This window comes from Novosphingobium sp. SG720 (assembly GCF_012275365.1).
Classification (GTDB): Bacteria; Pseudomonadota; Alphaproteobacteria; order Sphingomonadales; family Sphingomonadaceae; genus Novosphingobium; species Novosphingobium rhizosphaerae.
Map to the genome: position 1 here is coordinate 336652 of NZ_JAAZQN010000003.1, position 112681 is coordinate 449332.

105 protein-coding genes (1 of these 105 cut by a window edge) are annotated in these 112681 nt (G+C 65.1%); 64 read left to right on the forward strand and 41 right to left on the reverse strand.

Annotation, left to right across the window (positions count from 1 at the left end; genetic code table 11):
* Positions 1-55 precede the first annotated feature (55 nt).
* From FHW94_RS13830 to FHW94_RS13855, 6 genes are all read left to right on the forward strand, one after another.
* Positions 56-844, forward strand: coding sequence for an alpha/beta hydrolase (locus FHW94_RS13830; RefSeq protein ID WP_168556410.1), 789 nt, complete (start codon positions 56-58; stop codon positions 842-844).
* A 195-nt stretch (positions 845-1039) separates the two neighbouring features.
* Entirely contained in the window at positions 1040-2473 is a 1434-nt protein-coding gene (locus FHW94_RS13835) for a circularly permuted type 2 ATP-grasp protein (RefSeq protein WP_168556411.1), read from the forward strand.
* 21 nt (positions 2474-2494) lie between these two features.
* Positions 2495-3442, forward strand: a complete 948-nt coding sequence (locus tag FHW94_RS13840) for an alpha-E domain-containing protein (protein ID WP_168556412.1) — start codon at positions 2495-2497, stop codon at positions 3440-3442.
* 21 nt (positions 3443-3463) lie between these two features.
* A complete protein-coding gene (locus FHW94_RS13845) occupies positions 3464-4279 on the forward strand; it encodes a transglutaminase family protein (protein WP_168556413.1) in 816 nt (271 codons plus the stop codon).
* Positions 4280-4388: 109 nt separating this feature from the next.
* Complete coding sequence (locus FHW94_RS13850; protein ID WP_168556414.1) at positions 4389-5126, forward strand: proteasome-type protease; 738 nt, start codon at positions 4389-4391, stop codon at positions 5124-5126.
* 301 nt (positions 5127-5427) lie between these two features.
* A complete protein-coding gene (locus FHW94_RS13855) occupies positions 5428-6045 on the forward strand; it encodes a LuxR C-terminal-related transcriptional regulator (RefSeq protein ID WP_168556415.1) in 618 nt (205 codons plus the stop codon).
* A 173-nt stretch (positions 6046-6218) separates the two neighbouring features.
* On the opposite strand, the gene FHW94_RS23050 is transcribed toward FHW94_RS13855, so the two are convergent.
* Positions 6219-6875: a hypothetical protein gene (locus tag FHW94_RS23050; protein ID WP_210425660.1), complete on the reverse strand. Its 657-nt coding sequence runs from the start codon at positions 6873-6875 to the stop codon at positions 6219-6221.
* 113 nt (positions 6876-6988) lie between these two features.
* Positions 6989-7681, reverse strand: coding sequence for an extensin family protein (locus tag FHW94_RS13865; RefSeq protein WP_168556416.1), 693 nt, complete (start codon positions 7679-7681; stop codon positions 6989-6991).
* Between the two features lie 208 nt (positions 7682-7889).
* Between FHW94_RS13865 and FHW94_RS13870 the strand changes: the two genes are divergently transcribed.
* Complete coding sequence (locus FHW94_RS13870; protein ID WP_168556417.1) at positions 7890-9026, forward strand: phosphoserine transaminase; 1137 nt, start codon at positions 7890-7892, stop codon at positions 9024-9026.
* Positions 9027-9165: 139 nt separating this feature from the next.
* Complete coding sequence (gene serA, locus FHW94_RS13875; protein ID WP_168556418.1) at positions 9166-10749, forward strand: phosphoglycerate dehydrogenase; 1584 nt, start codon at positions 9166-9168, stop codon at positions 10747-10749.
* Between the two features lie 116 nt (positions 10750-10865).
* Here serA and FHW94_RS13880 read toward each other — a convergent pair whose 3' ends face one another.
* A complete protein-coding gene (locus FHW94_RS13880; protein ID WP_168556419.1) occupies positions 10866-12869 on the reverse strand; it encodes an energy transducer TonB in 2004 nt (667 codons plus the stop codon).
* Between the two features lie 47 nt (positions 12870-12916).
* Here FHW94_RS13880 and FHW94_RS13885 point away from each other — a divergent pair, with 47 nt between their 5' ends.
* From FHW94_RS13885 to FHW94_RS13895, 3 genes are read left to right on the forward strand one after another with little or no spacing between them, the layout of a single operon-like run.
* Entirely contained in the window at positions 12917-13405 is a 489-nt protein-coding gene (locus FHW94_RS13885; protein ID WP_168556420.1) for a hypothetical protein, read from the forward strand.
* 41 nt (positions 13406-13446) lie between these two features.
* On the forward strand, positions 13447-13794 hold the full coding sequence (locus tag FHW94_RS13890; protein WP_168556421.1) for a YigZ family protein: 348 nt from the start codon (positions 13447-13449) through the stop codon (positions 13792-13794).
* 58 nt (positions 13795-13852) lie between these two features.
* Positions 13853-14191 carry a hypothetical protein gene (locus tag FHW94_RS13895; RefSeq protein WP_210425661.1) on the forward strand — a complete coding sequence of 113 codons (339 nt, stop codon included), beginning with the start codon at positions 13853-13855 and terminating at the stop codon, positions 14189-14191.
* A gap of 98 nt (positions 14192-14289) precedes the next feature.
* Here the strand turns inward: FHW94_RS13895 and FHW94_RS13900 are convergent, their stop codons facing one another.
* From FHW94_RS13900 to FHW94_RS13910, 3 genes are all read right to left on the reverse strand, one after another.
* Positions 14290-14466 carry a hypothetical protein gene (locus FHW94_RS13900; protein WP_168556422.1) on the reverse strand — a complete coding sequence of 59 codons (177 nt, stop codon included), beginning with the start codon at positions 14464-14466 and terminating at the stop codon, positions 14290-14292.
* A gap of 49 nt (positions 14467-14515) precedes the next feature.
* Positions 14516-15883: an HD domain-containing phosphohydrolase gene (locus tag FHW94_RS13905; protein ID WP_168556423.1), complete on the reverse strand. Its 1368-nt coding sequence runs from the start codon at positions 15881-15883 to the stop codon at positions 14516-14518.
* 152 nt (positions 15884-16035) lie between these two features.
* A complete protein-coding gene (locus FHW94_RS13910) occupies positions 16036-18429 on the reverse strand; it encodes a TonB-dependent receptor (protein WP_210425662.1) in 2394 nt (797 codons plus the stop codon).
* Between the two features lie 231 nt (positions 18430-18660).
* On the opposite strand from FHW94_RS13910, the gene FHW94_RS13915 reads away from it, so the two are divergent.
* From FHW94_RS13915 to FHW94_RS13930, 4 genes are all read left to right on the forward strand, one after another.
* Positions 18661-19785, forward strand: a complete 1125-nt coding sequence (locus tag FHW94_RS13915) for an ATP phosphoribosyltransferase regulatory subunit (protein ID WP_168556424.1) — start codon at positions 18661-18663, stop codon at positions 19783-19785.
* 153 nt (positions 19786-19938) lie between these two features.
* A complete protein-coding gene (locus tag FHW94_RS13920) occupies positions 19939-21228 on the forward strand; it encodes an adenylosuccinate synthase (protein ID WP_168556425.1) in 1290 nt (429 codons plus the stop codon).
* Positions 21229-21259: 31 nt separating this feature from the next.
* Positions 21260-21784 (forward strand): L,D-transpeptidase family protein, encoded by a 525-nt coding sequence (locus tag FHW94_RS13925; RefSeq protein WP_168556426.1) that lies wholly within the window; start codon positions 21260-21262, stop codon positions 21782-21784.
* A 100-nt stretch (positions 21785-21884) separates the two neighbouring features.
* On the forward strand, positions 21885-22934 hold the full coding sequence (locus FHW94_RS13930; RefSeq protein WP_168556427.1) for a winged helix DNA-binding protein: 1050 nt from the start codon (positions 21885-21887) through the stop codon (positions 22932-22934).
* A 337-nt stretch (positions 22935-23271) separates the two neighbouring features.
* Here the strand turns inward: FHW94_RS13930 and FHW94_RS13935 are convergent, their stop codons facing one another.
* Positions 23272-24087, reverse strand: coding sequence for an SIR2 family protein (locus FHW94_RS13935; protein ID WP_168556428.1), 816 nt, complete (start codon positions 24085-24087; stop codon positions 23272-23274).
* Positions 24080-24685, reverse strand: a complete 606-nt coding sequence (locus FHW94_RS13940; RefSeq protein ID WP_349237521.1) for a non-canonical purine NTP pyrophosphatase — start codon at positions 24683-24685, stop codon at positions 24080-24082. Before FHW94_RS13940 ends, FHW94_RS13935 begins: the two co-directional genes overlap by 8 nt.
* Positions 24686-24705: 20 nt before the next feature.
* On the opposite strand from FHW94_RS13940, the gene add reads away from it, so the two are divergent.
* The gene (gene add / locus FHW94_RS13945) at positions 24706-25671 is read left to right on the forward strand and encodes an adenosine deaminase (RefSeq protein ID WP_168556429.1); all 966 of its coding nucleotides are present in this window, start codon (positions 24706-24708) and stop codon (positions 25669-25671) included.
* A gap of 14 nt (positions 25672-25685) precedes the next feature.
* The gene (locus FHW94_RS23290) at positions 25686-26216 is read left to right on the forward strand and encodes a DUF1905 domain-containing protein (RefSeq protein ID WP_246866129.1); all 531 of its coding nucleotides are present in this window, start codon (positions 25686-25688) and stop codon (positions 26214-26216) included.
* 89 nt (positions 26217-26305) lie between these two features.
* Here FHW94_RS23290 and FHW94_RS13955 read toward each other — a convergent pair whose 3' ends face one another.
* Positions 26306-27814, reverse strand: a complete 1509-nt coding sequence (locus FHW94_RS13955; RefSeq protein WP_246866130.1) for a L,D-transpeptidase family protein — start codon at positions 27812-27814, stop codon at positions 26306-26308.
* Between the two features lie 223 nt (positions 27815-28037).
* On the opposite strand from FHW94_RS13955, the gene FHW94_RS13960 reads away from it, so the two are divergent.
* Positions 28038-28949, forward strand: coding sequence for a DMT family transporter (locus FHW94_RS13960; RefSeq protein ID WP_210425663.1), 912 nt, complete (start codon positions 28038-28040; stop codon positions 28947-28949).
* A gap of 239 nt (positions 28950-29188) precedes the next feature.
* On the opposite strand, the gene FHW94_RS13965 is transcribed toward FHW94_RS13960, so the two are convergent.
* Positions 29189-29497 (reverse strand): hypothetical protein, encoded by a 309-nt coding sequence (locus FHW94_RS13965; protein ID WP_168556430.1) that lies wholly within the window; start codon positions 29495-29497, stop codon positions 29189-29191.
* 488 nt (positions 29498-29985) lie between these two features.
* Here FHW94_RS13965 and acnA point away from each other — a divergent pair, with 488 nt between their 5' ends.
* Positions 29986-32655, forward strand: coding sequence for an aconitate hydratase AcnA (gene acnA / locus FHW94_RS13970; protein WP_168556431.1), 2670 nt, complete (start codon positions 29986-29988; stop codon positions 32653-32655).
* A gap of 231 nt (positions 32656-32886) precedes the next feature.
* On the opposite strand, the gene FHW94_RS23715 is transcribed toward acnA, so the two are convergent.
* The 6 genes from FHW94_RS23715 to FHW94_RS14000 all read right to left on the reverse strand — a co-directional run bounded on the left by FHW94_RS23715 (position 32887) and on the right by FHW94_RS14000 (position 37804).
* Positions 32887-33936, reverse strand: coding sequence for a PEP-CTERM sorting domain-containing protein (locus FHW94_RS23715; protein WP_348981813.1), 1050 nt, complete (start codon positions 33934-33936; stop codon positions 32887-32889).
* 158 nt (positions 33937-34094) lie between these two features.
* Entirely contained in the window at positions 34095-35153 is a 1059-nt protein-coding gene (gene ruvB / locus FHW94_RS13980; RefSeq protein ID WP_168556433.1) for a Holliday junction branch migration DNA helicase RuvB, read from the reverse strand.
* Positions 35154-35202: 49 nt separating this feature from the next.
* The gene (gene ruvA, locus FHW94_RS13985; RefSeq protein WP_168556434.1) at positions 35203-35820 is read right to left on the reverse strand and encodes a Holliday junction branch migration protein RuvA; all 618 of its coding nucleotides are present in this window, start codon (positions 35818-35820) and stop codon (positions 35203-35205) included.
* Between the two features lie 45 nt (positions 35821-35865).
* Positions 35866-36366, reverse strand: a complete 501-nt coding sequence (locus tag FHW94_RS13990; RefSeq protein ID WP_246866131.1) for a nucleoside deaminase — start codon at positions 36364-36366, stop codon at positions 35866-35868.
* Positions 36367-36414: 48 nt separating this feature from the next.
* A complete protein-coding gene (gene ruvC, locus FHW94_RS13995; RefSeq protein WP_168556435.1) occupies positions 36415-36891 on the reverse strand; it encodes a crossover junction endodeoxyribonuclease RuvC in 477 nt (158 codons plus the stop codon).
* A 169-nt stretch (positions 36892-37060) separates the two neighbouring features.
* Positions 37061-37804: a YebC/PmpR family DNA-binding transcriptional regulator gene (locus tag FHW94_RS14000; RefSeq protein WP_168556436.1), complete on the reverse strand. Its 744-nt coding sequence runs from the start codon at positions 37802-37804 to the stop codon at positions 37061-37063.
* A 192-nt stretch (positions 37805-37996) separates the two neighbouring features.
* Between FHW94_RS14000 and FHW94_RS14005 the strand changes: the two genes are divergently transcribed.
* Entirely contained in the window at positions 37997-38692 is a 696-nt protein-coding gene (locus FHW94_RS14005; RefSeq protein WP_168556437.1) for a CPBP family glutamic-type intramembrane protease, read from the forward strand.
* A gap of 63 nt (positions 38693-38755) precedes the next feature.
* Here the strand turns inward: FHW94_RS14005 and FHW94_RS14010 are convergent, their stop codons facing one another.
* Positions 38756-38992: a DUF2312 domain-containing protein gene (locus FHW94_RS14010; RefSeq protein ID WP_022675853.1), complete on the reverse strand. Its 237-nt coding sequence runs from the start codon at positions 38990-38992 to the stop codon at positions 38756-38758.
* A gap of 130 nt (positions 38993-39122) precedes the next feature.
* On the reverse strand, positions 39123-39470 hold the full coding sequence (locus tag FHW94_RS14015; RefSeq protein WP_168556438.1) for a DUF1244 domain-containing protein: 348 nt from the start codon (positions 39468-39470) through the stop codon (positions 39123-39125).
* Positions 39471-39564: 94 nt separating this feature from the next.
* Between FHW94_RS14015 and pyk the strand changes: the two genes are divergently transcribed.
* Positions 39565-41022: a pyruvate kinase gene (pyk, locus tag FHW94_RS14020; RefSeq protein ID WP_168556439.1), complete on the forward strand. Its 1458-nt coding sequence runs from the start codon at positions 39565-39567 to the stop codon at positions 41020-41022.
* Between the two features lie 21 nt (positions 41023-41043).
* Here pyk and FHW94_RS14025 read toward each other — a convergent pair whose 3' ends face one another.
* Together FHW94_RS14025 and FHW94_RS14030 are read right to left on the reverse strand one after the other, a co-directional pair.
* Entirely contained in the window at positions 41044-42333 is a 1290-nt protein-coding gene (locus FHW94_RS14025) for a GGDEF domain-containing protein (protein WP_168556440.1), read from the reverse strand.
* Positions 42334-42551: 218 nt separating this feature from the next.
* Positions 42552-43232: a YggS family pyridoxal phosphate-dependent enzyme gene (locus FHW94_RS14030; RefSeq protein ID WP_168556441.1), complete on the reverse strand. Its 681-nt coding sequence runs from the start codon at positions 43230-43232 to the stop codon at positions 42552-42554.
* 22 nt (positions 43233-43254) lie between these two features.
* Here FHW94_RS14030 and FHW94_RS14035 point away from each other — a divergent pair, with 22 nt between their 5' ends.
* Positions 43255-43800, forward strand: coding sequence for a thiamine phosphate synthase (locus tag FHW94_RS14035; protein ID WP_168556442.1), 546 nt, complete (start codon positions 43255-43257; stop codon positions 43798-43800).
* 79 nt (positions 43801-43879) lie between these two features.
* On the forward strand, positions 43880-46342 hold the full coding sequence (locus tag FHW94_RS14040; RefSeq protein ID WP_168556443.1) for a DNA translocase FtsK 4TM domain-containing protein: 2463 nt from the start codon (positions 43880-43882) through the stop codon (positions 46340-46342).
* Positions 46343-46435: 93 nt separating this feature from the next.
* Here the strand turns inward: FHW94_RS14040 and FHW94_RS14045 are convergent, their stop codons facing one another.
* From FHW94_RS14045 to FHW94_RS14060, 4 genes are all read right to left on the reverse strand, one after another.
* The gene (locus FHW94_RS14045) at positions 46436-46966 is read right to left on the reverse strand and encodes a hypothetical protein (RefSeq protein ID WP_168556444.1); all 531 of its coding nucleotides are present in this window, start codon (positions 46964-46966) and stop codon (positions 46436-46438) included.
* A 44-nt stretch (positions 46967-47010) separates the two neighbouring features.
* Positions 47011-48852 (reverse strand): transferrin-binding protein-like solute binding protein, encoded by a 1842-nt coding sequence (locus tag FHW94_RS14050; protein WP_168556445.1) that lies wholly within the window; start codon positions 48850-48852, stop codon positions 47011-47013.
* Between the two features lie 82 nt (positions 48853-48934).
* A complete protein-coding gene (locus FHW94_RS14055; RefSeq protein ID WP_168556572.1) occupies positions 48935-49336 on the reverse strand; it encodes an acyl-CoA thioesterase in 402 nt (133 codons plus the stop codon).
* A gap of 2 nt (positions 49337-49338) precedes the next feature.
* The gene (locus FHW94_RS14060) at positions 49339-49755 is read right to left on the reverse strand and encodes a secondary thiamine-phosphate synthase enzyme YjbQ (protein ID WP_168556573.1); all 417 of its coding nucleotides are present in this window, start codon (positions 49753-49755) and stop codon (positions 49339-49341) included.
* Positions 49756-50103: 348 nt separating this feature from the next.
* Here FHW94_RS14060 and FHW94_RS14065 point away from each other — a divergent pair, with 348 nt between their 5' ends.
* Complete coding sequence (locus FHW94_RS14065; RefSeq protein WP_246866156.1) at positions 50104-52377, forward strand: TonB-dependent receptor; 2274 nt, start codon at positions 50104-50106, stop codon at positions 52375-52377.
* A gap of 42 nt (positions 52378-52419) precedes the next feature.
* Here the strand turns inward: FHW94_RS14065 and FHW94_RS14070 are convergent, their stop codons facing one another.
* From FHW94_RS14070 to ligK, 4 genes are all read right to left on the reverse strand, one after another.
* A complete protein-coding gene (locus FHW94_RS14070) occupies positions 52420-53808 on the reverse strand; it encodes a hypothetical protein (RefSeq protein ID WP_210425664.1) in 1389 nt (462 codons plus the stop codon).
* Positions 53809-53956: 148 nt separating this feature from the next.
* Positions 53957-54826, reverse strand: a complete 870-nt coding sequence (locus FHW94_RS14075) for an amidohydrolase family protein (RefSeq protein ID WP_168556448.1) — start codon at positions 54824-54826, stop codon at positions 53957-53959.
* A 109-nt stretch (positions 54827-54935) separates the two neighbouring features.
* Positions 54936-55997, reverse strand: a complete 1062-nt coding sequence (locus FHW94_RS14080; protein WP_168556449.1) for a 4-oxalomesaconate tautomerase — start codon at positions 55995-55997, stop codon at positions 54936-54938.
* A gap of 178 nt (positions 55998-56175) precedes the next feature.
* On the reverse strand, positions 56176-56850 hold the full coding sequence (gene ligK, locus FHW94_RS14085; RefSeq protein ID WP_168556450.1) for a 4-carboxy-4-hydroxy-2-oxoadipate aldolase/oxaloacetate decarboxylase: 675 nt from the start codon (positions 56848-56850) through the stop codon (positions 56176-56178).
* A gap of 122 nt (positions 56851-56972) precedes the next feature.
* Here ligK and FHW94_RS14090 point away from each other — a divergent pair, with 122 nt between their 5' ends.
* The 10 genes from FHW94_RS14090 (at position 56973) to FHW94_RS14135 (ending at position 68541) form a co-directional block, all read left to right on the forward strand.
* Positions 56973-58139, forward strand: coding sequence for a LysR family transcriptional regulator (locus tag FHW94_RS14090; protein ID WP_168556451.1), 1167 nt, complete (start codon positions 56973-56975; stop codon positions 58137-58139).
* A gap of 62 nt (positions 58140-58201) precedes the next feature.
* Positions 58202-59035: an NAD(P)-dependent oxidoreductase gene (locus tag FHW94_RS14095; protein ID WP_168556452.1), complete on the forward strand. Its 834-nt coding sequence runs from the start codon at positions 58202-58204 to the stop codon at positions 59033-59035.
* On the forward strand, positions 59032-60057 hold the full coding sequence (locus FHW94_RS14100; RefSeq protein WP_168556453.1) for an amidohydrolase family protein: 1026 nt from the start codon (positions 59032-59034) through the stop codon (positions 60055-60057). The genes FHW94_RS14095 and FHW94_RS14100 overlap by 4 nt, the downstream gene beginning before the upstream one ends.
* A complete protein-coding gene (gene ligA, locus FHW94_RS14105) occupies positions 60054-60527 on the forward strand; it encodes a protocatechuate 4,5-dioxygenase subunit alpha (RefSeq protein ID WP_248290584.1) in 474 nt (157 codons plus the stop codon). Before FHW94_RS14100 ends, ligA begins: the two co-directional genes overlap by 4 nt.
* A 2-nt stretch (positions 60528-60529) precedes the next feature.
* Complete coding sequence (locus FHW94_RS14110; protein ID WP_168556454.1) at positions 60530-61390, forward strand: class III extradiol dioxygenase subunit beta; 861 nt, start codon at positions 60530-60532, stop codon at positions 61388-61390.
* A 152-nt stretch (positions 61391-61542) separates the two neighbouring features.
* Positions 61543-62487 (forward strand): Gfo/Idh/MocA family oxidoreductase, encoded by a 945-nt coding sequence (locus tag FHW94_RS14115; protein WP_168556455.1) that lies wholly within the window; start codon positions 61543-61545, stop codon positions 62485-62487.
* 92 nt (positions 62488-62579) lie between these two features.
* The gene (locus FHW94_RS14120) at positions 62580-63374 is read left to right on the forward strand and encodes a CmcJ/NvfI family oxidoreductase (RefSeq protein ID WP_246866132.1); all 795 of its coding nucleotides are present in this window, start codon (positions 62580-62582) and stop codon (positions 63372-63374) included.
* 134 nt (positions 63375-63508) lie between these two features.
* Positions 63509-66001: a TonB-dependent receptor gene (locus FHW94_RS14125; protein WP_168556456.1), complete on the forward strand. Its 2493-nt coding sequence runs from the start codon at positions 63509-63511 to the stop codon at positions 65999-66001.
* Between the two features lie 135 nt (positions 66002-66136).
* On the forward strand, positions 66137-67618 hold the full coding sequence (locus tag FHW94_RS14130) for a carotenoid oxygenase family protein (protein WP_168556457.1): 1482 nt from the start codon (positions 66137-66139) through the stop codon (positions 67616-67618).
* A complete protein-coding gene (locus FHW94_RS14135) occupies positions 67615-68541 on the forward strand; it encodes an SDR family oxidoreductase (protein ID WP_168556458.1) in 927 nt (308 codons plus the stop codon). Before FHW94_RS14130 ends, FHW94_RS14135 begins: the two co-directional genes overlap by 4 nt.
* A gap of 59 nt (positions 68542-68600) precedes the next feature.
* Here the strand turns inward: FHW94_RS14135 and FHW94_RS14140 are convergent, their stop codons facing one another.
* A complete protein-coding gene (locus FHW94_RS14140) occupies positions 68601-69473 on the reverse strand; it encodes a dienelactone hydrolase family protein (RefSeq protein WP_168556459.1) in 873 nt (290 codons plus the stop codon).
* A 246-nt stretch (positions 69474-69719) separates the two neighbouring features.
* Positions 69720-70655, reverse strand: coding sequence for an SDR family oxidoreductase (locus FHW94_RS14145; protein WP_168556460.1), 936 nt, complete (start codon positions 70653-70655; stop codon positions 69720-69722).
* 74 nt (positions 70656-70729) lie between these two features.
* On the opposite strand from FHW94_RS14145, the gene FHW94_RS14150 reads away from it, so the two are divergent.
* Positions 70730-71449 (forward strand): nuclear transport factor 2 family protein, encoded by a 720-nt coding sequence (locus FHW94_RS14150; protein WP_168556461.1) that lies wholly within the window; start codon positions 70730-70732, stop codon positions 71447-71449.
* A 19-nt stretch (positions 71450-71468) separates the two neighbouring features.
* Here FHW94_RS14150 and FHW94_RS14155 read toward each other — a convergent pair whose 3' ends face one another.
* Positions 71469-72047 (reverse strand): MarR family transcriptional regulator, encoded by a 579-nt coding sequence (locus FHW94_RS14155; protein WP_168556462.1) that lies wholly within the window; start codon positions 72045-72047, stop codon positions 71469-71471.
* A 200-nt stretch (positions 72048-72247) separates the two neighbouring features.
* Between FHW94_RS14155 and FHW94_RS14160 the strand changes: the two genes are divergently transcribed.
* From FHW94_RS14160 to FHW94_RS14170, 3 genes are all read left to right on the forward strand, one after another.
* A complete protein-coding gene (locus FHW94_RS14160; RefSeq protein WP_168556463.1) occupies positions 72248-74671 on the forward strand; it encodes a TonB-dependent receptor in 2424 nt (807 codons plus the stop codon).
* A 147-nt stretch (positions 74672-74818) separates the two neighbouring features.
* A complete protein-coding gene (locus FHW94_RS14165) occupies positions 74819-75229 on the forward strand; it encodes a nuclear transport factor 2 family protein (RefSeq protein ID WP_168556464.1) in 411 nt (136 codons plus the stop codon).
* A gap of 27 nt (positions 75230-75256) precedes the next feature.
* Positions 75257-76726: an aldehyde dehydrogenase gene (locus tag FHW94_RS14170; protein ID WP_210425682.1), complete on the forward strand. Its 1470-nt coding sequence runs from the start codon at positions 75257-75259 to the stop codon at positions 76724-76726.
* 3 nt (positions 76727-76729) lie between these two features.
* On the opposite strand, the gene FHW94_RS14175 is transcribed toward FHW94_RS14170, so the two are convergent.
* From FHW94_RS14175 to FHW94_RS14185, 3 genes are all read right to left on the reverse strand, one after another.
* Positions 76730-77164, reverse strand: a complete 435-nt coding sequence (locus FHW94_RS14175) for a GxxExxY protein (RefSeq protein WP_168556576.1) — start codon at positions 77162-77164, stop codon at positions 76730-76732.
* Between the two features lie 273 nt (positions 77165-77437).
* Positions 77438-78178: an SDR family oxidoreductase gene (locus FHW94_RS14180; RefSeq protein ID WP_168556466.1), complete on the reverse strand. Its 741-nt coding sequence runs from the start codon at positions 78176-78178 to the stop codon at positions 77438-77440.
* 14 nt (positions 78179-78192) lie between these two features.
* Positions 78193-78582, reverse strand: coding sequence for a nuclear transport factor 2 family protein (locus tag FHW94_RS14185; RefSeq protein ID WP_168556467.1), 390 nt, complete (start codon positions 78580-78582; stop codon positions 78193-78195).
* Between the two features lie 99 nt (positions 78583-78681).
* Here FHW94_RS14185 and FHW94_RS14190 point away from each other — a divergent pair, with 99 nt between their 5' ends.
* From FHW94_RS14190 to FHW94_RS14200, 3 genes are all read left to right on the forward strand, one after another.
* Positions 78682-79539, forward strand: coding sequence for a hypothetical protein (locus tag FHW94_RS14190; RefSeq protein ID WP_168556468.1), 858 nt, complete (start codon positions 78682-78684; stop codon positions 79537-79539).
* 65 nt (positions 79540-79604) lie between these two features.
* A complete protein-coding gene (locus tag FHW94_RS14195; protein WP_168556469.1) occupies positions 79605-81989 on the forward strand; it encodes a PQQ-dependent dehydrogenase, methanol/ethanol family in 2385 nt (794 codons plus the stop codon).
* Between the two features lie 14 nt (positions 81990-82003).
* Positions 82004-82501, forward strand: coding sequence for a DUF3237 domain-containing protein (locus FHW94_RS14200; protein ID WP_168556470.1), 498 nt, complete (start codon positions 82004-82006; stop codon positions 82499-82501).
* Between the two features lie 146 nt (positions 82502-82647).
* On the opposite strand, the gene FHW94_RS14205 is transcribed toward FHW94_RS14200, so the two are convergent.
* Positions 82648-83253, reverse strand: coding sequence for a hypothetical protein (locus tag FHW94_RS14205; RefSeq protein ID WP_168556471.1), 606 nt, complete (start codon positions 83251-83253; stop codon positions 82648-82650).
* A 193-nt stretch (positions 83254-83446) separates the two neighbouring features.
* On the opposite strand from FHW94_RS14205, the gene FHW94_RS14210 reads away from it, so the two are divergent.
* From FHW94_RS14210 to FHW94_RS14260, 11 genes are all read left to right on the forward strand, one after another.
* Entirely contained in the window at positions 83447-85069 is a 1623-nt protein-coding gene (locus FHW94_RS14210; RefSeq protein WP_168556472.1) for an FAD-dependent oxidoreductase, read from the forward strand.
* A complete protein-coding gene (locus FHW94_RS14215) occupies positions 85066-85491 on the forward strand; it encodes a cytochrome c (protein WP_168556473.1) in 426 nt (141 codons plus the stop codon). Before FHW94_RS14210 ends, FHW94_RS14215 begins: the two co-directional genes overlap by 4 nt.
* Positions 85491-85874 carry a hypothetical protein gene (locus FHW94_RS14220; RefSeq protein ID WP_168556474.1) on the forward strand — a complete coding sequence of 128 codons (384 nt, stop codon included), beginning with the start codon at positions 85491-85493 and terminating at the stop codon, positions 85872-85874. The genes FHW94_RS14215 and FHW94_RS14220 overlap by 1 nt, the downstream gene beginning before the upstream one ends.
* Before the next feature lie 271 nt (positions 85875-86145).
* Positions 86146-87711, forward strand: coding sequence for an AMP-binding protein (locus FHW94_RS14225; protein WP_168556475.1), 1566 nt, complete (start codon positions 86146-86148; stop codon positions 87709-87711).
* 52 nt (positions 87712-87763) lie between these two features.
* The gene (locus tag FHW94_RS14230) at positions 87764-89941 is read left to right on the forward strand and encodes a PQQ-dependent dehydrogenase, methanol/ethanol family (protein ID WP_168556476.1); all 2178 of its coding nucleotides are present in this window, start codon (positions 87764-87766) and stop codon (positions 89939-89941) included.
* A 60-nt stretch (positions 89942-90001) separates the two neighbouring features.
* The gene (locus FHW94_RS14235; protein ID WP_246866133.1) at positions 90002-91516 is read left to right on the forward strand and encodes an aldehyde dehydrogenase family protein; all 1515 of its coding nucleotides are present in this window, start codon (positions 90002-90004) and stop codon (positions 91514-91516) included.
* Positions 91517-91626: 110 nt separating this feature from the next.
* Positions 91627-92499, forward strand: a complete 873-nt coding sequence (locus FHW94_RS14240) for an amidohydrolase family protein (protein ID WP_210425665.1) — start codon at positions 91627-91629, stop codon at positions 92497-92499.
* Positions 92496-92972 (forward strand): sulfur transferase domain-containing protein, encoded by a 477-nt coding sequence (locus tag FHW94_RS14245; protein ID WP_349237522.1) that lies wholly within the window; start codon positions 92496-92498, stop codon positions 92970-92972. The genes FHW94_RS14240 and FHW94_RS14245 overlap by 4 nt, the downstream gene beginning before the upstream one ends.
* Positions 92972-93718: an SDR family NAD(P)-dependent oxidoreductase gene (locus tag FHW94_RS14250; protein ID WP_168556477.1), complete on the forward strand. Its 747-nt coding sequence runs from the start codon at positions 92972-92974 to the stop codon at positions 93716-93718. Before FHW94_RS14245 ends, FHW94_RS14250 begins: the two co-directional genes overlap by 1 nt.
* A 12-nt stretch (positions 93719-93730) precedes the next feature.
* Entirely contained in the window at positions 93731-94507 is a 777-nt protein-coding gene (locus tag FHW94_RS14255; protein ID WP_168556478.1) for a glutathione S-transferase family protein, read from the forward strand.
* 16 nt (positions 94508-94523) lie between these two features.
* Positions 94524-95261, forward strand: coding sequence for an alpha/beta fold hydrolase (locus tag FHW94_RS14260; protein WP_168556479.1), 738 nt, complete (start codon positions 94524-94526; stop codon positions 95259-95261).
* Positions 95262-95281: 20 nt separating this feature from the next.
* On the opposite strand, the gene FHW94_RS14265 is transcribed toward FHW94_RS14260, so the two are convergent.
* The gene (locus FHW94_RS14265; RefSeq protein WP_168556480.1) at positions 95282-95683 is read right to left on the reverse strand and encodes a VOC family protein; all 402 of its coding nucleotides are present in this window, start codon (positions 95681-95683) and stop codon (positions 95282-95284) included.
* Positions 95684-95699: 16 nt separating this feature from the next.
* Positions 95700-96554: a formyltetrahydrofolate deformylase gene (purU, locus tag FHW94_RS14270; RefSeq protein ID WP_168556481.1), complete on the reverse strand. Its 855-nt coding sequence runs from the start codon at positions 96552-96554 to the stop codon at positions 95700-95702.
* A 124-nt stretch (positions 96555-96678) separates the two neighbouring features.
* Between purU and FHW94_RS14275 the strand changes: the two genes are divergently transcribed.
* The 3 genes from FHW94_RS14275 (at position 96679) to FHW94_RS14285 (ending at position 99723) form a co-directional block, all read left to right on the forward strand.
* Positions 96679-98079: an aminomethyl transferase family protein gene (locus FHW94_RS14275; protein ID WP_168556482.1), complete on the forward strand. Its 1401-nt coding sequence runs from the start codon at positions 96679-96681 to the stop codon at positions 98077-98079.
* 82 nt (positions 98080-98161) lie between these two features.
* The gene (locus tag FHW94_RS14280; protein ID WP_168556483.1) at positions 98162-99037 is read left to right on the forward strand and encodes a methylenetetrahydrofolate reductase; all 876 of its coding nucleotides are present in this window, start codon (positions 98162-98164) and stop codon (positions 99035-99037) included.
* A gap of 11 nt (positions 99038-99048) precedes the next feature.
* The gene (locus tag FHW94_RS14285; protein ID WP_168556484.1) at positions 99049-99723 is read left to right on the forward strand and encodes an alpha/beta fold hydrolase; all 675 of its coding nucleotides are present in this window, start codon (positions 99049-99051) and stop codon (positions 99721-99723) included.
* 16 nt (positions 99724-99739) lie between these two features.
* Here FHW94_RS14285 and FHW94_RS14290 read toward each other — a convergent pair whose 3' ends face one another.
* Positions 99740-101122 carry an aminotransferase gene (locus FHW94_RS14290; RefSeq protein WP_168556485.1) on the reverse strand — a complete coding sequence of 461 codons (1383 nt, stop codon included), beginning with the start codon at positions 101120-101122 and terminating at the stop codon, positions 99740-99742.
* A gap of 215 nt (positions 101123-101337) precedes the next feature.
* On the opposite strand from FHW94_RS14290, the gene FHW94_RS14295 reads away from it, so the two are divergent.
* The 4 genes from FHW94_RS14295 to FHW94_RS14310 all read left to right on the forward strand — a co-directional run bounded on the left by FHW94_RS14295 (position 101338) and on the right by FHW94_RS14310 (position 104461).
* The gene (locus tag FHW94_RS14295) at positions 101338-102153 is read left to right on the forward strand and encodes a GntR family transcriptional regulator (protein ID WP_168556486.1); all 816 of its coding nucleotides are present in this window, start codon (positions 101338-101340) and stop codon (positions 102151-102153) included.
* Positions 102153-102494: a hypothetical protein gene (locus FHW94_RS14300; protein WP_168556487.1), complete on the forward strand. Its 342-nt coding sequence runs from the start codon at positions 102153-102155 to the stop codon at positions 102492-102494. The genes FHW94_RS14295 and FHW94_RS14300 overlap by 1 nt, the downstream gene beginning before the upstream one ends.
* 240 nt (positions 102495-102734) lie before the next feature.
* Entirely contained in the window at positions 102735-103748 is a 1014-nt protein-coding gene (locus FHW94_RS14305) for a DUF2167 domain-containing protein (protein WP_246866134.1), read from the forward strand.
* Complete coding sequence (locus FHW94_RS14310; RefSeq protein WP_168556489.1) at positions 103745-104461, forward strand: site-2 protease family protein; 717 nt, start codon at positions 103745-103747, stop codon at positions 104459-104461. Before FHW94_RS14305 ends, FHW94_RS14310 begins: the two co-directional genes overlap by 4 nt.
* Positions 104462-104586: 125 nt before the next feature.
* Here FHW94_RS14310 and FHW94_RS14315 read toward each other — a convergent pair whose 3' ends face one another.
* Complete coding sequence (locus FHW94_RS14315) at positions 104587-106533, reverse strand: FAD/NAD(P)-binding protein (RefSeq protein ID WP_168556490.1); 1947 nt, start codon at positions 106531-106533, stop codon at positions 104587-104589.
* Positions 106534-106634: 101 nt separating this feature from the next.
* Here FHW94_RS14315 and FHW94_RS14320 point away from each other — a divergent pair, with 101 nt between their 5' ends.
* Positions 106635-107702, forward strand: a complete 1068-nt coding sequence (locus tag FHW94_RS14320) for a spermidine/putrescine ABC transporter substrate-binding protein (protein ID WP_168556491.1) — start codon at positions 106635-106637, stop codon at positions 107700-107702.
* Between the two features lie 120 nt (positions 107703-107822).
* On the opposite strand, the gene FHW94_RS23055 is transcribed toward FHW94_RS14320, so the two are convergent.
* A complete protein-coding gene (locus tag FHW94_RS23055) occupies positions 107823-108287 on the reverse strand; it encodes a cupin domain-containing protein (protein WP_210425666.1) in 465 nt (154 codons plus the stop codon).
* A gap of 178 nt (positions 108288-108465) precedes the next feature.
* Between FHW94_RS23055 and FHW94_RS14330 the strand changes: the two genes are divergently transcribed.
* The 4 genes from FHW94_RS14330 (at position 108466) to FHW94_RS14345 (ending at position 112365) form a co-directional block, all read left to right on the forward strand.
* On the forward strand, positions 108466-109407 hold the full coding sequence (locus FHW94_RS14330; protein ID WP_248290579.1) for a LysR substrate-binding domain-containing protein: 942 nt from the start codon (positions 108466-108468) through the stop codon (positions 109405-109407).
* Positions 109408-109538: 131 nt separating this feature from the next.
* Entirely contained in the window at positions 109539-110891 is a 1353-nt protein-coding gene (locus FHW94_RS14335) for an aspartate aminotransferase family protein (RefSeq protein WP_246866135.1), read from the forward strand.
* 5 nt (positions 110892-110896) lie between these two features.
* Entirely contained in the window at positions 110897-111808 is a 912-nt protein-coding gene (locus tag FHW94_RS14340) for a LysR family transcriptional regulator (protein WP_168556493.1), read from the forward strand.
* Positions 111809-111918: 110 nt separating this feature from the next.
* On the forward strand, positions 111919-112365 hold the full coding sequence (locus FHW94_RS14345; RefSeq protein ID WP_168556494.1) for a hypothetical protein: 447 nt from the start codon (positions 111919-111921) through the stop codon (positions 112363-112365).
* 63 nt (positions 112366-112428) lie between these two features.
* Here FHW94_RS14345 and FHW94_RS14350 read toward each other — a convergent pair whose 3' ends face one another.
* Positions 112429-112681: the final stretch of a LysR substrate-binding domain-containing protein gene (locus FHW94_RS14350; RefSeq protein ID WP_168556495.1), read on the reverse strand. The gene runs 683 nt beyond the window's last position; only the last 253 of its 936 coding nucleotides appear in the window; its start codon lies beyond the right edge, outside the window; it ends in the stop codon at positions 112429-112431.

The window sequence follows — 112681 nt, forward strand, 5'->3', positions numbered from 1 at the left end:
CCCATCTTTGTGGCGTTCATCTCCGGCATGAGATAGCTCTTGGCCGGTGACACATATGGCTTCGCATCCTTCTTCCACGCCCCGCACTGCCTGGGAAACGCTCGAGACGCTCGGGGCTGCCCTGGCGCGTCGGCGCGCGCTGGCCTTTGCGCCGCGGCCGCAAGGGGTGCGCGGGCCGGCCTGGCCGCGCCTGCTGGGTGAACTGGCAACGCCGATCGATCACTGGCAGGCCGCCCGCGCCGATTTGGCTACGCCGCCGCCGCCCGCGCCGCATTCGCGCCCGGTCATGCTGTTGCCCGGCTTCGGGACCCACCCGGTGCGGATGAAGCCTTTGGCCGCCGCGCTGGAAAGCGCCGGGCACCGGGTAAGCGACTGGGGCCTGGGGTTCAATTTCGGGTCCAGCGAAGATCGGTTTGCCCGCTTGGCAGAGCGCGTGGAAACCATGGCCCGCCGCGAAGGCGAGCCCCTCGTTCTGGTGGGATGGAGCCTGGGCGGGCTGTTTGCCCGTCAGCTGGCCAAGACCTGCCCGGATGACGTTGCCCTGGTGATCACGATGGGCACGCCCTTTTCGGGTGATCGGCGTGCCAACAATGCCTGGCGCGCATATCAGGTCGTGGCTGGGCACAGTGTGGATGAAGCGCCGATGGCGCAAGACCTGGCGACCAAGCCCCCTGTGCCCACGATCGCGTTGTGGAGCCCGCGCGATGGCATCGTGGCACCGCGCAGTGCGGCCGGGTGGCCGGGCGAGCGTGACCTGGCCGTGCCGCTGCGAGTCACCCACCTGGGTTTTGCCGCCCATCCGCAAGTCGCACGCACGCTCGTGGACCTCGTCGCGCGCCACTGACCGGGTGGCGCGGGGTTTTCCTGCCAGTAAACGGACGAAAACTGACGCGAACCAGCGCGGCGCGGATGCTGCCACGCCAAATCGCCCGGTGCAAGGCCCTGCGCCACGATCGAATCAATTGTTTCGCACGCGCAGCATCGGCGCTTGCGGCGGTGCGAATCGTGTGCAAGCAATGTGTCAGACGGGAGGTTCTGCATGACCAATTCCTCGCTCTCGTCCTATGACGAGATGCTTGACGCCGACGGCTTCACGCGCCCTGCCTATGCCGGGTACTGCGAGTGGCTGAAACAACAGCCACCAGAATTGCTGCGGCGGAAATCGGGCGAAGCCGAAGCCTTTTTCCGCAAGACCGGGATCACTTTCAACGTATATGGCAACGAGGACGCCGAAGAGCGCCTCATCCCTTTCGACATGGTTCCCCGCATCATCAACGCCGCGCAATGGCGGCGCCTGTCGCGCGGGATCGAGCAGCGGGTGCGCGCACTCAACGCTTTCCTTCACGATCTCTATCACCGCCAGGAAATCGTTCGGGCTGGCCGCCTGCCCGAACGCGTGCTCAAGGCCAACAAGGCCTTCCTGCCGCAGATGGCCGGGTTCACGCCGCCTGGCGGCGTTTACACCCACATCGTCGGCATCGACCTCGTCCGCACGGGCGAAGACGATTTCATGGTGCTCGAAGACAATGCACGCACGCCATCGGGCGTATCGTACATGCTCGAAAACCGCGAAACCATGATGGCCATGTTCCCCGAACTGTTCACCAAGGTGCGGGTGCGCGAGGTTTCGGACTATCCTCGCCGCCTGGCGCGCAGCCTGGCCGCCTGCGCCCCGCCGGCCGCCAACGGGCACAAGCCGGTGGTGGCGGTGCTCACCCCCGGCACGTTCAACAGCGCCTATTACGAGCACGCATTCCTGGCCGACCAGATGGGCGCCGAACTGGTCGAAGGCAGCGACCTGAAAGTGGAAAACGGCCGCGTCGCCATGCGCACCACGCGCGGCTGGGAAGCGATCGACGTGCTCTATCGCCGGGTAGACGACGATTACCTCGATCCGCTGACCTTCAAGCCGGAAAGCGTGCTGGGCGTTTCGGGCATCATGGACGTCTATCGCGCCGGCGGCATCACCATCGCCAACGCGCCGGGCACCGGCATTGCCGATGACAAGGCGATCTACAGCTTCATGCCCGAGATCGTCGAATTCTACACCGGTGAAAAGCCGATCCTGGCCAACGTGCCGACCTGGCGCTGCGCCGAAAGCGATTCGCTGGCCTATGTGATGGACAACCTGGCCGATCTGGTGGTCAAGGAAGTCCATGGCTCGGGCGGCTACGGCATGCTGATTGGGCCCACCTCGTCGCGGCGGGAAATCGCGATGTTCGCAGAAAAGCTGCGCGCCAACCCCGAAAATTACATCGCGCAGCCCACGCTTTCGCTCTCCACCGTGCCGATCTTCACCAAGGCGGGGCTGGCCCCGCGCCATGTGGACTTGCGCCCCTTCGTGCTGGTTTCGCCCCAGGGGATCGACATCACGCCCGGCGGGCTCACCCGCGTGGCGCTCAAGAAGGGATCGCTGGTGGTCAATTCGTCGCAAGGGGGCGGCACCAAGGACAGCTGGGTGCTGGACGATTGAGGCGGAAGGGAAAACGATAAAATGCTTGGACGTTCCGCCAATGGTATATTCTGGCTGTTCCGCTATCTCGAACGCGCGGAAAACACCGCGCGGCTGGTGGAAGCCGGCTTTCGCATGGCGCTCACCCGCGATGCCGCCGATGCCAGCGACGAATGGCGCTCGGTCGTCGTCACGCTGGGGCTGCAGGGCGCCTACCAGGCCAAGTTCGGCAGCGATTATGCCGGCAGCAACGTGTTCAACTTCATCCTGCGCGATCGCGATAATCCCGGCAATGTGCTGAGCATGGTGGAGCAGGCGCGCCATAATGCGCGCATGGTCCGCACCGGCATCACCCGCGAGGTGTGGGAAGCGGTCAACGAAAGCTGGATGGTCCTGAAAGAGGAACTGGCCCGCACCGTGACCGAAACCCGGCTGGGCGGCGTGCTCGACCTGGTACGCCGCCAGTCCACCCTGGTGCGCGGGGCGATGGAAGGCACGATGTTGCGCAACGACATCTATTACTTCGCCCGCGCCGGCAGTTTCATCGAACGGGCCGACAATACCGCCCGCCTGCTCGATGTGAAGTATTACGTGCTGCTGCCCTCGGTTTCCTATGTGGGGTCCAGCCTGGACAACGTGCAGTGGGACAACGTGCTGCGCGCCGTGGCCGGGGATCGCGCCTATCGCTGGCTGAATGCCGGGCGGATGGAGGCACGGGGCATTGCCGAATTCCTGATGCTCGACGGGCGTTTCCCGCGCAGCCTGGCGTTCTGCTATGCCCAGTTGCGCGACTATCTCGATCGGCTCTCCGATGAATATGGCGATCGGCTGGAAACGCACGAGATCGTCGCGCGCACCCACCAGCAGCTCAAGCACCAGACCATCGACGCGGTATTCGAACTGGGCCTGCACCAGGTGATCGGCCAGTTCATCGCCGCCAACAACCACCTCGCGCAGCAGATCCAGCGCGATTACCGCTTCACCGAATAAGGAAAGGGGAAAGGCCAGCCCATGCGCCTCGCGATCAGCCACACCACGCGCTACACCTTTTCCACGCCGGTCGCCCACGGGCTGCAGCGCCTGCGCCTCACCCCGCTGGCCTGCCGGGGGCAAACCACCGAATTCTGGGAGATCGAGCTTGAGGGCGCGCAGCCCGAAGTCAGCTATGACGACGAGAACGGCAACCGCGTTACCCTGATCTCGTTCGTGCCGGGCGCGCGTGAAGTGGTCATCCGCAGCCAGGGCGTGGTCCAGACGTCTGACACGGCGGGCGTCCTGGGCAAGCAGCCGGGCTATCTGCCCTTGTGGCACTTTACCGAACAGACCGCGCTGACCCGCGGTGGCGCGCGGCTTCAAGCGCTGGTCGATGCCTTGCCGGTGGAATCGGAAGATACATTGGCCCGTCTCCACGCGCTCTGCGCTCTGGTGCGCGAGGCAGTGGCCTATGAACCGGGCCACACGGACGTTGCCACCACCGCCGAACAAGTGCTCGCCGCCGGGCGCGGCGTGTGCCAGGATCAGGCCCACGTCTTCATTGGTGCGGCGCGCCTGCTGGGTATTCCGTCCCGCTATGCCAGCGGCTACCTGATGATGGACGATCGGGTGGAGCAGGATGCCGGCCATGCCTGGGCCCAGGCCCATGTGCCGGGGCTGGGCTGGGTGGGCTTTGACGTGGCCAATGCGATCTGCCCCGATGCGCGCTATGTGCATCTGGCCACCGGGGCCGATTATACTGCATGCGCGCCGATCACCGGCATTCGCTATGGCGCGCGCGACGAGGCGATGCACGTCAGCCTTGCCGTTGAACAGCAGCGTATGGAACAATAAGAAGCGCCCGGATTCGCCGCAGGCCCTGTGTTGGGCCGGCGGCAAGGATCGTTGGCGTATGGCAAAGGGGAACCGGCCTGGCACATGCCCGGCCGGACGGGGACGGACAATGACCTATTGCGTGGGGATGATGCTCGACAAGGGGCTTGTCCTGATGAGCGACACCCGCACCAACTCGGGCGTGGACAACATTTCGGTGTTCCGCAAGAGCTTCACCTGGTCGGTGCCGGGCGAACGGGTCATCACGATCATGACCGCGGGAAACCTGGCGACCACCCAGTCGGTGATCAGCCAGTTGGAAGAGCGCAACAAGGCACCCAGCGAGCGCCGTCCTTCCATCCTGGAAGAACCGACGATGTTCCAGGTTGCCACCCACGTTGGCAATCTGCTGCGCAAGGTGATCGAAGGGCGCCAGTCCGGCCCGGTGCAGGGCGAGGGCGCGCGGTTCACCGCCACGATGATCGTGGCGGGCCAGATCAAGGACATGGAACCACGCCTGTTCATGGTCTACCCCGAAGGCAATTTCATCGAGGCCAATTTCGACACGCCGTTTTTCCAGATCGGTGAAACCAAGTATGGCCGGCCGATCCTGCTGCGCGGCTATGACAAGGGCATGGATTTCGAACAGGCGGTCAAGCTGTTGATGGTTTCGTTCGATTCCACGATCGCGGCCAACCTGTCGGTGGGCCTGCCGTTCGACCTGACCGTGATCGAGCGCGATCGCTTCGAGCCGCTGCACCAGCGCCGCATCCGCGCCGACGATCCCTATTTCAACGCGATCTCCTCAAGCTGGAGCGAGGCGCTGCGCAACGCGTTTCACCAGTTGCCCGATTATCGTTTCGATTGAGGGCGAAATAGCGCTCATAGTAAATATACATAGCAGATTTACTATGAGAGATCGCGTATGTGTCGATCAAAGGCCGGCAGGCATGCTTCGCAAGACTTGACTCATGTGCTTGCGGCAAATTGTCGGCATGGGACAGGAATCGACACATATTGATGAACTTCGACTGAATAATCGGCTCCGCTTCGGAGCCGAAATCCCTAAGGAATATGGGACGGTAATCCTCCCCAGTCCTAAGGGAAGCGTTCAGAACGAAGCATTCGCGCATGGCGCGAACACGCCCGAGGGTGGTTACTTCGGCCCCATGGTCGAACGTGTCACACTCCACATCCTCGATAGCGACTCTGCCCGCCGGGCACAGCTCGCTCGCCTCGCTTTTGCCGCCGGGCATCATGCCGAGATATACGGCAGCACCGACGAGCTGTTGGCCCACGCGCCCAGCACGGGTCTGCTGCTCGCGCATGACGATCCGCCGGGAGAGGCGGTGCCCGCGCTGATCGGCGCGATGATGCGGGCGGGGCACTGGCTGCCGGTGATCGCCATCGGCGATGCGCCCGATACTTGGGCGGTGGTGCGCACGATCAAGGCGGGGGCGCTGGATTACCTGGCCATTCCCAGCCAGATCGCCCCGCTTAACGAAGCCATCGCCCGCGCCGCGCACGAAGCCGAAACCCACCGCGTGCAACGCGCCCGCGCCGCCGAAGCGCGCCAGCGCATCGCCCGCCTCTCGCTGCGCGAACGCGAAGTGCTCGATCGCCTGGCCGAAGGGTGCAGCAACAAGGCCATCGCCCGCGACCTCGATATCAGCCCGCGCACCGTGGAAATCCACCGCATGAAAATGATGGGCAAGCTGGGCGCCCGCCACGCCGCCGAAGCCGTGCGCCTGCGCATCGAGGCAACGGGGCTGGGCGAAGTGGCCTGAAACCGGAATAGACACACGACATCGGCCATCAGGGGGGCCTTCAGGAAGGCGGGAGGCGGGATCCTCCCGCCTTTCTGCATTCCGGCAGACCCGCCAAGATCCTCCCCCACTTCGTGGGGGAGGTAGCAGCCCGAAGGGCTGGCGGAGGGGGTGTGCGCGGGAAAGCCTATCGGTCAAAGCGAAGACCGCAGGGCAACCTTCGTTTCATCGCCAGACAAGAGCAAAGGGAAGCGGTCTGCAAAGGCCTTCAAATCCTCATACGTCAGCAAAAACTTCGCGTTAACCGAACAAGGCTGATCATCATTATTGTAAAATTCGGTGGCTAAATGAATCTTCGCTTGTAGTGTTCCCCTCAGATCATAGGGCTGAACGGAAATAAAAACATGAACTTGCTTGATTGATGTTGCATTATCATCCCAAAAACCACCCCGCAGACTGGGGGCGGATTCAGTCGTTATGGGGTAGTCTGAGCATGCTTTTGCAAATTCGAAGAGCGCTTTCGTTGAGAACCACGCTTCTCCGTGACCGTTAAAGCCGTTGGCTTCGATTGAGACCAAAAGCTTGCCGCAACCGTCTTCGTCGGGCTCGAATTGAAATAAAACGAGATTTGAGCACGGTAAGCTCGTAAAGCCCTCGCGCCAGTTATCCTCGTCCAATTTAGACATCTGAATGTCCCAACCCTCGGGGTGATCCCTAAATCCGGGTTGATCGTGCAAGCGCTCGATAGCGGCAGCAGCGGCCTCTCTGGACCGATAGGCGCCAATTAATTTCGCATCATCGGCATATTCGTCATCAGAGCGTGTATGATGAAGCAGAAAAACGTAATCCATATATTTGAAATTATTTGTTCATCTCCACGATTGCAACGTCGATTTTCAGCATGGTGGAAGCTGCGGCAAATGCGGCAATTGTAATCCTCCCGCTATGACGCCACGTACCAATCTCACCCGCACAAAGGCCGTCCGCTCCCCACTTCCAGGTGCAGGTGATCGCGGTGCGCGGCGTTGTAGTCCGGGCTCAGCACGGTGCCGAAGCGCTTGCAGGCGCTGGTGTGCACCGCGCGCAGGAAGGCGCGGATTTGTGGGTCCTGGTCGTTCCAGTCGCGCAGCACGGTCACGCGGCGGCCGTCGGCCAGGAGGAAGCCGGAAATGTCGATGGCATTGGCCGTGGCGTGGGCGGAGCGGCGCGCGGTGCCGGCCACGTTGCGGCAGTTGTAGCTGCCCATCGTCTCCAGCTTGACCAGCGGGCTGCCCAGGATCTGCTGCGCGGCGCGGTCCACGCCGAACCGTGCCCAGCCTTGCAGGGCATTGGCCAGTTGGCAGGTCACCGGGCCGGCATTGGCCAGGCCCAGTTGCGCGCTGTCGCTGCGCAGATAGGCCAGGCGCACGCTGCCGATCGTGCTGCACCCCGCGCCGTAATACTGATCGGGCACCGGTACATAGCCGATGGCATTCTGGCGCAGCGAAACCATGCAGGCGCGCGTCGCCGCCGAATTGGGCACGGGCTGTACCACCGGGCGCGAGACCATGCGCGTGGCCCCGCGCGCCGGGCGGCGGGCGTGTTGCGGAGCATCGACACAGCCGGCAAGGGCAATCACCGGCAGCATGGCCCAGGCAAGAAGAATGCGTCGTGCCATAAACTTAAGCCTGGCGCAGTCTTGGTTACTCCAGGGTAAATGGAAAGCCCGCAGATGCACTTGGGGGGTGTTTTTGCGACGAACCGCTGCGCAGCATTTTTTGCCCTCCTGGCCGGAAGGTCGATTGACACGCCGGCCAACGCCCTTATGAGCGGCTCCGGGCCACGCGGTCCCAACGCCGCGCGTGCTCTCTGTGAGGAGAGTCTACATGACTGTTGGTATTCCCGCCGCAAAGCCGGCGCGTCCTTTCTTTTCCTCGGGTCCGTGCGCCAAGCCGCCGGGGTATTCTCTCGACAAGCTGCAAACCGAATCGCTGGGCCGCTCGCACCGCGCCAAGATCGGCAAGGCGCGCCTGCAACTCGCCATCGACCTGATGCGCGACGTGCTGCAGCTGCCCGCCACGCACCGCATCGGCATCGTGCCCGGTTCGGATACCGGCGCGTTCGAGATGGCGATGTGGACGATGCTGGGCGCCCGCGGCGTGACCACGCTGGCCTGGGAAAGCTTTGGCGAAGGCTGGGTGACCGACGCGGTCAAGCAGTTGAAGCTGGAGCCCACCGTGCTCCGCGCTGATTACGGCCAGCTGCCCGACCTTTCCAAGGTGGATTTTGCCGATGACGTGCTGTTCACCTGGAACGGCACCACCAGCGGCGTGCGCGTGCCCGATGGCGAATGGATCCCCGACGACCGCGAAGGCCTGACCTTTGCCGACGCGACCAGCGCGGTCTTTGCCTATGACATTCCGTGGGACAAGATCGACGTTGCCACCTTCTCGTGGCAGAAGGTGCTGGGCGGCGAAGGCGCGCACGGCGTCCTGATCCTTGGCCCCCGTGCGGTCGAGCGCCTGGAAACCTACACGCCGGCCTGGCCGCTGCCCAAGGTGTTCCGCCTGGTGTCCAAGGGCAAGCTCGCCGAAGGCGTGTTCAAGGGCGAAACCATCAACACCCCTTCGATGCTGGCCGTGGAAGACGCGATCTTCGCGCTCGAATGGGCCAAGTCGGTCGGCGGGCTCGAAGGGCTCAAGGCGCGTTGCACCGCCAATGCCCACGCGCTCGACAAGATCGTGACCGAGCGTTCGTGGCTGGGCCACCTGGCGGTCGACAGCGGCATCCGCTCGCGCACCTCGGTGTGCCTCACCGTCGAAGGGGCGGACGCCGACTTCATCAAGAAGTTTGCCGGCCTGCTCGAAAAGGAAGGCGCCGCGTTTGACATCGCGGGTTATCGCGATGCCCCGGCGGGCCTGCGCATCTGGTGTGGCGCCACGGTCGATACGGCCGATATCGCCGCGCTCGGCCCCTGGCTCGACTGGGCCTATGCCCAGCTGACCACGCCCGCCGAAGCCTGATCCGCATTTAGCGCCATTCCCACCACCCGTCGCGTCCGGTCAAATCCGGGGTGACGGGGCAGGGGGCGCACACTCCCCATTTCTAGCCGGCACACCCGGCCGCGCGGCTATTGTGCCGTGCACCCATGGAGCAAAGACCATGACCAAGCCCAAGGTTCTTATTTCCGACAAGATGGACCCCAACGCCGCCCGCATTTTCGAAGAGCGTGGCTGCGACGTGGACGTGATCACCGGCAAGACGCCGGAAGAATTGAAGGCAATCATCGGCCAGTACGATGGCCTGGCGATCCGCTCGTCCACCAAGGTGACCAAGGAAATCCTCGAAGCCGCCACCAACCTCAAGGTTGTCGGCCGCGCCGGGATCGGCGTGGACAATGTCGATATCCCGGCCGCATCGGCCAAGGGCGTGGTGGTGATGAACACCCCGTTCGGCAACTCGATCACCACCGCCGAACACGCCATTGCCCTGATTTTCGCGCTCGCCCGCCAGCTGCCCGAGGCCGACCTTTCGACCCAGGCGGGCAAGTGGGAAAAGAACCGCTTCATGGGCGTGGAAGTGACCGGCAAGACGCTCGGCCTGATCGGCGCGGGCAACATCGGCTCGATCGTCGCCAGCCGCGCACTGGGCCTCAAGATGAAAGTCGTGGCGTTCGACCCGTTCCTCACCCCGGAACGCGCAGTCGAAATGGGCGTGGAGAAGGCTGACCTGGAAACCCTGCTGGCCAAGGCGGACTTCATCACCCTGCACACGCCGCTGACCGACCAGACGCGCAACATCCTCTCGGCCGAAAACCTCGCCAAGACCAAGAAGGGCGTGCGCATCGTGAACTGCGCGCGTGGTGGCCTGGTCGATGAAAAGGCGCTGAAGGACCTGCTCGATTCGGGCCACATCGCCGGCGCCGCGCTCGACGTGTTCGAAACCGAACCGGCCAAGGACAGCCCGCTGTTCGGCACCTCCAACTTCATCTGCACCCCGCACCTGGGCGCTTCGACCACCGAAGCTCAGGTCAACGTGGCGCTGCAGGTGGCCGAGCAGATGGCCGATTTCTTGGTGACCGGCGGCGTGACCAACGCGCTCAACATGCCCTCGCTCTCGGCCGAGGAAGCGCCCAAGCTCAAGCCCTACATGGCGCTTGCCGAAAAGCTCGGCACGCTGGTGGGCCAGCTGGCGCACGACAACCTCACCAAGATCGCCATCGAAGTAGAAGGCGCCGCCGCCCAGCTCAACCAGAAGCCGATCACGGCGGCGGTGCTGACCGGCGTGATGAAGCAGTATTCCGACACCGTGAACATGGTCAACGCGCCGTTCCTGGCCAAGGAGCGCGGGCTCGACGTGCGCGAAGTGCGCCACGATCGCGAAGGCGAATACCGCACGCTGGTGCGCGTCACCGTCTCGACCAGCCAGGGCGACCGCTCGGTGGCCGGCACGCTGTTCGGCAACGGCCAGCCGCGCCTCGTCGAAATCTTCGGCATCGGCATCGAAGCCGATCTCGATGGCGACATGCTCTACATCGTCAACACCGACGCGCCGGGCTTCATCGGTTCGATCGGTACGCTGCTGGGCCAGTCTGGCATCAACATCGGCACGTTCCACCTGGGCCGCCGCGAAGCCGGTGGTGAAGCGGTGCTGCTGCTTTCGGTGGACAGCCCGGTGAACGAAGCCGTGCTCGCCGCCGCGCGCGAAATCCAGGGCGTGCGGGTGATCAAGGCGCTCAAGTTCTGATCGGCTCGGCCGTTCACATCACTTCAGGCCGGGCCTGAAAGGCAGGAAAGGGCGGTGCCTTGCGGCGCCGCCCTTTTTGCTGCGCGCCATGGTGGTGCGGCGGTCTTTCTGGAATATCACGACTTCTTCTTGATTTCCTTGGCGACCATCAGGTTGCCAGGAATGTTGAAGCGGATCGTTTCGCGGTTGGCGCTGCACGCCGCGCCGTTTTCCGGACGATAGCTCGCCTGATAGCGGGCCCTGCCCAGGATCGTTTGCGCGGCCTTGTCGAATACGAATGGCGGATAAGACGCCACCGCCCGCAAGGCCGCCGTGCGGCCATCGGCCTGGATATCGTATTCACTGCGCACCCAGCCTTCAAAGCCCCAGCGTGCCGCATCGGCTGGAAAAGCGCCGGCGCTGGTGTTGATGGCCGTCAGCGCAGGCTTGGGTCCGATCAGTGCGCATTGTTCCTCGCTCAGGCCAGTATCGGCAAACAGGCGCTGCGCCTCGTCCAAGCGACCTTTGCTGGCGGCGTCATTGGCCAGACGCAACAGCGCGAACTGCCGCAACGGATGGCGTGGGGGCAGGCCGGTATCGCCGGCCACGCGTTGCAGCACGGCCGTGGCATTGGCTCGGTCGGTGGCCACCGGGCGCATCGGCAAGGCAAGGAGCAGGCTGGCGTTTCGTGCCAAGGGATCGGCGGCGATGGCCGGTTCCTCCGCCAGCGTCTGCAGCGCGGGATAGCCCCGCCCGCTTCGCGTGATCACCCGGTTTTCGGGTTTGTCCGAACGCACGATCCTCTCGCGCTGCCACGTCAACAGCACCCGCGCCTGGTTGCGCAAGGCCTGCGGCAATGCCGCGTCTTGGGCCAGCACCAGGCCGCGATCGATCGAGGCGAGCCTGTCGGCATCGGTGCGCAGGTCCATATCGGCCATGGCCACCCGCGCCACCAGTTCGCTGGCCTTGTCGCCGCTTTGCCGCGCGGCATCGGTTGCGGCCAGCCATGCGGGCCAGGTTTGGCGGTTCATCGGCAGCGCCAGGGCAGCCTGGCGCGCCCATGCGGTGATCGCCTCGTTCAGCGGTGCCGCTGGCGAAAGGCCGCCACCACCCCGGCTGCAACGCAATTCCACGCGTGCCGTGGAACGAAAGAAGGCGGGCATCTTGGCCGCATCTTCGGGCTTCCAGCGCCAACTGGCTGCGGCGCGGGCAAAGGCCTGGGCCTTGGCATAGCTGCCCGTGCTGTAGAGAGTCTGGCTGCCCAGGACGTCGCCGCTCTCGCTGATCATCAATTGCACGATGGCCATGTCGTCGGGTTCGAGGCCGGTTTCCGGCCCGCAATCGGGCGAATCCATATCCGCCGCGCTGCCAAAGCTCGCACTGCCGGCGTGCCCGGCGCCGGAGTAGGCCATGTAGCGGCGTGCGTCTTCGATCTGGTTGTCGAGCAAGGCGGCTTGGGCCAAGTCCTGGCGCAGGCCGGCGTCGAACGCGCTGATATGGTCGTGCAGGCCGCCGGCCAGCTTCAACGCGGTTTCAAGTTCGGCCTTGCCCGTCTTGACCTGGCCGCGATTGAGCCAGGTGCGGCCGAGCAGGAGGTGCCATTGCGCCAGCATGATCTTGTCGGGCGCCGGCTTGGCCGTCTCCAGCCGCAGCCCTTCGTTGGCCGCGTCGATCGATCGGTTGTCGCTGTCGAATGCCGTCAGCAGGGCAATGCGCTGCAGCGCGACGCTGCGCGCGCCGTCCTGTTGCAAGGCAAGCGCGGCATCAAAATGCGCGAGCGCCCCATCATGGTCCCAGCGGCTGGCTGCCAGAGTGCCCAGCATGATTTCTGCCTGGGCAATATCGATCGGCAGCTGGTCGGCATGCGGGCGCATCGCGGCAAGCGCGGCCAGGAGCAGGGGCTCGCCCTGTTCGGCATGGCCGGTGCGGACCTGGCAGGCGCCGCGCCGTGCGGCAATCACCACGGCTGGCAGGCTGCCCGGCTTCACGTGCGGATCGGCGGCCAGCGCGTCGAGCAGGGGCAGTGCCGTTGCGCAGTCGTCCTTGTCATAGGCGGCGGTTGCCGCGTCAAAGCGCTGCTGCAGCGTGTTTTGCGGCGCCGGTTGCGCCAGCGCCGCAGCGGCGGGGGCAAAGGCACTCAACAGCCACGTCGATCGATGGCGCAACACAGTTCTCCCGTGGCATTTACATGAATATTGCCGTCAAATACTATGAACTGATGACACACCTGTCCACGTCCATTGCCCGCTTCGGGGTGTCCTGTGGGCGGCTTGCCTTTGCCTTGCTTGCCGGCGGGTGCCTGTCTGCGCCCGGCGCGGGCGCGGCGCCGGCTCCTGCAGAGCAGGCGCCCTACCGCATCGTGCTTTTGGGGGCGCGATGGTGTGCGCCGTGCATGGCCGAATATGCCAACCTGCCTGCGCTGGTGCGGGCAGCCGCGCCCGATCGCATCGTGCTGGCCTGGATCGATCGCCCGATCGCGGCGCCACCGGGCTTGCAAGGCCAGGTGGACACGATGCCGCCGGCCGCCGCGCGCGAACTCGCCGAGCGCCGGCTGGGCGTGGGTTTCGGCCTGCCAGCTGCGGTGGCATCGGGAAGCGCCTGCCAGCCATGGCGCGGCCCGCTGCGCCCGGCCGACCTGCCGGCTTGGCGGGCGGCGTGCGCGGGCCAGCCGCGTTGACCGCTTGCATTGCCCGTCCTTCCGCGCCACGCGCTGCGGCCATGCGCACGCTGGACAACATCCTTTCCGATCGCGGCTCGAAATACGCGGTGTCGGGCGCGCCGTGCCACTCTGCCGAAGAAGCGCGCACGCTGCTCGACCAGCTCAAGACGATCAAGAAGTTTGCCAAGGCCACGCACAACACCTGGGGCCTGCTCTGCGCCCAGGGGCCGATCAAGCACGACGACGGCGAAAGCGGCGCAGGCATGGTGATCGTACGCATGCTGGAACGCGCGGGATTGCAAGACCATCTCGTCATCGTCACGCGATGGTACGGTGGCAAGCATCTGGGCGGCGATCGCTTTCGCCATGTGCAGACGGCGGTTCGCGCCTATCTGGACAGCCTGTGATGGCCGGACCTTTATGCCCCGTGGTCCGTTGACGCCACACCCCGATCAAGGAAACCGCATGACCACCAATGTCCCCACTTCGCCCGCTGCCTGGCTGGCCCCGATGATCCCGCTGTGGAACCAGCAGATGCTGCTGGGCAGCGAGGCCGCCATGGTCATTGCCCGGCGGATGTGGCTGGTGGCGCTCGCCGATCCGCGCGCCGCGGCCGAAAGCCAGCGAATGGTGGCCGAAAAGGTGGAAACCCTGGCGAAAGTCTGGTGGGACATGGCCTTGGCCCCGTCGCGCGCGCTGCTAGGCGGCAAGGCGATGCCAACCGCGCATGGCGAGGCGCGTCGGGCGGTACAGACCTATCGTCGCAAGGTGCGCGCCAACTTGCGGCGGCTGGGCCCGGTTTAGAGCGCGATGACAAAAAGTGGGCACCGTTTTTTGTCAAAAAATCGCGCTACAACAAATATCTAGAGTATGAAGGCGTTTCAACGAAACGGCATCATACTCTAAGGCTTTCGCGCCACTTTGACCAAGGCCCACCCCATCGAGCCGCTCAAGGCGAGCGCGAGGGCAAGGCCGATGGCTGCCCCCCATTCCGCACCCGCGCGCCCGGCAAGCAGGCCGCCCGCGATCAGGCCCAGGATGGGAAACAGCAGCAGGGCAAGACAACCGATCGCAACCATGGCCGGTGCGATGCCCCCGCAGCGATGAACCGCCGCTGAGCCGAAAGGGTCAGCTGACCATCGCGCGCAAGGCTTCGAAGCACGGGCCATCGATCGCCTTGCCCACTTCACCGGACATGATGTCGAGCGCGCGTTCCACCGGCAGGGCGGCGCGATAGGGCCGATCGGCGGTCAGCGCGTCATAAAAATCGGCCACACTGATGATGCGCGCTTCGGTGGCGATGAGGCTTTGGTCCAGCCCGAGCGGATAGCCCTTGCCGTCGAGCCGTTCGTGGTGCGCGCCTGCCACGGCCGCCATGTCGCGCAAGGGGCCGATGCGCGAGAGGATTTCCGTGGTGTGGCTGGCATGGCTGCGCATTTCCACCCATTCGGTATCGTCGAGCTTGCCCGGTTTTTCCAGCACGCGGCTGGACACGGCGAGCTTTCCCACGTCGTGCAGCACGGCTGCCCGGCGCAGCGCCCGCAAGTCCGTCTCGCGCACGCCCATCGCCCGGCCCAGCGCCGTGGCATAGCGGCCCACGCGGCAGGAATGCCCGCCGGTATATGGGCTCTTGGCATCGATCACGGCGCCAAAGGCATCGGCAATATCGTCGAGGTAGTCCTCGTCCACCGCCACCCGGGCCTCTTCGGGTTCCAGCGCGCGGACGTGCAATTCCAGTGCCGGGTCGTTGCAATGGCTCCAGAAGCCAGGCCGCGTGCTCACTTTCAGGAACGCGTCGACCAGTTCGGGATCGAGCCAGGTGCCCCGCCGCGCGCGCACTTCGGCCTCGGCCGCCTCGGGCCCGGCAGCCTTCTGGAACACGTCGGCAATCTGGCCAAGCAAGGCCAGGCGGGCCGCCAGGGGAATGGCCTGCCCGGCCACGCCCAGCGGCTTGCCGCCGCCGTCCCAGTGTTCATCGAGAGCGGCGATGGCGGCGGCGACGCTTTCGGGAAAGCGCAATTGCCGGGCGATCGTCGCGCCGCGCGTGCAGCGGGTCTGGATCAGGTCGGTGGCGATGCGGCTGCCATCGCGCAGGATCGTGGCGATCGCGCGCATCCGGGCCGATAGGGGCTCACCGGCGCCCGTGCGCCGGAAGACAAACCCGAGCGTGGGGCCAAGCCCCTGGCCGATCAGCTTGAATTCCTGCTTGAACGTGCGATCGTCGGCCAGGTAGAGTTCGGCAATGCGCGCGGCATTGCTGGAACAGCCCAGGTCCTTGAGCAAGGTGGCATAATAGATCGTGCGCCGCTCCGCCGGGGCGAGGCCCAAGGCGATTGCCACCTGGCTGGCGATCCAGCAGGCGCGTAGCGAATGGCCTGCCGGCTGGCCTTCGGTCAGGTCGAGGGCGTAGGAGAATGCCCCCAGGATTTCGCTGAGCGAAGTTGTGGCCACCGTGGGCCTGGCAAAATCGAATTCCTGCGCGAAAGCATGGCGCATGGGCGGCCCCCGTTGATCGTTGTCGCCAGATTGGTGGCACGATTCGCGTTAAAGCCGCGTTTGCGTGGCCCACTGTCTTTGGGGCATGGCGGCCACGAAAAAGGGCGGCCCTGGCCGGGCCGCCCTGCTTGGATTTGCCGATGATTGACGGCTTACCAGTTCACGCCCAGGCGCGCGTAAAGATAGCGCCCGCCGAACCCGAACGGGGAGAAGAACGGGAACGCCACCCCGCCATTGGTGGCCAGGATGCTGGCAGGCACCTTGTCGGGGTAGATGTCGAACAGGTTGTTGGCGCCCAGGCTGATCGTCGCCTTGTCCAGCAGCTTGTAGCGCAGTTCCAGGTCGGCAATCGCGCGCTGGCCCGTGAACAGGTCGCTCGCGGCCGTGCTCGCCGGTTCGATGATGTTGCCGTAATAGCTGACGCGCGCGGTGGCGCCCAGCTTGCCCAGCGTCCAGTCCAGCGTGCCCACCACCTTTTCACCCGGCGTGCCGTTGGTGATGGTGATGATGCGCTGGCGTGCGAACAGCGCCGTGGTGCCCACCGTGTTGGCGGGCACGCTGTCCACCGTCACCTTGTTGATATTCCCGGCCACGGTGAAATCGAACGTGCCAATGGCAGCCGTGCGATGGCGATAGTGCGCCACGGCGTCGATCCCCTGCGCGGTGGTATGGATGCCATTGACGAAGAAGCGCGCGGCCGAAACGTCATACTGCAACTGGTCGGCCGCGCTCAGGTTGAGGTTTTCCGACAGGCCCAGCCCATCGCGCACCTTGATCAGGTAGCCGTCCACCGTCAGGTCGAACCCGCCCACGCGCACCACCGCGCCGGCCGAGAAGTTGACCGACTTTTCCGGGCGCAGCGCCTGGCCGCCCAGCGACTTGGCCACCGCGCTGGTCGACGGGAAGGTGCCAGTTTCGACGATGTTGCTGCCCACCAGCACCGACGAGGTGGAGGTGAAATACTGCTGTTGCAGCGAGGGCGCGCGGAACCCGGTGGACACCGCGCCGCGCAGCGCGAACCAGCGGGTGAAATCGGCGCGGGCCGAAACCTTGCCCGTGGCGATGTCGCCAAAGTCGGAATAGTGTTCGCCGCGCACCGCCGCGCCCAGGGTCAGCACCTTGGGCAGCTTGGCTTCAAGGTCCAGGTAGGCGGCATTGCTTACCCGGCTCACCCGCAGCGCATTGCCCGGCTGGAAGCCGGGGAAGCCCTGCGCGCCACCGGTCAGCGCGGTCGAGGCGCCATCGGCGCGGATGTAGGAGGCTTCCTCGCCGGCATTGATGCGATAGCCTTCGCGGCGGCCTTCCACGCCCCACGCCACGTTCAGGCTGGTGCCACCCAGGTCATAGGCGCGGCTCGCATCGATGCCGCCCACCCACTGGTCATAGATCAGCGCGCCGTCATAGAAATTGGTCGGCGAGGCGGCGCCCAGCGTGGAATTGATCGAATTGAGCGTGCGGAAGTCCAGGCGGTTGCGGCCATAGGACAGCTTGATCGTGGCATCCCATTCGCCCCACTTGCCCTTGAGGCCGGTGGTCGCGGTCAGGTCCTTGGACCGCACGTTGATCAGCGGCAGGAACCCATCGGGATAGACCGAGGTCACGTTGTTCACGTTCGACGGGTTGCGGGCAAAGGCGGCGCTGGTGCTGTCGCGGAACTGGTAGCCGCCGAACAGGAACGCGCTCCACCCGCTGTCGCCCAGCGGCAGCGAGGAGTTGATATAGCCGGTGCCCTGCTGCACCTTGGGATCGCCCAGGCGCGAGCGCACCTTGTTGGGCGTGTCGCGGGTGTCGAGGTCGGAACGGTTGGTGGCCAGGCGGTTGAGGTATTCGCCCGTCACGGTCAGGAAACCGCCGTTGTTGCCCAGCTTCAGGCCCTGCCATGCGCTCACGTTCAGCGTATCGCCATCGGTGATGTGGCGCGAGGAACGCGCGCCGTTGAACTGCGTGTCATAGAGGCCATAGCTGACCACCGCGCCGCCGCCGTGATCGGCTTCGCGCAGGCGCATGTTGACCACGCCGGCAATCGCGTCGGACCCATATTGCGCCGATGCGCCATCGCGCAGCACTTCGACCGAGCCCAGCGCGAGCGTGGGAATGGTGTTGAGATCGACTGCGGCCGAGCCACGGCCGATCGAGCCGCCCAGGTTGACCAGCGCCGAGGCATGGGCGCGCACGCCGTTGATCAGCACCAGGGTCTGGTCGGGCGAAAGACCACGCAGCGTCGCGGGCCGGATCGAGTCGGTACCGTCAACCGCCGAGGAGCGGGGGAAATCGATCGAGGGGGCGATATTGGCAATCGCGGCGCCCAGTTCGGTGGTGCCCTGGCGAGTCAAGGCTTCAGCGGTCAGCACGTCGACCGGGGCGACGGTGTCCAGCTTGGTGCGGTTCTGCGCGCGGGTGCCGGTCACCACGATCTGCGTGTCGGGTTGCTCGGCGGCCTGTTCTGCGGCTGGGCCTTCATCGGCGGCAAAGGCCGGCTGTACCGCCGCAAGCGGCAGGGCCAGCGCGGCACCAGCCAGGAAGACGTAACGATTGGTAATAATCATGCAAAACCCCGTGACGAACAATTTGCGCTGATCTTTCCGTTCTTTGGCGGCCTTGGTCAGCGTCAATGGCGCTCTAGGGTCGCCATCGGGGCAACGACAATTTGAAATTTGTCATGTGCCGGTATTTCGAATGTCATGTGGCGCCGGGGCAACGGCGGCCGGCATCGCCGTGGATTTGCGCGTGGCTTTTTCCCTACCCGCCAAGGGCCAATGCCGCTAAAGGCGCGGGCCATGGACACCAGCGATCCCGATCTCCTGCCAGAAGGCCTCGAAGACCGCCTGCCGCGTGGCGCGGCGGCCGCCACGCGCGTGATGCGCACCATCCACGGCGTGATGGAAGGCCACGGCTATGACCGTGTGCTTCCCCCGATGATCGAGTTCGAGCGCTCGCTGGCCAGCCGCATGGCCGGGATCAGTTCGCGCCGCATGTTCCGTTTCGTCGATCCGCAAAGCTTGCGGATGATGGCCCTGCGCAGCGACATCACGCCCCAGATCGGCCGCATCGCCGGCACGCGTCTGGCCGCCGCGCCGCGTCCGTTGCGCCTGTGCTATGCCGGGCAGGTGGTGACGATCAAGGGCGCCGGGCTCGATCCCGCGCGCGAAAAGCTGCAGTGCGGCGCCGAACTGATCGGGGCCGACAATGTCGCCGCCGCCGCCGAAGTGGTTGCCGTGGCGATCGAGGCGCTCCAGGCGGCCGGGGCCAAGGGTGTCAGCGTCGATTTCACCCTGCCCGACCTGGTCGATACCCTGGCGGAAAAGGCCCTGCCGCTCGGGCCCGGTCAGATCGACGCCGTGCGCCGCGAACTCGATACCAAGGATGCCGGCGGCCTGGTGGAGGCGGGTGGCGAGGCCTATGTGCCGCTACTCTACGCAACCGGCGATTTCGATACTGCGATCGAGAAACTGGCTGCCATCGATGCCGGTGGGGCGCTGGCCGGGCGCATCGCCGCCCTGCGCGAAATTGCCCTGCGCCTCGATGGTCGCGCGCGCCTCACGCTCGATCCCTCGGAACGGCATGGCTTCGAATATCAATCGTGGTTTGGCTTCGTGCTCTATGCCGATGGCGTGCGCGGCGCGTTGGGCCGGGGCGGCACCTATCGCATCGCCGCGCCGGATGGGGGCGAAGGGGAGGTGGCCACCGGCTTCTCGCTCTATCCCGATGCCCTGATCGACCTGATCGCCAGTGCCGAACCCCCGGCCGACAAGCTGTTCCTGCCGCTGGGCCACGATCGCGCTGCCGCCGACCGGCTGCGCGCTATCGGCTGGCGCACGGTGGCGGCGTTGAGCGAGGCGGACGAGGCCGCGTCGCTTGGCTGTACCCATGTGCTTGGCTCGCAAGGGCCCCAGGCGCTGTAAAGCGGCTGCCCTGCTCTTGACTCGCGCGGGGCGGTGCCACTAGGGCGCCACCCGCACACATCCTTGCGCGTCTACGCGCCCAACCCACCCGCTGCGCCGAGTCCTGTCGAAGGGCGCTGTTCGGGTCCACCTGGCAGGTGGAGGAGTGTATCTGTGGCAAATGTAACCGTGATCGGCGCCCAATGGGGCGATGAAGGCAAAGGCAAGATCGTCGATTGGCTGGCCAGCCGGGCTGACGCCGTCGTGCGCTTCCAGGGCGGGCACAACGCCGGCCACACGCTGGTGGTGGGTGAACAGGTCTACAAGCTTTCGCTGCTGCCCTCGGGCATCGTCACCGGCACGCTGTCGATCATCGGCAATGGTGTGGTGCTCGATCCCTGGGCGCTCAAGGCCGAGATCGAAAAGCTGACCGCGCAGGGCGTGGAAATCAACGCCGACAATTTCGCCATTGCCGACAATTGCCCGCTGATCCTGCCGCTGCACCGCGATCTCGATGGCTTGCGTGAGGCGGCGGCCGGCGCCGGCAAGATCGGCACCACCGGGCGCGGCATCGGCCCGGCCTATGAAGACAAGGTCGGCCGCCGCGCCATCCGCGTGTGCGACCTGGCGCACCTCGACGCGCTCGATGCGCAGCTCGACCGCCTCTGTGCCCATCACGATGCCCTGCGCGCCGGCTTTGGCCAGCCGCCGGTCGATCGCGCCGCCCTGCTAGAAGAGCTCAAGGCGATCGCGCCCTATGTGCTGCAATTCGCCCAGCCGGTCTGGAAGCGCCTGAATGCCGTGCGCAAGGCCGGCGCGCGCATCCTGTTCGAAGGCGCGCAGGGCGTGCTGCTCGATGTGGACCACGGCACTTATCCGTTCGTCACTTCGTCCAACACCGTGTCGGGCACGGCGGCTTCGGGTTCGGGCCTGGGCCCGGCGGCCACCGGCTTCGTGCTGGGTATCGTCAAGGCCTATACCACCCGCGTCGGCTCCGGCCCGTTCCCCACCGAACTGGCCGATGACGTGGGCCAGCGCCTGGGCGAACGCGGCCACGAATTCGGCACCGTCACTGGCCGCAAGCGCCGCTGCGGCTGGTTCGACGCCGTGCTCACCCGCCAGTCCTGCGCCATTTCCGGCGTTACCGGCATCGCGCTGACCAAGCTCGACGTGCTCGACGGCTTCGACAAGGTGAAGATCTGCATCGGCTATCGCCTCAACGGCAAAGTGCTGGACTATTTCCCCAGCCACGCCGCCGACCAGGCCAATGTCGAGCCGATCTACGAGGAAATGGACGGCTGGCACGGCACCACCGCCGGTGCGCGCTCGTGGGCCGATCTGCCCGCCCAGGCGATCAAGTACATTCAGCGCGTGCAGGAATTGATCGAAACGCCGGTGGCGCTGGTCAGCACCTCGCCCGAGCGCGAAGACACCATCCTCGTGCGCGATCCCTTCGTGGATTGATCGCCCGAAACGCGGCGATAGGATGGCGCCCATGCGTCGCCCTCTTGTCCTGTTGATCGGATTGTTGGCGGCGGCAGGCCTGTGGGCCTTGCCGCCGCTGTTGTTTCGCGCGCGAGCCCGTGCCCAGGATGCGGGGGAGGTGGCGCGGGTGCGCGTGGAAAAGGCGGCCCGGCGCCTGGTCCTGCTCGATGGGAACGACCAGCCCTTGCGCGTGTTCACCGGCATCCAGCTTGGCCCCAACCCGATCGGGCCCAAGCATTTCCAGGGCGATGGCCGCACGCCCGAAGGCCATTACACCATCGATCGCGGCAATCCGAACAGCGCCTATCACCTCTCGCTGCACATCTCCTATCCCGACGCGGCGGATCGGGCCTTTGCCCAGGCGGCGGGAAAGCCGCCGGGCGGCGACATTTTCCTGCATGGCCAGCCCAATTTCATGGGGCCGGCGCGGGCACCGGGGGACTGGACCGAAGGCTGTATCGCGCTCACCAACTCCGAAATCGAGGAAATCTGGCAGCGCGTGGGCGACGGAACGCCGATCGACCTGATGCCGTGAGGCGCGCAGCTTGATCCAAAACCGAGGTATCTGGCGTTGACCTGATCCCGCTTTGTTCCGCAGATGTTCGTATACGCGGTTTTACGGAGTGGGGGCAAACATGGGGCAATCGGCAGCGCGTTTCGATTATGGGCTTCCTGGCGATGGCGGGGCAGCAAACGACCGGGTGCAGGAACGCCCGCTCGGTTGGGGCCAGGAAGGGCGCGGGATCAATCCCTTGGCGGTTTCGATCTTCGCCGATCGCGGCTATCTGCGCGCCGAAATGGCAGAGGATGCGGCCGCTGCCGGCCTCCGCGTGGCGCAGACCAGCGATCTGGAACGGCTGGTGGCCGATGCCGCCTCGCCTGCGCTGGGCGATGTCGTGCTGGTCGATTGCCCGGTGATCGACGGGCTGGAACTGGCGGCGCTTTCGCGCCTGGATAGTCGCGCCGCGCAAAGCGGCTCGCAACTGGTGGTATCCACCAGCATCGGCTCGCTCGACGATGTCTATGGCTGTCTCGACCAGTCCGAAGCGCAGATTCTCGTCACGCCCAGCCGGGCCGAACGCGTGATCGCCATGGGCCGCGTGCTGGCCCGCACCGGCAACCGCGTGCGCGAACTGGGGGAGGAAGACCGCCTCACCCTGCTGCGCCTGACCGAGCAGGTCACCAATATCGCCGCGCGCCTGGAACAGCTTTCGTCGGGCAACAATGTCGATGCGGAAAGCGCCTCGGCGTTCCGCTTCAACGGTGAAAGTGGCGAAGCCGGCCCGGCCAAGCTCGACGAAGGCACCGATCGCCTGGTGCGCACCGCGCGCCCGCCGCTGCCCGATCCCCGCCTGGTGCGCAAGATCATCCGCCAGCGCCAGCTGCGCGCCCGCTTCTTCGAAGGCGATCTGTTCGCCGATCCGGCGTGGGACATGCTGCTCGATCTCACCGCCGCCCGCGTCGAACACGTGCGCGTCTCGGTCACCTCGCTGTGCATCGCCTCGGGCGTACCGCCCACGACGGCCCTGCGCTGGATCGGCCAGATGACCGACGCCGGCCTGCTCCAGCGCGTGGACGACGAAACCGACCGCCGCCGCGCTTTCATCACCCTCACCGACAAAGCCGCCGACGCCATGGCCCGCTACTTCGCCGAACTGGGCTCCAGCGCCAACGCCCTGGTGTAAAAGCAAAAGGCCCCCTCCTCTTCAAAGGGAGGGGTTGGGGGGCGAGGTGGAAAACTGCGCTTAGTGGCGGCATGCTGTTCTGCCGTGGCTTCGCAGCAAACGGACTTTCGGCTTCAGGGCATCCGCCTTTAGGTGGCAGTCATCCCATACTGGAGATGGTGATGGAGGCTACCGACCAACTCTCGTCGTTCCGGGGCGGTGCTGAGAGCGTCAGTCCACGCTGACACCAGTCATTCCCGGCGACAGAGCCGCCTGTCAAAGCCCACCGTGCGTTCAGGCTTAGAGCCCAAATGGTGAAAGGCGCAAATGGTTGGCAGCCAGAACGTCTCGACGGACATTAATTCCCTCTCCGTACGGCCTCGATCAGTTGATTGAAGAGTCCGGGCAGAGCATCGTCCGGACTGTCGCCGTCGTAGACGATCGCCCGGACTCCTCGGCTTTCCAGCACTCGCTCCTGCACGGGATCAGGATTGAGCAGAAAGATGTAGGAAGTCGGTCGCTTGTCGGCGAACCGGGACGCTGCCCAGAGCTTGTTCATCCGGTACAACATAAGCCTCAGATTAAGGTCGCTAAGGCTGTAACCCACGAACAGGACGCTGCGCCCGAGGATGTCAGACCGAAACTTGATGTCGAGTGGTGAATCGAAATCGAGGCGATCAAAATAGTCTGATTCAGACAAGACCAGACTGCTTTCTTCGTCGAAGTCTCCGTGGAACTTGACTATATGTGTTCGGTCAGAACACGCGTTCGCTACGTCGAGCACCGATACAATTTTAGAAAAATTCCGTTCTCGCAGTTCAAATGTCCGCTCAATGTTGCGGTCGTAGTTAGTAGTGTAAATGAAGGGGAAATCTAGATCCACGATCTGATTGTGGACACGAGACGCATTCAGTTTTTCGTCCGGTACGGTCCAAGTGCGATCCATCCAGCTTCTGAGTCGACCGATGCTGCCGCTTTCAAGCCGGTAGTATTCGGCTAACTGGAGATAGTCGGCACCGGGGCGGACTAAGACGTCGGGATCGTAGCCTAGTTCCGTTGCGACGTGCCGCATGAGCCCACCCCATGAAGGAAGACCAAGCGGCACGGACAGGCCTGCGCCGGCAAACAGGACGACTTTTTGATCCCGAATTTGGCGTGCGAGTTCCTCAAGCATGCGCTGCATGCACCAAATGAGCGGCTAATGCGTCGAGGGCTCGACGGCGCATTGAAATTTCGTTCTTACGTTCACCCATCTCGGCAAACGTCTCATCATAACCATCTGGCATGAAGACGCAGTCCCACTGGAACTTTCGGTCTCCGCGCGGTTCAGGTGTGAAGGTTCCACGGATCTCGCCCTCGAACTGATGAATGTCCCGGCCGTCGCAGTACCCGATCCGGGTCTTTGCGGTTACGCCAACTTCGTTGCCGTGGCCAAAGAGCTTGCAAACACGGTCCGGTCCAAGCTTGTCCCAAAACACTTGTGTGAGACCCCCTGGCAGGCCCTGCATTTGATCTATGAAGAGTCCGGTCTGTTCTACGAAGACCTTATGACCGAGCCGGTGGAAAGCCTTTAGGGTCTTGTCCCTAACCAAGCCAACCGTGTCGTCCGTCTGAAGCTCCGTGAGCGCAAACTCGACAGGTATGACCTCGACACCCACTTGACCAAGAATAGAGGTCGCCTCTTCGATCTTGAAAGGGTTACCCGAGAGAAACCTTATTCGCATGCAGCCACCACTGTTTCTGAACTCCGGACACTTCCATTCGAACGGCACCTCTCCTAAGGCACGCGACCATGTACGTCGACCTTCATGTCCACCTGCGCGGTACTATCTCACGCGCTACAGCTCAAAAGCTTGCGAGACGAAACGGCATCGGCGCTTTGGACGATCTGCTTGCTGCACCTGATTATGGCTGGACCAACTTCAAGTCGTTCCTGCACGCGTATGATCGGGTGGCCTCCGTAGTCACTACGGCGGCCGACATCGAAGAGGTCGCATACGACTATCTCCGCACAGCGGCAGCCGATGGCACAGGCTACCTCGAGTTTATGCTCTCGACACCCCATGAGAACCGGAGCGGCCCGGCGTACGCCGACCAAATCGCGGCGATCGACGCGGCCGCTGACAGGGCGCTCGAGGAGACCGGCATTGAGTGCCGTATCATCGCGACTGCAGTCCGCCATCTCGGTCAGACTGCTGCGCTCGAAGCGGCCCGCATCGCCATCGCGACCCGCTCATCACGCCTCGTCGGGTTCGGCCTTACTGGGGACGAAAAACCCTATGAACTCGCACTTTTCCAAGAGGCTTTTGCAATCGCACGTGCAGAAGGCCTTAAGACGACGGCTCATGCAGGCGAGCACCTCGGCGCCGATACCATCATAGAGGCCATCGAAGTGCTCGGCTTAGACCGCGTTGGTCACGGCGTGAGCGCCGCCAGTTCGCCGAACGTCATGCGGCAGCTTGCGGCGATGGGCACGCCGCTGGAGGTGTGTATAAGCAGCAACCTTCAGCTCGGCGTGTTCGCCGACCTCGCTAGCCACCCCGTTGGCCTCCTCGCAGGTGCCGGATGCGTCATTACGCTGGGGACCGACGATCCCGCCTTTTTCGGAACGTCACTGTCCCATGAGTACGCTCTGGCGCGAAAAAGCTCCCCAGATCTGCTCACGCCAAGTCGCATCTCTATGAGTGCCGTCGAGGCCGCATTCTGCGACGAAAAGACCAAATCTGGTCTACGAGCGAGATTAGGCATGATGCGCTAGGTCAAGCTCGGACGTTGAAGAAATGGCATACACGTTTCCACAACTGGCGGGTTCCGGCGGAGCTGGACGTTCACAGTCGCGGCAACGACCGGCAGGTATGTCCCAATCTCGGTCCTTCACACCAAAGTTTTGCTAACCGCCTGCCGTGGGTGGCGGCGCACGGCGGCAGGAGTGGGAACCCCGTTGCCAAAACGCCCTTCCCATGCGTCAATGCTGCCATGCCACCGCCATCCCCTCCGCTTGCCGAAATCACCTTCACCGGTGAAGTGATCGCCTGGCGCGGGCCGGCGCCTTATGTGTTCGTTGCCCTGCCGGACGAGACGGTCATGCCGGTGCGCGTGGCGGCGCGGGAGGCGAGCTATGGTTGGGGCGTCGTCCCGGTCGCCGTGTGGGTGCGGGATGTTGCCTTCACCACCTCGCTGTTTCCGCGGGAGGGAGGTTATCTGCTGCCGCTCAAGGTTGCAGTGCGCAAGGCGACGGGCATCGGCTTGGGCGACCGGATTGCCGTGAGGCTGGCGGTCGTTGCGAAAAACGATCGCGCCTGATCGCCAGACGCGAACCTGCGCGCCCAGCCGGATTCATCAGGTGAAGGGGGCTATGCCCCCTTCGAAATCCCTGTCTTCGTGCTCGCGGCTTACAGCGGGTTGTCCAGCTTGATCACCGCTTCGTTGCTCTTGCGCTGGGTGGTGTGCAGCTGGCGCGGCTGGGCAAAGCTGGCGAGCACCTTGGGATCGCGGCCATAGATATCGGTAAAGCTGCGCATGGTGCCGTTCACGTCACGCGCCACGGTGAAATAGGTGATGTAGACCGGAAACGGCTTGGTCATCGGCACCTTGGTGTACTTGCCGGAAAGGTTGTACTCCACCGCCGTTTCCTTGGGCAGGTCGGCGCCCAGGATGGCCATGGTCATCGCCAGTTCGGTGGCGCGTTCGGCGCGGATGCAACCGTGCGACAGGGCGCGGTTTTCCTGCGCGAACAGGTTCCGGTTGGGCGTGTCGTGGATATAGATGGCGAACTCGTTGGGCATGTCGAGCTTCACGCGGCCCAGCGAATTGTTCTCGCCCGGCTGCTGCACCACCTGGATCGTCCCGTCGGACAACTGCTTGACGGCATAGTTCATGCGCTTAGCCTTGGCGGGATGGGCCAAGAGGTCCGCGCCCAGGCCTTCGCCCTTCACGATCGACTGCGGCACCGTCCACGTGGGGTTGAACACCACGTTCTCAACCATTTCGGCCAGCTGCGGCGTGGCGGTCTTGCCCGGCTTGCCCACGATGGCACGATAGGTGGTGATGATCTGGTTGTTCACCGTCAGCCGCAGCATCTGCTCTGGCACGTTGATCATCAGGTATTGCAGGCCAAGGTCGCGCGCCAGCCAGCGCCAGCGGTCCATGTTGGCGCGCACCAGGGCAAGCTTGGCCGGGTCCTTGGTGGTCTGCAGCAACTGGCGCAGCAGCGCGTAATCGGGGTGCGTGGGCAAGAGGCCGCGCAGCGTGCCTTTCACGTCGTGGCTTTCGGTGGCCTGGGCCAGCAGCGCGGAATTGGGGTGCAAATCCTGGTCCGGGTCCACCGCGAACCACTGCTCGCGCGCGGTCATCGGCGTGCGCCCGTCGCGCAAGTCTTCGGCCAGCCACACGAACAGCCGGCTGGCCAACTGGTTCAGATCGTCGCCTTCGCCCTTGGCAATCGCGGCTGCCAGGGCGGCGGGCTGGTAATCGCGGGCGAACAGCCCTTCGGTGCCGATGCCGCGAATGGCCGAAAGCAGGTCCTTGGCATCCTGCAGCGTCCACACTGCCACGGGCGGCGGCGCTTCCACTTCGGGCAGGGCCGGGGGCGGAGTTGGCACGGCGACAGCAGCGCCCGGTGCGGGGGGCACGGCGGGGCTGGCGGCGGGGGCAGGGGGCACCTGGGCGGGCGTTGCCGGCCGACCGGAGTTGGCGCGCGCCTGCGGTGTCTGCGGCGTGGCGGGCTGGGCCTGGGCGGTCAGGTCCACCGGTCCCTTGCTGTCCTGCGTGCGGGCCAGGGCCGGGGTGGCAAGGGTTGATCCGGCAACAAGGCCAGAAACGATGGAAGCCATGGCCAGCGTCGTCGCGCCGGAAAGGCGCGCACGGAAACCGCGCTGCGGCCAGGTCTTGCGGGGGGTCATCGGTTCGAAATTCCCTGTTGCCATTCGGTTGCACGCACGTGGTGCACGGTTCATCTACTGCCCCATGCCTACCTGCCAATCAAGCAGCGAGGCTTTCGCCAAGCTGAATCCGCACATGGGCAAAGGCGCTTTTCATTGAAAACGAAAGGGGCGCCGCATCGTTTCCGGCATTTTGCCCCGATCTGCAATGGCCAGTGCGGCAGGGCGGCGCTATGGCCCAGCCATGCCTGGTTCAGACGTGCCTGCCCCGCGCCCGCTGCTGCCCATCCTTGTCGCCCTGGCAGGCCTTGCCAGTTTCAGCATGATGGACGGGGTGATGAAAGCCGCCTCGCTCGCGCTGGGCGCCTTTGCGGCGATCTTCTGGCGCAGCACGGTGGGCGCGCTGGTCATGGCGCCCATGTGGCTGCGCGAAACGATGGTGCTGCGTGGCGGACGCCTGCCGCCCGCCGCCAGCCTGAAAGTCCACGTGCTGCGCGGGGTGGTGTCGGCCGGCATGGCCATCCTGTTCTTCGATGGCGTGGTGCGCATGCCACTGGCGCAAGGCATGGCCCTGTCGTTCGTGGCGCCGCTCATCGCGCTTTACCTAGCGGCAGTGACGCTGGGCGAAAAGCTCAGCCGCCGCGCAGTGACCGGCTCGCTGCTCGCACTGGTCGGCGTGGCCGTGATCGCGGCCGACCAACTCGGCGCCGCCCCCGGCCCCGATGCCTGGCGTGGGCTGGTGGAAATCCTCACTTCCTCGGTGCTGTATGCCGTCACCCTGGTGTTGCAGCGACGCCAGGCGCAATTGGCCACCCCCGTGGAAGTGGCGTTCTATCAAAGCATCGTCATCGCCCTGCTGCTCGCGCCCCTCGCCGTGGTCTGGGCGCCCTGGCCCACGCCGGAGGAGTGGGGCCTGGTCCTCGCCGGCGCCGTACTGGCGGCCATGGCCATGATGCTGCTCGCCTGGGCCTATGCCCGCGCTCAGGCGCAAGTGCTGGTCCCGCTGGAATACACTGCGTTCATCTGGGCCGCGATCGTGGGTTGGCTGGCCTTTGCCGAGCCGGTCACGCGCGGCACGATCGCGGGCGTCACGCTGATCGTCGCCGGCTGCGCGCTGGCGACGCGGCGCGACGACCCGCCGCCGGAGGTGATTTAGGGGTTTTTGCACCTGTCACCGTAGTTCGAACACTGCGGAGTGAAGTCAGTTCAGGCAATGCTGTGCTTATGCGATCGTTGGCATGCGTCCGCTCGCCTAAGCTGCTTTCCACCGGTTAGGCCGCCAATAACCCTCGCTTCATCTCGCCCATGAGGTCCACGTCCTTCGTCGGGTCGTGGAAGAGGTGCCCGCAAACTTCATTTGGCTGTGAACCCATAAAGTTATGGGGCGATATAGCTTTAGCGAGGCGCCTGTTCGCTGAGTTCTCCGCCGGAATGTAGCTGGAGAAACAGCGCGGCTTTCTTCGCAAGATCGGCCCATTCTGAGCGGATTACGAGCACAAGCGGCTCGTTGTCGTCGATCGGATCGACATCGACGCGCTCTTCACATTGCGGGCGGAGTGCAACGGTCAGTTCCGTCCAACCACCGACGGGGGCATCATCATCATTTCCATCTGAATCGAAGTCGCAGTCGTTACCCCAGAGGTGGCGTGCGACAGAGACGGATTGTGGCCGCTCACTTGGTGAGATCAGATAGTAATTGAACATGCCGGTGATCCTGTAGCGGAAGGCGCCGGACTGCAACTCCCCACCGCAAGTTGGGTGGCAGTGACAGTGCACTTGGCGTTACGGTGACAGGGCTACGGCGAAAATGCGCTTGTTATCATCTTTTGGCTTGGCCCGCGTTTACACGGCCTTGGACCGCGCTCAAGTATCGCTTCAACAAGTTCCAGGAACGCGCCCGATCCGAGCGCGGGCGTCCGATTCGCGGCGCGCTTTACCCACACCCGCCCCAAATCGACCAACTGCACCCAGCATGAGACAATACTTCTGCTATTGCGTCGCAATAAGCGAAATCGCGCAAATTTAGCGATTTCCCGCCCTTGACGAGGCGGCCCATACAGCGCATCGCGGCGCCGTTCACGAGAGGCCCGCTCGGCCATCGGTGCCCCCGGACATGGGCGTGGCCCCCGGCAAAGGCACCGGTTCTTTGCCCCTGCGGTCCCTCGCCAACGGCAGGAGGATTTCGCTTAGCCATGACCCAGGTCGGACAGGACTCGCTCGGCACGCGCAGCACGCTTACCGTAGGCGGCAAGAACGTCGCCTATTACTCCCTCAAGAAGGCCGCCGAAAAGTTCGGCGATGTCTCGCGGTTGCCCTTCTCGATGAAGGTGCTGCTGGAAAACCTTCTCCGTTTCGAAGACGGCGGCTTCACGGTCTCGACCGACGACGTCAAGGCCCTGGTCGATTGGCAGAAGAACCCGTCGAGCAGCGCCGAAATCCAGTACCGCCCCGCGCGCGTGCTGCTGCAGGATTTCACCGGCGTGCCCTGCGTGGTCGACCTTGCCGCGATGCGCGACGCCATTGCCAAGCTGGGCGGCGATACCAGCAAGATCAACCCGCTGGTGCCCGTGCACCTGGTGATCGACCACTCGGTCATGGTCGATGAATTCGGCCACCCCAAGGCGTTCGAACAGAACGTCGAGATCGAATATTATCGCAACGGCGAACGCTACGACTTCCTCAAGTGGGGCTCCAAGTCGCTGTCGAACTTCCACGCCGTGCCCCCGGGCACCGGCATCTGCCACCAGGTGAACCTGGAGCACATCGCCCAGACGGTGTGGACCGCGGAAGACCAGGACGGCAACCTGGTGGCTTACCCTGACACGTGCGTCGGCACCGACAGCCACACCACCATGGTCAATGGCCTGGGCGTGCTCGGCTGGGGCGTGGGCGGCATCGAAGCCGAAGCGGCCATGCTCGGCCAGCCGGTCTCGATGCTCATCCCCGAAGTGGTCGGCTTCAAGTTCACCGGCCAGCTTCAGGAAGGCGTGACCGCCACCGACCTCGTGCTGACCGCCACCAACATGCTGCGCAAGCACGGCGTGGTTGGCCGCTTCGTGGAATACTTCGGCCCCGGCCTCGCCGGCCTGACCCTGGCCGACCGCGCCACGCTGGCCAACATGGCGCCGGAATATGGCGCCACCTGCGGCTTCTTCGGCATCGACGAAAAGACGCTGGACTACATGCGCCTGACCGGGCGCGAGGAAGACCAGATCGCGCTGGTCGAAGCCTATGCCAAGGAGCAGGGCTTCTGGATCGATCCGTCGGTCGAACCGATCTTCACCTCGACGCTCGAACTCGACCTGTCGACCGTGGTGCCTTCGCTCGCCGGCCCCAAGCGCCCGCAGGACAAGGTCAACCTTCCCGACGTGGACGACGTGTTCAACAAGGACCTGGGCGACCTTTACAAGAAGACCCAGTCGCGCGTGGCCGTCGACGGCAAGGACCATGACATCGGCGACGGTGACGTGGTGATCGCCGCGATCACCAGCTGCACCAACACGTCGAACCCCGGCGTGCTGATCGCCGCCGGCCTCGTCGCCAAGAAGGCGGACGAGCTGGGCCTCAAGCCCAAGCCCTGGGTCAAGACCTCGCTGGCACCGGGCTCGCAGGTCGTCACCGATTACCTGATCAAGGCCGGCCTCCAGTCGCACCTCGACAACATCGGGTTCAACCTGGTGGGTTATGGCTGCACCACCTGCATCGGCAACTCCGGCCCGCTGGCCGAGCCGATCAGCAAGGCGATCAACGAGAACGGCATCGTCGCCGCTTCGGTGATCTCGGGCAACCGCAACTTCGAAGGCCGCGTCAGCCCCGACGTGCGCGCCAACTTCCTGGCTTCGCCGCCGCTGGTCGTGGCCTATGCGCTCAAGGGCACGGTGATCGAAGATTTCACCACCACCCCGATCGGCACGAGCAAGGACGGCGCGGCCGTCTATCTCAAGGACATCTGGCCGACCAACGCCGAAGTCGCTTCGGTCATGGCCGGCGCGATGAACCGCCAGATGTTCCAGGCCCGCTATGCAGACGTCTACAAGGGCGACCAGCACTGGCAGGCGATCAACGTCACGGGCTCGGAAACCTATTCGTGGCGCGCCGGATCGACCTATGTCGCCAATCCGCCGTACTTCGAAGGCATGAGCATGACGCCGGCCCCGGTGTCCGACATCGTCGGCGCCAAGCCGCTGCTGATCCTGGGCGATTCGATCACCACCGACCACATCTCGCCGGCCGGTTCGATCAAGGCCGATAGCCCGGCGGGCAAGTGGCTGCAGGAACACCAGGTCGCCAAGGCAGACTTCAACTCCTACGGCGCGCGCCGTGGCCACCACGAAGTGATGATGCGCGGCACTTTTGCCAACATCCGCATCAAGAACGAAATGGTCCCCGGCACCGAAGGCGGCTTCTCGCGCTATGGCGACGAAGTGGGCGCGGTCTATGACGTGGCGCAGAAGTACAAGGCCGATGGCACGCCGATGGTGGTCATCGCCGGCAAGGAATACGGCACCGGCTCCTCGCGCGATTGGGCGGCCAAGGGCACCAACCTGCTCGGCGTGCGCGCCGTGATCGTCGAAAGCTTCGAGCGTATTCACCGCTCGAACCTGGTCGGCATGGGTGTGCTGCCGCTTCAGTTCCTGGAAGGCCAGACGCGCCAGACCCTGGGCCTGACCGGCGACGACGCGTTCACCATCGAAGGCGTCGCCAATCTCCAGCCGCGCCAGACCGTGACCGTGAAGGTTACCCGCGCCGATGGCAGCACGTTCACGTTCGAGGCGCTGTGCCGCATCGATACCGCCAACGAGCTGGAATACTTCAACAACGGCGGCATCCTGCACTACGTGCTGCGCAAGCTGGCGGCCTGATCCGCCAGCGGCCTACCGCTGAATGCAAGGAAGGGCGGCTCCTTATGGGGCCGCCCTTCTTGTTTGCGCGGGGGTCGGCCCCTCCACCACCCGCTGCGCGGGGAGGTGGCAGGCGCGCAGCGGCTGACGGAGGGGCGTCTGCGCCGAGGCAGCCCACGAAAAAGGGGCGGCCTCCCCCCGAAGACCGCCCCTTCCGTGGAGCCCGTCAGGACCGGGCTTGACCGTGGATGCTCAAGCCGGCCTGCGGCGGCTCCGGCCCCAGCGCTGGCGTGCCACCAGTGCCGCTGCGGCGGTGCCAAACAGCAGGACCATCGAAGGCTCGGGCACGTCGGTGCCGCCATTGGTGGTGCCGCTGCTGGTCGATGTCGTCCCGCTCGACGAGGAGGACGTGCTGCTCGACGTGCTGGAGGAGGTGGACGAACTGGTTGAGCTCGACGTCGAAGACGAGGTGCTGCTGCTCGTGGACGTGGACGAGCTGGTCGACACGTTCCCCGACGAGGTCGACGTGGACGAACTGGTCGAGACATTGCCGGACGAGGTGGAGACGTTGCCCGAGGATGTCGACGAACTGGTGGAAACGTTGCCGGACGAGGTGCTGACGCTGCCCGAGGACGTGCTCACGTTGCCCGACGAGGTCGAGACGCTGCCGCTCGACGTGGAGACGTTGCCGCTCGAGGTGGAAACGCTGCCGCTGGAAGTCGAGGTGGACCCGCCAGACGTGGAGGTCGAACCGCCCGAGGTGGACGTGCTGCCGCCCGAGGTGGAGGTGGAGCCGGTGCTGGTGGAAGAAACCACCACGCTGCCGCCGCCCCCGCCGCTGCCGCCGAAGAATCCGCCAAAGAAGCCGCCGCCAAAGCCGCCCACCGGCCCGCCGCCGATCACCACCGGCACCCCGCCGCCACCGCCGCCTTGCGCCTGCGGCGGCAAGGGGGCCATGTAGGGCACCGGGGCCATGGCATATTGCTGGGCGGGAATGCACGACTTGGTCGTGGCGGTGGTTACGATCTTGCGCTGGCGATGGACCACGCGGGGCGCGGCGCGGTGCACCACGCGGCGCGGCTTGGCCTGCTTGATCTTGATCGGCTTGACGTGATGGATCTCACCGGAAGAGGGCGCCTCGGAAACGTGTACCGCCCCGCCGCCCAGCACCGCGCCACCTGCTGCGCAGGCCGCCAGTTTTGCCAATGCCATCCGAACCGACATGATTGTTGCTTTCGCTTGAACCCCAGGGCGGCCTAGCAGAAACGGCTTAACAGGGTGCTGCCAGGCTTTCCCTCCCATGAACAACGCAGATCATAGCCGCAGCGTCCATCGCGTTAACCTGAAATCGACATGGATCGTGGCCATATTTCGTCGCATTTCGGGTCTCGGCGTTAACTCTGTCCCAAACTGGAACTTTTGGCCCCGCTAGTGTTGCCGATTCCGACAGCCTTGCCGGGCTATTTGCCGCCGTCGGCGTCGAACAGGCCGGGCAAGGCACCTGGCAGCGGCGCTGGCATCTGCGCGCTGGGGGGGGTGATTCCCAGATGCTGCCAGGCCCTGTCGTTCAGGCAGCGGCCGCGCGCGGTGCGCGCCACCAGGCCCAATTGGATCAGGTAGGGTTCGATCACTTCCTCGATCGTATCGCGCGGTTCCGAAAGGCCGGCAGCGAGCGTTTCCACGCCTACCGGGCCGCCCTTGTAGATATCGGCGATCATCATCAGGTAGCGGCGATCCTGCAGGTCGAGCCCCAGCGAATCGACTTCCAGCCGGGTCAGCGCCTCGTCGGCCAGGGTGCGGGTGATCGTCCCATCGCCCATCACTTGCGCAAAATCGCGCACCCGGCGCAGCAGGCGGCCGGCCACGCGCGGGGTGCCGCGCGCGCGCTGGGCAATCTCGCGCGCGCCCTGGGCATCGATGCCCACGCCCATCAGCGTGGCACCGCGTGTCACCACCCGCTCCAGTTCGGCCACGGTATAGAACTGCAGGCGCACCGGAATGCCGAAGCGATCGCGCAGCGGCGTCTGCAACAGGCCCTGGCGGGTGGTGGCGCCGATCAGGGTGAAAGGCGGCAGGTCGATCCGCACCGAGCGGGCGGAGGGCCCTTCGCCGATGATCAGGTCGAGCGCGCGGTCTTCCATCGCGGGATAGAGCACTTCCTCCACCACGGGATTGAGGCGGTGAATCTCGTCGATGAACAGCACATCGCCCGATTCCAGGTTCGTCAGCAACGCCGCCAGATCGCCCGACTTGGCAATCACCGGGCCCGACGTGGCGCGGAAATTCACCCCCAGTTCGCGGGCGATGATCTGCGCCAGCGTGGTCTTGCCCAGGCCCGGCGGGCCGAAGAACAGCACATGGTCCATCGCCTCGCGCCGCTGCTTGGCGCTTTCGATGAAGATCTTGAGATTCTCGCGCGCGGCTTCCTGGCCAACGAATTCGGCCAGGGTCTTGGGCCGCAGCGCAGCATCAAGGTCTTCGGCCTGGGGCTGGGCGGAAAGCAGGGGGTTGTCGGTCATGCGAGGGCCGTCGGCAGCAGGGTGGGCAAGGGGCGGGGCAAGGCCGGCATCACCCCGTCGCCCGCCTGAGCGCCACGCGCACCAGATCGTTCAGCCGTGCTTCCTCGCCCAGTTCCTTTATCGCAAAGGCCACTGCGCTCGATGCCACGGCCGGCTTGAAACCCAGGTTCTGCAAGGCGGAAATGGCGTCGGCGCTGGCCGAACCGGCGGGCACGGGCACATCCGCCTCTGCCGCCACGCCCAGCCCGCCCGATAGACCGGCCAGGCCCCCGGCCTTGTCCTTCAATTCGTTGACGATGCGACTGGCCAGCTTTGGCCCCACGCCATTGGCGCGCGCCACCATCGCGGCATCGCCCCCGGCACAGGCGCGCTGCAATTCGTCCACCGACAGCGCCGAAAGGATGGCCAGCGCCACTTTCGAGCCCACGCCCTGCACCGCGGTGAGCAGGCGGAACCACGCGCGCTCGCCCGCGCTGGCAAAGCCGATCAGGCGCTGGTCGGTTTCGCTCACCTGCATTTCGGTGTGGAGCACGATTCCATCGCCGCGCACGCCCAGGTGGCTGAGCGTCTTGGCCGAGCAATGGACCAGGTACCCGACGCCATTGACGTCGATGATGGCCCAATCCGGGCCGGTGTCGTCGAGAATGCCGGTCAATTTGGCGATCATGGTTTGTTCCCTATGGCAGGGAACCTTTTGCCGCGCAACCGGGGTTCAGGTATTGGCCTGTTGATCCTCGGGCACGTCGTCGTGCGGTCCGTAATAGAGTCGGGCGCAAGCCTCGGCCGCCACGCCTCCATCCAGCGTCAGGTCATCCTTGAACGCGTCGCGGATGTAGTCGAACGTCGATAGGTGGCGGTCCTCGAAATACATGGCGTGGACCTGGCTGCGCCCGGCACCATAGACGATCCGGCTAATGCCCGCCCAGATGGCCGCCATCGTGCACATGCCGCAGGGCTGGAGCGTGGTATAAAGCGTGGCGCCATCCACTTTCATGTCGCCCACTTCCTGCCCGGCGGCGCGCAGCGCTTCCACTTCGGCATGGGCCGTGGCGTCGCAATGTTCCGCCGTGCGGTTCACGCCCGCGCCGACCAGCTTGCCCGCGCGCACCACGAGGGCAGCGATCGGCGTGTTGGCCGGGTCGTCACCCTTTTCGCGGATGGCAAGAGCAATGGCGCGGGCCATCCAGGCGTCGTCTGTGGCGGCAATGTTCATGAACTTGCTACGCGGCGGGCGGGCACGTGTTCCCGCCAGCCGGAAGGTTCAGCGGTGGCTGCCCAGCATGTTGGCGTGGGTGATTGCCACGGCCAGCGCGTCGGACGCGTCTTCCCCGGCCAGCTTGACGCCGGGCAGCAGGATTTTCAGCATGTGCTGGATCTGCTGCTTTTCGGCGCCGCCGGTGCCGACCAGCGCCTTCTTGATCACTTTGGTGGGATATTCCGCCACATGCATGCCCGAACGCGCCAGGCTCAGCATGGCCACGCCGCGCGCCTGGCCCAGCTTGAGCGTGGACTGCGGGTTCACGTTGACGAAGACTTCCTCCACCGCGCCTTCGTCGGGACGGTGGGTGAGGATCACATCGGTGAGCGCCGCATCAAGTTCCACCAGGCGCTGGGCCATGGTGGCCTTGGCATCGGTGCGGATCTGGCCGTTGGCAACATGGCTCAACCGGCTGCCCGCCTTGGCCACCACGCCCCATCCGGTGCAGGTGAGGCCGGGATCGATGCCCAGAATGATCATGAAGCGATGGTCAAGAGAGGGCTTCTTTTCTCGTCACCCCGGACTTGATCCGGGGTCCCGCTGTTGCTCGGAAGTCGGAGCGGACCCAACATGCCCTTCCCCAACCCCTCCCGCAAGCGGGAGGGGAGTTTAGGATGCGCCTCCCGCTTGCGAGGGAGAGGCTTCCCGATCAGCCCAGCTTTTCCATCACGTCGTCGGGGATTTCATAGTTGCCCCACACGGTCTGCACGTCGTCGTCATCGTCCAGCACGTCGATCAGCTTGAGCAGCGTGGCGGCGTCATCGGCCGAAACCGTGGTCTTGAGATTGGGTTTCCACGCCAGCTTCACCGCTTCGGCTTCGCCCAGCGCCTTTTCCAGTTCGCGCGAAACGGGGTGGAGGTTGTCGATCGCGGTCCAGATCTGGTGCGTGTCTTCATCCGATTCCACGTCGTCGGCGCCGGCTTCGATCGCCGCTTCCAGCACCTTTTCCTCGTCACCCACGCTGGCGGGATATTCGATCAGGCCCAGGCGCTCGAAGCCGTGGCTCACCGCGCCCGAAGCGCCGAGGTTGCCGCCATTCTTGGCAAAGGCGGTGCGCACGTTGGTGGCGGTGCGGTTGCGGTTGTCGGTCAGCGCTTCGACGATGATCGCCACGCCGCCCGGGCCGTAGCCTTCGTAGCGCACTTCTTCATAGTTCTCGCCATCGCCCTTACTGGCCTTGTCGACCGCGCGCTGGATGTTGTCCTTGGGCATCGATTGCGCCTTGGCGGCGTTGATCGCGGCGCGCAGGCGCGGGTTCATGTCCGGGTCGGGCATGCCCATCTTGGCCGCGACGGTGATTTCGCGGCTGAGCTTGGAGAACATTGCCGAGCGCTTCTTGTCCTGCGCGCCCTTGCGATGCATGATGTTCTTGAATTTGGAATGGCCTGCCATGGATCTGCTTCTTGCGGCTGATGGTGGGAATGCGGGTTTGCCACGGCCCCTAGACCAAGCGCGGCAAAACGGCAATCCGGCAGAGGCGGGCTGGCACTGCCCGGCCAAACCGGCCCCGCGGCGCACGGGGCATCAGCCCTTGGCGCACGCAGCAAACATGGTGTTAACCGCTGCTGCGGTAAGCCACGTGCCATGGTCCGCCTTTCCCTGTCCGCCACCCAGGCGTTGTTCGAATTCCTGCGTCATCCGCGATGGTCGCGCCCCATGGGGCTGGCTTCCGCGCAAAGCTGGGCCTTGTGGCGGGGCGCGACCGGCCTCTACCTCGCCGGGCTGGTCGTGCTGCTGCCGCTGCTCGGGCTGTGGCAGCGCAGCCTGGGGCTGCCGACGGCCGATGCCTTTGGCAAGATCCCGCCCGCGCTGTTGCTGCCGATGGTCACGCTGCTGGCCCCGGTGGCCGAGGAATGCGTGTTTCGCGGCTGGCTATCGGGCCGGCCGCGCGCCCTGGCGCTGCTGGCGGGCCCGGTGATCGCCGGGGGCAGCCTGTGGACGATGCGCGATGGCGCGCCGCATCCGCTGGGCTGGGCGATCGTGGCGCTGGCCTTGATCGGGGCAGGGGGGCTGTGGCTGGCGTGGCGCAAGCGGGAAACGCCGCGCTGGTTTACGGCGGCGTTTCCGGCGCTGTTCGTGGTTCACGCATTGGTTTTCGCGCTGTTCCACCTGGGCAACTATCCGCGCATCACGCCGGCGCTGCTGCCGATGGTGCTGCCGCAACTGTGGGCGGGACTGGTCTTTGGCTTCGTGCGCGTGCGGATCAGCCTGCCCGCGGCGATGATGACCCATGCCCTGGGCAATCTGGTGGCAGTGACGGCCGCTTTTCTGCTGCGCTGACGGCGCCCCGGCCCACCCATCGGGCAGGCCGGCGCCGCCATGCGGCGGTAGCGGCGGAAAGCCTCAGTCGATGCCCAGCGCGTTCTTGTACACGTCGAGGATCGCTTCCATCTCGCGGCGATCGTCTGGCTTCATCTTCCGCAGGCGCACGATCTGGCGCATGATCTTGGCGTCATAGCCGGCGGACTTGGCTTCGCTGTAGACATCCTTGATGTCGTCGCCGATGCCCTTCTTTTCTTCTTCCAGGCGTTCGATGCGCTCGATCAAGAGGCGCAGGCGATCATCGGCGGCGTCGGCCATGGGATAAGCTCCGAATCTGGTTATGGGCGGCCGGTGCGGCCTTCAGCCGCGGGCAAATAGCCGCCTGCGGCCAACCTGGCAAAGCCGTGCCTGTGGAAAGATTGATCCGAACCGGCTCTCGCCAGCGTGATCACGCGGGGGAAGGCGCGTTGCGTTTCATGCTTTCTTCCATCCGCGCCAGTTGCTCGGGCGTGGCGGGCGTCTGGTAGCGGCTTTTCCATTCATCGGCCGGCAGGCCGTGGATCGCCTCGCGCGCAGCGGCCTTGTCGAGCGGGGCGCCGGCGTCGACGATCCAGTCTGCCAGGCAATTGCGGCAAAAGCCGGCAAGGCCCATGAGCTCGATGTTCTGCGCGTCGTGGCGGTGGCGCAAGTGGCGCACCAGGCGACGGAACGCGGCGGCAGCCACCGCATCGTCAAGGCTATCCAGCGGATCGGCACCAGAACGGGGCTTTTGCGCGGCGGGGGAATTCGTATCCATGGTTATCGTCCCTTGGGTTTTGCCACAGCATAGGCCATAGGGCAGCGCGATTGAAAGCCTGCGTAGGTTTGATAGGAAGAGGAGTTGTTGCACCATGGCCAAGCCTGACAAGCGCGAACGCAAGGTCAAGATCCTCGCCACGGTGGGGCCGGCCAGCCGCTCGCCCGAAATGCTGGAAAAGCTGTTTCGTGCCGGCGCCGATGCCTTTCGCGTCAACATGAGCCATGGCGAACACGCCATCCATGCCGAAACCATCGCCAATATCCGCGCGCTCGAAGCCAAGGTGAAGCGCCCGATCACGGTGCTGGCCGATCTCCAGGGCCCCAAGCTGCGCGTGGGCACGTTCAAGGAAGGCCGTGCGGTCATCCGCCATTCGGGCCACTTCACGCTCGATCGCAACCCCGAACCGGGCGATGAAACCCGCGTCTGCCTGCCCCATCCCGAACTGTTCGGCATCCTGCAAAAGGGCCAGCGCCTGCTGATCGACGACGGCAAGCTACGCCTGCGGGTGATTCGCGCCAGCGACAGCGAGATCCTCTGCTCGGCCGAAGTGGGCGGGGTGATTTCCGACCGCAAGGGCGTGAACGTGCCCGATGCCGTGGTGCCGGTGCCCGCCCTTACCGAGAAGGACCGCCGCGACCTGGCCTTTGCCGTGGAACAGGGTGCGGACTGGATCGCGCTCTCGTTCGTGCAGCGCCCCGAGGACGTGGCCGAGGCCCGCCGCCTGATGGGCGGCTATGGCGCGCTGATGGCCAAGATCGAAAAGCCGGCGGCGATTTCGCGGCTGGAAGAGATCATCGAACTGTCCGACGGCATCATGGTCGCCCGCGGTGACCTGGGCGTGGAGCTCAACCCCGAGGAAGTGCCGCCGCTGCAAAAGCGCATCGTCGAAAGCGCGCGCCGCCAGGGCAAGCCGGTGGTCGTGGCCACGCAGATGCTCGAATCGATGATCGAGACGCCCACGCCCACCCGCGCCGAAGTGTCGGACGTGGCCAACGCAGTCTATGATGGCGCCGACGCCGTGATGCTGTCGGCCGAAACCGCCGCCGGCGCCTGGCCGGAAGAAGCGGTGAGCATCATGAACCGCATCGCGGTGCAGGTGGAAAGCGATCCCGGCTATGCCGCGCGCGTCCACTTCATCGAAACCCTGCCCGATCCCACCACGGCCGACGCACTGGCCCAGGCCTGTGCCTCGATCGCGGAAACCCTGCCGATCTCGGGCATCATCGTGTTCACCGGTTCGGGCTCCACCGCCCGCCGCGTGGCGCGTGAACGCCCCGGCGTGCCGATGCTGGTGCTCACGCCCAGCCAGAAGACCGCGCGCAAGGTGGGCCTGCTGTGGGGCGCCCACGCGGTCAACACCAAGGACATCGGCAGCTTCGAGGAAATGATCGCCAAGGGCAAGCGCATGGCACTGCGCCACGATTTCGGCACCGCCGGGTCCAAGCTGGTTGCGCTGGCCGGGGTGCCGTTCGGCACGCCGGGCGCCACCAACCTGCTCCACGTGGTCACGCTGACGGGCGACGAGCTCAAGCACCACCAGGGGGATTGAGCTCTACCCCCCCTTTTTGAACTAACTTTTGTCGCTCACCCGGGCCACCGTCAGGCCCGAGGTGATGCGCTCTGCGGCGAACACGCAATTCTTGCCCGATGCCTTGGCCAGATAGAGCGAGGCATCGGCATCGGGCACCAGTTCCTCGCCCCGCACCGATGTTTCGGGCATCGCCGAAACGCCCAATGAGGCGCTGACCGGGCAGCCCTGGATATCGGTCACGCCCTGAATGCGCAGGCGAATCTGCTCGGCCTTGGCCACGGCATCGGCCAGCGCGCAATCGGGCAGGATGGCGATGATTTCCTCGCCGCCATAACGGCACACCACGTCGGTCGGGCGCAGCGCGCCCACGATCTGCGCCGCCACGTCGCGCAAGACGGCGTCGCCCTTGGCGTGGCCATAGCGATCGTTGAGATCCTTGAAGTTATCCAGGTCGATCATGATCACGGCGGTGGAACTGCCCGACCGGGTGGATAGCGCCAGGAACCGCTCCAGCGTGTCTTCCATGTAGCGGCGGTTATAGAGCCCGGTCAGCGGATCGCGCAGCGATTGCGTGCGCAGCCGATCACGCAGCGCGATGTTGGACAGCGCCAGCGACATCGAGTCCGCCAGGGCCGAGCCCAGGTGGCGCAAGTTGGCCAGTTCCTCCCCGCCATCCAGTTGGATCAAGGCATCGCTGCGGGCCAGGATCAGCAGGCCCTGTACCTGGCCGCCCGCCATCATCGGGATTTCCAGCACGGCGTTGACGCCGCCATGGTGTGCGCAGCACAGCCCGCCTTCCTCCGGTGCGTTGACGTGGGCCTTGCCCCGTTTCAAGGCCCAGCAATGGTTGGCCGCAAGCGAATCCGGCGCGATGTATCCCGCCGGCAGGTCCCAGTGGCGCGCCAGGTCGAGCCGGTCGCGCGAGTTGTTGAGCACATAGAGCGCCGCGCCATAGCCACCGAGCAGGCGCCGCGCGGTCACCATCAGCACCGCGCCCGCTTCCTCGTTGGTTTCGGCCGCCTGCAGCATGTCGGTCATCGCGAAAAGCTCGGCCGTGCGCCGCCGCGCCGCTTCGGAATCGGCGCGCATGTGCTCTTCGTAATCGCGGTTGGCCATCAGGATTGTGCGAAAACCCAGCAATGACGCAACGACCGTCACTTGCAGTCCCAGTGCCAGGATCAGCAGGAGATCGCTGTCGCCGGCATTCAGCCGGTCGAGCAGGTCGTGGATCGCGACCAGCGTGATCGACAGGCACTGCAGCAAAATCGCGCCATTGTACATCAGGCCAAGGCGCTGCAGCGTTGACCCGCGCTGTTCCAGAATGCGCAATCGACGCCACCAATGCCGCCGCTCTTTCGCCACGCCTGAGAGGCTCCCTTCCAACCTGGATCGGCCACGGGGATGCCCGGGCGAACAGCCCGCATCCGTGCTGATGCAGGCGCCATCGCGCAGCATTAGTCGGTTGGCTGGTGGCAGTGGCTGAACGCGTGCCTGCGCATGAATGCCTAGGGTAACGGCGGCCCCGCGCTAAGGATTGTGGGCCTGGCTTAGCCCCGCGCGCCGAACAGCGCCGATCCCACCCGCACATGCGTGGCGCCAAGCTGGATCGCGGTTTCGAAATCGTCGCTCATGCCCATCGATCGGCCGGCCAGGCCATGGTCGGTGGCGAGCTTGTCGAGCAGGGCAAAGAACGGTGCGGCCTCGATGCCGGCCGGGGGCACGCACATCAGGCCGGTCACCGGCAGGTCAGCATCCTGCGCCTGGGCCAACAGGCCGGGCAAGTCGGCAATGGCGCAGCCGCCCTTCTGGTCTTCCGCGCCGATATTGACCTGGACGAACAGCGGCACGCGCCGCCCGGTCTTGTCCATCGCGCGGGCCAGCGCCGTCAGCAGCGAGGGCCGATCGAGCGAATGGATGCAATCGAACAGCGCCACCGCGTCTTCGGCCTTGTTCGATTGCAGCTGGCCCACCAGGTGCAATTCCACGCCGGGGTGCTGCTCGCGCAGCGGCGCCCACTTGCTCTGCGCTTCCTGCACGCGGTTTTCGCCGAACACGGTCTGCCCCGCGGCGATCAACGGGGCGATCGCTTCGGCCGGGTGCGTCTTGGATACCGCCACCAGCGTCACGTCTGCGGCGGCGCGGCGGGCGATGCGCGCCGCCTGGGCGATGCGGGCGCGAATGTCGGCAAGCGCGAGATGCTCTGGGTGGGGATGCTCTGGTCCGGTCATGGCGCGGTGCTATAGCGCGGTCATGGCAAAGCGCTACCCCGTGCCGCGATTGGTCCTGCTCAGCGATGCGCGCAACGATGCGGTGCTGGCGCGTGCGCTGGCGCGGCTGCCCGCGGGGAGTGCCTTGGTATTCCGCCACTATCACCTGGCACCGGCAGAACGCCGCCGCCGCTGGGCCAAGCTGCGCCGCCTGGCGCTGGCGCATGGCGTCCTGCTGATCGCGGCCGGCCTGCCGTGCGGCGGGGGTGCCCAGGGTCGTTATGGCGCGCCGGCCACGCTGGGGCGGGAACGGGGCATGCGCCTGGCCACGGCCCATTCCCTGGCCGAGATTGGGCAGGCTGCGCGGGCGCGGGCCCATGCCGTGCTGCTGTCGCCCGTGCTGCCCACGCGCAGCCATCCTGGCGCCCCGGTGCTGGGCATGGTGCGGTTCCTGCTGCTGGCGCGGCAAAGCCCGCTGCCGGTGTTGGCGCTGGGCGGGATGACCCGCGGCGCGGCGCGGCGCCTGCCGGCTCGCGGGCGCGTGGCCGGTTGGGCAGCGATCGACGGCCTGTCGCAAAAATCGCGGTAATCCGGGGGTTTTCACGGCGGATTCTTGACCGGCCCGGCGGTTGGGGCGATGATGGGGCCAGAAGGGAATACACAGCATCATGGCTTCGCGGGCACTCACCCCCAACCGTTCCAACGCGCCCAACCGGTTGAACAACGGCGTTGGCCGCGGCAGCCCCAATTGGCGCGCCGTCCTGCGGCGCAGCTTCCGGCGCAGTTTCGAACTGATCGGCGGGGCCACGCTGTTTGGCGCCATGGTGTTTTTGGCGCTCGCGCTGGCCAGCTATACCCAGACCGATCCTTCGGGCAGCACCGCCTCGGGCAGCCCGGTGGACAACTGGATGGGCCTGCCCGGCGCCTGGGCGGCAGAGCGGGTGCTGGTGCTGTTCGGCCTGCCTGGCGGTTTGCTCGTACCGCTGCTGTTCGTGTTTGCCCGCCGCCTGTGGGACGCCGCCGGCGATCTGATCGACGTGGACGAGGAAGAGGAAGAAGCGCTTCCCGATCCGTCGTGGTGGCGCCTGGCGATCGGCCTCGCGCTCGCCATGATGCTGTCGGGCACCGCGCTGGCGCTGGCTTTCACCGGGCCGGGTGGCAGCCTGCCGGCGGGTTTTGGTGGCGTTTCCGGCCTCTTGGGGGCGGCCGGCGTGCGTGCGCTGGCTGGCTTGGTGCCGGTGGCGCAGGGCTGGATCATCCTGGCGCTGGCCCTGCTGGCACTGGGCGGTGGCCTGTTCCTCACCGGCCGGGTCTTTGCGCTCAATTGGGCGCGGCTGCTGTCGGTCCCCGCGTTCCTGCGCCGGGGCCAGCGTGAAGATGGCGCTGCCGACCCTGCCCCCACCCGCCAGCGCCGCGCGCCCAAGGCCAAGGCGGCCGCCCCCGGCGAAGCGCTGCTGGCCGATGACGACGAGGCCGATGACGACGAGCCGCCGTTCGACACGCGCGCGCCCGTCATTCCGGCAGATGCCGCCGCGCCGCGCCGCCCCACCGAAATCAGCGATCCACAGCGCACGCCCGCGCCCGCCGCCAAGGCGCAGGCCCGGCAAAGCGACCTGTTCGACAAGTTCGCGCTGCCCTCGATCGACATTCTCGAGGAAATTCCCGCCAGCGCCCAGCCCAAGATCGACAAGCTGGCGCTGGAGCGCAACGCGCGCCTGCTCGAAAACGTGCTCGATGATTTCAACGTGAAGGGTGAAGTCACCGCCGTGCGCACCGGCCCGGTCGTGACGATGTACGAACTGGAACCGGCACCGGGCATCAAGGCCAGCCGCGTGATCGGCCTGGCCGACGATATCGCCCGCAACATGAGCGCGGTTTCCGCGCGCGTCTCGGCCATTCCCGGGCGCACCGTGATGGGCATCGAATTGCCCAACCAGATCCGCGACATGGTCTCGTTCCGCGAACTGGTTGCCTGCGACAAGTTCGTCAACGCCAAGGGCCTCTTGCCGATCATCCTGGGCAAGGACATCGCCGGCGAACCGATCGTGGCAGACCTTGCGACCATGCCCCACTTGCTGGTGGCCGGCACCACCGGTTCGGGCAAGTCGGTGGGCCTCAACTGCATCCTGCTTTCGCTGCTCTACCGGCTCACCCCGGCGCAGTGCCGCATGATCCTGGTCGATCCCAAGGTGCTGGAATTGAAGTCTTACGACGATATTCCCCACTTGCTTTCGCCCGTGGTGACCGAGCCGGCCAAGGCGGTGCGCGCGCTCAAATGGGCGGTGGAGGAAATGGAGCGGCGCTATCGCCAGATGTCCTCGATCGGCGTGCGCAACCTGTCGGGCTTCAACGAAAAGGTGCGCGCCGCGCAGGCCAAGGGCAAGCCGCTCGGCCGCCGCATCCAGGTGGGCTTCGATCCCGAAACGGGTGAGGAACTGTTCGAGGAACAGCAGCTCGAATACCAGGTCCTGCCCCAGATCGTGGTGATCGTCGACGAGTTGGCCGACCTCATGGTGACGGTGGGCAAGGAAGTGGAAGTGCTGATCCAGCGCCTCTCGCAAAAGAGCCGCGCGGCCGGCATCCACCTGATCATGGCCACGCAGCGCCCGTCGGTGGACGTCATCACCGGCGTGATCAAGGCCAACCTGCCCACGCGCATTTCCTTTGCCGTGACCAGCCGGATCGACAGCCGCACGATCCTGGGCGAACAGGGCGCCGAACAGCTGCTGGGCAAGGGCGACATGCTCTACAAGCCCAACACCGACCCGATCAAGCGCGTCCACGGGCCCTTCGTCAGCGACGAGGAAGTGGAGCGCGTGGCTGATCACTGGCGCGGCCAGGGCAAGCCGGAATACGTCGATTCGGTCACCGAAGAGCCCGAGGAAGGCTCGTTCGGCTTCGACGAACTCGATACCTCCGACAATCCGGAAGATCGCAAGTATCGCCAGGTCTGCCAGCTCGTGTTCGAAAGCCAGAAAGCCTCGGCCAGCTGGATCCAGCGCCAGATGGGCGTGGGCTACAACACCGCGTCGAAATGGATCGAGCGGATGGAGCAGGATGGCCTGGTGGGCCCGGCCAACCATGTGGGCCGGCGCGAGATCTATCGCGACAAGGATGGCAATCCGCTGTGAAGACGGGCGTCTAGCCCCTCCGTCAGGCCGAGGGCCTGCCCCCTCCGCACGACGGGGAGGGGGACCGCCCACGAAGCGGATGGTGGAGGGGGCTTAAGCCACCCCGCGCAAGACCTCGGTCGCCTCGCCCACCAGCGCGGTCACGTCCGCCTCGGCCAGCACGCGACGGGGTTCATAGCCCAGCCCCAGGCGCGGGGTGCGGCGCCAGGCTTCGCAGAACAGGCCCTTGTTCGGGCCGAACGCGCGCAGCACGTGGGCGGCCAGGCGCGGCGGGGCATCGGGGGCATAGGCGCGCGAGAACAGCGCCATGTCGGCCAGCCATGGGCCGATCATGACCCAGCCATGGTCTTCGGCAACCGGCGTGCCGGCCACGCTCAACACCCCTTCGGCCACCACGATGGGTGCCGGCAGGGCCCGCGCCAGATGCACGGCATAGGCGGCATTGAGCATTGGCGCGGTCACGTCCTTGCCGGCCATGACCTTGAGCACGTCCTGCGCGCGCGCGGCCATCACGGCCTTGTCATCTTCGCTCGGCACATAAGCCTTGAACGTGCGGGCGGTTTCCCAGGAATGGCTGGCGGCAACCAGGCGGCCAAGACGGGCCAGGGCAAGATCGGTGGTCATGGCCGCGCCTTAGCGACGATTGCCTGGCCAGGAAAGGCAGCGCGTCAGTTACTCTGCTTGCCCACGATCACACCGCCCATATCGATATTGCTGCCGCCCTTGGGATCTATCATGCCGGCATGCCACGAGGCGTAGAATTCCTCGGCATGCGGACCGGTGAATTGCCCGGTGACGGCGCCGTTGGTGTTGCCCGTCCCCGGCACGTTGAGCACTTTGTCGAACGTACCGGCAAAGGTGGATTTGCCTGCATCACCCTGGCCGCTGAACGTATAGGCGCCCAAGGCATAAGCGGTGCCCGTATCGCGGTCGGTCGCCACCGGGTTGAGCGTGCCCGCCAGCTTGGCACCACCGAAATCATAGGCCATCTGCACATCGCCACTGATGGCATAGGGGCGCATGGCACCACCGGAAGGCAGGCCGGAATAGCCCACGATGATCCCGGTATAATTGGCACTGCCGGTGCGCGGCATGGCCGATGCGGGCGTAGACAGCCCGAATCCAAAGGCCGTATCGACATATTGCGGGGAACTGGCGCTGGGCTTTACTTCTGCCGATTCGTAGTTGCCGAACCCGGTATAAGTCAGCGCGATCAGCTGGTTGCCGGGGCCGGGCCGCGATATGCGAAACGTGCCGTCGCGGTTCTGGCTGGTCAGGTCGCGGGCGCTGTAGACATCGTAGGTGGCATCGCTGGCGGCGTTGTCCTTGATGGCGGAGGTGAGCGGTCCCCGGAGGCCGTTAAGTCCGGTCCTTTCGCCACCGAGCACGAGCGCGTGCTGTGTCTCGGAATAGTCGATGTCCAGTGTATCGCCATCCACCCGGTTCAGATTCAGCGCCACGTAAGTGTTGGTGGCTGCGCTTTTCGAATACTGCACAGACCTTGCCAGGCCGCCCAGATCCTCGTTGATCAACAGGTCCGCAAGGCTCGTGTTGGATGGCATGGTCGCTGTGTCGCGCCCCAGGATCGTGCCGCTCGCCACCACATTGTCGAGCAGCTTGCTGTCCCAGACGGCGCCCAACTCCTCGTGATTTGGGCCGTAGAACCGGCCGCTGAGCCCGCCCTGCCGGTCCCCGGTCTTGAAGCTGCCGGAGAATGTGGTGCCGCCCGCCGCAAGGCTTGCCTGCGAGGACCAGGCGAGGTTGCTGAGCGTAATGCGGCCATCGACATAGCCGTCGATCTTGCCGCTGCCGGAGAGCTTGCCACTGGCGAAATCGACCGAGAATCGTCCGCTACCCTGCAATACCAGAATATACTTGCTATAGCCTGCCTCACCATCGACGCGCACCGCAAAGGTGGCCGTGCCCGAATTTGGCATCGCCGATGCGGGCGTGGGTACGCCATAAGTGAAATAGTCCATGGTCGTGGTGCTGTTGGACGCATCGGTCTGCGTGCGCTGCCACAGGCCAGCCCCGACATAACGGAAGCGTGGGGCGTCCGGCGTGCCTGGACTGGAGCTATTCTTTGACAGCGACAGCGTTTCCGTCAGCGTGCCGTCAGTGCGCTTGTAAACTGTGGCATCTGCGTTGGTGAGCGTCGCGTCCTTTTGCGCGGGCCCAAAGTCCTGCGTGCGGCCCTGGGTGGTAACGGTGTAGGCCTGGGTCGACGCGTTGTACGCGATGGTCAGCGGGCTGCTCGTCACCGTGTTGGGCCGGGCCGAGGTGATCGGCATATAGGCCGTCTCGGTGCGTGCGTCGTTAACGAACGACTCGCTGATCAGGCTGCCGACCAAGTCGGCGTTGGTCGGCTTGGGCGGGGGTGAGGGCGGCGTGTTGGGAAGGTTACTGCTGGCGACGCCTCCGCCATCGCCGCAGGCGGCCAGTGCAAAAGCAAGTGCAGCTGGCGACCATTTGGCGGCTCGGCCCAACGTCCTGATAATCATGCGCGCCATGGTCATGGTCCTTCAGGACAAAACCGGGAACATCCATTTTGGCGTAATGATACGGGTTATTGCGGATAAGGCGAGTCGAACTTCAAGGCGTTGCGTAAAAGAGCGCCGCTAAATCGGGCCGAACGCGCAGAAGGCGGCCGCTGTCCTTATCGAGCAAGGCCCAAGTCGTGCGTGCGCTTACGATCACTTTGCCTTCGGCATTGGTGAAATCCACTCGCCTGTCGAACCGCGCACCTTGGGGTGGATCGGGAATGAAAGTCGTGGCCGTCACGCTTTGCCCCACGGTGATATTGCCGCGATAATCCACCTCGTGCCGGGTTACGAGCCAGATGTAAGCGGCTTGAACATCGGGGGATGCCACAGTCTCCCAATGGCGCGTGGCGATCTGTTCCATCCACTGCACCCATACGGCGTTGTTCACATGGCCCATTTCATCGATGTGGTCGGGCAGCGCGGTGAATGTCAGTGAAAAGGGCGTCGCCATCGTCATGCACCCAGCAGATGCAGGACCACGTGGCGCCGGTGCGCGATGCGGCGATGCTCGCACAGATAAAGCCCCTGCCACGTGCCCAGCGCCAGGCGCCCGCCGATGAGCGGGATCGACAGGCTTACACCGGTCAGGATGCTCTTGAGGTGGGCCGGCATGTCGTCGGGCCCTTCGTCATCATGGGCATAGCCCGCGTTTTCGGGGGCCAGGCGGTCGAGCCAGCGCAGCACGTCTGTGCGCACTTCGCGCGCGGCGTTTTCCTGGATGCACAGCGAGGCAGAAGTGTGCCGGCAAAACACCGTCAGCAGCCCGCTGTCCATGCCTTGCTCTGCAACCCACTGCGCTGCCTCGCGGGTGAATTCGTGCAGGCCGGGGCCGGGCGTGTGCAGCGTCAGCTCGGTGTTGGCCTGGCGCAGGGCGGATGACGGCACGGTGGCGGATCGGATCGGGGCAGGGCTCATGGCGCGCTCAGCCTGACACGGCCGCGCGTTCCTGTCACCCGCCAATCGCCATCAAAAAGAAATAACTGCGAATCATTAGCAACATGGTTGATTATGCAAATCAGTCGCAATAAAGGCGCGGCTATCCGAACCAGGGCGCAACAGTCCGTTCAGAGCAAAGGGGAAAATCCAACCATGACCAGCCCGACCCAGCCCGCGTCTGCTCGCAAGGCAGGCAATCGCCGGCCTGCCCGCAGCGGAAATTCACGCTCGGCGGCCGTGCCCGCGTTCCTCGCCGTTGGTTGCATCGGCGTGCTTGCAGCCATGCCTGCCCAGGCGCAGGAAACGCAGCCGACCGTGCTGGGCGGCGTGACCGTGACGGACACCGCGATTGCCGATGCGCCGATCAAGGTGGAGCGGGCCGAATCGCCCAAGTACACCCGGACATTGCTCGACACGCCGCAGACCGTCACCGTGGTGGGCCGCGCCGTGATCGAGGCGCAGAACCTGCTTTCGCTGAAGGATGCGCTCTCGATCCTGCCGGGCATCACCCTGGGCGCTGGCGAAGGCGGCGGCGGCTATGGCGACAGCATCAACTTGCGCGGGCAAAGCGCCAACACCGATATCCAGATCGACGGCGTGCGCGACAGCGCGCAATATTCGCGCAGCGACTTGTTCAACATCGAACAGGTGGAAGTGACCAATGGCGCCAATTCCGTGTTCGGCGGATCGGGTTCGATCAGCGGCACGATCAACCTGGTGACCAAGCGGCCCAAGGATGAAACCAGCACCACCGTGCAGGGCGGCGTGGGCACCGCCAACTACTGGCGCGGCACGGTGGACAGCAACTGGAAGCTGGGCGATGAAGTGGCCGTGCGGCTTAACGCCATGGGCCACAGCGCCGATGTGCCGGGCCGCGATTTCGAATACAACCGCCGCTGGGGCGTGGCGCCTTCGGTGAAATTCGGGCTGACCGGCGATACCAGCCTGACCCTGATGTACCTGCACCAGCGCGACAAGAACATCCCGCAGTATGGCGTGCCCTATTACGCGGTCTATGGCGGGCTGCTGCCGGGCGCCAGCTATGCCGGCTACTATGGCTACAAGAACTATGACCGCCAGGAACAGACGGTCGACCAGGCCACCGCGATCCTCGATCACCGCTTTTCCGACACGGTCTCGATCCGCAACCTGGCGCGCTATCAGAAGGTCAAGCAGGATACCTTCGTCGATCCGCCGCAGGGGACGTGGTGCCTTGCCAACGGCACGGTCGCCAATTCCACCGGCGCGGCCACGGCTTGTTCGTCCACCCAGGCGGCCGGCACGTTCTATCCCAGTGGCCCGCGCGGCACCTTCCGCCTGACCGATACGTCGATCTGGTACGATCAGGTGGATCTCTCTGCCACGGTTTCCACCTTCGGGCTGGAACATACCCTGGCGCTGGGCGCGGCCTATTCGCAGGAAGACTATGATGTCACGTCCGGCAATGGCCTGCGCAATGCCGATGGCACCACCCCCACGATGACGCCGATCAGCATCGCCAACCCCAACGCAGTCTATACCGGCCCGATCAACACTATCACCACTGCCATTGCCCATGGCTCGACCCGCAACATCGCGCTCTATGCGTTCGACGCGGTCAAGCTGGGCGGCGGATTCGAAGTCAATGGCGGCATCCGGTGGGAAAACAACCGCGCCCGCTATCGCAGCGATACCGTGGCGGTGAGCGGCGCGGTGACCACCGGTGCCCAGCAGAACAACACCGACGATCTGTTCAGCTATCGCGTGGGCCTGGTCTACAAGCCGGCCGCCAATGCCAGCCTCTATGTCGCCTATGGCAACAGCAAGACGCCGGCCTCGTCCACCGTGCGCAGCGGCTGCGGCGTGACCAGCACCACCCTGTTGGGCGATCCCTGCAACGTTGCCCCGCAAACCGCCACCAACTTCGAACTGGGCGGCAAGGTCGATCTGGCGCAGGGCAAGCTGCAACTGACCGCCTCGGTGTTCCGCAACGAACGCACGAACTATCCCGTGGCGGCCAACGATCCGCTGGTCGGCACCACCAACGTGCTCGACGGGCGCAGCCAGGTCGATGGCGTGTCGCTGGGCCTCTCGGGCAAGATCACCCCGGCCTGGACGATCTTCGCCAACGGCATGTACCTCGACGGCGTGGTCAAGCAGTCGATCTCGAACTACTGCAAGGGCCACCTTGGCGCCACGCAGACGCTGCCCACGGGCGGCACGGTGACTTGCCCGACCAGCGACGTGCAGGCCGGCAACCCGCTGACCAACACGCCGGCGTGGTCGGGCAGCCTCTATACCAGCTATCACCTGCCGTTCGGGTTGGAAGCCGGCTATGGTGTGACGTACCAGGGCAGCTGGTACCTCACCAACTCCACCGGTGCGACGATGTACAAGGCGCCGTCCTACCTCACCCACCGCATCTCGCTGGGCTACAAGCTCGACAATGGCCTGTCGGCGCAGGTCAACGTGCAGAACCTGACGAACAAGAAGTACTACACTTCCATCCGCAACAATGGCTGGGCCGTGCCGGGCGAGGGGCGCTCGGCCGTGCTCACGCTGGGCTATACGTTCTGAACGGCGTCTCTCCCGCCCCGCGCGGTGCGGGAGAGAGCACAGTCAGGCGGCAAACACTGCGGCGTTGAGAGTATTGGACGTGCCCGTGCTGACCACGGCGGCCACTACCAGCCGCCCGTCGGCAAGGGTGCGCACCAGCGGCGCCTTCCCGCCTGCCAGGCAGGAAACCACCCCGCCCACCGCCATCCAGGCACTGTCAAAGCGCTGGAACGCGATGGTCGTCGCCACCGGATAGCGCACCCCGTCGCGGCTGCACCATGCGACGGCAAAGCGCCCATCGGCGGTGCCGGCCAACGCCGAGGAGAACGAATAGGGCGTGGTTGCGCCCTGGCTGGCCAAGGCGGGCTGCGAAAATGCCCCGTTCGCCTCCGACCGCGCGATCAGCACCTGGCCGGCGGCGGCATCGTCCGTGCCGTTGGAGATCCACGTCACCAGCGTCTCGCCGGTTTCGCGCACCCATAAGTCGGGTTGGTAATTGCTGTCGGAAAGGTCGTTGACCGGGGTGCGCGGGCTGTTGACATCATGGGCGACCGCCGCGGGCGCGATCTGCTGCCGCCCGATCCGCACGGAATAGTCGCGCGCCACCAACCGGCTCGGCACCGTGGCAGACGTCGGCACGCTGCGCTCGCCAAACAGCACGGTAAAGCCGCCCGGTCGCGGCGCCGCCTTGATCGGGGCAAAGCCGTCGTGCCCGCTATCGATGGCAAAGGGGGCGGACAGCGTGCCGTTGTGGGCGTTGAGGATCCAGGCCTGCCCGGTAAAAGCGCTCAGCACTGCCACACTGCCTTCGCCGCTGTCGTCCAGCGGGATCAGCGCACCAAGCACAGGCCCGGCCTCGCTGGCGATCGTGTATGTCGTGCCCAACGGCGCGCCGGCAGCATCGAAACGGCGCACCATCAGGGCGGCGCGGCCCGGCGTGGCGGCGGGATAGCCAGTCCAGCACACGGCAAAGCCACCGTTGCTCAGCGGTGCAAGGCCAATACCATAGACGGTGCAGGCCGGATCGGTGTTGACCGTGATCGGTTGGCCGTTGCCCATCGGCGCCAGTGTCGCATCCAGCAGGCGCACCAGCACATCGCCGGTTTGCGCCGGCGCGTTGCCATCGGTGCCCCAGGCCACCGCCAGCCCGCCACCGTCCAACCCGCAAATGTCGAACGACCATGCCAGCGGCAGATCGGCCAGGTGCAAGGTGGCATGGGCGGTTTCGGGCACTGCGGGCTGTTCGGCAGAGGGCGCGGCCAGCGGATCGACCGGTGTCTCATCCACGACAAGCGGGTCCGTTGGCGTGCTGTCATCCGCGTCGCGGCCGCCGCCCACGACCACGCCGACGCCCCATGCAACTGCCGTGGCCCCTATCGTCCAATCCTTCCCGTCGCGGACAGGATCGTATTTGAGATCCTCATCGCCGCGTTGCCCACTGCCTGACTGCATCCCCATTTCCCCCCTTGGCCCGGCGCAGGCGCCCCATCGCGCTGCGTTACGTAATGCCCAGGGATGCCCGATCAGACTGCCGCGTCAATGCCCATATGCTGCCGAATTGGCATGCCCCGGGCCGATCGAGCGGGCCGGGGCATGGCGGTCAATCCGCCCAGTAAAGCCTGGTCGGATTGTCGATCAGCAGCTTGCGTTGCAATTCCGGCGTGGGTGCGATGCGCGGGATCATGTCGACCAGGTGCCCGTCATCGGGGATGGCGTCCTGCATGTTGGGGTGCGGCCAATCGGTGCCCCACAGCACGCGGTCCTGATAGTCCGCCACCAGCGGCGCCACCGCATCGGCAAAGGCGTTCCACGGGCTGCCGGCGCTGTCCAGCCGGTCAGGGCAGGTGGCCTTGAACCAGATGTCGGGCCGCGAATCGAGGAATGCGCGGAATGCCTTCATGTCGGCGCCGTCCGGCCCCTGGGTCACGTCGGGGCGGCCCATGTGGTCGATTACCAGCGGCACGGGGATCGCGTCCATGAACGGGCGCAGTTCTTCGAGGATGTCCGCCTCGAAATAGATCACCACGTGCCAGCCCTTGGGCAGGCGCTTGGCCACGTCGAGGAACTTGTCCTTGGGCGCGTCGTCCACCAGGCGCTTGAGGAAATTGAAGCGGATGCCGCGGATGCCGCCGTCATGCAGCGCGGCCAGCTCGGCTTCGGAAATCGCCGGATCGACCACGGCCACGCCGCGTGCTTTTCCGTTCGACTTGGCAATGGCATCAAGCGTGGCGGCATTGTCGGTGCCGTGGCAGCTCGCCTGCACGATCACGTTCTTGTCAAAGCCCAGATGGTCGCGCAGGGCAAACAGCATGTCTGGCCCGGCATCTTCGGGCAGGTACTTGGCCTTGGCGCTGAACGGGAATTGCGCCATCGGGCCAAACACATGGCAATGCGCATCGATCGCGCCGGCCGGCGGGGTATAGCGCGGCTTCGACGGATTGCCGTGCCAGGAAACGATACGGTCGGTCATGGTCTTGTCCTTGAAAGCCGGGCTTCGACAGGCTCAGCCCGAACGGCATCCTATTTGAATTCTTGCGCTCCGTTCGCCCTGAGCCTGTCGAAGGGCAAGAAGCGCAACGTCACCCGAAAACCACCCCATCCATCAGCTTGCGCGCGGTGCGCAGCAGGGCGGCGGTCTTGACCGCGCCGGCCTCGTCCACTTCCAGCACGCAGCTCATCTCGCCGGTGGGGTGCTCCACCGAGAGCGTCTTGCGCGGCCCATCGCTCACTTGGGCGACGTCGGCCGCAGGAGATCCGTCCAGCAGGCAGGCCGTCGCCACCGAAACCGCACCAAGCACGCCGATCGTGGCGTGGGCACGGTGCGGGATGAAGCTGCGTACCGTCACCGCGCCGCCGTTGCGCGGCGGGGCGACCAGCATCATCTTGGGCACGGACTTGTCCTTCACGTCGCCCAGGTTCATCAGCGGGCCCACTTCCAGCCGGATCGCCTCGATCCGCGCTTTAAGGTCTGTGGCATTGTCCAGCCAGTCGCGGTCTTCATAGCCGGTCACGCCCACGTCTTCGGCTTTCATCACCACGCAGGGCATGCCGTTGTCGATCAGCGTCACCGCCACGCCCTGGATGGTGTCCACCGCGTTGCCGGTGGGCAGCAGCGCCCCGCACGAGGAGCCGGCCGTGTCGCGGAATTCCAGCGGCACCGGGGCATGGGTGCCCGGCACACCATCGATCGCGGCATCGCCGGCATAAGTCGGCACGCCACCCGGCGTCTGCACCGTGGCCACGGCCACTTGGCCGGTGTTTTCCATGAAGATCGCCACGCGCGTTTCATCGCCCGTCGCCGCCACAAGGCCGCGCTCGATCGCAAAGGGGCCCACGCCCGCCAGGATATTGCCGCAGTTCTGCGCGTCGGTGACGATCGCCTGGTCGACGAAGACCTGCAGGAACAGGTAATCGACATCGATCCCTTCGCGCGCAGACTTGCTGACCACCGCCACTTTGCTGGTCAACGGATCGGCGCCTCCCAGCCCGTCGATCTGGCGCGGATCAGGCGAACCCATCACGCCCAGCAGGAACGCATCGCGCGTCGCCACGTCGGCGGGCAGATCGTCTTTCAGGAAATAGCCGCCCTTCGACGTGCCGCCGCGCATCCACATGCAGGGCGCGGAAATTCCGGTGGTCATGGGTCTTGCTCCTTGGCTGCGGGGGAGGGGCTCGGGCGGGGGAAATTGCGAAGAAGGAGGAGCTTATCTCCCCCTCCTCTGAAGAGGAGGGGGCGGGGGGGGTGGAAGCCTGGCTCAAGGCCCAGCACCACCCCCAACCCCCTCCTCTTCAGAGGAGGGGGCCATTTGCACCCACGCCTCAAACGTATTTCAAGCCTTCCTTCTCCAGCCGCTCGCGCATCTTGTACATGTCGAGGCCCAGCACGCCATTGGCCAGCTTCTCGCGCTTTTCGCCTTCGTTGGCTTCGCGCGCCTGCGCGGCCTTGAGCACGTCTGCGGCCTTTTCGCGCGGCACCACCACCACGCCATCGTCATCGGCCACGATCACGTCACCCGGGTTCACCGCGCAATTGGCGCAGACCACCGGCACGTTGACGCTGCCCAGCGTGTTCTTCACGGTCCCTTGCGCATAGATCGCCTTGGACCACACCGGGAACTGCATCTCGGTCAGGTCCTTCACATCGCGCACGCCGGCGTCGATCACCAGGCCACGGCAGCCGCGCGCCTGGGCCGAAGTGGCGAGCAGGTCGCCGAAATAGCCGTCTTCGCAAGGCGAGGTGGGGGCGAGCAGCAGGATGTCGCCTTCCTTGAGCTGTTCGATGGCAACGTGGACCATCCAGTTGTCGCCCGGAGGAGCGCTGATCGTCACGGCAGAGCCGGCAATGCGCGCGCCGCGATAGATCGGGCGCATATAGCTGGCGAGCAGGCCGGTACGGCCCTGCGCTTCGTGAACGGTGGCGACGCCACAGGCGGCCAGGCCGTCGATCACGGCCGGATCGGCCCGTTCGATGTTCTGCACGACGATACCCGACATGGCGCTTGTCTCCCTTGATAGCTGAGCCGGTTCGGCACGGATGGCTGCATTTGGAACCGGGGGCGGGCAGCGCCAAATGCAATGTTTGGCGTGTGTCATAAGGAAATGCTAAGTCTGGATGGATGAACCGCTCCGATTCCGCGCTCAACATCCGCCACTTTGCGGCCTTTGCCGCCACCGTGCGCCACGGCAGCGTGACGCGCGCGGCCCGCGCCATCAATCTGACCCAGCCCGCGCTGACCCAGGCGATCGCCCGGCTGGAGGCGGACCTGGGCTGCCTGCTGTTCGAACGCGGCGCGGCCGGCATGACCGCCACCGAACCGGCGCGCCTCTTGGCCCCGCGCGCCGAGGCAGCGATCGAGCACATCGGCTCGCCGCGCGTGACGGGCACGCAGATGCGCGCGTTCCTGGCCCTGGCGCGGGCCGGTTCTTATGCCGGGGCGGCGCAGGATACCGGGCTTTCGGCGGCCTCGCTCCACCGCGCCGTGGCCGATCTGGGCGTGGCGCTGGGCCAGCGGCTGATCGATCGGCGCGGGCGCACCGTGCTGCTCACCCCGGCCGGCGCGCGCCGCGCGCGCGGCTTCGGCCTGGCCATGGCCGAATTGCGCAGCGGTCTTGCCGAAGTGGCGGCGTGGCAGGGCAAGGCGGCGGGCCGCGTGGTCATCGGCGCCATGCCGCTGTCGCGGGCGCGCTGGCTGCCCGAAACCTTGCTGCGCTTTGCGCAAGGCTATCCCGGCGTGGACGTGGCCGTGGTCGAAGGCAGCCATGCCGAACTCGTCGGCCCGCTGCGCGACGGGGAAATCGACTTCATGCTGGGTGCCCTGCGCGAAACCACCGCGCTTGACGATCTGGTGCAGGAAGCTGCGTTCGAGGATCGCCCCGCCTTGGTCATGCGCGCGGGGCATCCGCTGGCCGATCCGGCCGTGCCGCTCGATCCGGCGGCATTGCGGCACTATCCGTGGATATTGCCTGGCGGCGACACGCCGCTGCGGCACTATTGGGAAGCGATGATGCAGGCTGCCACCGGCCAGGCGCCGCCCCACGTGGGCATCGAATGCGGTTCGGTGCTCACGGTGCGACAATTGCTGGTGGGGTCCGATGCGCTTACGCTGCTCAGCCCGGCGCAATTGGCGGTGGAACTCGATGTCGGGCTGCTGGCTGCACGGCCCACCCCGGTGCCGGTGCGGCGCACCATCGGGATGACGCACCGCACGCTGTGGCGGCCCACCGCGCCGCAGGCCGCATTCCTTGCCCTGCTGCGCGAGGTGGCCGACAAAGGCTTCGCATAAATTTATACCTTGCGCGCTCTTTGCATTTGTATGCGTAGCGTAAGGGTTGCAACAGGTGCGCCATGGAGAGAACACTTGCCCTGATCGGGTTCGGCGAAGCCGGATCGACCTTTGCCAAGGCGGCTGGCTGGGAAGCGTCGGCACAGGCGTTTGACATCAATCCTGCGCGCCATGCGGCCATGGAAGAGGCCGGGGTGCTCTCTGCGGCCACGGCCGACAGCGCGCTGTCTGGTGCCGGCCTGGTGCTCAGCCTGGTCACTGCCGATGCCGCGCTGCCCGTGGCGCGGGATGTGGCCCCCGTGCTCGAACCGGGCACCCTGTTCTGCGACATGAATTCGGTGGCGCCCGATACCAAGCGGGCGGCCGCGCTGGCAGTGGAAGCGGCCGGCGCACGCTATGTCGACGTGGCGGTGCTGGCCCCGGTCAACCCCGCGCGGCTCAAGGTGCCGCTGCTGGTATCCGGCCCTGCGGCCGATGATGCGGCGGCTGCCCTGCGCGCGGTCGGCTTTACCAACGTTCGCGTGGTCGGCGCCGATGTGGGCCGGGCCAGTGCGATCAAGATGATCCGCTCGATCATGGTCAAGGGCGTGGAAGCGCTGACCGCCGAAATGATGCTTGCCGCCACCAAGGCGGGCGTGGTGCAAGAAGTGCTGGCCTCGCTCGATGCGAGCGAGAAGAGCGAAAGCTGGTTCACCCGCGCCGCCTACAACATCGAGCGGATGACGACGCACGGCCTGCGCCGCGCCGCCGAGATGGAGGAGTCGGCCAAGACTCTCATCGGCCTGGGCGTGGAACCGTTGATGACCACCGGCACCGTGGCGCGCCAGCGCAGCCAGGCCGGCCACACCATCGCCTTCGAAACACCAGCAAAGACCACCAAGGAACCGGCCGAATGACCATGATTATCGACTGCCACGGCCATTACACCGTGCTGCCCAAGGCGCATGATGCCTGGCGCGAAGCGCAGAAGGCCGCGTTCAAGGCGGGCGAGGCGGCACCGCCCTATCCCGATATTTCCGATGACGAGATCCGCGAGACGATCGAGGCCAACCAGCTGCGCCTGATCAAGGAACGCGGCGCCGACATGACGATCTTCTCGCCCCGCGCCAGCGCCATGGCCCCGCACGTGGGTGACCAGAGCGTGGCCGTGCCTTGGGCCCAGGCCTGCAACAACCTGATCGCGCGCGTCGTGGCGCTCTATCCCAACGTGTTCGCCGGGGTGTGCATGCTGCCTCAGTCGCCCGAAGCCGACATGACCAGCTCGATTGCCGAGCTGGAGCGCTGCGTGACCGAGCTGGGTTTCATCGGCTGCAATCTCAATCCCGATCCGGGCGGCGGCCATTTCAAGCATCCGCCGCTGACGGACGAATTCTGGTTCCCCTTCTATGAAAAGATGGTGGAACTCGATGTGCCGGCGATGATCCACGTTTCGGGCAGCTGCAACCCGGCGATGCACGCCACCGGCGCCTATTACATCGCGGCCGACTCGATCGCGTTCATGCAGTTGCTCGAAGGCGATCTGTTCAGCCGCTTCCCCACGTTGCGTTTCATCATCCCGCATGGCGGCGGCGCGGTGCCCTATCACTGGGGGCGCTATCGCGGCCTGGCCGACATGCTGAAAAAGCCGGCGCTCGACGGGCACCTGATGAACAACGTGTTCTTCGATACTTGCGTCTATCACCAGCCCGGCGTGAACCTGCTGGCCGAAGTGATCGAAACCAAGAACATCCTGTTCGGCTCGGAAATGGTCGGGGCCGTGCGCGGCATCGACCCGACGACCGGCCACTATTTCGACGATACCAAGCGCTATGTCGATGCGCTGAACATCTCCGACGCGCAGCGCCATGCGATCTTCGAAGGCAATGCCCGCCGCGTGTTCCCGCGCCTTGACGAAAAGCTGAAGGAGAGAGGCCTGTGAGCATCGACAAGGGAGCGCCGGACAGCAAGCCGCGCGACATCCACGAATATCTGGCCGAATTCGACGATATCCCCGGCACCCGCGTCTATACCGCCGCGCGTGCCCGCAAGGGCTATCACATCAACCAGTTCGCGATGAGCCTGATGAAGGCGGAAAACCGCGCCCGGTTCAAGGCGGATGAACGCGCCTATCTGGACGAATGGAAGATCAGCGAAGAGGCCAAGCAGGCCCTCTTGGCACGCGACTACAACACGCTGCTCGACATGGGCGGGAATGTCTATTTCCTGTCCAAGCTGTTCTCGTCCGATGGCCTGCCCTTTGCCGAGGCGGTCTCGACCATGACGGACATGACCTGGCCCGAATATCGCCAGATGATGCTCGATGGCGGCCGCTCGCCCGAAGGCAATCGCTCGATCAAGGAAAACCTGGCCGCCGCCGCGCGCGCACAGGAAACCGGGAAGGACAACTGACCATGGCGCGGATTACCGCAGGCGTCGGTTCCAGCCACGTGCCCCTGCTGGGCGTGGCGGTGGACCAGGGCAAATCCAACGACGACTATTTCGGCCCGATCTTTGCCGGATATGAATGGACCCGTCAGTGGGAACAGGAACAGAAGCCCGATGTGATCATCCTGGTCTACAACGACCACGCATCGGCCTTTGACATGAAGATTGTGCCCACCTTCGCGATCGGCTGCGGCGAAAGCTACAAGCCGGCCGACGAAGGCTGGGGCCCGCGCCAGGTGCCCGACGTGGAAGGCCATCCCGACCTCGCCTGGCACATCGCGCAAAGCCTGATCCTCGACGAATTCGACATGACCATCATCAACGAGATGGACGTGGACCACGGGCTGACCGTGCCGCTGTCGATGATGTTCGGCCAGCCAGATGCCTGGCCGGCCAAGGTCATCCCGCTCGCCGTCAATGTCGTGACTTATCCGGTGCCCTCGGGCAACCGCTGCTGGGCGCTGGGCGAAGCGATCAAGCGTGCGGTGGAAAGCTTCCCCGAAGACCTCAACGTGCAGATCTGGGGCACCGGCGGCATGAGCCACCAGCTCCAGGGCAAGCGCGCCGGCCTGCTCAACCGCGAGTGGGACAACAAGTTCCTCGACCTGCTGATCGGCGAAACCGACGAAGCGCGCTGGATTCCGCACATCGAATACTTGCGCGAGACCGGCTCGGAAGGGATCGAGATGGTCATGTGGCTGATCATGCGCGGCGCGCTGGGTGACAAGACCCGCCTGCTGCACCGGCATTACCACATCCCCTGCTCCAACACCGCGATCGGGCACATCGTGCTCGAACCGGTGGAAGAGGAAACCGTGCCGGCGTAAGCCAAGGCACACTCTTATCCCCCTCCCGCCTGCGGGAGGGGCCGGGGGAGGGCATGGCAAGGTGCGCTCCCTCAATTCGCGTCCGGGAAGGGTCAACAAACCCTTCCCAATCCCTCCCGCCAGCGGGACGGGAGCCTTACAGGAGTTACCCCATGCGTATTGCCCTGGTCGGTGCCGGCGCCTTTGGCGAAAAGCACCTTGATGGTCTCAAGAATGTCGACGGCGTCGAAATCGTTTCGGTGATCAGCCGCCGCGCCGATCAGGCCGCTGCGGTTGCCGCCAAGTATGGCGCCCGCCACTCCGGCACCGAGCTGGAAGAAGCGCTGGCCCTGCCCGACGTGGATGCCGTGATCCTGTGCACGCCCACCCAGATGCACGCCGAGCAGGCCATTGCCTGCATGAACGCGGGCAAGCACGTGCAGGTGGAAATCCCCCTGGCCGATAGCTGGGCCGATGCGCAAGCCGTGGTGGCCAAGCAGAAGGAAACCGGGCTGGTCTGCATGGTGGGCCACACCCGCCGCTTCAACCCGTCGCACCAGTATGTGCACAACAAGATCAAGGCGGGGGAATTCAACGTCCAGCAGATGGACGTGCAGACCTATTTCTTCCGCCGCAGGAACATCAACGCCAAGGGCGAAGCGCGCTCGTGGACCGACCATCTGCTGTGGCACCACGCCGCCCACACGGTGGACCTGTTCGCCTACCAGGCCGGCAAGATCGTCAAGGCCAATGCCGTCGAAGGGCCGATCCACCCGGAATTGGGCATCGCCATGGACATGTCGATCCAGCTCAAGAGCGAAAGCGGCGCGATCTGCACGCTCTCGCTCTCGTTCAACAACGATGGCCCGCTCGGCACGTTCTTCCGCTATATCGGTGACACCGCCACCTATATCGCCCGTTACGACGATCTGGTGAACGGCAAGGAAGAGCCGATCGACGTGAGCCATGTCGACGTGTCGATGAACGGCATCGAGTTGCAGGACCGCGAATTCATCGCCGCGATTCGCGAAGGGCGCGAGCCCAACAGCTCGGTGGGCAAAGTGCTCGATTGCTATCGCGTGCTGGGCGAACTGGAAAAACAGCTCGCCGCCGGGTAAGCTGCAAAAAGGGAAGGCCCGCCTGCCACGGCGGGCCTTTTCGTATCGGGCCATGGGGCAGCAAAAGCCACAGGCCCAGGAAGAGGATGTCGATGATGGAAGCCCTGATCGCCTATTCCGGGCGCAGCCTGGCGCGCCCGCGCTATTACGCCAATGCCCATGACAAGGACGCGGTCGAAATCGCCCCTGTCGCCATGCCGATCCGCGATGCGCGGGGGCGCGGCACCAGCCTTGACGTGGAAGGCTTCGAGCTGGTGCGCGATCCCAGCGCCGTGACCGATTTTGCCGATCGCGCGCAGGTCATGGCCGTCCACGTTCCCGAAATCGCCGCGCTGATCAAGGACCTGACTGGCGCCTCCCGCGTGGAAGTGACGGGCGCGGGCCTGCTGCGTTTTTCCGAACGGTCGGGCCGGGCGGGCAGCCTCGACAATTCGATGCCGGCGCGCTTTGCCCATATCGACGTGTCACCGGCAACGGCCCTGACGATGAGCCAGCGCCTGGCCGCCGGGCGGCCGCACACCCGCGTGGCGCAATACAATATCTGGCGTGCGCTGTCCGCGCCGCCGCAAGACGTGCCCCTGGCGCTGTGCGATGCGCGCAGCCTGGCCGCAGAGGATTGCATCGCTGCCGACGCGATTTTCGATCCCCCCGGCGGCGCGCCGGAATGGTCGTTCGAAAGCTATGTGATTGCTGCCAATCCCGCGCATCGCTGGCACTGGTTTTCCGACCTGACGGCGGACGAGGCGATCGTGTTCAAGACATTCGACAGCGATTCGCGCCGCGCCACCCACGTTCCGCACGTGGCGTTCGACATGCCCGGCTGCCCGGCCGATGCGCCCCCGCGCGTCAGCATCGAGATGCGCGCCACCGCCTTCTGGGAGGCCTGAACCGGCGCAGTTGTGCAACAGTTATGAATTATACATTTCGGCCCATTTTTTCGCATTGCTGAAAGTTTCGCATATGTGATACCAAGGTTCCCAGACCGGAACCATCCGGCTGCTATCCTTGGGAGGATACCGAAATGGCGTTTTCACGCTCCGATCTGCTGTGCTCTGCAGCCGTTCTGCTTTCGCTCGCCGCCGCGCCGGCCCAAGCCCAATCCGCGCCTGAAAGCACACCGACCACCACGCCTGAAATCGTGGTGACCGCCCAGTTCCGTACCCAGAAGCTGCAGGATACACCGCTGGCGATCACCGCCATCAACGGCGCGGCCCTGGCGGCGCGCGGGCAGACCAACATTTCCGAAGTGGCCGCACAGACGCCCAACGTGACGCTGGCCCCGCAGAACCAGTACCTGGGCCCCGGCATCATCGCGTTCATCCGCGGCGTGGGCCAGTCCGACCCGAACTTTGCGCTGGAACCGGGCGTGGGCATGTATGTGGACGATGTCTACCTGCCCACGCTGACCGGATCGCTGCTCGACCTGATGGACCTGGATCGGGTGGAAGTCCTGCGCGGGCCGCAGGGCACGCTGGCCGGGCGCAACTCGCTGGGCGGCTCGATCAAGCTCTATGGGGTGAAGCCCAAGGGCGACAATTCCGGTTCGTTCGAAGCGACCTATGGCAGCTATCACCGCGTCGACCTGCGCGGCCATTTCGATCTCAAGCTGACCGATACTCTGGCCATGCGCGTTTCGGGCGTGAGCAAGAACCGCGATGGCTATGTCAAGATCCTGGACTATGCGCTGACCCATCCGGGCAGCACGGTGCCGACGATGGCGACCGGTGCCAATCCGCAAGTGGGCACGCTGGGCGGCACCAGCTTTGCCGCCGGCAAGGTGGCTTTCCGCTGGACGCCCGATGCCAACGTGGAAGTCAACGTTTCGGCCGACTACACGCGCGAGCGCGACGAGCCCGGCGCCTCGGTGCTGATCTATGGCAACAACATTGCCCAGTTCGCCGGATCGCCGGTCACCAAGGACCCCAACCGCGCCTGGCTCTATGGCACCGACGGCGCGCCGATCCCGCTCGATTGCCGCTTCGTGCCCAGCGGGCGCAACAGCTGCGACACGCTCAAGGGCTATGACAAGCGCTATGTCAGCTATGCCACGTTCTATGACGCGGCGCGCCCCGATCACCAGGTGCCGTACAAGCCGCTGGCGCTCAACCGCCATTCCAACCTCGACAACTATGGTTTTGCCGGCACGATCGACTGGACGCTGGGGCCGAGCCTCGCGCTGAAATCGATCACCGCCTATCGCCATTACGATTCCGACTGGTCGTTTGCCGAAAGCGCGCCGGTCGTGCCTTCGATGCTCAACCAGGCGCAGAGCAATTCGCAGTGGAGCCAGGAGCTGCGCCTTACCGGCAAGGCGCTCAACAACACGCTCGATTTCGTGCTGGGCGGGTTCTATTTCCACGCCAAGGGCCTGTTCACCGGGCGCATCGACCTTAACTATGCCGGGATCGATTTCCTCCACGGCCCCGATCCGACGCCCGCCACCAACAAGGCATTGTTCGCCAATGCCAGCTGGAAGCCTTTCGAGGCCTTCACGCTGACCGGCGGCCTGCGTGAATCGTGGGACCACAAGGAATATGGCTATGTGCGCCACAACCCGGATGGCAGCACGATCCAGCCCTGCACCGGCTATCCCTTTGGCGTGAACCAGCCGCCCAACTGCGCCCTTTCCGCGCTCAACGGGCTCTACAAGACGTTCGATGCCTCGCGCCTCGATTGGCGTGTGGCGGCCGACTATCGCTTTTCGCCTGCGCTGATGGTCTATGGCCAGGTCTCGACCGGCTACCGTTCGGGTGGGGTCAACCCGCGCCCATTCTATCCCAGCCAGGTGGAGGATTTCCGGCCCGAGACGATCACGGCTTACGAAGCGGGCTTCAAGTCTGACTTGTTCGACCGCCGCGTGCGTTTCAACGTTTCGGCGTTTTTCAACGATTACAAGAACATCATCCTGACGGTGCTCAATTGCCCGAACACCGCCGGGTTCCCCACCACGCCTTGCCTCCAGCCCAAGAACGTGGGCTCTGCCCATGTGAAGGGCATCGAAGTGGAAACCACCATCCGCCCGATCGAGCACCTCACGCTCGACGGGTCGCTCTCGTGGCTCAAGTTCAAATATACCACGGTCGATACCGCCAACACCGGGGTTTCGGCGAACATGGTGCCGCCCTACACGCCCGAATGGAAATGGAACGCGGGCTTGTCCTATGACATTCCCGACGTGCTCAAGGGCCTGGTCACCGTGCGCCTGGATGGCAGCTACCAATCGCACATCTATGTCGATCCCACCAACGTCGACGCGGTCAACGTGCCCGCCGCCACGGCCAGCCCGCTGGCCTATCAGACGGCGACCAACCGCATCGACGACTATTTCCTGGCCAACGCGCGCGTGACCTGGAAAAGCGATGCCGATACCTGGTCGGTCAGCGCCGAAGTGCGCAACCTGACCAACAAGTATTACTTCACCTCGATGACCGCCAACTATGGCCCGATCGGCACCAGCGCGGGCGCGCCGGGCCTGCCGCGCACCTGGGCGGTGACGGTGAAGCGCAATTTCTGAGCAGGCATTGCCCGTGCGCCGATGAAATGGGCCTCCTTCCCTCGGCGGAAGGGGGCCTTTTTCTTGGCCGAATCCCCTTGATCCGCGGGCGTCCGGTGGTACAACGATCCTAACAATTGATAAGGTGAGGATGCCATGGGCGACTATCCGCCAACCCCCTATTTCATCGGGCTCAACGCCCCGGTGCGCACCGAACTCACGCTGGAGGGCTTGCGCGTGGAAGGCACCCTGCCGCCCGAAGTGCGTGGCGCATTCTTTCGCGCGGTGCCCGATCCGGCCTTTCCGCCCAAGTTTGCCGACGATCACACGCTGTCGGGCGATGGCATGATCAGCCGGGTGCGCTTCAACGCCGATGGCACCGCCGATTATGCCATCCGCTTTGTCGAAACCGCGCGGCACAAGGCGGAAAAGGAAGCGGGCCAGGCGCGCTTTGGCCGATACCGCAACCCCTTTACCGACGATCCCGAAGTGGCCGGGGTGGATCGCACCGTGGCCAACACCACGCCGGTGTGGCACGCCGGGCGCCTGTTGATGACCAAGGAGGACGGGCGGCCCTATCGCATCGATCCCCACACGCTCGACACGCTGGGATCGTTCGATTTCGATGGCCTGCTCAAGTCCGAAACGATGACCGCGCATGTGCGGATCGATCCTGACAGCGGCGATCTCTATTTCTACGGTTATGAGGCCGATGGCCTGGCGTCGACCACGATCGCCTATGCGCGGGTGGGCGCCGATGGCGAACTGAAATCGGAACAGTGGTTCGACGCGCCCTATTGCGCGATGATGCATGATTTCACGATAACCAGGAACTGGGCGCTGTTCCCGATCTACCCCACCACCGCCGATCTCGATCGGATGAAAGCGGGTGGCGAGCACTGGCATCACCAGCAGGGCCTGGATTCCTGGTTGGGCGTGATGCCGCGCGATGGCGACGTGAAGGATATCAAGTGGTTCAAGGGCCCCAAGGGCGTCTATTGCTATCACATGATGAACGCCTGGGAGGATGAGGCGGGCCTGCTGCATTTCGACCAGTGCCTGTCGAGCAGCAACGCGTTTTCCTTCATCCGCGAGCCGGCGGGCCTGTTCCTCCAGCCTTGGGAGATCACCGGCGGGCTCACGCGCTGGACCGTCGATCCCAATGGCCCGGCCGGCGAAGTGACCGAAACCGTGATCGGCCCGCCGGGCGACTTTCCGATCATTCCCGCCGCGCGGCAGGGGCGCCCCTATCAGACGGGATGGATGCTGACGATGAATCCCGATCGGCAGGGGCCGCCGGTCATGGGCGGCCCGGTGCTGGGCATGTTCGATCTGCTGGTGCGGCTCGACGGGATGGACACAGCTGCCCCGCAGGTCACCCAGGCGCTGCCGATGCAGCCGGGCTGGTGCTATAACGAGCCGGTCCACGTGCCCAGCGCCACCCCGGGACACGACGGCTATCTGGTGACCATGGTGGACCACCAGATCGGCGAAAATGATTTCGAGCATTTCGCCTGGGTGATCGACGCCGGCAACCTGGGGGCAGGGCCGGTGGCGACGGTGAAAGTCCCCACCCGGCTGCGTCCGCAGGTGCACGGCTGGTGGGTGCCGCAACACCAGCTGGACGCGGCAGCATGACACGCATCGTCATAACCGGCGCCTCCGGCAACTATGGGCGGGGCGTGACCGATGCGCTGGTGGCGATGGGCCGGACGGCAGACCTGATCCTGATCACGCGCAAGCCGGAAAAGCTGGCCGAGCGGGCGGACCAGGGCTGCACGGTGCGGCAGGGCGATTTCGATCACCCTGCCACGCTGCCCCAGGCGATGGCCGGCGGTGATGTGTTGCTGCTGATCTCGGGCACCCGCGTGGGTGCGCGCGTGGTCCAGCACAAGGCCGCGATCGATGCCGCCGTGGCGGCCGGGTTGCGGCATATCGTCTATACCAGCTTCATCGGCATCGACGATCCGGCCAACCCCGCCGAAGTGCGGCACGACCATATCGAAACCGAGCGCCTGATCCGCGCCTCGGGCCTGGCCTTCACCATGTTGCGCGATGCGCATTATGCCGATGCCATGCTGCTGATGGCCGGGCCACAAGTGATGCAGACCGGCAAGTGGTTTGCTAATGCCGGGCAGGGGCGCGAGGCGATGGTCTGGCGGGACGATTGCATCGCCAGCGCCGTGGCCGTGCTGACCACGCCCGGCCACGAAAACCGCATCTACAACATTACCGGGCCGGAATTGCAGACCTTTGCCGAAGTGGCCGCGATCATGGCCGAAGTGACCGGCTGCCCGGTGGACTACGTGGACCTGGACGACGACGCGCAATATGCGCTGTTCGATAGCCTGGGCATCCCGCGCCGCCCGGTGGACGACCAGACCGTGGCCGGCGTGCCGTGGAACAGCGACGACATGGTCACGTTTGGCCGTGCCATCCGCGAGGGCTTTCTGGAAATCTGCACCGACGATGTGGAGCGCCTGACCGGCCGCCCGGCGCGATCCACGCGGGCGATGGTGGAAGCCAACGTGGCGATGCTGCGCGCGGCGGCGGGGCGGTAGGAGGCAGGCCCCTCCACCACCCGCTGCGCGGGCTGGTGGAGGGGCCTGCTAAACCAAAATCACAAAGCCTTGGCGTAGAGCGCGAGCAGCTTGCTCCAGACCTTTTCGGCCTGGACCTTGTCATAGACCGGCGCGTCGATCGTGCACCAGCCGTGCTGCGCGGGATAGACGGCCACATCGGCCGGGCGCTCGGCGGCCGCGGCGGCATCCTTCAGTGCGGTCTTGTCACCCGGCGCGCGGGCATCGTCGTTTTGCGCGATGGCAAAGATGAACGAGGCTTGCGTCTGGCCCAGCAGTTTGTGCGGGCTGTTGGCAGTGTCGTTCACCAGGTTGGCGCCGTGGCACGAAACCGCTGCGCCAACCCGCGCGGGCCGGGCATAGGCCGCGAACACGGTATAGGGGCCGCCCATGCAATAGCCCTGGGTGCCGATCTTGTGCGCCGTATCCACCTGCGGCTGCCGGTCGAGCCAGTCGATATAGCTGCCGGCATCGGCCTGGATCTTTTCCGGGCTCAGCGCCTGGATCATCGGTTGCAGTTTCTGCTGGCCTTCGGGCGTGCGCCAGGCGGCAAAATCAGGCAGCACCGGGGCCGGGCTGTTGCGGTAATAATGGTTGATCGCCAGCACGGCAAAGCCGGCTGCGGCCAGGCGCGTGGCCATGGTCTGATACGCATCGCGCAGGCCGGCGATGTCGGGCCAGAGCAGCACGGCGGGATGCTTGCCTTTGGTGGGATAGACGAAGAAACCATCGGCCGTGCCGTCGGCCGTCTCGATGGTAACCGGGCGCGATTGCGTTGCCAAACCGGCCGGGGTGGCGGCCACGCAACCGGGCGCAATGGCCAGGGTGGCGGCGCCAGCACCCATGGCGGCGAACTGGCGACGGTTCACCGCCAGCCACTGCGTGTTGTCGTCTTCGGTCAAGCTGTCGCACATGGCGCGTCTCTCCAGAACCTGTTCCCCGTCCGCCCACAGGATTAGAGTCTGTTTGGAAAATGCGCTATGGCGCATTTTCGTTGCGGCACCGGCCCGCTCCCCCACCCGACCTCCCATAGGGTACTATCGTTGGGAGGTCGGGTGGGGGAGCGGGCCGGTGCCGCAAATCCGGCAAAGCCGGATTTCCAAACAATCTCTTAGCGCAGGCGGGCGGGCAACGGGAATCGGTTTTTGGGGCAGGCGGTTTCAGGTGAGGTCTGCCAGGCCCACCTTGATGCCGGCCTGCGCCTGGGCCATGGCCGCGCGGCGCAGGCGTTCGATTTCCAGCCGGGCCGGCGGGGCTTCTTCCTGCGGCAGGGCAGCCAGGCTGGCTTCATAGATTTCTCGGAAATCCTCGGCGAATTCGGGGTGGGTCAGGATCAGGCCATCGCCGCGCGCCATGCCGGCAAAGATCTTCTGCCCCACTTCATAAGGGTCCATGCCCGCTTCGAACGCGGTGCCGAACTGCTGCAATTCCGCCGCGCTCACCGGGGCAAAGCCGCTTTCGCCAAAGGCCTCGGGCCGCTTGAGCGCGCTGTCCCAGGCATTGGTGCGGGTCAGGGCAGGGCAGCACAGGGCGCAGCCGATGCCATGGGGCGCCAGGTTATAGCGTAGCGATTCGGTCAACCCGCGCACGGCAAACTTGCTGGCGGTGTAGATGCCCGCCTGGGGGCCGGGCAGGAAAGCGGCCATGCTGGCCACGTTGACCACGGCGCGGGGGCCGCTGGCGGCCTTGATCGCCGGCAGGGCGCTGACCAGGCCATTGACCACGCCGCCGAAATTGACCCCCATGATCCAGTCGTAATCGGCAAAGCTCGCCTCGTCGGTATCGCCGAACACGCTGACCCCGGCGTTGTTGACCAGCACGTGCAGCGCGCCGAAATGCGCCACGGTCTGTGCCACCACTTCGGCCCAGCGGGCACGGTCGGTAACGTCAAGCGCGAGGAACAGCGGCGCGGGGCGCCCTTCTGCGGCAAACTGCGCGGCGACGGCATCGCGTTGCCGCGTGTCGCGATAGGTCAGGGCAAGGGCCATGCCCGCATCGCTGAAAGCACGCGCCACGCCCAGGCCGATGCCGGTTCCACCGCCGGTGACGAGCGCCACCTGGCCGGCCCAGGGCGCGTGGTTTTCTTGCGCGTGCATCGATGATTTCCTCTCGCCATCTTTTCTATAATCGTTAGTGTTGCATACTAACAAAGAGAATGGGAGAGCCTAAAATGAGCGAGCTGGAGCAGCGCCTTGCCGACCTGGAAGCGCGCGTGACGCAGATCGAGGATGTCAACGCCATCCGCCGCCTGCAGTGGGCCTATGGCTATTACATCGACTACAACCGGCCCGAGGAAGTGGCCGGCCTGTTTGCCAAGGATGGCGCCGTGGTGTTCCTGTCGGGCGAATATCGCGGCTACGAAGGGATCATGCGCCTTTATGGTACCTGGTTCCAGAACCTGTTTACCGGCGGGCGGCGCGGGCCGGTCAAGGGCCTGCTGCTCGACCATTTCCAGTTGCAGGACGTGATCACGCTGGCGCCCGATGGCCAGACCGCCAAGGGCCGCTTTCGCGGCATCCTGGCCGGCGGCTGGCACGATGCGATCCTCGATGCCAAGCCCGAAGGGATGCCGCAGCAGTTCTGGGAATCGGGCATCTATGAAAACGACTATGTGAAGGAAGACGGCGTCTGGAAGATCAAGCGCTTGGACTACATGATGCAATGGCAGGCCGACTATGAAACCGGCTGGGCCAAGACCACCGCGCACCTGCAGCCGGCGGTGCAATGCTACCCCGAAAATCCCATCGGGCCCGATGTGATCCTGCCCGAAACGCAAGTGCGCGAAACCTGGCCGCATCGCCAGGAAGTGCCGATGAGCTTTGCCCATCCAGTGCTGGCTGCTGCCTTTGCCGTGGGCGATTTCACCCCCTTGCAGAAGCGCTGGCCCTGATCGGCCGCGCCTAGGCGTGCTAGGCCACGTCCTGGCTTTCGCGCGGTTGATCCAGCTGGTGGTCCCACTGGGTCATCCGCGCCAGCAGCCGGCTGGCGGCGCGGCGGAACGTGCCGCGGTCACGGCTGTTGAAATCGGCAAAGAGCTGGCGACTCACTTCGGCCATGGCGGGCACGCTGCGGTCGAACATGGCCTGTCCGGCCTCGCTCAAACGGAACGGTTTGCGCCGGCGATTGCGCAAGTCTTCGCCCGGTTCCACCAGGCCTTTATGATGCAGTGCAACCAGCGCGCGGCTGACATTCATGGGAGGGACGCCCATGATTTCCGAAAGTTCGTGGCCGGCCAGTTCGCCTTCGCCGCCCAGCGCCAGGATGATGCGCAAGTCGGTCGGCGCCAGGTCCAGCGGCTCGGCCACGCCGATGCGCATCGGGTTGGCCACAAAGGTGGCCAGTTTCAACAGATCGACCAGCAGCGCGGCGTCCTCGTCCACGCCATCCATGGCATTGCGGGGTGGTTCGGCGGCGGTGCGGCCCGAGTTCGTGCGGCTGATCATGCCGCTTAGTATGACAACCACGGCAAGCGCGGCAAGAGGCCGCATGCTTTGCTGCGCTGCATGGTGAATGGCGCAGAATTCCGCCGATTTTGGCGGCATCGTGCGCATTCGGGCTTGTTGTTGGATTGCATCAGTTGTTATTATCCGAATGCGGCTGCAAACGCCCTCTTGCGCTCTGCTAATTAGTATGTCTAACTAACAAACAGAACGAGGCTCGATAACGGGCCGATCCAGGAGAGGGGCTTATGGCCAGCATGATTCCCAACACGCTATCGTTGCGTCTTTTTGCCGCAGGCAGCGCGGCCGCCATGGCATTGGCGCTGAGCACGGCCGCGCAGGCTGCCGATGCAGCGCCGCAGCAGGCGCCCGCACCGCAGGCCACCACGCCCCAGGGCGATGCGCAGGCGGCGAGCGAAGACCAGGGCATTCGCGAGATCGTGGTGACCGCGCAGTTCCGCAACCAGCGCCTGCAGGACACGCCGCTTTCGATCACCGCGGTGGATGCCGGGCTGCTGGCCGCGCGCAACCAGACCGACATTTCGCAGATCGCGGCCCAAGCGCCCAACGTGCAGCTTACCCAGATGGGCGGGGCGTTCGGTTCGTCGATGGCCGCCTACATCCGCGGCATCGGCCAGTACGATTTCAATCCGGCCTATGAACCGGGCGTGGGCATGTATGTCGACGATGTCTACTATGCCACGCTGACCGGCTCGGTGATGGACCTGCTCGATCTCGACCGGGTGGAAGTGCTGCGCGGGCCGCAGGGCACGCTGACCGGGCGTAACTCGATCGGCGGGGCCATCAAGATGTTTTCGGTCAAGCCGCAGCCGGGGGATTCCGGCCAGATCGAAGCTGTCTATGGCGCGCGCAACCGCGTCGATCTGCGCGGCAGCCTGAATTTCCAGCTGGCCGACGGGCTCTATGCCCGCGTCTCGGGCGTGTACAAGCGCCAGGACGGCTATATCGACATCGTCGACTATGGCTGTGCCAAGCCGGGCAATTCGCTGGGGCTGACGGCGGGCGCTAACGTGCCGGCCAACTGCGTGACCGGCAAGCTGGGCGAGAAGAACTATTCCGGCCTGCGCGGCTCGCTGCGCTACAATCCCAACGACAAGATCGATTGGGTCGTGACCGGCGACTATACCTACGAAAACCGCTCCAACGCGGCGAGCGTGCTGACGGTGGACGATACCACCAAGACCGACGGCATCAATTTCATCTGCGGCCCGCGCTGCACGTATGCCAACTGGTACATGGATGCAGGTGGCCAAGCCGCGCAAAGCTATTCCATGCCGCGCAACACGGTGTTTTCCGGCTGGGGCGTTTCCAGCAACCTGACCTTGGGCCTGACCGACGATCTCAAGCTGGTTTCGATCACCGCCTATCGCAAGTACAAGCAGACGTTCGGCACCGACGACGATTTCACGCCCGATCCGAACATTGCCGGGGCCGGCTACAACGATCTGCGCTTCCACTTCTTCAGCCAGGAACTGCGCCTCAACGGCAAGATCGGCGATCTGGCCGACTGGACGATCGGCGGGTTTTACAACGACCAGACCTCGGTCTATTTCACGCGGCAGGACATCCGCTACATCGGCCACGGCGCGCCGTTCCTGTTCCTGCAGTTCCTGGGCAATGACCCGGTCAACGCCAACAGCAAGGCCGCATTCGGCACCGTGATCCTGCATCCCACGCCCGGTCTCAACATCACGGGCGGGTTGCGCTATACCAAGGAGCACAAGGACTATACCTTCGTGCGCAAGAACTGGTCGGGCGGCACGCTGACCGACATCTTCGGCGTGGGCGCGCTCGATGGCACGGTGGCGAACTACAACGGCAGCAAGCTCGACTGGCGCCTGTCGGTGGATTATCGCTTCAGCCCCGAATTGCTGGCCTATGCCACGGTCAGCACCGGGTTCAAGGGCGGCGGCGTTACCGCGCGGCCGTTCACCAAGAACCAGGCCGTCAACGGCACCTTCACACCCGAAACGCTCACCGCCTATGAAGTGGGCATCAAGTCTGACTTGTTCGATCGCAGGGTGCGCTTCAACCTTTCGGGCTTCGTCAACGATTACAAGAATATCCAACTCCCGCTGGCGGACTGCTCGATCCTTGACGGCTTTGCCGTGGGCACCGATCCGTTCCCCTGCGCGGCGATCGGCAATGCCGGCGATGGCAAGATGTGGGGCGCTGAAGCGGAATTGACCGCGCACCCGGTCGAAGGGCTGGATATCGACGCCACGCTCAGCTGGATCGACGGCAAATGGAACCGGATCGGCGCCACGGTGGGTAAATCGATCCAATTGCAGGATCCGATCGTCACGCCGCACTGGCGCGGCAGCTTCGGCATCCAGTATCGCATCCCGGTGGAAGGCCACGGCTCGCTTACTCCGCGCTTCGACCTTGCCTATACCGGCAAGCAAAGCGTGGGCCGCCTGAGTGGCACCCGCCCGCTGGACTACAACCCGGCCTTTGCCGTGGGCAATGCGCGGCTGACCTGGCGCAACGAGAAGGAAGACCTGACCGTCGCCTTTGAAGTGCAGAACCTGTTCGACAAGTACTATTACCTGCCGCTGCGCTTCCAGGCGCTCTATGCCTCGGCCGGCACGGTCTACAGCAACGTGGGACGCCCGCGCGAATGGGCGCTGAGCGTGGCCAAGAAGTTCTGAACTGATTTTCCAGTCATGAGGGGAAAGGGGTAGCCTGCAAGGGCTGCCCCTTTTCGTTTCAGGGCATGGTTCGGGCTTGCCATAACCGTATCATTTGTTAGCGTTGAGGCAGGGCCGAATCCGGCCGGACCAACGGGAGAAGGGCCAATGCTCGATCGAGCCGGCTACGAACGCTACCTGGCCGCGTTCAATGCCAAGGACTATGACGGCGTGGCCGACTTTTATGTCGATCCGCCGCACATGGAATTCTTCGGCATTGTCATCACCAGCCGTGAAGAATTGAAGGCGTTCTATGGCTGGCTGCATTCCTGCGTGAAGGAAAGCGTTTCGATCCATAACTTTGCCGCAAGCGACACGGCCACTGCCGTGGATGCGATCGTGCGGATCGAGGCGCTGCGCGACCTGACGCGCGAAGAACTGGATGCCAAGGGGGCAATCGGATTCTTCCCCATCCAGGCAGGCCAGGTGCAGGAAATCCGCCAGTTCATCTTCTACACCACGCGCGATGGCCGCATCGAGAAAGTGGAATGCGCGCTGCCGCCGCCCCTCGCGGCCTGATCCATGCAAGGTAAGGAAAGTCCCATGCTGCTTCCCCAGGGCGTGCACATCGCCCATCCCGAGCGCCTTTTCATCGGCGGAGCGTGGGTGCCGGCCCACAGCGGCCGGCTGATCGAGGTGGTCTCGCCCGACAGCGAGCAGGTCGTGGCTCGCGTGGCCGAGGCGGACGAGGTGGACATGGACGCCGCCGTGGCCGCCGCCCGCGCCGCGTTCGACCATGGCCCCTGGCCGACCACGCCGCCGGCCGCGCGGATTGCGGCATTCCGGGCGATGATCGACCACATGCGCCCGCGTGCCGAAGAACTGGCGCGCGCCTGGACCGCGCAGATCGGTGGGCTGGCCAGCTTTGCCGGGCCGATGCACCAGGGCGCGCTGTTCGCGCTCGATGGCATTGCCGGCTTTGCTGAAAACTTCCCCTTCGTGGAACAGCGCCCCAGCCATGCCGCCGCCGCCGCACTGATCGTGCAGGAACCGGTGGGCGTGGTGGCCGCCATCGCGCCGTGGAACGGTCCGTTCGGCATCATGGCCAACAAGGTGGCCTATGCCCTGCTGACCGGATGCTGCGTGGTGATGAAGCCGTCACCCGAAACCCCGCTGGAAGCCTATATCATTGCCGAAGCGGCACAGGCGGCGGGCCTGCCGCCCGGCGTGGTCAACCTGGTGCCCAGCCATCGTGAGGCGGCCGATCACCTGGTCAGCAACCCCGGCGTGGACAAGGTCAGCTTCACCGGATCGACCCTGGCGGGCAAGCGCATCGGCCAGGTCTGCGCCGGCCGCGTGGCGCGCTGCACGCTGGAACTGGGCGGCAAGTCTGCTGCCATCGTGCGCGACGATTTCGCCATCGACCATGCCGCCAAGCTGCTGACCGGCACGATTACGATGATGAGCGGGCAGGTTTGCGCGATGCTAAGCCGCGTGATCGTGCCGCGCGCCCGGCACGACGAGCTGGCCGAGGCGATCGCCCGTGAAATGAAGCAGGTGGTCATTGGGCATAGCGATGATCCCACCGCCCAGCTTGGCCCGGTGGCCATGCAGCGCCAGTTGGAGCGGATCGAGGGCTATATCGCCCAAGGCAAGGCCAGCGCCGATCTGGTGACCGGCGGCAACCGGCCCAGCCACTTGAACCGCGGCTATTTCATCGAGCCGACGTTGTTTGCCAACGTCGACAACGCCGACGCGATCGCCCAGGAAGAGATTTTCGGCCCGGTGCTGTCGCTCATCCCGGTGGACGACGAAGAGGAGGCCGTGGCCGTGGCCAATGCCAGCGCCTATGGCCTCAACGGTTCGGTGCTGACCCACGACGCGCAGGCCGCTTGGGCCATCGGCCGTCGCATCCGCACCGGCGGCTTTGGCCAGAACGGACTGCGCATGGATTTCGGCCTGCCGTTCGGCGGCTTCAAGCAATCGGGCGTGGGCCGCGAAGGCGGGCCGGAAGGCCTGATGCCCTACGTGGAAACCAAGACGATGCTGCTGGATGCGCTGCCGGAAGGGCTGTGACGCTCACTCGGTGGCGTGGCGGCTTTGTGGCCGCAAGCCATAATACTCGTTGGCGATGCGGCGTACGCCCTCCCGGAATGTGGCGCCGCCAAAATTCAGCAGCAGCCCCAAGGGCATGGACAGCAAGCGCAAGTAGGTCAGCACTTGCTTTCCATGCACCGGGGCGCATCGTTCCAGTGACTTGATTTCAACCAGCAGGGCGTTGTTCACAATCAAATCGGCGCGAAAACCTTCGCTCATCACCATGCCGTGCCAGACGATAGGTATGGCTTTCTGGCGCTCCACCTGCATGCCGCGCTGCTCCAGCATATGGCACAAGATCGCCTCATAGACGGATTCCAACAGTCCCGGCCCCAGATCAACGTGCAGCTTGTATCCGCAGTCGATGACGGCTGCTGCAAGCGTTTCCAGGTCTGCCGAGGCGTTGCTGCCATACATCACTGCATAGTGTGCCGTAGACTCAACCCCGACAAGCCAGAATGCCGCCAGTTTGGCAGTGCCTCGCCGCACGTATGAAAAGAAAGCCGAATCCGGCGCAGTCGGAGCAAAAACGTCATTTCCCTTCTTCTTTGTGGCTTTGTGTCTTTGTGTGAAACAAATTATCCATTTTAATTTCACACAAAGACACAAAGCCACAAAGGGAAGAAGAAAGGATTATTCGCTTCGGCTGCGCCGATTTTTCACAATTTGTGTAAGGGCAACCGGCTGGCTTTACCCCAATTCCAGGCACCCGCCGTCCACATAGAGATCGACGCCGTTGATGAAGCTGGCTTCGTTGCTGGCTAGGAACAAGGCGGCGCTGGCCACTTCTTCGGCGGTGCCCATGCGGCCGATGGGCACGACCGATGACAGCATGTCGCGCATGCCGGCGATCTCTTCGGCGCTGGCGTCGCGCTTGAAGATTTCGGTGTCGGTGGGGCCGGGGCTGATCAGGTTCACGCGGATGCGGCGGGGCAGCAGTTCCTTGGCCACGATCCGGGCCATGGCGCGCAGGCCGGCCTTGGCGGCGGCATAGGCAACATTGCCGGGCACGGCCGCCACCGAACCGATCGAGCCGGTGATCACGATGGCCCCGCCATCGCGCAGCAGCGGCAGGGCATGCTGGATGGCAAAGAATGCGCCGCGCAGGTTGACGGTGTGGATCTGGTCCCAGAAGTCCTCGGTCACTTCCGGCACCATGGCAAAGCCGCCGACGCCGGCGTTGACGAACAAGACATCAATCCCGCCCAGCGCCTGCTCGATCTCGGCCAGCGCCGCGCGCGTTTGCGCCACGTTGCCCATGTCGGCACGGACGGCGAGCGCGCCACATTCCTGTGCCGCAGCATGCAGGGTCTGTTCGTTGCGACCCGTAAGCGCAAGCCGGGCGCCTTCGGCAGCGAACTGGCGCGCAGCAGCCAGGCCGATGCCGGCGTTGCCGCCCAGAATGACCACGCATTTGTCGGTAAAGCGCATGAAGCGAGCGCCTTTCAAAACAGAGGGAGAGGATTGACCGGCGCGGTCGGCACGTCCTGGATCACGTCCCAGTGCTCCACGATCATGTCGCCCTGGCAGCGAAAGATATCGACCACGGCAAGGCCGGGGTCGCCCGGCCAGCGTTCCACATGGGTGTGTACCACCACGTGATCGCCATCCACGAAGCTGCGGTGGATCGTCTGCCGCGCATCGGGCGATTCGGCCCTGACGCGGTCGAGAAAAGCCTTGAGCGCGGGCACGCCAGGTTCGGCCAGCGAGCTGTGCTGGATGTATTCCGGGGCGATGTAACGATCGACTGCGCTGCTATCCATGGCGATCAGCACATCCTGGTACATGGCCAGCACGCGCGCCAGCAGGGCCTGTTCGGCCGGCGTTCGAGACATCCGCAACTCTCCCCTTTTATTCTAACAATTGGTAGGATATGCTATGGCTAAACCCGCGTCAAAGGCTTGTTGCCAATAGAGCGCGAAAAGGGAGAGATGATGGACCGCGAGGCCCTTTATGCCGCACTCGATGCGTTTCTGGCGGCGCTGGACAAGGGCGACAGTGCCCGCGTGAATTGGGCAGCCGATGCGCTCTTTTCCGAAAACAACGTGATGCTGGCCACCGATGACGGGGTGTGGGGCACAGTGCAGGGGCTGGGCAGCTATCAACTGCGTTTTGCCGATACGCGCACGCGCCAGGTCGGCTATTTCGGCACCCTGATCGAGGCGATCGAGGAATCGGCGCTGACTGTGCGGCTCGCGCTGAACGAGGCGGGCGAGGTGGCGGAAGCCGAGCTGCTGATCGTGCGCCAGTCCGACAGCGGCATCAAGTTTGAAAACCCGCGCTATTGGGACAAGCCGATCCTGCATCGCGCGCCCGAAAGCCCGGTGGAGCGGGCCGAGATGGTGCGCCTGTCCAACGGCTATTTCGACACGCTGCAGCAGAACGACGGCACGATCCACACGCGGTTTCACCCCGATTGCCAGCGCGTGGAAAACGGTGTGCAGACCACCCGCAATCCCGAATTCGCCAAGATCGTGCCGGTCTCTGCGCTGGGCTGCGAAGAGCAGTTCCGCATGGGCAACTATCGCTATGACGACGAACTGCGCGCGCGCCGCTTTCCCCTGGTGGACGAGGAACGCGGTCTGGTCCTGGCGTTCGGCTTCATCGATCATTCGGGCCGGATCGACACCTATCAATTGACCGACGGGCGCACGGTGAAAAGCCCGGTGCGCCGGCCGCACAGCTTCTACATCTCAGAACTGTTCAAGATCGACCACGGCATGATCGAGCAGATCGAGGCCAATTTCATCACCGTGCCCTATCGCATGCCCAGCCCATGGGATGCGCTGTGATGCGGGGGGTGTGTGCTTGGCTGCGGGAGGCTTCGACAGGCTCAGCCCGAACGGGGTTCAGGTCCATGAATCCGTTCGCCCTGAGCCTGTCGAAGGGCCCTGCGCGGCGCTCGACCGATGAAGGCTTCGACAAGCGCAGCCTGAACGGGGAGGGGCAATATCCGCCATGTTCTCCCCTCTTCAGAGGAGGGGCCGGGGGTGGTGGACACCTGGCGCAAGGCATCCACCACCCCCCGACCCCCTCCTCTGAAGAGGAGGGGGAGAAGAATGCCACCTCCGTTCGCAACCTGGCCATTCTCGCCACCGCCAGCCTGGCGCTGGCCGCTGCGGCGCCGCTCACCCAGGGGGCCGGCGGCCAATGGCCAGCGCCCGGCGGAGACGCGGGCAAGACGCATTGGTCCACGCTCACCGGCATCAATCCGGCCAACGTGGCGCGCCTCGGCCTGGCGTGGGAGGCGGACCTGGGCACCGCGCGCGGGCAGGAGGCCAGCCCGGTGATGGTCGATGGCGTGCTCTATGTCGCCGGCAATGCCGGGCGCGCTTATGCCTATGATGCGGCGTCGGGCCGCGAACTCTGGCGGTTCGAGCCGGAGGTGGACATGCAGCGCAACCGCACCGCGTGCTGCGACATGGTCAACCGCGGGCTTGCCGTTTCAAACGGCCGCGTGTTCATCGCGGCCCTGGACGGGTGGATGTACGCGCTCGACGCGAAGACCGGCGCCGTGGTGTGGAAGACCGATTTCATCGAAGACCGCAAGCGCGGCGACAATTCCACCGGCGCGCCCGAAGTGGCGGGCGACGTGGTGGTGATCGGCATGGGCGGCGCGGAGTATGACGTGCGCGGCTATGTCACCGCGCTCGACGTGAAGACCGGCGCGATCCGCTGGCGCTGGCACGTGGTGCCGCATGATCCCGCGCTGGGGCCGCAGGAAACGCCCGAGCTGGAAGCGGCGCTCAAGACCTGGGACCCCAAGAGCCGCTGGGACGTGGGCGGCGGCGGCGCGCCGTGGGATGCGATCAATTTCGATCCTGAAACCGGTTACGTCCTGGTCGGCACCGGCAATGGCGGGCCTTATGCCCGGTCCAAGCGGTCGCCCTCGGGCGGCGACAATCTCTATCTCGGCTCGCTGGTCGCGCTCGATCCCAAGACCGGGCGGATGGTGTGGCATTACCAGGAAACGCCCGGCGACAATTGGGATTTCACCTCCACCCAGCCAATGATCCTGACGCACATGGCGGTGGACGGGCAGGACCGGGGCGTGATCCTCCATGCGCCCAAGAACGGCTTTCTCTATGTGATCGACCGCAAGACGGGGCAGGTGCTGCGCGCCAATGCCATTGCGCGGGTCAATTGGGCCAAGGGGTTCGAGCCGGGGACGATGCGCCCGATCCTGAACCCGGAAGCCTCGGACTATACCGACGGGCCCAAGATCGTGTTCCCCTCCACGGTGGGCGCGCGCAACTGGTTTCCGGCGGCCTATAGCCCGCAGACTGGCCTCTATTACGGATCGGTGGCCGATATCGGCAACCTGATCTTCATGACGCCGGGCGCCAAGCCCTATCGCGCCCGCGCGCTCAACAACGATGCCGCGCTGATCTTTACCCCCGATGTGGCAGCGGCGGTGGAAACCCTGCCGCCGCCCATGGCGCAGGCGGTGAAGGCCTTGCCTGCCTTTGCCGACGCGAAAGCCAATCCGGGCAAGAGCCAGTTGCGCGCGATCGATCCGCTGACCGGCAAGACGGTGTGGGCGGTGGACAGCGAAGGCTGGCAGGACCGGGGCGGTGTGCTGGCTACGGCATCGGGGCTGATCGTGCAGGGTACGCTTTCGGGCAAGCTGGTGGTGCGCGATGCGCGCGATGGCAAGGTGCTGAAATCCATCGAGACGGGCAGCCCGATCATGGCCGCGCCGATCACCTATACGGTCGAGGGCGTGCAATATATCGCGGTGCAGGCCGGCTGGGGCGGGGGTGGCTGGGCGTTTACCCCGCGCTATTCGGCGGCTTACGCACGCGGCAACCAGAACCGCCTGCTGGTCTTCCGCCTGGATGGCCGCAAAGTGCCGTTGCCCCCGCTGCTGCCGCCGCTGGAAGTGGCGCCGCCGCCACCGGCGCAAGCGGCCGGGGTCACCGCCGAGACGATCGCGCGCGGGCAGGGGCTGTTCTTTGCCAACTGCGCGATCTGCCACGCGAATATCCACCGCTCCATGGCGCCGGACTTGCGCCGGATGCAGCCCGCCACGCACGAGGCGTTCAAGCAGATCGTGCTGGAAGGAGCGCTGCTGCCGGCCGGCATGCCGCGCTGGGACGATGTGCTCAAGCCCGGCGATGCCGATGCGATCCACGCCTATCTGATCGACCTGCAAGGCAAGACCCGCGCCGACGAACTGGCCAAGCAGAAGGCCGGCAAGCCGATCGACGGGCCGAGCCTGACCATCCTATCCAACTATTGATTGGGTCTTGTTTCATGGACTTTTCCACGCTCGACAATCCCCGCCTGGAGTTCGCCTTTGCCTGCACGCTCAAATTCACGCGCGTGCAGATGGTCCCCGATCTGCCCAGCGGCGGCATGCGCAGCGCGGTCTATGTGGACGAAGGCGTGTTCGAGGGGCCGCGCCTGAAAGGCCGCGCGGTGCCCAATTCGGGCGGCGACTATGCGTTCTTTCGCCCGGATGACACCGCCGCGTTCGATGCGCGCTATGTGCTGGAAGTGGATGATGGCACGTTGATCTACATGCAGAACAAGGGCTTCCTGTGGGGGCGCGAACCGGGCACGATGGATCGCCTGCGCGCCTGGGCCTTTGCCGGCGGCGCCCCGGTGCCCCACGCCGAATACTACCTGCGTGCCCAGCCCACGTTCGAGACGAGCAAGGGACCGCACGACTGGCTGACGCGCCATGTGTTCATCGGCGTGGGCGAGCGGCGCCCGGATGGCAACCATGTGAAGTATTACGCGCTGACGTGAGCAGCGGGGCGTTTTCGCGGCGATCTGTCCCGTGGGCAGAGCGCAGCGCCGGGGCCCTTCGACAAGCTCAGGGCGAACGGAAGGGGGCAAGATTGTCCCCAAAACCCCGTTCGGGCTGAGCTTGTCGAAGCGCCAGGCCCGCGCCCTCACACCGCCGCGTTCTCGTCCAGTTGCGGGGCGTTGGCCTTGGCCAGGATGCTGCGCAGGCTTTCCTTTTCATCGGGATACAGCACGTCGGTTACCTTCCAGCCTTCCACGTCCTTGGTCATGGTGATGACCAGATGCGCGGTGGGGCCGTCGCTCACGCCATAACGCGTGACGGTCACGCGGGCGACGGCGTGGCGGGCATCGGCGTGTTGCAGGATGATCGCCTGGCGCAGCTTGCTGGGGTTGTTGCACAGGCACAGCGGGTTGGCGGTGAGGGCCACGGTATCGCCGCCGCGCAGCGTGTCGGACAGCATGCCCGAAAGCTCTTCGGAGAAATAGCGATGGCGCAGGTCGCCCACGGTGGAAACCGATCCGGCAATGCCATCGTCGGCGAACATCGCCTTGAGGAAGGCCACCGGATCATCGGGCGTGCCGGTGGTAAAGACATCGGGCGTGGCGCCGTCGCTGGGATCGGCATCGAGCGATCCGGCCGCGCCGGTGGCGGCAACGGCACCATCGGCGCCCGGAGTCAGTTTGTCGCAGGCGGCGGTCCCGGCCAGGATCGCCAGGGAAAAGGCGGCTTGCGCCCATCGGTGTTTCGTCATGCCAGGGTCTTGCTTGCTTGAAAGTCCTGGTCCCCGCCGGGGTGATAGCGCAGCGGCGCGCGCGGCGCGACAGGAAATGCAGGTGCGGCCTTGACGCGCAGCTGATCACGCGGCACAACGATAACAATTGTTAGAAAATACCAGTCAGAAAACGAGTCCCCGCGTGAGGGACCGTGATGGGAGAAATCTGCCGGTGAAACTGCACCTGCCGCCCCGCGTCAGCCCCCAGGGCTTTGCCACCGCGCTCAAGGCCTATGCCGGCGTGGTGGGCAAGGACTGGGTCATGGCCAGCGAAAGCGACCGTGACGCCTATTCCGATATCTATGCCCCGGGAGACGCCGAGCAATGGGCGGCCTCTGCCGCCGTGGCACCTGCCAATGTGGAGGAAGTGCGCGCGATTGTGCGCCTGGCCAACGAGCACAAGACGCCGCTCTGGCCCGTCGCGCGGGGCAAGAACCTGGGCTATGGCACGGCCGCGCCGCGCATGGCCGGGTCGATCGTGCTCGACCTGGGGCGGATGAACAAGATCATCGACATCGATCCCAAGCTGGCCACCTGCGTGGTGGAACCGGGGGTCGGGTTCTTTGACCTCCACGATGCGATCCTGCGCGGCAACCATCCCTTGTGGATGAGCGTGCCGGGCAATGGCTGGGGCTCGGTCATCGGTAACGCGCTCGATCACGGCATCGGCTATACGCCCTATGGCCTGCACGCGCGCAACTTGTGCGGGTTGGAAGTGGTGCTGCCCGATGGCGATCTGCTGCGCACCGGCATGGGCGCGATGAACAACAACCCGGCCTGGCACCATTTCCCGTTCAGCTATGGCCCCACGTTCGATCTGGCGTTCACCCAATCGAACCTGGGCGTGGTGACCAAGGCAGGGCTGTGGCTGCAGCCCGCGCCCGAAGCCTCGCTCGAACTGATCTTCGACATTCCCGAAGAGGGCGATATCGGCTGGGTGGTCGATACCATTGCCCCGATGAAAATTTCCGGGCTGATCGAACAGAACGTGTTCATCCCCAGCTGGCTGGGCAAGATGGTGCTAAAAGGGCAGCGTCACGATTTCTGGGACAAGCCGGGCGCCATTCCCGAATGGCGCGTGGCTGAACTGCTCAAGCAATACAAGCTGGGCTATTGGCAGGTGGCGCTGCGCCTCTATGGCGAGGAAAGCGTGATCAAGGCCAAGGCCGAGATCGTGAAGGCGGCGATGAAGCGCCACCTTGCCGCCCCGCCGCAGGAGAACTGGTGGCGCCAGGGCGACGCCATCGGCCAGTACGAGATCTCCATGGGCGTGCCCTCGGCCGTGCCGCTGCAGATGTCGGACTGGATCGGCGGGCGCGGCGCGCACATGGGCTTTTCCCCCGTGGTGCCGGCCAGCAGCGAGCATGTGCTGGGCCAGTTGAAGCGCAGCCGCAAGATCATCGCCGATCATGACGTGGATTTCTATGCCAGCTTCACCATCGGCGGGCGCTTTGCCAACAACATCAACATGTTGATGTATGATCGCGACGATGCGCCGATGGTCGAGAACATGAAGGCGCTGTTCAATGCGCTGATCAGCGAAACGGCCAAGGCCGGCTACGGCGAATACCGCACGCACCTGGGCTGGATGGACCCGGTGATGGACACGTTCGATTTCAACAACCACGCGCTGCGCCGGTTCGACGAGAAGGTGAAATCCGCGCTCGATCCCAATGGCATCATTGCGCCGGGCAAGCAGGGGGTGTGGCCCGCTGCCTATGCCGCGCAGCGCAGTTCCGCGCCGCAGGGTGCCGTAACCAAAGGCAGCGTCGCCGCCAAGGGAGGAAGGCCATGAAGCGCGCAGTTCTGGCAGGGGCGGCCGTGGTGCTCGGCGCGTCGGTCGCGTTGGCGCAAGGCAATGCACCCCATGCCCCGATGGGGCCACCGCCGGGGCCACCGCCGCCCTATCAACTCCGCCCGGCCTATCCCGCCGGGGATCGCAACGCCGCCGGCGGCGATGGCAAAGTGCTGTTCGAGGCGCATTGCGGCTATTGCCATCTGGCCGGTGGCATGGGCACCAACCTGGTGACCAAGCAGCAGATCATGATCGGACGCACGCCTGACCAAGGCCTCCTGGCCAACCGCACCGATCTGACCGCCGATTACGTCAAGGCCGTGGTGCGCAATGGCAAGGGCGCCATGCCCACGCAAACCCGCGTGGACATCACCGATGCCGAGCTTGACGCCGTGGCCAAATACCTGGGGAAGGCCGGTTGATGCGCGGCGCTCTTGATCGGCGCACGCTGTTGCGCACCGGCACGCTGGTGGCGGCCGGCACGGCGCTTCCCGCCGGCGCCCAGGCCGTGGCACCACCCGCGCTGGTGGTGTTCGACAGCCGCGTCGCGGAAAGCCGGGCCTTTGCCGCCAGCTTTCCGCTCGCCGCGCGTCATGACGTGATGCACGGTCCTCTGGCGCTGCGCCGCCGCCTGGCCGGCTTGGCGCCGGGCCGCGTCGAAGGGCTGACCGGGTGGAGCGATTGGGTTACCCTGCGCGGCGCCGCGCGCGGGCAGGGCCTGCGCCCCACGGCGGAAAATGCCGTGCCCGCCCCGGTTTCGGGCAAGCGCAACCTGTTCCGCTGGAGCATGGCAGAGCGGGTTTAGCCGCAGCATCGGCTCGCTATCCCCCGTCATCCCACGTCCGGCCTGGGATGACGGGGGGAAGCGCTCCCCAATTGCCTTTTTGGGCAGCAAACGTGAAACGCACGCACGTGGCGGCTTGACCGCCGATGATCCGCAATTAGTATGCAACACTAACAAATACCGGGGTAACCGGAATCGGGAGAGTCGATGCCATAGCGGCTTGTGCGCATTTGGTTTTTGCCTGCACGTCGGCGCGCTCCCGGTTCTGCCAAGATGCGGATGAGGAGAAGCCATGCGTGCCATTGACTATTTCGACCGTGGCCATGACCGCGATCCCGCGCGGCTGGCGATTGTCGATACGCAAACCGGTCTAAAGCTGACGTTTGCGCAGACCAAGGCGCTCAGCGAACGGATCGCTGCAGCCCTGCAACGCAACGGCTTCGAGAACCAGGACCTGCTGGGCCTTTATGGCCCCAACGATGGCATGCTGCTGGTGGTTTTGCTGGCGATGTGGCGCGCCAATGGCAAATGGATTCCGGTCAACACCCGCAACGCCATCGATGCCAACGCCGCCTATATCAACTACGTACGCTGCAAATGGCTGGTCTATCATTCCAGCAAGGCCGACGAAGTGGCCCAGCTCAAGGCGCTGTGCCCGGTGATGCAGCATTTCGTCTGCCTCGACCGGCGGATGGGCGATGACCCCAGCCTGGAAGAGTTCATGGCCGGGGTGGACGCCGCCGATTTCGTCGAGCCGGAAATCGACGCCTTCGGCAACCTGTTCGACATGGTCGGCATCTTTCCCACTGGCGGCACGACCGGCCCCTCCAAGGGCGCCAACGTCACCAACCTGGGCTGGGGCACGATGATCGAGACGGCGGCCGATGCCATGGGCGGGCGCACCGATGATCCCGTGGCGCTGGTTTCCGCCCCGATCACCCACGCCGCCGGGCCGATTTCGCTTTCCACGATGAGCCTGGGTGCCACGCAGGTGATCCTGCCGGGCTTCGACGCGGAAGCCGTGCTGGCCGCGATCGAAGAATACAAGGTCACGCACATGTACCTGCCGCCCACGGCGCTGTACCAGTTGCTGGCCTCTCCCCAGATCGGCGCGCACGATTATTCCAGCCTCAGGATCTTCATCCTGGTCGGCTCGCCCTGCTCGCCCGAAAAGCTGCGCCAGGCGGTGGAAATCTTCGGGCCCTGCATGTGCCAGGCCTATGGCCAGGTGGAATGCCCGATGATCGTGGCGTGGTTCCCGCCCGAGGATGTGGCCCGCTTTGCCCGAGAGGCGCCCGACAAGCTGGCTGCCTGCGGCAAGCCGACCCGCTCGATCAAGGTGGCGCTGCTCGACGACGATGGCCAGCCCGTGCCTGCGGGCGAGGCGGGCGAGATCTGCGCGCGCGGGGCCCTTGTCACCCACAGCTATTTCGAAAAGCCCGAGGAAACCGCCGAAATCCGCAAGTTCGGCTGGCACCACACCGGTGACGTGGGCAAGCTCGACGCCGAGGGCTATCTCTATATCGTCGACCGCAAGAAGGACATGGTCGTCTCGGGCGGGTTCAACGTGTTCACCGCCGAAGTGGAAGCGGCGGTGACCGAACTGCCCCAGGTGCGCGAAGCCTGCGTCTTTGGCATCCCGCACGAAAAGTGGGGTGAACAGGTGCACGCCGTGGTCGTGGCGCAAGGGGTGAGCGAGGCCGAGATCATCAGCTTTGCCAAGGCGCGGCTGGGCGGGGTGAAAGCGCCCAAGTCGGTGGAATTCGTCGATGCCATTCCGCGCACCGCGGCGGGCAAGATGGACAAGAAAGCCCTGCGCACGAAATACTGGGGCAATGCCCAGCGCATGGTAAACTGACCTGCAAAAAAGCAGGCGCGAAAAACAAGCGGTGGTGGAGAGGAAGCGGGTGATGCAAAAAAGGTTCACGGCCGGTTGGGGCGTGGCATGTCTGGGTGGGGTGTCGCTGTCGCTGGCCCTGGTGCTTGCTGCGTGCACCAAGGGTGATGCGGCGCCAAAGGCGGCGCCGGCCAACAGCGGGGTGACCGATGCACTGATCGCCCAGGCGCCTGATGGCGAGTGGCTCAGCTATGGCCGCGACTATGCCGAGCAGCGTTTCTCGCCGCTCGATGCGATCAACGCCGGCAATGTCGGGCAACTGGGACTGGCCTGGTCGGTCGATTTCGATACGGCGCGCGGGCAGGAAGCAACGCCCCTGATGCACGATGGCGTGCTCTACACCACCACCGCCTGGTCGATGGTCAAGGCCTATGACGCGCGCACCGGCAAGGTGATCTGGGAATACGATCCCAAGGTGCCACGCGAGCAACTGGTTTCGGCCTGCTGCGACGCGGTGAACCGCGGGGCGGCGCTCTATGGCGACAAGATCTATGTCGGCACGCTGGATGGACGGCTGATCGCGCTGGACCAGAAGACCGGCAAGGTGGTGTTCGACAGGCAAGTCGTGCCCGACCAGAAGAACTATGCGATCACCGGCGCGCCGCGCGTGGTGAAAGGGCGGATCGTGATCGGCGCGGGCGGCGGGGAATACCGCGCACGCGGCTATATCGCCGCCTATGACGCGCAGACCGGCGCGCAAGTGTGGAAATTCAACACCGTGCCGGGCAATCCCAAGGACGGTTTTGAAAACCAGGCGATGGAGGCAGCCGCCAAGACCTGGACCGGGGACTGGTGGACGCTGGGTGGCGGCGGCACGGTGTGGGACGGGATCACCTATGATCCCAAGACCAACCTGATCCTGTTCGGCACCGGCAATGCTGAACCGTGGAACCCGGCGCCGGCAGGGCGCAGCGGCGACGCGCTCTACACCTCGTCGATCGTGGCGGTGAATGCCGATACCGGTGCCTATGCCTGGCATTACCAGGAAACGCCCGAGGATCGCTGGGACTTCGATTCCGATGCCCAGATCACGCTCGCCGATATGACGATCGATGGCAAGCCGCGCCACGTGGCGCTGCACGCGCCCAAGAACGGCCATGTCTATGTGCTTGATGCCACCACGGGCCAGTTCCTGTCGGCCACACCCTTCGTGCCGGTGAACTGGAACACCGGCATCGATCCCAAGACCGGCCGCCCCACGATCAACCCCGAGGCGCGCTATGAAAAGACCGGCAAGCCGTTCATCGGCCTGCCCGGCGCGGGCGGGGCGCATTCCTGGCAGCCGCAAAGTTTCAGCCCCAAGACCAACCTGCTCTATATCCCGGCCAATGTGGCGGGCTTCCCCTATTTTGCCGCCAAGGACTGGAAACCGAGCGGGCTTGGCTTCCAGACCGCGATCGATGGCTATACCACTTCGATGCCGGCCGATCCCAAAGTGCAGGCCGGCGCCCTGGCCGGCACCACCGGCGCGCTGATCGCCTGGGACGTGGCCAATCGCAAGGTGGCCTGGCGGGTGGACCAGGTTTCCCCGTGGAACGGGGGCATCCTGTCCACCGCCGGCAACCTGGTGTTCCAGGGCAATGCCCAGGGGCAGTTCGTGGCCTATAGCGCCGACAAGGGCGAAAAGCTGTGGTCGTTTCCGGCGCAAAGCGGGATCGTGGCTGCGCCGATGACGTATGCCATCGGTGGCGAGCAATACGTGGCCGTGATGGTCGGCTGGGGCGGGGTGTGGGACGTGGCCACCGGCATCCTGGCGCACAAGGGTGGCGCCTCGCGCAATATCAGCCGCCTGCTGGTGTTCAAGCTGGGCGCCAAGGGCCAGTTGCCCGCGCCGCCGCCCAGCAACGCCGGGCCGCTCGATCCGCCCCCGCTGACCGGAACGCCGCAGCAGGTGGCCCATGGCGGGCAGCTCTATGGCCGCTATTGCAATGTTTGCCACGGCGATGCGGCGGTGGCCGGCGGGGTGAACCCGGACCTGCGCCACTCGGGTGCGATCGGTTCGGCCGAGGGGATCAAGATGGTCGTGCTCGATGGCGCGCTGCACGAAGCCGGCATGGTTTCGTTCAAGAGCGTGCTGAGCGCCGACGATGCCGAAGCCATCCGCCAATACCTGATTTCCCGCGCCAACGAAGACAAGGCGCTGGAAGCCAAGACGGGCAAGCGCATCGGCAAGGGCACGGCGCGCAACTGATGCGCGCTTGGCCCACCAAAATTGTTATGTTACATTACAAATAACGGAGAGGAGTCGGCCATGAACGAAATGACGACGATTTCGCGCCAGCAGCGCGCCTATTCGCCCGCGGCAGCCGCTTTCCTGGCGCGCAAGCCGCAGCTGTTCATCAACAACGAATGGGTGGACAGCAGCCATGATGCCGTGATCGAGGTGGAAGACCCCTCCAGCGGCAAGATCGTGGGCCATGTGGTCGATGCGTCGGACAAGGACGTGGACCGCGCCGTGGCGGCGGCCCGTGCGGCCTTCGACGATGGGCGCTGGTCGGGCCTGCCCCCGATGGTGCGCGACCGCACGATGAACCGCCTGGCAGACCTGCTGGAAGCCAACGCCGCGCTGTTCGCCGAACTGGAAGCGATCGACAACGGCAAGCCGATGACCATGGCGGGCGCCGTGGATATTCCCGGCGCGATCAGCCAGTTGCGCTTCATGGCCGGCTGGGCCAGCAAGATTTCGGGCGAAACCACGCAGCCCTACACCATGCCCGGCGGCCAGGTGTTCAGCTATACCGTGCGCGAGCCGGTGGGCGTCTGTGCGCAGATCGTGCCGTGGAACTTCCCGCTGCTGATGGCTTCCCTCAAGATCGCGCCGGCGCTCGCGGCGGGCTGCACGCTGGTGCTCAAGCCGGCCGAGCAGACCTCGCTCACCGCGCTCAAGCTCGCTGACCTGGTGGTGGAAGCCGGCTTCCCCGCCGGCGTCATCAACATCATCACCGGCAATGGCCATACCGCCGGCGATCGCATGGTCAAGCATCCTGACGTGGACAAGGTGGCCTTCACCGGATCGACCGAGATCGGCAAGCTGATCAACCGTAACGCCACCGCCAGCATGAAGCGCGTGACGCTGGAACTGGGTGGCAAGAGCCCGGTGGTGGTGATGCCCGATGTGGACGTGGCGCAGGCGGCACCGGGCGCAGCGGGCGCGATCTTCTTCAATTCGGGCCAGGTCTGCGTGGCAGGCTCGCGCCTGTTCGCGCACAAGTCGGTGTTCGACCAGGTGCTGGAAGGCATGGCCGCCACCGCTCCGTTCTGGAGCCCGCGCCCCAGCCTCGATCCCGAAGCGCACATGGGCCCACTGGTGTCCAAGGAACAGCACGAGCGCGTGATGGGCTATATCGAGGCCGGCAAGCGCGATGGCGCCAGCGTGGTGATGGGGGGCGACGTGCCGTCCAGCGATGGCGGCTATTACGTCAACCCCACGATCCTGGCCGACGTGAACCCGCAGATGAGCGTGGTGCGCGAGGAAATCTTCGGCCCGGTGGTGGTTGCACAGCGTTTCGAAGACCTGGACGAAGTGGCGCGCATGGCCAACGACACCTGCTTTGGCCTGGGCGCCGGCATCTGGACCAAGGACGTGGCGGTGATGCACAAGCTGGCCGCGCGCATCAAGTCGGGCACGGTGTGGGGCAATTGCCACGCCATGATCGACACCGCGCTGCCGTTTGGCGGCTACAAGGAATCGGGCCTGGGCCGCGAACAGGGCCGCCAGGGCGTGGAAGCCTATCTCGAAACCAAGACCGTGATTATCCAGCTGTAAGTTACCAAGCTTGTGGTGCCTGCCGCTTTCTGACTCACCCCGGATCAAGTCCGGGGTGACGGGAATGAGGCGGAAACGGCAGGCATCTCAAGCGCCGCAAGGAACCAGTAATGCCCATCGACCTGTCCAAGATCACCGCCATCGACGTGCACGTGCACGCCGAAGTTTCGTGCCACGATCCCGAAGACCCGGTGATGGGCAAGTTCTTCGATGCCGCCTCCAGCTATTTCAAGGCCCCGCGCGAGCGGCCCAAGATGCCCGAGATCGCGCAGATCTATCGCGAGCAGAACATCGCGTTCTGCCTGTTCACGGTGGACTGCGAGAGCGGCATCGGGGCCAAGCGCGTGTCGAACTATGAAATCGCCGAATTCGCTGCGCAAAACGACGACGTGTGCATCCCCTTTGCCTCGATCGATCCGCACAAGGGCAAGTATGGCGCCCGCGAGGCGCGCGACCTGATCGAGAACCACGGCGTCAAGGGTTTCAAGTTCCACCACATCTGCCAGAACATCCACCCGGCGGAGCAGGTCGGCTATGCCATCTATGAAGTGATCAACCACTACAAGCTGCCGGCCATTTTCCACACCGGGCATTCGGGCATGGGCACCGGCATGCGCGGCGGCGGGGGCATCCGCCTGAAGTATGGCCAGCCCATGCTGGTCGACGATGTGGCGGTGGACTTCCCCGACATGAAGATCATCCTGGCGCACCCGTCTTGGCCGTGGGTGGATGAAAGCCTGTCGATGGCGCTGCACAAGGACAATGTGTTCATCGATCTTTCGGGGTGGAGTCCCAAGTATTTCCAGCCGCAGATCATCCAGTACGCCAATACGCAGTTGCGCAAGAAGATGCTGTTCGGCAGCGATTTTCCGCTGATCCGGCCGGACAAGTGGCTCGATGCCGCGCGGCAGGTGGGCTTCCGCGACGACGTGCTGCCCGGGATCATGAAGGACAACGCGGTCAAGCTGCTGGGCCTGGCGTGATCGCCGATCCGCCTTCTGATCCGGCAGACATTCGCGCCTGGCAGCGGCTGGGCGCGGATGTGACGACCTCGGGCCGGCTGGAGCCGCGCGATGTGGCGCGGCTGGCGGCGCTGGGCGTGGGCCATGTGATCAATCTGGCGCTCGAAACCCATCCCGAAGCCCTGGCCGACGAAGGCGCGCGACTGGCAGCGGCGGGCATTGCCTATACCCATATCCCGGTGCCGTTCGATGCGCCCGCCAACGCACATTTCGCCGCGTTTTGCCAGGCGCTGGAGCAGGGGCCGCGCCCGGTGCATGTGCATTGCATCATGAACTGGCGCGTGGCCGCGTTCTTCTATCGCTGGCACCGCGATGTGGCCGGCATGGCCGAACCGCAGGCCCGCGCGCTGATGGCGCAGCAATGGACGCCCGAAGGCTCCGACCGCCCCGAGGCGCAAGTCTGGTCCGATTTCATCGCCGGGAAGGGCGCCTGATGGATTTTGCCGGCCGCCACGTGGTGATCACCGGGGCTTCCACCGGCATCGGCCGCGCCACGGCCGATGTGGTGGTGGCGGGCGGCGGTACCGTCACGCTGATCGCGCGGCGTGCCGGCCTGCTGGAACAAGCGGCGGCCGAATTGGGCTCGCGCGCCGGCTGGGCGGCGGCGGACGTGGCCGACAAGGCGCAACTGCTGGCCGCGCTTGATGATGCGGTGGCCGCACGCGGGCCGATCGATGGCCTGTTCTGCAACGCCGGGATCGGCGGCACGTTCGCAGCGGTGGAAGACTATGCCGACGCAGCGTTCGATGCGGTCCTGGCGGTCAACCTCAAGTCCGTGTTCCATGCCATCGCCCATGTTGCCCCGGCCATGAAGGCGCGGCAGCGCGGCGCGATCCTGGTCACGGGCAGCCTGGCCAGCGAGCGCGGCATGGCGATGAACGCGGCTTATGTCGCATCAAAGCATGCGGTGCTCGGCCTGGCGCGCGGGGTGGCGCTGGAACTCGCGCCGTTCGGCGTGCGCTGCAATTGCGTGGTGCCCGGCTTCATCGAGACGCCGATGCTCGATGCCCTGCCGCCCGACGCTGCCACGGCGATGGCTGCGCGCGTGCCCCAGGGCCGCACCGGCAGCGCCGCCGAACTGGCGCAGGTCGCCGCGTTCCTGCTGTCGGACGCGGCCTCTCACGTTACCGCCCAAAGCTGGGCAGCCGATGGCGGCCTGCTGGGCACGCTGTCGCTTTGAAGGAGACCGACCATGGCCCTTGTCTATTATCACGCCGAACCGGCGGCCAATTCGCTCAAATCGATGATTCCGCTCAAGGAAAAGGGGCTGGATTTCACCAGCCGCTATGTTGACCTGCACAAGTTCGAACAGCACCAGCCCTGGTTCGTGGCGATCAATCCCGAAGGCCAGGTGCCCGTGCTCGATCACGATGGCACGATCATCACCCACACCACGGTGATCAACGAATACCTCGAAGATGCCTTTCCCGATGCTCAGCCCGCCGATGCACCGCTGCGCCCGCGCGATCCGGTGGGCGCAGCGCGCATGCGCTATTGGAACAAGTTCGTGGACGAGCATGTGATGAACCATGTCTCGATGCACGGCTGGCATCGCATGGTCGGGATCATCGCCCGCAATATCGAGAATGGCGAATTCGAAAAGCTGCTGGAAAACATTCCCCTGCCCGACCAGCGCAAGAAATGGGCCACGGCCCGCTCTGGCTTTTCGGACAGCGACCTGGCCAACGCGATGGACAAGATCGCCTATGCCGTGGACAAAGTGGAGCGCCAGCTGGGCGAAACGGAATGGCTGGCTGGCGACACCTATACCCTTGCCGATATCAACTTTTATGCCCATTGCGGCATGATGGTGGAGCGCATGTTCCCCGAACTGGAGATTGCCGCACGCGCGCCGCGCCTGGTGGCCTGGCGCGACCGCATGACCGCGCGGCCCGCCGTGGCGGCCGCGCTTGCCGGCGAGGACCGCACGGCGCCGGGCCTGCGCACCTGGACCGGGCACGCGCGATAACGGAGGATTGCAGGGAATGGCGGGTTTCGTTCTGATCCATGGGTCTTGGCACGGGGGCTGGTGCTTTGACAAAGTGGCCGCGATCCTGACGGCGCGCGGCCATACCGTGGTGGCGCCCACTTTGCCCGGCATGGGCGGCACCGCCGAAGAGATGGCCGCCGTCACGCTGGAAAGCTGGGGGGATTTTGCTGCGCAGCACTGCCGCGATCTCAAGCACAAGCTGGGCGGCGCGCCGGTGGTGCTGGGTGGGCACAGCCGGGGTGGCCTGGTGGTCAGCACGGCGGCAGAACGCCATCCCGATGCGATGGACAGCCTGGTCTATATCTGTGCGATGATGCTGCCGGCGGGGCTTTCCCGCGCCGAATTCAAGGAAATCGTCGGCCCCAATGCGCCGTTCGAGGCGATCATCAAGCCGCTGCACGGCAGCATTGCCACGGTGATCGATCCGGTTGACGATGCCGGGGCGGTGTTTGCGCAGCTTTCCCCGCCCGAAGACGTGGCAGCCGTGCTGCCGCGCCTGCTGGCCGAACCGAGCGAGCCGCGCCGCCAGAAGATCGTGGTCACGCCCGAACGCTGGGGCAGCAAGCCGCGCGTCTATGTGGAATGCACCCAGGACCGCACGATCCCGATCGACAGCCAGCGCAGGATGATCGCCATGTCACCCGGCGCGCACGTGATCACGCTGGAAGCCGACCACAGCCCCTACCTGTCCGTGCCAGAAGCTCTGGCCGACGCGTTGGAAACCGCGATCTGATCCTCCCCCACGGGGAAGGATCAGTCTGCGAAGAAGTTCAATTCTAGCAGCACGTTGTTGGGATCGGCCACGAAAATCTGGCGCAGGCCGATCGCCGCAACGAAATTGTGCCTGGCATCCAGGCCCATGTCCGCAATCCGCTGGTTCACGATGGCGTGTCCCGAACAGTTGAGCGCCACATGGTGGATCGCCCCCGTCACCGTGCCCGGTGTCACCGGCCGGTCATAGGTGCGCGGGCAATCGGTGCTGTTGATGTGCAGCACCGCGCGGCCGCCCTTGTCGTAAAGCCACTGCGCGTTTTGCGGGGTCAGCGGGGGCGGGGCGTCGCGCTGCTCAAGGCCCAGCAGCGCGACATAGAACGCGCAGGTTTCCCCCAGTCGGTCGGTGATGATGTTCACGTGATCGAGGGCATTGACCTGCATGGCGTTTCCTTTCCCGTCAGCTCTTGAATACGACCGTCTTGTTGCCGTTGAGCAGCGCGCGGTCTTCCAGGTGCAGGCGCACCGCTTCGGCCAGCACGCGGCGTTCGATATCGCGGCCCTTGCGCACCAGGTCGTCGGGACGGTCGGCATGAGTCACGGTTTCCACATCCTGATGGATGATCGGCCCTTCGTCGAGGTCTGCCGTCACATAATGCCCGGTGGCGCCGATCATCTTCACCCCGCGCGCGTGCGCCTGGTGATAGGGCTTGGCCCCCTTGAAGCTGGGCAGGAACGAGTGGTGAATGTTGATGCAACGGCCCGACAGGAACTTGGCGAGATCGTCTGACAGGATCTGCATGTAGCGCGCCAGCACGACCAGTTCGGCGCCGGATTCGGTTACGATGCGCTTCACTTCCGCTTCCTGCTGCGGCTTGGTGTCCTTGGTGATCGGCAGGTGGTAATAGGGAATGTCGCCGATCAGCGAGATCGACAGCGCTTCCTTGGGATGGTTGCCCAGAATCGCCACCACGTCCATCGGCAGTTCGCCGATACGTGCGCGGTAGAGCAGGTCGCCCAGGCAGTGGTCGAACTTGCTCACCATCAACACCACGCGGCGCTTTTGCGCGGTGTCGCGCAGGTTCCACGCCATGCCATATTGCTGCGCCACCGGTTCAAGCGCAGCGCGCAGCATTTCTGCGGTCTTTTCGCCCGGATCGAACACCACACGCATGAAAAAGCGGCCAGATTCCTGATCGTCGAACTGTTGCGCCTCCAGCACGTTGGCGCCCTGTTCGTAGAGCGTGCCCGATACGCGGGCGACGATTCCAGGCACGTCGGTGCAGGAAATGGTGAGAATCAGCGGTGCGGCCATGATCAGTGTCTCTCCCGTCGTTGTCTCGCGCCGGCCTGTCGATTTTGCCATTGCGAATCTGATTTGATATTGTATGTGTTGCATACAAATTTCAACCAAGCATTTTTAGTCGGGAGAAGATTGCATGGCCGCGACCAACCTTGACCAGCTGCTGCAGCAAAACGGCGATATCGTCGGCATGCTGCGCAACTCGCAGCTGGGTGCCTATGTCTATCCGGTGGTGGCACCGGAATTTTCCAACTGGCGTTCCGAACAGTGGGCCTGGCAGCACTCTGCCGTGCTGTTCGACCAGTCGCACCACATGGTGAACCTCTACATCCGTGGCAAAGACGCGCTCAAGCTGCTGTCCGACACGATGATCAACAGCCCCAAGGGCTGGGCGGTCAACAAGGCCAAGCAGTATGTGCCCACCACGCCTTATGGCCACGTGATCGGTGACGGCATCATCTTCTGGGAAGAAGAAGAAAGCTTCACGTACGTTGGCCGCGCGCCGGCTTCGAACTGGCTGCGCTACCATGGCGCCACCGGCGGCTATGACGTGGAGATCGAGCTGGACGACCGTTCGCCGATGCGCCCGATGGGCAAGCCGGTCAGCCGCAAGGAATGGCGCTTCCAGATCCAGGGCCCCAACGCCTGGGCCGTGATCGAAAAGCTGCACGGCGGCCCGCTGGAACAGCTCAAGTTCTTCAACATGAGCACCATGAACATTGCCGGCAAGACCGTGCGCACGCTGCGCCACGGCATGTCGGGCGCGCCGGGCCTGGAAATCTGGGGCCCCTATGCCGAGCAGGAAGAAATCCGCGCAGCCATTCTGGAAGCCGGCAAGGAATTCGGCCTGATCGCTTGCGGCAGCCGCGCTTACCCGTCCAACACGCTGGAATCGGGCTGGATCCCCTCGCCGCTGCCGGCGATCTACACCGGCGAAAAGCTCAAGGGCTTCCGCGAATGGCTGGGTGCCGACAGCTATGAAGCAACCGGCTCGATCGGCGGTTCGTTCGTTTCGGACAACATCGAGGACTATTACCTCAACCCCTGGGAACTGGGCTATGGCTCGTTCGTGAAGTTCGATCACGAATTCCACGGCCGCGAAGCGCTCGAGGCGCTCAACCCCGCCGAGCAGCGCAAGAAGGTGACGCTGGCGTGGCACCCCGAAGACATGGCCAAGATCACGGCCTCGCTGTTTAACCCCGATGGGGAGCAGTACAAGTTCTTCGACGTGCCGCTCGCCAACTATGCCTCGTCGAACTATGACCGCGTGGTCGATGCCGGCGGCAAGACCGTGGGCCTCTCGATGTTCACCGGCTATTCCTACAACGAAAAGCAGGCGCTTTCGCTCGCCACGATCGATCCGGAAATCCCGGTCGGCACCGAACTGCGCGTGGTGTGGGGCGAAGAAAACGGCGGCACCAAGAAGACCACCGTGGAACCGCACAAGCAGCTGGAAGTGCGCGCGATCGTTTCGCCCGTACCCTACAGCCGCGTGGCCCGCGAAGCCTACGCCGAAGGCTGGCGCACCGGTCGTTGATGACTTTTCCCCTCCCTGCCTCCGGGCGGGGAGGGGCCACTACCCCAAACGATAACAACACACGTGGGCGAGGGATCAGAGGATGGCATACGCACAGATTCATCCCAATTGGGACAAGGAACCGGCCGGCATCACCGACGGCTATTCGCTGGAAATGACCGCGAAGGACATCGAGTCCTTGCGCGAAGCCGCCCCCCTGATCCCGCCCGAAACGCCCGTGGCCGTCACGTTCCTGCCCGGCGAGGAAGCCGAGGCCCGCATTGCCGCCACCATTGCCGTGCGCGAGCTGGGTTTCGAGCCGATGCCGCACTTTTCGGCGCGGCGGATCATCGACGTGCCCGAATTCGAGGCTTACCTTCAGGCCGTGGTGGAGCGGGCTGGCGTGCGCCGCTGCTTCATCGTGGCGGGCGATCCGCCCGAGCCGCAGGGCCCGTTCTTCGATAGCTCTGCCCTGATCGCCACCGGCGCGTTCGAGCGCGCGGGGATTACCGCGATCGGCATTGGCGGCCACCCCGATGGCCACCCCAACATGAGCGAAGCGGAATGCTGGGCCGTGCTGGACAAGAAAGTGGCCGAGATCAGTGCGCGCGGCATGGCCCCGCTGATCGTCACCCAGTTCGGTTTCGATGCGGATTCGTTCCTCGTCTGGCTGGAAAAGCTGCGCGCGCGCGGCATCGATGCGCCGGTGCGGATCGGCGTGCCTGGCCCGGCCGGGATCAAGCGCCTGCTCTCGTTCGCCGCGCGCTGCGGCGTGGGCGCTTCGGCCAGCGTGATGAAGAAGTACGGCATTTCGCTGGGCAACCTGATCGGCAGTGCGGGGCCCGACAAGCTGGTCGATGCCTTTGCCCGTGGCCTGGGGCCGCAGCATGGCCGCGTGCGGCTGCATTTCTATCCGTTTGGCGGGCTGAAAAAGACCGTGGAATGGATCGAGGACTATCGCCGTCGCCATCCTGCCTGAAGGAGCCTGACATGGCTGATTACGTCCTGGTCCATGGCGCCTGGTGCGGCGCATGGTGCTTCGAACAACTGGCGGGCGAATTGCGCGCTGCCGGCCATCGCGTGGTGGCGGTCGATCTGCCCGGCCTGGGCGCCGATGCGGCGCACTTGCACCCCGGCATTACCCTGAGCGACCATATCGCCCATGTCGAAGCCGAAGTGGCGCGTGCCGGGTTCGATCGCTTCGTGCTGGTCGGGCACAGCTATGGCGGCATGGTGATCACCGGCCTTGCCGCGCGGCTGGGCTCGCGGATCGACACGCTGGTCTATGTCGATGCGTTCCTGCCCGGTGATGGCCAGTCCTTGTGGGACCTGACCGGCGATTGGGAACACGCGCACTATATCGACGGGCAGAAGCACACGCCCGGCGCGATTGCGCCACTCCCCGGCTTTGCCGATCCGCGCCTCACGCCGCATCCCTTGCTGACGCTGGTGGAGGCGGTGCGCCTGACGGGCGAGGAAGCCCAGGTGCCGCGCCGCATCTATATCTTCGCCACCGGCTGGCAGCCCACGCCCTTTGCCCGCTTTGCCCAGGCGGTGCGCCAGGACCCCGCGTGGGAATACCGCGAGGTGGGCGGCGGCCATTTCGTGATGGCCGACGCGCCAGAGGACTTGCGCACGATCGTGCTGGGCGCCGCAGCAGGCTGAGCGGCCAGCGCCACGCTCAAAGCCCGGCGAGTTCGTTCTGCGCGGCATCGAGCGCGGCCGCGATGGTATCCACCAGCCGGTCGATTTCCGCATGGGTGATAACCAGCGGCGGGCTCATCACGATGGTGTCGCGCACCGCGCGCACCATCAGCCCGCGCGCGATGCAATGGTCGCGCACGATCGGGGCGGCCTGGCCGCCTTTCCCGTGCCGACGGTTCGTGCCCTTTTCCGCCACGATCTCTACCGCGCCGATCAGGCCGAGCGAGCGCGCCTCGCCCACCAGCGGGTGCGGGGCAAGGCGTTCTGCCAGGGCCGCGGCCAGATAGGGCCCGGTGTCCCGTGCGGTGCGGCCGACCAGGTCTTCGCGCTCGATGATGTCCAGGTTGCGCAGCGCCACGGCCGCGCAGACCGGGTGGCCGGAATAAGTATAGCCGTGGGTGAACTCCTCGCCCGAGGCGCGCAGCGTTTCCACGATTTCGCGGCTGACCCCGGTGGCCGAGATCGGCAGGTAGCCCGATGACAGCCCCTTGGCCATCGAGACGATATCGGGGGTAAAGCCGAAGTGCTGGAAGCCGAACCAGGCGCCCAGGCGGCCAAAGCCGCAGATCACTTCATCGGACACCAGCAGGATGCCGTACTTGCGGCAGATCGCCTCCACCTTGTGCCAATAAGTGGGCGGGGGAATGATCACGCCGCCCGCGCCCTGCACCGGCTCGCCGATGAAGGCGGCGACGTTTTCAGGGCCGATGGCCAGGATGCGTTCCTCGATCGCGGCGGCGGCGCGGGTGGCAAAGCTTTCCGGGTCTTCGCCAAAGCCTTCACCGAAGGCATAGGGCTGCATCACGTGCTCCACGCCGGGGATCGGCATGCCGCCTTGCACATGCATGAAATCCATGCCGCCCAGGCTGGCCGAGGCCACGGTGGAGCCGTGATAGGCATTGCGCCGGCTGATGAACACGGTGCGCTTGGGCTGCCCCTTGAGCGCCCAATAGGTGCGCACCAGGCGGAACACGGTATCGTTGGATTCCGAGCCGCTGTTGTTGAAGAATACGTGCTGCAGTTCGCCACCCAGCAGGCCGGCCAGGCGCGCGGCCAGTTCGATCGGCGGCGGCGTGGCGGTGCGGAAGAAGGTGTTGTAGAACGGCAGTTCCAGCATCTGCGCGCGCGCCACGTCGGCCAGTTCATCGCGACCATAGCCCACGTTCACGCACCACAGCCCGGCCATGCCATCGAGCAGGGAATGCCCTTCGCCATCGGTGATCGTGCAGCCCTGTGCATGGGTGATCACGCGGCTGCCGCCCAATTGCTGTTGCAGGGCATAGCTCGATTGGGCAGGCAGGTGGTGGGCCACGTCAAGCTGGCGCAAGGTGGCGATATCGTGGTTGCGAACGATGGTCATGACGTGATCCCGAATTTGTCCCACCCGTGTATTCTAAGATCACAGATACGGTTGCCCTTTGGGCTCGTCAAACGAAAACCCTTGGCGCGGCCGCGCAAAAGGTTCATCACGGGTGCAAACGGCTGGGCCTGATCCAAGATCACGGTTTCGCAGACAGGCCCCAGCGGCATGAAGAACCGCCATCACGAAGACAGGTTGATTTGGAAAAGACAGGCATGAAGATCGGCGCCACCACGGCAAAGGGCCAGGCAAAGGCGGCAACGGGCAAGGCAGCCGCGAGCAAGCCTGCAACGCCCAAGGGCGTGGCCAAGGCGCCCGTGGCCCGCGTAGCGCGCGCGACCAAGGCGGCCGGTGCCAAAGCCGCGGCGGCCAAGGCGGACGAGGGCGAAGTGACCTCCTCGCTGCGCGAACAGGTCTATGAAGACCTGCGCTATCGCCTGATCACCGGCAAGATCGCGCCGGGCGTGGGCATTTCCACGCGCGGCCTGGCCCAGCAAATGGGCGTGAGCCAGATGCCGGTGCGCGATGCGCTCAGCCGCATCGCGGCCGAAGGGGCGGTGGACATCCGATCCAAGCGCGCGGTGATGGTGCCCAAGATGACGCTGGAGCGCTTTGACGAGATCATGCGCCTGCGCACCTTGCTCGAACCCGTCGCCGCCGTGGCCGCCCTGCCGCACATCGATGCCGAGCGCCTGCGCGATATTCGCGCGGCCGACGAGGCGACCGACGCCGCGCTGGGCGAAGGCGACGTGAACGCCTACATGGAATCGAACTTCCGCTTCCACTCGCTGATCTATGGCGCGGCGCCGATGCCGCTGGCCAACCGCATGATCGAAAGCCTGTGGATGCAGTTCGGCCCGTTCATGCGCGTGGTCTATGGCCGCTATGGCACCGCCGCGATGGTCGATCACCACCAGGCCGCGGCCAAGGCCATCGCCAAGGGCGATGCGCAGGGGCTGCACGACGCCATCGCCGGCGACATCGGCGATTGCGCAGACCTGATGCAGGACTGGGACCGGCTGAACCTCTGATGGCTCGCAAACACGCCAAGCGCGGCGGCTGGGCTGACGAACCCGAAGCCGCCGAAGATGAAGCCCCGCCACCCGTCCCCTGCTGGCTCTGCGGCCGGCCCACCGGCAGCACCATCGTGTGGCACCACCCCGTGCCCAAAAGCCGCGGCGGCCGCGACGTGGTGCCGATGCACGGCATCTGCCAGCAGACCCTGACCGCCAACTTCACCAACTCCGAACTGCAACGAGCGGGGCTGGATGTCGACGTGCTGCTGGCCCACCCGCCGATCCGCAAGTTCGTGGACTGGGTGGCGAACAAGGACCCGGACTTTACCGCGAGTGTGACCAAGAAGGGGCGGTGAGGGGGTAGGACGCCGTTTTTATTATTCTCGTTTCGGACCAAGTGGCCGTTTTAAAGGCTTTTGCTCTTTTTTGTTTCTGATTATGTCTACCGCTTGGGGGCGCGTGCTCGCGCCTTGGACGGGGGCATCATGATTCATTGTACTGATCTTGGCGTAAAGCGCCATGGACGGCGCTTTGCGGCGGCCATTCTCGTTTCCTTGATGGCCCCGGCAATTTTGCCGCAGGCAGCCCATGCGCAAATGCCGCCATTGCAGCCGGCACCGCCGGCAGACAAGTTTGCCGCGCTCGACGCCGCAGACCGCGAGGCGGAGGCGAAAGCCGTTTGGCAGGAGATCGGCCGCGTTGCGCAAGTGGGGCCGCGCCAGATCGCCTTGCTCGACCAGGGTACGCTCAACCTCCCCGCAGGGCAGGTTTTCGTTCCGGCGTCCACGGCCAATCGCTTGATGGCTGTGCTGGGCAATCGCACGCTGGATTCGCGATTTGGCCTCATTCTTCCCGCCAATGGGAAGGACAACTGGATCATCGATATCGTCTGGGCCAAGGAAGGCTATGTCAAGGACGGCGATGCCAAGGAATGGGAGCCGGACGCCCTGCTGGAGAGCCTGAAGGCGGGCACCGAGGAAGACAACAAGGGCCGGCAGGCGCGCGGCATGCCTGCTCTGGACATCACCGGGTGGGTGCAGCAGCCGGTCTACGATGGCGCTCGTCACCAACTGGTCTGGTCCATTGCCGCGCATGATCGCGGCACGTCCGATGGGGGACCAGAGACGATCAACTACAACACCTATGCCCTTGGCCGGGAAGGCTTCTTTACGCTCAATCTCCTGACCGATTCGACCGCTGTGGCGGCGGACAAGAGCGCGGTTCAGTCCGATCTGGCCGGGTTGTCGTTCAACCCCGGAAAGCGCTACGAGGACTTTGACTCGTCGACCGACAAGGTTGCCGCCTTTGGCCTGGCCGGCCTGATCGGTGCCGTCGCGATCAAGAAGATGGGTCTGCTCGCGGTCATCGGCGTCTTCCTGCTCAAGATCTGGAAGTTGGTCCTCTTTGTCGTGCTGGGCGGGTGGGCCGCATTGCGCCGCCGCATCGCGCGCCTGTTCGGCCGGAAGGAGGACGAGGACCCGTTTGCCGAATATGTGACGGCAGAGCCTGATCCCTCCGAGCCTGCCGCACCGGAAGGTGCCGTCGCGCCCGATCCCGAGCCGGCCGTTGTGCTGACCAAGTCGCCGGAAGAGGCAAGGCCTGTGGCATGATCAAGTTGCTGGCGCTTGTTTTTGGCGTCTTCAAGCTGGGCAAACTGGGCGGCACCGCGATCACCATGATCGTGTCGCTGGGATTGTATGCGCTGGCGTTCGGCTGGCGCTATGCTGCGGGCTTCATCGGCCTCATCTTTGTCCATGAAATGGGCCATTATCTGGCGGCGCGCTACAAGGGTTTGGCGGTGGGTGCCCCCACGTTCATCCCATTTGTCGGCGCGTGGATCGAACTGAAAGAGCAGCCGATGAATGCCCAGGTAGAGGCATTCGTCGGGCTGGCGGGGCCTTTTCTGGGGACTGTCGGAGCGGCGGTTTGCTATTTCCTGGCGCGCGAGAACGGCAGCCCGGTTTTGATGGCGGTGGCCTACTCGGGATTTTTCCTGAACTTTTTCAATCTCATTCCGCTATCGCCACTGGATGGCGGACGCATTACCGGGATTTTGGGGCCAAGGGTCTGGTTCGTAGGGGTGCCGATCATGCTGGGCATGCTGTTCTATCATCCCAGCCCGCTCTTGGTGATGATCGCGATCATGGCCGTTCCTGCGCTCAAAAAGGCCTGGCACTTCGATCCCGAAGACCCGGAGAACCAAGCCTATTACGGCATTCCGGCCGAAACGAAGTTTGAATATGCGGCGCTCTATCTCGGCTTGCTGGCCTATGTTGCGGTAATGACCAGCATGGTGCACGAGGAGCTGGGCGGCTTGCCCTGAACGAACGGGGTGCAGGGGCGACATGCCCCTGTGTTTTCCTTTTTTTCTTCAAGCCTTTTGCCAGGCTTCGCACCACCCCCAACCCCCTCCTCTGAAGAGGAGGGGGCTTTTGGCAGCCTCCCGCCTTATCCCAGCAATTCGCCCACCGCGCGCCAGGCTTGGTCGATGGCGCTGTCGGTGTAGGCGGCGCGGCCGCTGTCGGAGTTGGCGATGGTGATCGCGCCGAAGCGTTGGCGGGCGATTTTGTGGGGGGCTTGTGGGTCGTCGTCCTGGTGCTTGTCCCACAGGGCGTTGAATTCGGGGGCATAGCCGTGGGGCCAGCGGTTCACCGTGATGGCCGCGATGTCCTTGTCCGCGTCAAAGCCATAGGGGCCCATGGCGCGGGTGAGCAGGTCGTGGATGCGGGTTTCGAACAGGGCGAGATCGGTGCCGAGCAGTTCCATGCGGCCGGCGCGGCTCTGGTCGTGTTCGGGCAGGCCGGGCTGGTGGGGGATGCCGGTCAGGTGCAGCAGGATGGGATCGTCGGGCGATTTCGGCCCGGCATAGCCGCCCAGGGTCACGGCGTGATCGAGGTTGGCGCTCTGGAACCAGGCTTGCGGGAACTGGATGCCGCTGATCCCGGCCTTGGCAAAGGCGCGCCAGTTGTCGAGCGCGACGCTGACATAGACCAGCGGTTCCTTGACCAGTTCGTGCAGCGCTTCCTTTTGCGCGGCGGGCATGCTGGGCACGAGGTAGGGGATGATCATGTTGTAGCAGGCCATGACCACGTGGCGCGCGGCCACCTTGTGCACTTTGCCGGCGTGGGAATAGACCACGTCTGCCCCGGCCTGGGCGCGGTTCACGGCGTGGACGGCCATGCTGGAGAGGCGCAGGCGCACGGCGTTTTCGGGACGGTCGAGCGCGGCATAGTTGGCCGGGGCAAGGATTGATTGCTCCACCGTCAGGCCCGGCGCCATGAAGCCGGGGATCAGGTCGGCCACCAGGCGGCGGGCGATCGTGGCGTTGCCATCGGGGAAGTGGAAATCATAGCTGCCGCCGGTGCTGGCAAAGCCGCGCGGGGTATAGCCCATGCGCATGGTGCCGCCCGGTTCCAGCTTCAGGCCCTTGAAGCCGGGGAAGAAACCCGTGCCCCAGGCATCGAGCGCGCAGATGCCGTCGGCGCCCACGCACCACCAGCCGAGCGGGCGGTTCTGGTAGAACAGCATGGCTTCTTCGGACAGGCCACCATGCTTGATCAGGTAATCGCGATAGCTGATGGTGGAAAGGTAATCCTTGCGCTCGGCCATCGGCATGGCGCCGAGCGGATCGGTCTCGCCTGATTCCAGCGCGGCGATCTGCGCGCGGGCGGCGGGGGAAAGCGGCGCCTTGGCCAGCGCTTCACCCAGCGGGGCATCGTCGGGCAGGGGGATCAGCGCATCGGCGCCAAAGCTTTCCTTGTCGAAGAACACCGCGCGGCCCAGCTTCACGCCGGCCAGCATGCCTTCGTCGGCCTCTGCCCCGCCATAGGCCTTGGCCAGCGCGGGCACGTCGATCCCCATGCGCTTCAACAGGCCATCGGCCACCTTGCTGTAGGGCGTGGGGCTTTCGATGCCGGCGGTGCCGCCGTTCATCAGCAGGGTGTGGCCGCGCACCTTGAATTCGTTGCGCTTGGCATGGCCGCCGAAATCGTCGTGGTTTTCCAGGATCAGGATCTTGGCGGCCGGGTTGCGATCACGGTAGAACAGCGCAGCGGAAAGCCCGCTGATGCCCCCGCCCACCACCACCAGGTCATAGCTTTCGTGCGCCGGGCCGGCCAATGCCTGACCCACCGCCTGGCCATCGCGCAGGGCGTGCGCCACTTCGAACGAGCCGGGGTGCGATCCGCGCATGCCGGTGCGCAGCGGCGGGTAATAACCGCCTGGTTCCCCCGGATGCGCGGGCAAGGGGGCGGCGGGCACACCGGGCTTGGGCGCCTCGGCCTTGGGCAGGGTGGCAACGGCGGGAGCGGCCATGGCGGTGGCGGCCGTGGCCGAACCGGTTTTCACGAATGTGCGGCGCGTCAGCCTTCCGCCGGGATTGCCTTCGGATGCCATTTTGATCACCTATGATGAAAGGCTTTACCTGCATCCTGTGATCACATATCGTGCGCAAAAGCAATGCCCGATATCGAACCGGGCCAACCATGAGGGCACCCATGCAAGCAACCCCTTCAAGGCGCGGATTTTTGGCCGGCCTTGGCACGGCTGCGGTCGGCATCACCTTTTCGGGGCTGGCGGGATGCAAGAAGCATCCATCGCAGATGGTCAATTTCTACAACTGGGATACCTACGTCGGCAAGAACACGCTGTCGGGCTTTGAAAAGGCCAGCGGCATCGGCGTGAACATGAGCCTCTATTCCAACAACGACGAGCTGTTTGCCAAGCTGCGCGGCGGCAATCCCGGCTATGACGTGGTGGTGCCGGCCAACGATTTCGTGCAGCGCATGGCCAAGGCCAACATGCTCATGCCGCTCGACCACGCCAAGATTCCCAACATGAAGAACATCCTGCCACGGTTCCAGGATGCACCGTTCGATCCCGGCCGCAAATATGCCATGCCCTATACCTGGCTGGTGCTGGGCATCGGCTATCGCAAGTCCAAAATCCAGGGTGTGCCCGACAGCTGGAAATGGGTGCTGGATTCGCCGCAGTACAAAGGCCGCATCGCCGTGCTGTCCGACGCGGCGGATCTGTGCCGGCTGACCGAGATCTACCTGGGCGCCGACATGAACACGTTCGACAAGGGCGCCTTGGTCAAAGTGCAGGACCTGCTGATCCGCCAGAAGGGCAACATCGCCACGTTCCATGACGACAACGGGCAGGACCTGCTGCTGTCGGGCGATTGCGACATCGTGATCGAATACAACGGCGACATTGCCCAGGTGATGCGCGAGGACAAGGACCTCGCTTTCGTGGTGCCCAAGGAAGGCAGCATCCTGCAATCCGACCAGCTGTGCATTCCCACCGGCGCGCCCAATCCCGATGCCGCGCACGCGTTCATCAACTACCTGCTGAGCGCGGAGGCGGGCGCCGACATTTCGCGCACCATCCGCTATCCCACGCCCAATGGCGCCGCGCTGGCGCAGATGGACGCCGAATATCGCGACAATCCGGCGATCTTCCCGCCCGAAGCGGCGCTGGCCAAGTGCCAATACGCCAACTACCTGGGCGAGGATGCCTATCGCGCGTTCCAGGACGTGATCACTCGCGTGCGCGCGGCGTAAGGGGTAGCATTCTCCCCCTCCTCTTCAGAGGAGGGGGTCGGGGGGGAAGCCTTGAACGCCGCTTGAGGCCCAGCACCACCCCCAACCCCCTCCTCTGAAGAAGAGGGGGCTTCAAGTCTCTTATTCAACCGGCTTTTCCGGGTCATAGACCACGTAGAACTTCTGGTATCCGGTGGAATCCCACTTGCCGATCCAGCCCTTGGGGATGGAGACCGAATCCCCGGCCTTCACCTCCAGCACGGTGCCATCGGCCGAAGTGAGCGTGACGCCGCCCGAGAGGAACACCATGAATTCGTTCACCGGATAGCCTTCGCCGGTGAAGCTGTCGTGGTTGGGGCCGGCCACGGCATAGGCGCCACTCATGAACTTCTTGTCGGCCGAATGCAGCTGCGGCAGGTCTGACACGGCCACGCCGCCTTCGCTGCTGTGGTGCGCGGCGCTGCCGGCGAGGGCCGCAGTCACCGCGCTGCTGGCGAGCTTGGCCGGCTTGGCGATGCTGGCCGCGCCAGTATCGGCCAGGGCGGCAGGGATGGGCAGGGCAAGGCCCAGGCACAGCGCCAGGGCAAGTTTGGGGATCGGGCGCATCGGACGGTCTCCTGTGGCAAGATACTGCGATCTCAATCGCGGGTGCCGGCGCCGCCGTCAACTGCCCAGGTGGCCGCAGCCGGTGCGATCTGACGACGTTCGGTGCATCTGGTGCACCGTTTCATTCGTGCTATGATGCGATCGCACAACCGACGACATGCAGGCATATGGGGGCATCGTGCCAAACGAAACTGCTTCGGGCGATTTCCTGTCGGGCAAGGCCATTCCGCCCTTTGCCGCCCTGCGCGCGTTTGAAGTGGTGGGCCGCGTGGGCGGGGTGCGGCGTGCCGCGGCGCTGCTGCGGCTGGACCATACGGTGGTCAGCCGGCACCTCAAGGCGTTGGAGGAATGGCTGGGCGTGATGCTAGTGGATCGCCAGGGCGGGCGGCTGACGCTGACCGAGGCGGGGCAGGCCTATCACGCGCGGGTTTCGGCCGCGATGCTCGATGTGGTTTCCGCCACGCGCGAGATCATGGCCCAGGGGCAGATCCACGACTTGCGCCTGTGGTGCGTGCCCGGCTTTGCCACGCAATGGCTTTCCGCCCAGATCGCCGCGTTCGAACAGAACGGGCCGGGTTTCCAGGTGGAACTGCGTCCCACCGATCGCCCGGCCAACCTGATCCAGTTCGAAGCGGACGTGGACATCCGCTTTTACGGCGACGAATGGCTGCCGCAGCCGGGCGGGCCGGGGTTGCATACGCTGGTGCTGGCGCGGCCGCCGCTGCTAGTGGTGGCCAGCCCGGCACTGGCCGCCAGCCTTTCCGGCATTTCCGGGGTGGCAGACCTGTTGGCGGCGCCGCTGCTGCATGAAGAGCATCACGAGCAGTGGCGGTTCTGGCTGCGTGGCAATGGCTTGGATGTGGGGCAGCAGGCCTTGCCTGGCGCGCTCTTGTGGCATGCCCATCTTGCGCTGGCGGCGGCGCGCGCCGGGCGTGGGCTGGCGCTGGCCAACCGCTACCTGGTGGCAGAAGACCTCGCCAGCGGGGCCTTGGTGGAATTGGCGGTGCCCGGTGCCACGGCGGTGGCAATCGGGTCTTATTGCATGGTGACGCGTGCCGATCGGGCCAACAATCCGGCGATCGCACAACTGCGCCGGTTCCTGCGCGAACGGGTGGAATAAGGCTGTGGTGCATGGCCTGCACCATGCCAGGCCGCTTTTCCCCCTCCCGCCGCAGGCCGCGCTTTATCAAAGCATGACTTGAAAACAATTCACGGCATTGCCCCAGGCAGCCGACCATGCAGGAGCGTTTCATGGCCAGCCAGACCCAGCCTTTTGCCTCGCTCGATCCGGCCAGCATGGACGGCGTGGACCTTGACCACTTCTGGATGCCGTTCACCAACAACCGGTTCTTCAAGCAGAACCCGCGCCTGTTCGTGGCGTCGAAGGACATGCACTATACCACGGCCGATGGGCGCCAGGTGCTGGACGCCACGGCCGGTCTGTGGTGCGTGAACGCCGGGCATGGCCGCGCCGCGATCACGGCGGCGATCGCCGAGGCGGCCGCCACGCTCGATTTCGCGCCCACGTTCCAGTTGGGGCACCCGCTGCCGTTTCGCCTAGCGAGCGAAGTGGCGCGGATCATGCCGGCGGGGATGGACCGGGTGTTCTTCACCAATTCCGGTTCGGAAAGCGCCGATACCGCGCTGAAAATGGCGCTGGCCTATCACCATGCGCGCGGGGACCACACGCGGTTCCGCCTGATCGGGCGGCAGCGTGGCTATCACGGCACCAATTTCGGCGGGCTTTCGGTGGGCGGCATTGGCGGCAACCGGCGCCGTTTCGTCAGCCAGGTGTGGGGGGTGGACCATCTCTCGCACACCCAGGGCCAGGCCGTGCGGTTTCAGCGCGGGATGCAGCCGGGCAATGGCGGCTTGGCGGAGGAACTGGAAGAACTGGTGGCGCTGCACGGCCCCGAAACGATTGCCGCCGTGATCGTGGAGCCGGTGGCCGGCTCCACCGGGGTGCTGGTGCCGCCGCAGGGCTATCTCCAGGCGCTGCGCGATATCACGCGCAAGCATGGCATCCTGCTGATCTTCGACGAAGTGATCACCGGCTTTGGCCGCCTGGGCACGGCCACGGCGGCCGAATATTTCGGCGTGACGCCCGATATCATCACCACGGCCAAGGGGCTGACCAACGGCACCGTGCCGATGGGCGCGGTGATCGCCAGCCGCGAGGTGCACGACACCGTGGTGAACGGCAGCCCGGAAGGCATCGAGTTCTACCACGGCTATACTTATTCCGGCCATCCCGTGGCGGCGGCGGCGGGCCTGGCCACCTTGCAGCTCTATCGCGAGGAAGGGCTGTTCGAAAACGCCGCGGCGCTCTCTGCGCAGTGGGAAGCGGCGGCGCATAGCCTGGCCGATTGCCCGCATGTGATCGACATTCGCAATCTGGGCCTGGTGGCGGGCATCGAACTGGCCCCGCGCGCGGGGGCGCCGGGCGCGCGGGCGATGGAAGCCTTCCACCGCGCGTTCGACGCCGGGCTGCTGATCCGCGTGACCGGAGACATCATTGCGCTCTCGCCGCCGCTGATGATCACGGCCCCGCAGATCGACACGATCTTTGCCATGCTGCGCGAGATCCTGACCGACCTGGCCTGAGGCCCATGGCACGCGACCGCCTCCCCCCGCTCAAGGCCCTGGAAGGGTTCGAGGCGGCCGCGCGGCTGGGCAGCTTTGCCGCCGCCGCGCAGGAACTGGGGCTGACGCAATCGGCGATCAGCCACCAGGTGCGCAACCTGGAAGAGGCGCTGGGCCATGCCCTGTTCCGCCGGGTCTATCGTCAGGTGGTGCTGACCGACGCGGGCCGCGATTTCCACCGCACGGTGCGCGACATGCTCAAGGTGCTGCGCGGCGGGGTCAGCCGGCTGGCACCCTATCGCAAGGCCAATTCGGTGATCGTCTATGCCGATGCGGGCTTTGCCGGCTGCTGGTTGCAACCCCGGCTGGGGCGGCTGATGGCCGATCTGCCGGGCATGGACCTGTGGCTCGACAGCCGGGGCCTGGCCGTGGATTTCGACACGACCGAGCTGGACATCTTCCTGACCGACGCGCCCGATGGCGGGGACACCGGCTTGCCCGAGGAAGTGCTGCTGCGCCTGGACCACGCCGTCTATGCCGCGCCGACCCTGGCGCAAGCGGGCGCGGCATTCCTCGATGGCGGGCCTCCGGTGCCGCTGCTGCACGATGAAGGCCCGGTGGATTGGGCGGGCTGGTTTGCGCATTGCGGGCTGGCGATGCCCGGCGGCGATGCCTTGATCGCCGGGCCGACGTTTACCGCCGTGCCCGGCCTGCTCGGCGCCGCAGCCGACGGATTGGGCCTGGCCCTGGCCGCGCAGGCCTATGCCGCGCCCTGGGTGGCGCGAGGCGAACTGGTGCCCGTGAGTGACCGCGTGTGGCCGGGGGCGGCGCAATTGACCATGGTGGTGCGCGCCAAGGGGCGGGGCGATGTGCACGTGCACGCCTTGGCCGACTGGCTGCGCGCGGAAGGGGGATTTCCGGTGGGGAGTTGGGGTTAGCTGCCTTGGTCACCGCCGACGAAGGAACGGACTTAAAATGTTGTTTAGCGGCCGTTCCTTGCAGGTGGCATTTGCCCTGCGTTATAGATGCGACTTCGGAGGGCAGGACATTGCTCGCTTATTTCAAACGTGTGGGTTTAGCGCTTGGCGGAGTTATTGGGGCAGTCCTGACCGGCATCGCCCTGGAGAGCTACGTCGGGATACCTTTCGCAACGACATACCGCATTGCATGCGCTGTTGCGTGCCTCGTGCTCATCTTCAAGCTAGGAAAGGATTATCCTGGGGAAAGATGGCCCCGCTCCGCGTTTTTTATTTGCCTGATCGTGAACGTCCTATTGTTTTTTACACCTATTATGGACCGCCGCCCCTCTCGCGGAGAGCTTATGATCTTTGCGCTACCCGACGTTATTATCGTCTTGATGATACTCATTGCGTCGAAAAAGGCTGTTGATGTTCATCAGCGTGCCGTTCGTCAGCAGATGATCCTGGGTCTGATTGTAGCCTTATTATTTTGCTCAGCGCTCTATTCTCTGATAATTTTTAATCCGGACCACTAAAGGCCTGATCACGGCATGGCTGGTTATGGGCGCCAACCGCCCATCTGCCTCCGCCCAAGCGCTCTATGCCAGCCAGTCGGGCGGTGAGGCCGTCACCGCTTCGGCCAGCCAGGCGCGGAAGCGGGCGATGGGTTGGGCGTCCCACATGTCGGCGCGGGCGGTGAAGTAATAGGCGCCCGGCGCGCAAGCGGCGAAGGTGGGGTTGCCCGCGCCCAGTTCCACCAGGCGGCCGCTTTGCAGGTGTTCGGCTGCCAGGAAGCCGTTGGTGATTGCCACGCCCTGGCCATCGGCGGCGGCGGCCAGGGTCATGTGCGCC

Bases quoted from the DNA above. Each gene is read 5' to 3' on its own strand.
- FHW94_RS14200 (WP_168556470.1), top strand. From the start codon at position 82,004: ATGGACTTTTCCACGCTCGACAATCCCCGCCTGGAGTTCGCCTTTGCC.
- ruvA (WP_168556434.1), bottom strand. From the start codon at position 35,820: ATGATCGCCAAATTGACCGGCATTCTCGACGACACCGGCCCGGATTGG.
- FHW94_RS14100 (WP_168556453.1), top strand. From the start codon at position 59,032: ATGACCATGATTATCGACTGCCACGGCCATTACACCGTGCTGCCCAAG.
- FHW94_RS14160 (WP_168556463.1), top strand. From the start codon at position 72,248: ATGGCCAGCATGATTCCCAACACGCTATCGTTGCGTCTTTTTGCCGCA.
- FHW94_RS14050 (WP_168556445.1), bottom strand. From the start codon at position 48,852: ATGGCGCGCATGATTATCAGGACGTTGGGCCGAGCCGCCAAATGGTCG.
- FHW94_RS13885 (WP_168556420.1), top strand. From the start codon at position 12,917: ATGAATATTGCCGTCAAATACTATGAACTGATGACACACCTGTCCACG.
- FHW94_RS13915 (WP_168556424.1), top strand. From the start codon at position 18,661: ATGGACACCAGCGATCCCGATCTCCTGCCAGAAGGCCTCGAAGACCGC.
- FHW94_RS14095 (WP_168556452.1), top strand. From the start codon at position 58,202: ATGGAGAGAACACTTGCCCTGATCGGGTTCGGCGAAGCCGGATCGACC.
- FHW94_RS14190 (WP_168556468.1), top strand. From the start codon at position 78,682: ATGGACCGCGAGGCCCTTTATGCCGCACTCGATGCGTTTCTGGCGGCG.
- FHW94_RS14030 (WP_168556441.1), bottom strand. From the start codon at position 43,232: ATGACCGGACCAGAGCATCCCCACCCAGAGCATCTCGCGCTTGCCGAC.
- FHW94_RS13935 (WP_168556428.1), bottom strand. From the start codon at position 24,087: ATGCTTGAGGAACTCGCACGCCAAATTCGGGATCAAAAAGTCGTCCTG.
- FHW94_RS14310 (WP_168556489.1), top strand. From the start codon at position 103,745: ATGATCAAGTTGCTGGCGCTTGTTTTTGGCGTCTTCAAGCTGGGCAAA.
- FHW94_RS14090 (WP_168556451.1), top strand. From the start codon at position 56,973: ATGAACCGCTCCGATTCCGCGCTCAACATCCGCCACTTTGCGGCCTTT.
- FHW94_RS14175 (WP_168556576.1), bottom strand. From the start codon at position 77,164: ATGTATGGCAGCAACGCCTCGGCAGACCTGGAAACGCTTGCAGCAGCC.
- FHW94_RS14205 (WP_168556471.1), bottom strand. From the start codon at position 83,253: ATGACGAAACACCGATGGGCGCAAGCCGCCTTTTCCCTGGCGATCCTG.
- FHW94_RS14260 (WP_168556479.1), top strand. From the start codon at position 94,524: ATGGCGGGTTTCGTTCTGATCCATGGGTCTTGGCACGGGGGCTGGTGC.
- FHW94_RS14080 (WP_168556449.1), bottom strand. From the start codon at position 55,997: ATGACCACCGGAATTTCCGCGCCCTGCATGTGGATGCGCGGCGGCACG.
- purU (WP_168556481.1), bottom strand. From the start codon at position 96,554: ATGGCCGCACCGCTGATTCTCACCATTTCCTGCACCGACGTGCCTGGA.
- FHW94_RS13855 (WP_168556415.1), top strand. From the start codon at position 5,428: ATGGTCGAACGTGTCACACTCCACATCCTCGATAGCGACTCTGCCCGC.
- FHW94_RS14295 (WP_168556486.1), top strand. From the start codon at position 101,338: ATGAAGATCGGCGCCACCACGGCAAAGGGCCAGGCAAAGGCGGCAACG.
- FHW94_RS13870 (WP_168556417.1), top strand. From the start codon at position 7,890: ATGACTGTTGGTATTCCCGCCGCAAAGCCGGCGCGTCCTTTCTTTTCC.
- FHW94_RS14185 (WP_168556467.1), bottom strand. From the start codon at position 78,582: ATGTCTCGAACGCCGGCCGAACAGGCCCTGCTGGCGCGCGTGCTGGCC.
- FHW94_RS14005 (WP_168556437.1), top strand. From the start codon at position 37,997: ATGGTCCGCCTTTCCCTGTCCGCCACCCAGGCGTTGTTCGAATTCCTG.
- FHW94_RS14320 (WP_168556491.1), top strand. From the start codon at position 106,635: ATGCAAGCAACCCCTTCAAGGCGCGGATTTTTGGCCGGCCTTGGCACG.
- FHW94_RS14140 (WP_168556459.1), bottom strand. From the start codon at position 69,473: ATGTGCGACAGCTTGACCGAAGACGACAACACGCAGTGGCTGGCGGTG.
- FHW94_RS13845 (WP_168556413.1), top strand. From the start codon at position 3,464: ATGCGCCTCGCGATCAGCCACACCACGCGCTACACCTTTTCCACGCCG.
- pyk (WP_168556439.1), top strand. From the start codon at position 39,565: ATGGCCAAGCCTGACAAGCGCGAACGCAAGGTCAAGATCCTCGCCACG.
- serA (WP_168556418.1), top strand. From the start codon at position 9,166: ATGACCAAGCCCAAGGTTCTTATTTCCGACAAGATGGACCCCAACGCC.
- FHW94_RS14045 (WP_168556444.1), bottom strand. From the start codon at position 46,966: ATGACCACCGATCTTGCCCTGGCCCGTCTTGGCCGCCTGGTTGCCGCC.
- FHW94_RS14055 (WP_168556572.1), bottom strand. From the start codon at position 49,336: ATGGCGACGCCCTTTTCACTGACATTCACCGCGCTGCCCGACCACATC.
- FHW94_RS14135 (WP_168556458.1), top strand. From the start codon at position 67,615: ATGACACGCATCGTCATAACCGGCGCCTCCGGCAACTATGGGCGGGGC.
- FHW94_RS13960 (WP_210425663.1), top strand. From the start codon at position 28,038: ATGCCTGGTTCAGACGTGCCTGCCCCGCGCCCGCTGCTGCCCATCCTT.
- FHW94_RS14265 (WP_168556480.1), bottom strand. From the start codon at position 95,683: ATGCAGGTCAATGCCCTCGATCACGTGAACATCATCACCGACCGACTG.
- FHW94_RS14075 (WP_168556448.1), bottom strand. From the start codon at position 54,826: ATGACCGACCGTATCGTTTCCTGGCACGGCAATCCGTCGAAGCCGCGC.
- FHW94_RS14250 (WP_168556477.1), top strand. From the start codon at position 92,972: ATGGATTTTGCCGGCCGCCACGTGGTGATCACCGGGGCTTCCACCGGC.
- FHW94_RS14145 (WP_168556460.1), bottom strand. From the start codon at position 70,655: ATGCACGCGCAAGAAAACCACGCGCCCTGGGCCGGCCAGGTGGCGCTC.
- ruvB (WP_168556433.1), bottom strand. From the start codon at position 35,153: ATGACCGACAACCCCCTGCTTTCCGCCCAGCCCCAGGCCGAAGACCTT.
- FHW94_RS13955 (WP_246866130.1), bottom strand. From the start codon at position 27,814: ATGACCCCCCGCAAGACCTGGCCGCAGCGCGGTTTCCGTGCGCGCCTT.
- FHW94_RS14315 (WP_168556490.1), bottom strand. From the start codon at position 106,533: ATGGCATCCGAAGGCAATCCCGGCGGAAGGCTGACGCGCCGCACATTC.
- FHW94_RS14000 (WP_168556436.1), bottom strand. From the start codon at position 37,804: ATGGCAGGCCATTCCAAATTCAAGAACATCATGCATCGCAAGGGCGCG.
- FHW94_RS13890 (WP_168556421.1), top strand. From the start codon at position 13,447: ATGCGCACGCTGGACAACATCCTTTCCGATCGCGGCTCGAAATACGCG.
- FHW94_RS14165 (WP_168556464.1), top strand. From the start codon at position 74,819: ATGCTCGATCGAGCCGGCTACGAACGCTACCTGGCCGCGTTCAATGCC.
- FHW94_RS14285 (WP_168556484.1), top strand. From the start codon at position 99,049: ATGGCTGATTACGTCCTGGTCCATGGCGCCTGGTGCGGCGCATGGTGC.
- FHW94_RS14115 (WP_168556455.1), top strand. From the start codon at position 61,543: ATGCGTATTGCCCTGGTCGGTGCCGGCGCCTTTGGCGAAAAGCACCTT.
- FHW94_RS14065 (WP_246866156.1), top strand. From the start codon at position 50,104: ATGCCTGCCCAGGCGCAGGAAACGCAGCCGACCGTGCTGGGCGGCGTG.
- FHW94_RS14155 (WP_168556462.1), bottom strand. From the start codon at position 72,047: ATGCGGCCTCTTGCCGCGCTTGCCGTGGTTGTCATACTAAGCGGCATG.
- FHW94_RS13895 (WP_210425661.1), top strand. From the start codon at position 13,853: ATGACCACCAATGTCCCCACTTCGCCCGCTGCCTGGCTGGCCCCGATG.
- add (WP_168556429.1), top strand. From the start codon at position 24,706: ATGTACGTCGACCTTCATGTCCACCTGCGCGGTACTATCTCACGCGCT.
- FHW94_RS14125 (WP_168556456.1), top strand. From the start codon at position 63,509: ATGGCGTTTTCACGCTCCGATCTGCTGTGCTCTGCAGCCGTTCTGCTT.
- FHW94_RS13930 (WP_168556427.1), top strand. From the start codon at position 21,885: ATGGGGCAATCGGCAGCGCGTTTCGATTATGGGCTTCCTGGCGATGGC.
- FHW94_RS14150 (WP_168556461.1), top strand. From the start codon at position 70,730: ATGAGCGAGCTGGAGCAGCGCCTTGCCGACCTGGAAGCGCGCGTGACG.
- FHW94_RS14070 (WP_210425664.1), bottom strand. From the start codon at position 53,808: ATGCAGTCAGGCAGTGGGCAACGCGGCGATGAGGATCTCAAATACGAT.
- FHW94_RS23715 (WP_348981813.1), bottom strand. From the start codon at position 33,936: ATGGGAGGGAAAGCCTGGCAGCACCCTGTTAAGCCGTTTCTGCTAGGC.
- FHW94_RS13850 (WP_168556414.1), top strand. From the start codon at position 4,389: ATGACCTATTGCGTGGGGATGATGCTCGACAAGGGGCTTGTCCTGATG.
- FHW94_RS14215 (WP_168556473.1), top strand. From the start codon at position 85,066: ATGAAGCGCGCAGTTCTGGCAGGGGCGGCCGTGGTGCTCGGCGCGTCG.
- FHW94_RS14130 (WP_168556457.1), top strand. From the start codon at position 66,137: ATGGGCGACTATCCGCCAACCCCCTATTTCATCGGGCTCAACGCCCCG.
- FHW94_RS13835 (WP_168556411.1), top strand. From the start codon at position 1,040: ATGACCAATTCCTCGCTCTCGTCCTATGACGAGATGCTTGACGCCGAC.
- FHW94_RS13965 (WP_168556430.1), bottom strand. From the start codon at position 29,497: ATGTTCAATTACTATCTGATCTCACCAAGTGAGCGGCCACAATCCGTC.
- FHW94_RS13840 (WP_168556412.1), top strand. From the start codon at position 2,495: ATGCTTGGACGTTCCGCCAATGGTATATTCTGGCTGTTCCGCTATCTC.
- FHW94_RS14305 (WP_246866134.1), top strand. From the start codon at position 102,735: ATGCCGCCATTGCAGCCGGCACCGCCGGCAGACAAGTTTGCCGCGCTC.
- FHW94_RS14195 (WP_168556469.1), top strand. From the start codon at position 79,605: ATGAATCCGTTCGCCCTGAGCCTGTCGAAGGGCCCTGCGCGGCGCTCG.
- FHW94_RS14230 (WP_168556476.1), top strand. From the start codon at position 87,764: ATGCAAAAAAGGTTCACGGCCGGTTGGGGCGTGGCATGTCTGGGTGGG.
- FHW94_RS14255 (WP_168556478.1), top strand. From the start codon at position 93,731: ATGGCCCTTGTCTATTATCACGCCGAACCGGCGGCCAATTCGCTCAAA.
- FHW94_RS23055 (WP_210425666.1), bottom strand. From the start codon at position 108,287: ATGCGCCCGATCCCCAAACTTGCCCTGGCGCTGTGCCTGGGCCTTGCC.
- FHW94_RS14235 (WP_246866133.1), top strand. From the start codon at position 90,002: ATGAACGAAATGACGACGATTTCGCGCCAGCAGCGCGCCTATTCGCCC.
- ruvC (WP_168556435.1), bottom strand. From the start codon at position 36,891: ATGATCATTCTGGGCATCGATCCCGGCCTCACCTGCACCGGATGGGGC.
- FHW94_RS14040 (WP_168556443.1), top strand. From the start codon at position 43,880: ATGGCTTCGCGGGCACTCACCCCCAACCGTTCCAACGCGCCCAACCGG.
- FHW94_RS13925 (WP_168556426.1), top strand. From the start codon at position 21,260: ATGCGTCGCCCTCTTGTCCTGTTGATCGGATTGTTGGCGGCGGCAGGC.
- FHW94_RS14275 (WP_168556482.1), top strand. From the start codon at position 96,679: ATGGCCGCGACCAACCTTGACCAGCTGCTGCAGCAAAACGGCGATATC.
- FHW94_RS13910 (WP_210425662.1), bottom strand. From the start codon at position 18,429: ATGATTATTACCAATCGTTACGTCTTCCTGGCTGGTGCCGCGCTGGCC.
- FHW94_RS14220 (WP_168556474.1), top strand. From the start codon at position 85,491: ATGCGCGGCGCTCTTGATCGGCGCACGCTGTTGCGCACCGGCACGCTG.
- FHW94_RS13865 (WP_168556416.1), bottom strand. From the start codon at position 7,681: ATGGCACGACGCATTCTTCTTGCCTGGGCCATGCTGCCGGTGATTGCC.
- FHW94_RS14335 (WP_246866135.1), top strand. From the start codon at position 109,539: ATGGCCAGCCAGACCCAGCCTTTTGCCTCGCTCGATCCGGCCAGCATG.
- FHW94_RS14180 (WP_168556466.1), bottom strand. From the start codon at position 78,178: ATGCGCTTTACCGACAAATGCGTGGTCATTCTGGGCGGCAACGCCGGC.
- FHW94_RS13905 (WP_168556423.1), bottom strand. From the start codon at position 15,883: ATGCGCCATGCTTTCGCGCAGGAATTCGATTTTGCCAGGCCCACGGTG.
- FHW94_RS14035 (WP_168556442.1), top strand. From the start codon at position 43,255: ATGGCAAAGCGCTACCCCGTGCCGCGATTGGTCCTGCTCAGCGATGCG.
- FHW94_RS14240 (WP_210425665.1), top strand. From the start codon at position 91,627: ATGCCCATCGACCTGTCCAAGATCACCGCCATCGACGTGCACGTGCAC.
- FHW94_RS13990 (WP_246866131.1), bottom strand. From the start codon at position 36,366: ATGAACATTGCCGCCACAGACGACGCCTGGATGGCCCGCGCCATTGCT.
- ligK (WP_168556450.1), bottom strand. From the start codon at position 56,850: ATGTCGGGTATCGTCGTGCAGAACATCGAACGGGCCGATCCGGCCGTG.
- FHW94_RS14110 (WP_168556454.1), top strand. From the start codon at position 60,530: ATGGCGCGGATTACCGCAGGCGTCGGTTCCAGCCACGTGCCCCTGCTG.
- FHW94_RS14340 (WP_168556493.1), top strand. From the start codon at position 110,897: ATGGCACGCGACCGCCTCCCCCCGCTCAAGGCCCTGGAAGGGTTCGAG.
- FHW94_RS14120 (WP_246866132.1), top strand. From the start codon at position 62,580: ATGATGGAAGCCCTGATCGCCTATTCCGGGCGCAGCCTGGCGCGCCCG.
- FHW94_RS13900 (WP_168556422.1), bottom strand. From the start codon at position 14,466: ATGGTTGCGATCGGTTGTCTTGCCCTGCTGCTGTTTCCCATCCTGGGC.
- FHW94_RS14290 (WP_168556485.1), bottom strand. From the start codon at position 101,122: ATGACCATCGTTCGCAACCACGATATCGCCACCTTGCGCCAGCTTGAC.
- FHW94_RS14010 (WP_022675853.1), bottom strand. From the start codon at position 38,992: ATGGCCGACGCCGCCGATGATCGCCTGCGCCTCTTGATCGAGCGCATC.
- acnA (WP_168556431.1), top strand. From the start codon at position 29,986: ATGACCCAGGTCGGACAGGACTCGCTCGGCACGCGCAGCACGCTTACC.
- FHW94_RS14225 (WP_168556475.1), top strand. From the start codon at position 86,146: ATGCGTGCCATTGACTATTTCGACCGTGGCCATGACCGCGATCCCGCG.
- FHW94_RS13830 (WP_168556410.1), top strand. From the start codon at position 56: ATGGCTTCGCATCCTTCTTCCACGCCCCGCACTGCCTGGGAAACGCTC.
- FHW94_RS14280 (WP_168556483.1), top strand. From the start codon at position 98,162: ATGGCATACGCACAGATTCATCCCAATTGGGACAAGGAACCGGCCGGC.
- FHW94_RS14300 (WP_168556487.1), top strand. From the start codon at position 102,153: ATGGCTCGCAAACACGCCAAGCGCGGCGGCTGGGCTGACGAACCCGAA.
- FHW94_RS14015 (WP_168556438.1), bottom strand. From the start codon at position 39,470: ATGGATACGAATTCCCCCGCCGCGCAAAAGCCCCGTTCTGGTGCCGAT.
- FHW94_RS23050 (WP_210425660.1), bottom strand. From the start codon at position 6,875: ATGGATTACGTTTTTCTGCTTCATCATACACGCTCTGATGACGAATAT.